The organism is Achromobacter pestifer (genome assembly GCF_902859625.1).
In the GTDB taxonomy this organism is placed as follows: domain Bacteria; phylum Pseudomonadota; class Gammaproteobacteria; order Burkholderiales; family Burkholderiaceae_B; genus Achromobacter; species Achromobacter pestifer.
Genome location: NZ_CADIJX010000001.1, coordinates 1,427,368 through 1,542,710 on the forward strand (window position 1 = coordinate 1,427,368; position 115,343 = coordinate 1,542,710).

A 115,343-nucleotide genomic window follows, 5' to 3' on the forward strand; every position below is an offset into this window, starting at 1 on the left:
AAAGCGGATTGCTGGCAGTAACGGGGCAAGGCAACGTGAATGCGCGCGGCGGCGTGAAATTTGACGGCCAGGCCACGTTCGCAGCGTCCGCCACGCAGGCCCAGCGCGCGTCGCTGGATGGCCTGATGTCCACCCTGGGCCGGCGCTCGGACGATACCGTGGTGTTCGGCACCGGCAAGTAGCCGGCGCCGTGGCCACACGCCGTAGCCGTACTACGCGCGGCGCTAGGCGTCGCGTGTCACCCGCACGATTTCCTCGGGCGAGGTCTGGCCACCGTCCACCCAGCGCTGGCCGTCCTGCCGCATCGTGCGCATGCCCGACGCCACGGCGGCCAGGCGCAGTTCGCGTTCGTCCCGGCCCTCGTGGATCAGTCGCCGTGCGTCGTCATCCACCGTGAACAGTTCATGGATGCCCGAGCGCCCGCTGTAGCCCGTATGGTTGCAAGTCGGGCATCCCACCGGATGGAACACCTGCTTGCCATCAAGCATCGACGGCTTCTTGCATTCCGGACACAGCTTGCGCACCAGTCGCTGCGCCAGCACGCCCAACAGCGATGACGCCAGCAGGAAGGGTTCTACGCCCATGTCCGTCAGGCGCGTCACGGCGGACACGGCGTCGTTGGTGTGCAGCGTGGCCAGTACCAAATGGCCCGTCAGCGACGCCTGCACCGCAATCTGCGCGGTTTCAAGGTCGCGGATCTCGCCGATCATGATGACGTCGGGGTCCTGGCGCAAAATGGCGCGCAGCGCCAGCGCAAAGCTCATGTCGATCTTGGCATTGACCTGCGTCTGGCTGATGCCTGACAAGTCGTATTCGATAGGGTCTTCGACGGTCAGGATATTGCTGGTGGCGGAGTCCAGCCGGCTCAACGCGGCGTAGAGCGTGGTGGTCTTGCCGCTGCCGGTCGGCCCCGTCACCAGCACGATACCGTGGGGCTGGCGGATCAATCGGTCCAGCTGCGTCAGCACCTCGGGACACATGCCCAGGCGTTCCAACTGCAAGCGCCCGGCCTCCTTGTCCAGCAAGCGCAGCACCGCGCGTTCGCCGTGTCCCGTCGGCAAGGTGGACACCCGCACGTCGATCGGCCGGCCCCCCACGCGCAAGGCGATGCGGCCGTCCTGCGGCAAGCGCTTTTCGGCGATGTCCAGATGGGCCATGATCTTGATGCGCGAGATCAGCGCGGCGTGCAATGCCTTGCGCGGCGACACCACATCGCGCAAGGTGCCGTCCACGCGATAGCGCACCACCGAATGGGTCTCAAACGGTTCGATGTGAATATCGCTGGCGCCGTCGCGCGCGGCCTGGGCGAACAGCGCGTTGATCATGCGAATCACGGGCGCGTCGTCTTGCGCTTCCAGCAAATCCGCCACTTCGGGCATGTCTTGCAGCAAGCGATCCAGGTCGATCTCGTTTTCGGCCACGCCCATGACCGACGCGGCATCCTCCGAATGGCTGTAGGCCGCTGTCAGCAAGGTTTCCAGCGCCTCGTCATCGATCTGCGCCAGCGCGATGTCGCCATGGCAACGCCGGATCTCGCGCACCGCCCAATCGGGGGTGCGCGGGCTGACCGTCAACTGCACTTGCCCCGCGCGCAGCGACAGCACGGCGCGTTGCGCGCGCGCCCAGGCATAGGGCAACGGATGCGCGCTCATAGCAGCGACTCGGGGTCCACCGCCGCTCCCATCGGCAGCGAATGCGACACTCGGAATGGCGCCGACGGATCGCGCTGGAGCGCCGTGCCCGGATACTGCCGCACCGCGAACGACTCCACCGTGGCGGGCGGCGGACGGCGCATCGTGGCCTCCAGCTGTTCCGGCCGCAGGTCATAGGCGTTGTTCGACACGGACGACGGGGAGCCCGGCGGCGCCAGCATCGGGGCCTGCATGTCGGGCAGCGCCCAGTGTTCCTTCGGCTGCACGGCCCCTTGCGCGCGGCGCATGTAGTCGTAGCGGTCCATGGTCACGCTGGCGCTGCGGTTCGCGTCACGCACGACGTAGGGGCGCAGAAAGACCATCAGATTGGTCTTCGTGCGTTTACGCGAGTCATAGCGAAACAGCGATCCGATCACCGGCAACGAACCCAGGCCGGGCACGCTATTGGTCGTCAGGGTCACGTTGTCTTCCAGCAAGCCGCCCAGCACGATGATCTGGCCGTCGTCGATCAGCACGCTGGTGTCGATGGCACGCTTGTTCGTGACGATGCCGGTGGTGGCGTTGGAGCGGCTTTCGTCGATGCTGCTGACTTCCTGATAGATGTCCAGCTTCACCGCGCCGCCCTCTGAAATCTGCGGGCGGATGTTCAGCTTCAGGCCCACGTCCTCGCGTTCGATCGTCTGGAACGGATTGGAACTGCCATTGCTGCCGGACGTGACGTACTGGCCCGTCACGAAGGGCACGGTCTTGCCGACCAGGATACTGGCCGACTGGTTGTCCAAGGTCAGCAGGTTGGGCGTGGACAGAATGTTGGCCTCGCCGGTGTTCTGCATGGCGCGAGCCAGCACGCCCAGATTGATGACCTTGTTGCCCAGCACGTCCACGGTGCCCTTCACCACGCCCAGGCTCAACCCGCTGCCCAGCGCGTCGATGGACGTCGGACCCGTGCCGGTGATGCCGCTGCCGCCCAGGTTGGTGCCGCCGATGAAACTGGTGCCGTTGCCGTTGATGTTGCCCGCGCCCGTCATCCACTGGATGCCGAACTCCGCGGCCTTTTGTTCGCTGACTTCCACGATCAGGCTTTCCACCAGCACCTGCGCGCGGCGCTGATCCAGCTGGTCGATCACTTCGCGCAAGCTGCGGTACAGCGGCTCCGGCGCCGAAATGATCAGCGAGTTCGTGGCGGGGTCGGCTTGAATCGTGGCACCGCCCGCCGAATACGACACGGCTTGCGAATTGTTGTCTTCCCGCGCGATCCGTTCCTGCTCACCCGACAAGCCGCCCTTGGACGAGCCCGACATGCCGGAAGACATGCCCTGCCCCGTTTGGTTGGTGTTGCCTCCCGTGCCGCTCTGCGGACGGGTGCCGCCTTGCGCGCCGCCCGCGGCTCCGCCTGCACCGCCGGCGCCGCCGTTGGCGCCCGGCGCGGCATTCGCCTGGCCGGTCAGCACGCCGCCCAGCACTTCGGCGATGCGCGTGGCCTGTGCGTTGCGCATGTAGACCACATGCAGATTGCCCGCGCGGTTCTGTTGCGCGTCCAGCTTCAGGATCAGATCGCGAGCCAGGCGCGTGCGCGCGGGGCTGCCCGAACGCACCAGCACGCTATTGCTGCGCGGATCCGCCACGACCGCAATGCGCTGCGTCGGATCGCTGCTTTGCGTGTCCAGCAACTGCGATGCCAAGATCGCGATATCGGTCGCAATGGCCGATCGGATGGGCACGACGTCCGTGTCGATCGAGCTGGGCACGTCGATGCGCGCGATGACCTGCGCGATCCGTTCCAGGTTGTCGGCATAGTCCGTCACCACCAGCGTGTTGTTGCCGGGATAGGCGTTGATGGGATTGTTCGGCGGCACCATGGGCCGCAACACCGGCACCAGGTTGGCGGCATTCTCGTATTTCAACGGGAACACGCGCGTCAGCATTTCACCGCTGCTGCTGCCTTTGGCAAACGTCGCCACGGGCACCGGCCCACGCGCGGCGCCGCCATTGGGCGTCCCGGACGCAGGCGTGGCCGGCCGCGTATTGCCCACCACCGCGCTGCCTTGCAGCTTGGCGTCGGCCTCGGGCACGACGCGCGTCACGCCGTCCACATCGACGATCGCAAAGCCCTGCAAGCGCAACGCGCCGGTCAGCATCGCCAGCGCCTGTCCGCTATCGACGGGCCTGTCAGACACCAGCGTGAGTTTTCCCTTGACGCGAGGGTCCACCAGGAAATTCCGTTGCGTGAACAGCGACAGCGCGCGCAACACGGCGGGAATGTCGGTATCGACGAAATTCAGGCTGACACGGTTGTCTGCCTGTTGGGCGTGGGCCGTGCTGATTGCCGGCCCGAGTTGGCCTGCTGCGAGCAAGACTGCAAGGCTGAACTGCGCGAGATGACGCATGACGAGATAGGTGCCTGAGACGTGAAATCGTGTGAAAAAACGTGAAATCGGGTCGGAGTATACGGGGTGACAGTGCAACACTACGGTCATATTTGACATGCAATATATTGGCTGGAAACCCTTTAAATTCGGGGCTCTTGCACGTTTTAGATTCGCGTGCGCCCCTTGCCTCGACAATGCCTTCCTTCCGTTACGAAGCGACTGACGCGCTTGGAAAAATCGTGCGCGGCACGATCGATGCCGACTCCGAGCGCGGCGCCCGCAACCAGTTGCGCGGCCGTGGCCTGTTGCCGCTATCCACCGCATTGGCCGCACACGCAGAAGGCTTGAGCGCCAGCTTTCGCACCCGCTTGTCGGACTCGGACCTGGCATGGCTGACACGCCAATTGGCCAGCCTGCTGGCCGCGCGCCTGCCGCTGGATGCCGCGTTGTCCGCAACGCTTGAACAAGCCGAGAAAAAGCACATCGCGGCCACGCTGGGCAGCGTGCGCGACGACGTGCGCGCCGGGCACCGGCTGTCCACGGCGCTGGCCGCGCGCCCGCGCGACTTTCCCGAGATCTACCGCGCGTTGATCGGCGCGGGCGAGGAATCCGGTGACCTTGCGCAGGTGATGGAAAAACTGGCGGACTACATCGAAGAACGCAACACCCTGCGCAGCAAGGTGATGACAGCGTTCATCTACCCCGCGGTCGTGGCCAGTGTGTCGGTCATCATCGTGATCTTCCTGCTGGGCTACGTGGTGCCGCAGGTGGTGTCTGCCTTCAACCACGCCAAGCAGCAGTTGCCGATGCTGACCCGCGTCATGCTGGGCCTGTCCGACTATGTGCGCGAATGGGGCGTGGTGACCGGCGTCGTGCTGGTGTTGCTGATCGCCTTGTGGCGCTACACCTTGCGGGCGCCGGCCGCGCGGCGGGCCTGGCACGCGCGTGTGCTGCGGCTGCCATTGGCGGGACGTTTCGTGTTGGGCGTGAACGCGGCGCGCTTCGCGTCCACCTTGGCGATTCTGTGCGGCAGTGGCGTTGCGCTATTGACCGCGCTGGATGCGGCCCGCCGCACGCTGAGCAATGACGTGTTGCGCCAGGCCGTGGACGAAGCATCGGAGCGCGTGCGCGAAGGCGCGGCGCTATCCGCGTCGTTGGGCGCGCAGAAGGTCTTCCCCTCGTTGCTGGTGCATCTGATCGCCAGCGGCGAAAAAACCGGCCGCCTGCCCGAGCTGCTGGACCGTGGCGCGCAGAATCTGTCGCGCGACCTGGAACGACGCGCCATGGCGATGACCGCGCTGCTGGAACCGGCGCTGATCCTGCTGATGGGGGGATTTGTGCTGCTGATCGTGCTGGCGGTGATGATGCCGATTCTGGAAATGAACCAACTCATCCGCTAGAAGTGAAAGCCCCGCGCGCTGCGCAGGGCATGTCATGAAACGCGCGGCGTGCACGCCGCGCGGGTCAACAGGTGACGATCACAGCGCCTCTTCGTCGCTTTCGCCGGTGCGGATGCGGATCGCTTGCTCGACGGGGCTGACGAAAATCTTGCCATCACCAATCTTGCCGGTGCGCGCAGCCTTGACCACGGCTTCGATGGCGGCTTCAACCTGGTCATCGGGCAACACGACTTCAACGCGGATCTTGGGCAGGAAGTCCACCACGTATTCCGCGCCACGGTAGAGCTCGGTATGGCCTTTCTGACGGCCGAAACCCTTGACCTCGGTCACGGTCAAGCCGCTGACGCCGACTTCGGCCAGCGCCTCGCGGACTTCGTCGAGCTTGAAGGGTTTGATGATGGCGGTGACTTGTTTCACGTTGGTCGTCCTGGTTTTTTGATCTGTTGCGACGCCCTGCCCCCGGCTGCGCGACCGGCAAGACGCAATGACTAAGAGAATAACACCGGCGGCCAGCCGTCAACGCAGCGCTCCCGCATCACTGCGGGAGAACCCCGATCAGGCGTCCGGCGCCTGGTCGGGGATGCGTTCGGCGTCGCGCATCCACACCACCGATTCCGAATCGCTGGGCGCGCGCCAGTCGCCGCGCGGCGACAGCGAGCCGCCCGACCCGACCTTCGGCGCATTCGGAACGCAAGTGCGCTTGAACTGGCTAAGCCGGAAAAACCGGTCCAGGAAGATCTTCAGGTTGCGCTTGATGGCGGCCAGATCGTACTGGTTGCGGACCACGTGCCCGGCATCCGGCCAGGCACCGGCCTCACGGTCCTGCCAGGCCGACAGCGCCAGGAAGGCAACCTTGGTCGGCGCAAACCCGTAGCGCAGCGTGTAGTACAGGTTGAAATCCTGCAATTCATAGGGGCCGATGGCGTCTTCGCTCTTCTGGACCGGCTTGTCGTCGGCGCCGCCAGGCACCAATTCGGGGCTGACATCCGTACCCAGCACGTCCAGCAGCACCTCGGCGCCTTCCTGGCCCAGACGGCCGGATTCGGCCACCCAGCGCACCAGGTGCGTGATCAACGTCTTGGGCACGCTGGCGTTGACGCTGTAATGCGACATGTGGTCGCCCACGCCATAAGTGCACCAACCCAGTGCAAGTTCGCTCAGGTCACCGGTGCCAATGACGATCGCGTTGCTGAAATTCGCGATGCGGAACAGGTGGTTGGTGCGTTCCCCCGCCTGCACGTTCTCGAAGGTGATGTCGTAGACCGGCTTGCCGTCCGCGTAGGGATGGCCCAGGTCCTTCAGCATTTGCAGGCAGCTGGGGCGAATGTCGATTTCGGACGCCGTGCAGCCCACCACCGCCATCAGCCGGCGTGCCTGTAGCAACGTGCGGGTACTGGTGGCAAAGCCCGGCATGGTGACGGCCAGGATGTTGGATCGCGGCAGGCCCAGGGTATCCATCGCCTGCGCGCACACCAACAACGCATGGGTGGAATCCAGACCGCCCGAAATGCCGATGACGACCTTGGACATCTTGCTGGCCGACAGGCGCTGGACCAGCGCCTGGACCTGGATGCTGTAGACCTCTTTGCAGCGGGCATCGCGCCGTTGCGGATCGGCCGGCACGTAGGGAAAGCGCGCCACGCGCCGCTCAAGCGGCAACTCCGCATCGTCCAGTGGCGGGTTCACGGGCACCGCCACGGGGCGGAACTTGCGCACCTCGTCCTGGTGACGCCGAACCGATTGGCCAAAAGTCGTCTGGCGCATGCGCTCGCGCGACAGGCGTTCCAGGTCCACGTCCGAGAACATCAGATGCGAATGCCCCAGGAAACGCTCGGACTCGGCCAGCAATTCGCCGTTTTCATAGATCAGCGCCTGGCCGTCCCAGGCCATGTCGGTCGAGGACTCGCCCCGACCGGCCGACGTGTACATATAGGCCGACAGACAGCGGGCGGACTGCTGGGCCACCAATTGATGGCGGTATTCGGACTTGCCGACGACGATGTTCGACGCCGACAGGTTCACCAGCACGGTGGCGCCCGCCAGCGCGGCGAACGAAGACGGCGGGATGGGCACCCAGACGTCTTCGCAGATTTCAACGTGGAACTGGAACAGCGGCAGCTTGTCCATCTGGAACAGCAGTTCCGGCCCGAACGGCACCATGTCGCCAAACAGGCGGATCTCGGTCGAGACCGCGCAATCAGCGGCGCTGAATTGGCGGGCTTCATAGAATTCGCCGTAGTTGGGCAGATAGCTCTTGGGCACCACGCCCAACACGCGCCCGCCGGCCGCCACCACCGCGCAATTGAACAGTTGGTGCGACACGCGCAGCGGTGCGCCGACGATAACGGCGATGTCCAGTTCGGCCGTGGCTTGCACCACTTGGGCCAGCGCCGCCTCGCATTCGTCCAGCAGCGCCTTTTGATGGAAAAGGTCGTCGCAGGTGTAGGCCGACAGGCCCAGTTCGGGAAACGCCACCAGCACCGCGCCGCCCTGGGCGGCCTGCTGGGCAAGCTCAATGGTCTGCGCGGCGTTGAACGCGGGATCGGCGACCCGACATTCGGGCACACCGACCGCCACCCGGGCGAAGCCATGGGAATACAGGTTGAAGAACGGGTTCGACATCGGGGTGATCGCCTGGGTCAATGAAGACTAAGTTCCAACGGCGGGATTATCTCACGGCGCCCCGGGCGCCACCGCTCAACGGGGCATCTTGCCGTCGGTCAGGCCGCGTTCGGGCAGCATGCCCGCTTCGGCCGGCAGCGCAAGCGCGTGCCGGTCGCGCTCGGCGGCCAATGCCGTCTGGATGGCGCCCTCGCGCAGTTGGCTGCCCATCGCGCCGATGTCGGCACCCGATGGTTGCTGGTACAGGCGCAGGCCCAACTCCGGCAGGATCGCCAGCAGATGGTCGAAGACATCGCCCTGGATCCGCTCGTACTCCACCCAGGCCGTCACCGCCGTGAAGCAATAGACTTCGACCGGGATGCCGTCCGAGGTGGGCTCCATCATGCGGACCATCATCGCCATGTCCTGGCGGATTTCCTTGTTCTGCTTCAGGAACGCCAGGCCATAGGCGCGGAACGTGCCGATATTGGTCAGGCGGCGGCGGTTGGCCGGCACGCTGGCCAGTTCGCCCATCGTTTGATTGGCCTGCGCGATGTCCTGGGTCTTGGCCTCCAGATAGTCGTGCAGCAGGCGGAAACGCATCAGGCGCTGCGCTTCTTCGTCGGTCAGGAACCGCACGCTGGACGCATCGATCCGCAGCGTGCGCTTGATGCGCCGGCCGCCGGATTCAAACATGTGGCGATAGTTGCGGTAGCTTTCGGAAAACAGCTTGTAGGTGGGCACCGTGGTGACGGTGTTGTCCCAGTTCTGCACCTTGACGGTGTGCAGCGCGATGTCCTTGACGAAGCCGTCGGCGTTGGACTGCGGCATTTCGATCCAGTCACCGATGCGCAGCATGTCGTTGCTGGTCAGTTGCGTGCTGGCGACCAGCGACAGCAGCGTGTCCTTGAACACCAGCAGCAGCACCGCCGACAACGCGCCCAGGCCCGAGATCATCCACAGCGGCGACCGGTCAATCAGGATGGAAAGCACCAAAACGGTGCAGACCGCCATCAGGATCAGCTTGCCGATCTGGATATAGCCCTTGATCGAGCGCGTCTGGGCCCGCGTTGTCGCCGAATAGGTGTCCTGCCAGGCGCTCAGCACGCCGGAGAACGCGATGAACACGCAGATCCACGCGCCCGCGTGTGCCAGCCGGCCCACGATGGTGACGGCCTTTTCCACGTGCGGCACCAGGTCTATACCCATGGACACCACGGCAAATGGCACCGCATACCAAAGATTCTGATAGGCGCGGCGGCGCTGCAAGGCCTGATCCCAGTCCCCCCGGCCGCTCAGCACCAGCACGCGGTGCGCCAGCAGCAACACCACCCGGGCGACGACCCACTGGACGAACAGCGCCGTCAGGATCAGCACGCCGATCCCGACCAGCGTCTGTGCCCAGGCCTCGCGCGGCATGTGGGTATCAAGTTGGGTAACCAGTTCTTCCCATTCCAGGGGCATATGTCGTGTTCTCGCTCTAAGTTCTTGAAACTAACCGTGGATTATCCGACAAGTCGCGTCAGCCAGAGGTTCCGTCCCGGAAAATGGGGGCCGGTGGGACCCCCGCGTGCGCCGGCCATGCGGCAGGCCCTATAATTCCGCCCATCATGGCAAACACTCCCTCCTCCGATCAAAACCAGTTCGCCAATAAGGCGCAGGCCTGGTCCGCCCGGTTCTCGGAACCGGTTTCCGAACTCGTCAAACGCTACACGGCGTCCGTGGATTTCGACAAGCGCCTGGCGCGTCACGACATCCAGGGTTCGCTTGCGCACGCGGACATGCTGGCCGCCCAAGGCATCATCGGCGCTCAAGACCTGGCCGACATCCAGCGCGGCATGACCCAGATCCTGTCTGAAATCGACGCCGGCAGCTTCCAATGGCTGCTGGATCTTGAAGACGTGCATCTGAACATCGAAAAGCGCCTGGTGGAACTGGTGGGTGATGCGGGCAAGCGCCTGCACACCGGCCGTTCCCGCAACGACCAGGTGGCCACCGACATCCGTCTGTGGCTGCGTGACGAAATCGACAACCTGCAAGACCTGCTGCGCCAACTGCGTCACGCGCTGGCCGCGGTTGCGCTGGATAACGCCGGCACCATCATGCCCGGCTTCACTCACCTGCAAGTCGCCCAACCCGTCACCTTCGGCCACCACCTGCTGGCCTACGCAGAAATGTTCGGCCGCGATGCCGAACGCCTGGCCGACTGCCGCCGCCGCGTGAACCGCCTGCCCCTGGGCGCTGCCGCCCTGGCCGGCACGTCGTTCCCGATCGACCGCGAGCGCGTGGCCAAGACGCTGGGCTTTGACGGCGTGTGCCGCAACTCGCTGGACGCCGTGTCCGACCGCGACTTCGCCATCGAATTCTGCGCGGCGGGCGCCTTGATCATGACGCACGTGTCGCGCCTGTCCGAAGAGCTGGTGCTCTGGATGAGCCCGCGCGTGGGTTTCATTGATCTGGCCGACCGTTTCTGCACCGGCAGCTCGATCATGCCGCAAAAGAAGAACCCGGACGTGCCCGAGCTTGCCCGTGGCAAGACCGGCCGCGTGAACGGCAACCTGGTCGCCCTGCTGACCCTGATGAAAGGCCAGCCCCTGGCCTACAACAAGGACAACCAGGAAGACAAGGAAGGCCTGTTCGACACCGTGGACACCGTGCGCGACACGCTGACCATCTTTGCCGACATGGCTGCCGGCATCAAGGTGAAGGCCGACAACATGCGCGCCGCCGCCCTGCAAGGCTTCGCCACCGCCACCGATCTGGCCGACTACCTGGTCAAGCGCGGCGTGCCCTTCCGCGACGCCCACGAAGTGGTGGCCCACGCCGTGCGCGACTGCGAACAGCGCGGCTGCGACCTGGCCGACCTGTCCACCGACGAACTGAAGGCCTACCACGCCCAGATCGGCGACGACGTCCACCAGGTGCTGACCCTGGAAGGCTCGGTTGCCGCCCGCAAGCACATCGGTGGCACCGCCCCCGAGCGCGTGGCTGAAGAAGCCCGTCGCGTGCTGTCGGAAACCGCCGAAGGCTGATCCCGGCCCTGGCTGGCGGCAAGAACAAGGCCCCCGGTTCGGGGGCCTTGTCGCATTGGGCGCGGTGGGTCACCCGCAACGCGGAACAGGCGACCAGAAAAGAAAAAATGCAGGGGCAGCGATCGCCACCCCTGCACAAAATTGGCCCTACAAGAAACCGTGGACGCTCAGGGCGTGTGTAGAACGGCCCCAGTTCCTTCTGCCGCCGGCGCGGCGTCTAGCCAAGTGGGATTACACGGCATTCGCGTCCGTCCGCGTATCACTGAAACTGGGTATTTTGTAAATTCCAAGCGGCTCGATGCATAGTCCGATACATCTTGGAACATACACCGACAGCAAGCGATGGCGGCTCCGATATCATCGCAACTCCCTGCGTCTTGCCTGCTCCGCCAGCCTCTACATGCGCCCGTCGTCCGCCAATCGCCGCCTTGCCTTCCGGCGCAGATCCAGCCTGATTCTCCTGACCGCGCTGGGCATGCTTGCCACCGCGATCGGCCCGATCGCCCACGCGCAAACCGCCCGCAAGCCTTCGCCCTATGAGAACGCCGCCCGCCCCTTGCGCGCCGACGAGCACGCGGCGCAGCAGGCCGAGGATGCCAAACGCGGCGGGCCGGCTTTTCTAGGGCAGATCCGCACCCAGGCGGAGTTCCAGCAGTTGGCCCGGGTCTACAACCCCGGCACGCCACTGGAAATTCCGCATGTGCTGTTCGTGATTGACCGGCAACACGCCAACCGCATCTATTACCTCGACACGCCGCGCTATTCGCTGCATGAGAACTTTGCCCGCGAGCGGCGGCTGCTGCCGGCGCCCGACAAGGCCACGCTGATCGCCCAATACAAGGATCCGCAACGGCGCCTGCTGTTCGGCACCTTGAGCTGGCAGCGCGACCTGCCCGGCTACACCTATGAATTCTGGGAGGGCGACCGGCTGACGCCCGAGCTGCTGAGCCTGACGCAAGACACACTGCGCGCCACCTTCTACGCTCCCCTGCGGTTCAAGGCCAACTCCACGATGCATGAACAAACCGCGCAACGCGCGGGTCTGGTTTTCGTGACGCAAGAGGCCTTGCTGCGCGAACAGACGTTCCTGCCCCTGAACACCGGCCGCGCCCAAGGCCGGCTGCGCATCGTCACGTCTGTCGACGACACCCCTGATCTGGCGCCCACCGACATCGTGGTGCTGGACGAAGTGCCGGTGGCCCTGCCGCCCATCGCTGGGCTGGTCACGCAACGGCCATCCACCTTGCTGTCGCACGTGAACCTGCTGGCCAAGGGCTGGCGCATCCCCAATGCCTATGTGCGTGATGGCGTGGCGGCCCTGCGCCAATACGACGGCCAATGGGTGGAATTCAATGTTGCCAGCAACGGCTACCAGGTGCGGCCCATCGCCAAACCCGATGCGCCCGCGACGCCCCCGCCCAAAACCGCCAGCCTGCCGCTGCCCAAGCCGGATCTGACCGTGCGCGGCTTGAAGCCGCTGACGGGCATGGCCACGCGCGACAGCCGCCATTGCGGCGTCAAGGCGGCCAACCTGGGTGCGCTGAAATCCGCGCTGGCGCCACTGGCCAGCGTGCCCGACGGCTTCTGCATCCCGTTCGCCCAGTACGCCGCATTCATGCAGCAGCTGCGCGTGCCGGAACGCATCGCCGCCTTGGAACAACGGCAAGACTTCATCAGCGACGCCAACGTGCGCCGCACCGAACTTGCCGCGCTGCGCCAGGACATCATCCAGGCCAAGCCGGACGCGGCGCTGGCTACGGCATGGCGTGAACGCTGGCAGACCCAGTTGCACGGCCGCGGCGTCTTCGTGCGTAGCTCGTCAAACTCGGAAGACCTGCCCGGCTTCAGCGGCGCGGGGCTCTACACCACCGTACCCAATGTGACGCAGGGGGACGCACTGCCCCAGGCGGTGCTGACGGTCTGGGCGTCGATCTACAACTTCGAGGCTTATGAGGCCCGACGCGCGGCCGGCATCGGCCAGGACGGCGTGGTCATGGCGGTGCTGGTGCAGCAAGCCGCGGCTTCGGACAGCTCGGGCGTGATGATCACGCGCGATCCCTTCGACGCCTCGCGCCGGTTCGTCACCTACATCTCGGCCAAGCGTGGCCTGGGCATCAAAGTGGTGGAAGGCAAACGCCAGGCCGAACAGCTGATGTATTCCAGCTGGTCCAAGGCGGTACAGGTATTGAGCCGTTCGGCCGAAGACACGCAGTTGGTGCCGGATACCGGGGGTGGCGTGCGTGAAGTGCCGATCGAAGGCTCCCGCCAGGTGCTCAATGATGCACTGGTCGCGCGGCTGGCCGCCGTCGGCAGCCAGATCAAACTGCGCCTGGGCAACGTCGATCAAGACATTGAATGGGCGGTGCAGGACGACAAGATCCTGATCCTGCAATCCCGGCCTTACGTCGACGGCAGCCGCTAGTCAGGAGGGCGCAGCGGCGACGTCGTACCCGCGCGTCAAGCCGCGAGCGTCACGCCGAGTTCGGCCAGGATGGCCTCTGTGTGCTGGCCCAAGGCCGGCACCTCGCCCATTGCCGCGTCGACGCCAGACAAGGTGGCGGGCGGCAACAAGGCCCGAATGGCCCCCGCAGGCGTGGCCACGTCGCGCCAACGCTCGCGCGCCAGGAACTGCGGATGGTCCCAGACATCATGCATGCTGTTCAGCGCCGAATTGGCGATGCCTGTTTCGTCCAGCCGGCGTAGCACCTCGTCCCGCGTCAATGGCGCAAAACACGCCGCGATCAGCCCATCCAACGCCTGGCGGTTGGTGACACGCAGGACGTTGGTGGAAAAGCGCGCGTCTTGCGCAATCCCCGGGTCTTGCAGCACGCCAGTGCAAAAACGCACCCATTCGCGGTCATTCTGCAATCCGAAAATGATGTCCTTGCCGTCGCCCGCCTGATACTGGCCATAGGGCGCGATGGCGGGATGGGCCACGCCGTTGCGGGCTGGTGGCGAACCCCCGTAGTGGGCGGCGTTCAGTGGATACGACATCCATTCGGTCAAGGCTTCCAGCATGGTGACTTCGACACGCAGCCCCTGGCCGGTGCGCGCCCGTTGCAGCAGCGCGGCCAAGATGCCGGAATACGCATACATGCCTGCGGAGATATCGGCAATGGATATGCCCGTGCGCGCGGGTGCCTCCGGCGTGCCCGTCACCGAGATCAGGCCCGCCGCCGCCTGGATGAGCAGGTCATAGGCTTTCTTATCGCGAAATGGGCCACTATCACCGTAGCCAGACACATCGCACACGATCAGTTGGGAGAACCGAGGATGCAGGGCGGCAAAATCCAGCCCCTTGCGCTGCGCGGCCCCTGGCGCCAGATTCTGGATGAAGACGTCGGCCTGCGCCAGCAAGCGCTGCAACACGGCACGCTCGGCCGGTTGATCCAGGTCCAGGCACACACTTTCCTTTCCCCGATTGGCCCATACGAAAAAAGAAGATTGGCCATGCACTGCGGCGTCGTAGCCGCGCGCGAAATCCCCGGTGTCCGGGCGTTCGATCTTGATCACCCGTGCCCCCAGATCCGCCAATTGGCGGCTGGCGAATGGGGCGGCCACGGCATGTTCAAGCGCCACGACCGTGATGCCGTCCAAGGGTTTCAATGCTGCGTTCATATCGTCCTGCACGTCCAAGGGAAGCCGGCTCGTCACGCACCCGGCGATGCAAAAATTATAGGAACGCCCCTTTGGCCGCGGCCAGTCGATAATTTTTAATCGCGCTTCAAGATTCTCTAATCGCCAGGATCGGCAAGGGTCAGCTGGGTGACATAGCCGACGAAATCGCGTGCGTAAGCGGGCAGCGCTTCCATGCTGCGCATCACCACGCGCTGTTCCCGCACCGCCCACGACTCTTCGATTTCCACGCCTTCGACCTTGCCCTGCAAGAGCGCCACCGCGGCCACCGAGCGCGGCACCAACGAAATGCCGGCGCCTTCCTGAACGCAGCGCAACACCGCGTCGAAATTGGGTGCATGCACGCGCACCCGCGGCTTGATGCCCAACTGTTCGGCCATCTGCTGCAAGTAGAGAAAGTTGCTGCTCTTGCGGCCAATGGCCACGACGTCATGCGCCAACGCAGCCTCCAGCGACACGCGCCGATGCAGTCCCAGCGGATGGCGCGGCGGAATGATGAACAGCAATTCGTCCTTGCCGTAGGTGATGAATTCCAGCCCACGCATTTCGATGGCCCCCGCCACCAGGCCCACGTCCGCATGTCCGTCCAGCACCGCCTTGACCGTGTCGGCGCTAAGGCGTTCTTCAAGGTCGATGTTGACGTTGGGATAGGCCGCCAGAAACCGGCTCAGCGCGGCGGGCAGGCTGCTCATCGTGCTGCTGTTGGCGAATACGCGGATATGGCCCTCGATGCCGTCGGTGTGGCGCTGCATTTCGCCCTGCAAGCGCTCGACATTGGCAAATATGGTCTGCGCGTACCGCAACACGGTCATGCCGGCCGGCGTCAACGACATGCCCTTCTGGGTGCGGATGAACAGCGGGACTCCCATCGCCTGTTCCAGGTTCTTCAGCCGGTAGCTGGCCGAAGGAGCCGTCAGATGCAGGTCCGACGCGCCGCCCGTCAGGCTCTTGGCCTCGGCGATGGCCATGAAAACACGCAAGTCAGTCAGTTCGTAACGCAACGCCATCACCCCGCACCCCCCGCATAGCGCCAGGGAAAGCCACTGTTAGAAAGGTTCTAAGTCGAAGAAAAAACATTCGACTGTTCGCTCCGGATCATCGTCTTTATATTTTGCCGCAGCCAGGGAGCAAACCCGAAGCCGCCCGCCTCGCCAGGACTGTCTGACGCCAATGGCGGGTAGAACAACGAACGGAGACAAACCATGAACCCCTTATTTTCCTGGGCCGCGTTAGCGGGCAAGCTGGCCGCCGCCATCAGCCTGCTTGCCGTGGCGCCGCTTGCCTGGGCCCAGCCGGGCTTTCCAGAACGCCCGGTCAAGCTGGTCGTGCCATACGCGGCGGGCGGCCCAACGGACACCTTCGCGCGTGCCTTGGCCGAAAGCTGGGGCCGCCAGGCGGGCACTACGATCATTGTTGAAAACCGCACTGGCGCAGGCACGCTGGTCGGCACGGAAACCGTGGCCAAGGCAACGCCCGACGGCTACACCTTGCTGCTGACCACCGTGGCGCATGCCGTCAACCCGAGCATTCACGCCACCTTGCCCTATCGCACCATCGAGGACTTTGCCCCCGTGGGCCTGGCCGCGAAAGCGCCCTTGGTGCTTGTCGTCAACAAATCCCTGCCGGCGCAGACCTTGCCGGAATTTCTTGCCTATCTGAAAGCCCATCCGGGCAAGGTCAACTATGGCTCAGCCGGCATCGGCAGCGCGCCGCACTTGGGCGCGGAACTGGTCAACTACCTGGCGGGCACCCGTGCCATGCACGTGCCCTACCGTGGCAGCGCCCCGGCGATGGCCGACGTGATTGGCGGGCACCTGGAATTCATGATCGACAGCGCACCCACGGGCTTGGCCCAGGTACATGCCGGCACGGTGCGCCTGCTGGCAACCTCCATGAAGGAGCGCTTGCCGCAAACGCCAGACACCCCCGCCATCGCCGAGGCCATCCCGGGCTACGAAGCCTATACCTGGAACGCCGTGTTCGCACCCGCTGGCACGCCGCCCACCATCATCCAGAAACTGACCTCGACGCTACAGGCCGCGCTACAGGACGACGCACTGAAACGTCGCGCCTATGACATGGGTCTGGTACTGGAAACAGAACCGTCGCCCGCCGCCTTGGCAAGCTTCCTGGACAGCGAACTGAAGAAATGGAGCCAGGTCGCCAAGGCAGCGAACATGACCGCGAATTGAAGACGGCAGCTCGGCCTCCGATGAATGCACGCCCTCATCCAGAACAGGAACCCCGCATGATCAAGCACCAACTATGCGCCCAGCGCTTTTTTGAGGACTTCCAGATTGGAGAAGTCTTCAACCTGCCTTCCCGCACCATGACCGACGCGCTGTTTGCCGCCTTTCAATTGGCCAGCGGCGACAACCATCCCGTGCATTACGACGTGGAATACTGCCGCGCCCATGGCATGCCGCACATGCTGGCGCACGGCTTTCAGGTGGTCATCCAGACGGCAGCGGGCGCCGGCCTGTTCCCGCACATGGTGGAGGATTCACTGAAAGCCTTCCTGGAGCAGAGCAGCCGCTTTCTCAAGCCGGTTTTTGTGGGCGACACCTTGTATGCATCCCTGTGCGTGACCGGTTTGCAGCCCGGGCGCAGCACCGGCGTGCTCACGATGCGCAGTGAAGTGCGCAACCAGCAGGACGTGGTGGTGATGGACGGCGAACAGAAGTATCTGCTGCGTAAACGCGCGGCCTGAAGACAAACCGCCGCGTCCCGGCGAAGCGGAACGCGGCGGTTTGGATTGGCGCTGAGGCCGGCGCCGGAAACTGACGCGCTAGATATGCAGCGCGTGTCCCAATGCCTTCAACGCCGCTTCCTGCACGGCTTCGCCCAAGGTTGGATGCGCGTGGATGGTGCCCGCCACGTCTTCCAGGGTGGCGCCCATCTCCAGCGACTGGCCGAACGCCGTCGATAGTTCAGAAACCCCGCGCCCCACTGCCTGCCAGCCCACGATCAAGTGGTTGTCGCGCCGGGCCACCACGCGGACAAACCCGTCGGTGGACTCCAGCGTCATGGCGCGGCCGTTGGCGGCGAACGGGAAGGAAGCCGCCAGGCAATCCAGCCCCGCGCTTTCCGCCTCGGCGGGCGACAAGCCCGCCACCACGACCTCGGGGTCGGTGAAGCACACGGCGGGTATGGACGCCGGCTGGAAATGCCGGCGTTTGCCGGCCACCAGCTCGGCCACCATTTCACCCTGCGCCATGGCGCGATGCGCCAGCATGGGTTCGCCGGCGATATCGCCGATGGCCCAGACGTCGCGCATGGACGTGCGGCACTGGTCATCGATACGCAGCGCGTTGCCCTTGCGGTCCAGTTGCAGGCTTTCCAGCCCCCAACCCTGCGTGCGAGGACGGCGCCCCACCGCGATCAGTACACGGTCGGCAGGCAATTGGGTCTCGACGCCCGTAGCATCCTGCACCCGCACCGCATCGCCCGTGCCATTCAGGCCCAGTACCTTGCGGTTCAGATGCAACGCCACGCCCATCTTCGTCAGCGCGGCCGCCACGGGCTTGGTCAGCTCGGCGTCGTAGGTCGGCAGGATGCGGTCCTGCGCTTCCACCACGGCCACCTCGGCGCCCAGCTTGCGGTACACGGTGCCCAGTTCCAGGCCGATGTAGCCGCCCCCGACCACCACCAACTGCTTGGGAATGCTGTCTGGCGACAGCGCTTCGGTGGACGACACCACGATGCCGCCAAACGGCATGGACACAAGCGGCGTGGGTTCGGAACCCGCCGCCAACAGCAGGTGTTCGCATTGAATGCGCAGGCTGCCGCCGTCGGCCAGGGCCACTTCCGCGGTCTTGCCGTCCAGCAGGCTGGCCCAGCCCTGCACCACTTGCACGCCGTTCTTCTTCAACAGCGCGGCGACGCCGCCCGTCAATTTGCCGACGATGCCGTCTTTCCAGGCCACGGTCTGCGCAATATCGATGCTGGGAGCAGACACCGAAATGCCCAGCGGCGACTGGCCCGCGTAATGGAGCGCCTTGTCGAATTCCTCGGCCGCGTGGATCAGCGCCTTGGACGGAATGCAGCCAATGTTCAGGCAAGTGCCGCCCAGTTCGCCGCCTTCGACAAGAAGGGTCGGCACCCCCAATTGGCCGGCGCGGATGGCGGCCACGTAGCCGCCGGGGCCGCCGCCGATCACCAGCAAGGTCGTTGTCTTTGTGATCTGGCTCATGCTTACTCCACGAAAAGCAGCGCGGGTTGTTCCAGCAGCGCACGCACCGCCTGGATGAATCGCGCCGCGTCCATGCCGTCCACCACGCGGTGGTCGAAGGACGACGACAGGTTCATCAGCTTGCGCGCCACCACGGCACCGTTGCGGAAGGCAGGCCGTTCAACGATGCGGTTCACGCCGACGATGCCGACTTCCGGATGGTTGATGACCGGCGTCGTGACAATCCCGCCCAACGGACCCAGGCTGGTGATGGTGATGGTCGACCCGGACAGCTCGTCGCGCCCGGCGCTGCCGGTACGCACGGCCTGCGCCAGCCGGCCGATCTCGGCCGCCATGGACCAGAGGTCGCGCGTCTCGGCGTGACGCATCACCGGCACCATCAACCCACCGTCGCTTTGCGTGGCGATGCCGATGTGAACGGCGCCGTAGCGCGTCACCACGCCACCTTCGTCGTCATAGCGCGCATTGATCTGCGGGAAGTCCCGCAGCGCCACGACCATGGCGCGCGCCAGCAGCGGCAGCAAGGTCAACTTGCCGCGCGACTCGCCCCACTTCAGATTGAGCTGAACGCGCAAGTCCTCCAGTTCAGTCACGTCGATTTCCTCGACATAGCTGAAGTGCGGAATGCGGCGTTTGGATTCCGCCATCTTCTGCGCGATCTTCCGGCGCAGGCCGATGACGGGCACGGCCTCTTCGTCATTGCGCTGGGCATAGGCGGATCCGCCACGCACGGCGCTGCCGGTGCCTTGCGACTGCAAGTAGGCATCCAGGTCTTCGTGCATGACTCGGCCAGCCGGGCCACTGCCTTGGACGTAGCGCAGTTCCAGGCCCAGATCCCAGGCGCGCTTGCGCACGGCGGGCGACGCCAGCGGTTTCTCGCCCGCTTGGCGGGCAACCGTTGGCATGGCCGCGGCGGCCGGACGCGAAGCGGCTTGCGGTGCCGTGCGCGCCGGACTTGCCTGCGGCGACACGGACGCGGCGATCTGGCCCGCGATGCCGCCTGCGGTAGCCGCTGCGGCGTTGTCCGCCTTGGCGGGCGCGGGCGTGGATGCTTCCACGGCAGCGGCGGCCGCCTTCTGCGGCGCAGGCGTGCCTGCGCGCGCGTTGCCCTCGCCTTCCACTTCCAGGCGGATCAGTTCTCCGCCCACGGCCATGACCTGGCCCACGTCCCCGCCCAGCGCCACCACCTTGCCCACGACAGGCGATGGAATCTCCACCGTGGCCTTGTCCGTCATCACATCGGCCAGCGGCTGATCTTCGGCGACGGTATCGCCCACCTTGACGTGCCAACCCACCAATTCGACTTCGGCAATGCCTTCGCCAATGTCAGGCATCTTGATGATATGAATCCCCATCTCACACCTCCATCGCGCGTTTGAACGCTTCGCCAACCCGGCGCGGGCCGGGGAAGTACGCCCATTCCTGCGCATGCGGGTAGGGAGTATCCCAACCGGTCACACGTTCGACGGGCGCCTCAAGGTGATGGAAGCAATGTTCTTGCACCAGCGAAATCAGTTCCGCGCCAAAGCCGCAGGTGCGCGTGGCTTCATGCACCACCACGCAGCGGCCGGTCTTCTTCACCGAATTCACGATGGTGTCCAGATCCAGCGGCCAGAGGCTGCGCAGATCGATGATCTCGGCGTCGATGCCCGCTTCTTCGGCCGCGGTCAGCGACACGTGAACCGTGGTGCCATAGGTCAACACCGTCAGCGCCGAGCCGGGGCGCACGATGGCGGCCGACTCCAGCGGCACGGTGTAGTAACCCGTGGGAACGATGCTGCCCGGACGCCCGGTCCACGGCGTCACCGGACGGTCGTGGTGACCGTCGAAGGGGCCGTTGTACAGGCGCTTGGGCTCCAGGAAGATCACCGGATCATCGTTTTCGATGGCGGCAATCAAGAGGCCCTTGGCGTCGTACGGATTGGACGGCATCACCGTGCGCAGCCCGCACACCTGGGTGAACATGGCCTCGGGGCTCTGGCTGTGCGTCTGCCCGCCATAGATGCCGCCGCCGCAAGGCATGCGGATCGTCATCGGGGCAATGAACTCGCCCACCGAGCGGTAGCGCAGGCGCGCGGCTTCCGACACGATCTGGTCGGACGCAGGATAGAAGTAGTCGGCGAATTGGATCTCGCACACGGGGCGCAGGCCGTAGGCGCCCATGCCCACCGCCACGCCCACGATGCCGCCTTCGGAAATCGGCGTGTCGAACACGCGCGAACTGCCGTACTTGGTCTGCAAGCCCTCGGTGCAGCGGAACACACCGCCGAAATACCCGACGTCCTGTCCGAACACGACGACGTTGTTGTCACGCTCCAGCATCACATCCATGGCCGAGCGCAAAGCCTGGATCATGGTCATCGGCGCAGAGGCCGGACCAGCGTTGTTATCAATGGCCATGATCAGACTCCGAGCTGCTGGCGCTGCCGGCGCAGATGCTCCGGCATGTCCTTGTAGACGTCTTCAAAGATGCTGGCGGCGCTGGGGACGTGGCCGTCCACCAGGGTGCCGTAGCTTTCCGCTTCCTTCTGGGCCGCCACGATCTCGGCGTCGAGTTCCGCGCGCACGGCGTCGTGCTCGGCGTCGGACCAGATGCCCAGGCCGATCAGGTGCTTCTTGAAGCGTTCGATCGGGTCGCCCAGCGGGAAGTGCGCCCAGTCGTCGCCGGGGCGGTACTTGGAGGGGTCGTCGGAAGTCGAGTGCGGACCTGCGCGGTACGTCACCCATTCGATCAGGGTCGGGCCCAGATTGCGGCGGGCGCGCTCGGCGGCCCAGCGCGAGGCGGAATAGACCGCCAGGAAATCATTGCCATCCACGCGCAGCGACGCGATGCCGCAGCCTACGCCGCGGCCCGCGAAGGTCGCGCCTTCGCCGCCGGCAATCGCCTGGAAAGTGGAAATGGCCCACTGGTTGTTGACCACATTCAGGATGACCGGCGCGCGGTACACGTGCGCAAAGGTCAGCGCGGTATGGAAGTCGGCCTCGGCCGTGGCGCCGTCGCCGATCCAGGCCGACGCGATGCGCGTATCGCCCTTGATGGCGGATGCCATGGCCCAGCCCACGGCCTGAATGAACTGCGTGGCCAGGTTGCCGGAAATGGTGAAGAAACCGTTTTCACGGTCGGAATACATCACCGGCAGTTGGCGGCCCTTGAGCGGGTCGCGCTCGTTGGACATCAGCTGGCACATCATGGTCACCAGCGACACATCGCGCGACAGCAGCAAGCTCTGCTGGCGATAGGTCGGGAAACACATGTCGCCCTGTTCCAACGCCATCGCATGGGCGGAGCCAATGGCTTCTTCGCCCAGGCTCTGCATGTAGAACGAGATCTTCTTCTTGCGCTGCGCGGTCAGCATGCGCCCGTCGAAGATGCGCGTTTTCAGCATGGCCCGCATGCCGGCGCGCAGTTGTTCGTGGCTGATCTCTGGCGCCCAGGGGCCGACCGCACGACCGTCGTCGTCAAGCACCCGGACCAGGCTATACGCCAACGGGCCGGTCTCGACGGCAGCAACATCAATGGGGGGTTTGGGCACCTCGCCGGGCGGCGATAGATGCAGATAGGAAAAGTCAGTCTTGCAACCCGGACGCCCTGTGGGCTCGGGGACGTGCAACTTCAACGGCCCATATTGGCTCATATTTTGTCTCCACGCTTGATCGTGTCATGCGTTTTCTTCCTACCAAGGACACGGAACAAGGGGGTAGCCTCGAACCGCACCATCGCCGGCCCGCCCAAAGGATGATCATAGGCGGCCGGTTAACGACAATAGCACAGGCGTCTGCGCCGTTGTGTGACCCGCGTGGCGGCAGGCGCGCGCAGGCAGTCCGCCCCGCCAGGCCAATGGCAGCGCCCATCCGGGCGCTGCCGCCCGCGCCACGGCTGAGCGCGCGGGCCGTCCGCAGGCAGTCTTCAGGCAGCGATGAAAGGGTCAGGCCGCGGCCCGCAGCGCGTCGCGGGCGATGATGATCTTCTGCACTTCGCTGGCCCCTTCGTAAATGCGCAGCGCCCGGATCTCGCGATACAGGCTTTCCAGCGTTTCACCTACCCGCACGCCGCGTGCGCCGAACAGTTGCAACGCCATGTCCACCACCGCCTGCGCGTTCTCGGTAGCCGCAAGCTTGGCCATCGCGGCTTCGCGCGTTGTGGGCAAGCCCTGCGCGTCCCGGCGCCAGGCGGCGCGATACGTCAGCAACGCCGCCGAGTCGATGGCCACCGCCATGTCGCCCAGCTTGGATTGCGTCAATTGCAGGTCACCCAAGGCCCCGCCGAACATCCGGCGGCTGCGTGCATGGGCCACCGCTTCGTCGAAGGCGCGGCGCGCGAAACCCAGCGCGGCGCCCGCCACCGACACTCGGAAGATATCCAAGGTCCGCATGGCCAACTTGAATCCTTCCCCCGGCTCGCCCAGCAAGCGGTCGGCCGGAATGCGCAGATTGTCAAAGCGCAGCGTGGCCAGGGGGTGCGGCGCCATGACATCGATGCGTTCGCTGATCGAAAAGCCCGGGTCGTCGGGATAGACCACAAACGCCGAAATCCCGCGCGTGCCAGCCGCATCCTCGGTGCGCGCGAACAGGGTGTAGACATCGGCTATGCCGCCATTGGAAATCCAGGTCTTCTCGCCGTTGATGAGGTAGTGATCGCCTTCAAGGCGGGCACGGCACTGCATGCCCGCGGCATCGGAACCCGCCTCCTTCTCGGACAGCGCGAATGCCGGAATGCACTCACCGCTGGCGACGTTAGGCAGGATCCGGGCTTTCAGCGCGTCGGACCCGGCCAGGCTGATGGCCCCGCTACCCAACCCCTGCATCGCAAAAGCAAAATCGGCCAGGCCGTGGCGATAGGCCAGCGCTTCGCGGGCCAGCACCAGCCTGCGCGACTCGACGGTTGGCGCATCGCCGCCATAAGCCTGCGGCACGCTCGCCCGCAGCAGGCCCGCCTTACCCATCGCCCGCACCAGATCGCGGCAGCAGGCGTCCACGTTGGCCGGCGTCGCGGGGGGATCCTTGCGCCCATCGGCAAACGCCTCCACCCGCTGCAAATAGTCCCTATGGACGGGCTCGAAGAAGGGAAGGTCCATCGATTCGCGTTGATGCAGCGGAACAAAATCAGTGCGCATGAGCGTTCTCGGATTGCTGGTTATGGAGGTGACAGTCTAATCACATACTCATAAGTATGGACAATTTCATACCCGAGGGTTTTCCTTATATATCAACGGCATTTTTCGATTGATATCTGGCCATATGGCTCCTAACATACCTTTCAGTATGGTGATTGATACGCATAAGGATGGAAACCGATGGCACTTGCTTGGCCCCCTCCTCCCGCCGTGCCGGCCCGCTGGTTGACGCAGGCGCGCGCTGTCGCCGCGCAGCCCGAACCCGAAGGCAGGCCCCCGTCGTTGACCGATAGCGGCCTGGCCGCGTTGTGCGATGTGCGGCAGCTTGCCCCGGCCGCTACCGTATTGGCCGTGCTCGAGGTTCTGTCCGCCCACCGCCCGGTGTTATCCGTAACGCTGGCGGCAGCCTGGTGCGCGGCAGAGGCCTGCGCGGATCTTGCCCCCGCCAGGCGCGGCAAGCCAACGGCGATCGGTACCGCCACCTGCCTGGCGGATGCGTTGGCCCCCGCCAGTGGCCAGCCTGCCTTCAGCGCCCAGATGGAAGGCCGGGCGTGGCGCATTCAAGGCACGTCGGCCTGGATCGGTGCCGACCCCGGCGCCCCGCTTCTGGTGTTTGCCCACCATGCGGAAGCTGAGGCGGTATCGGCTTTCCTGCTGCCCACGGATACCCAAGGCATCGAACCCTCCCCATCAGGCTCGGCCAATGGCTCGGTCACGCTGGATGCCAGCGTCCGGCCGGAACGCTTGCTGGGCGCGGCCGGGCAGGCCCGCGACGCCATGTTGCGCACCGATGCGCTGCGTCGGTTGGCTGCGGCGGCCCAAGCCACCGGGGTCGCGCTCGCGGCGTTTGAAATCGCCACCCGCACGCTGCCCGCCGCTGATGCGGCGCCGTCACGCAGCGCGCTGGAACTGGCGGCCTGCGCCAGCGCGCTCGCGGCAGTGCGCGCCATGCTGCAAGAGGCCGGCCGCGCCGCTGACGCCAACCAGGACATCCGGCTGCTAAGCGCCATGGCGCTGCTATCGGCTGGCGAGGCCGCCGAGCGCATGCTGGCAGCCGCCCTGAAAAATGCCGCCGCGTCTGCCTCGGTGGACGCCTCTCCGCTTCAAACCTTGTTGCGGTCGCGCCATCTCCATCAAGCCACTGCCGGCCCGCTGGAGGCGCAAGCCGTCCTGCTTGCCGGCGCCATTCAGCCTCCTTCCATTTTGCCGTCTTCCGGAGCCACCCGAGCCATGTCTCACGCCCCTACCTCCCGCCCGGACGAACCGCCGGATCGTGTCGCGGAAATCCTTGACGCCGCCGCAGACGCCTTCACGCAGCAAACCTACGACACCACGACGCTGGACCAGATCGGCGAAGCGCTGGGCGTGACCAAAGGCAGCATCTACCACCATTACCGCAGCAAGGCGCATCTGTTCACCGCGGTCTATCAGCGTGCGCTGGAGATGAACATCGCCACGGTGGAACCCATCGCCAGCCAGGCGGGCGTCCGCGCGATCGACAGGCTGTACCGCATGGCTTATGCGCACGCCATGCAAGTCATGAAGCATCTTTCCTATCAGCGCGTAGCGGTGCAGGGCCTGGAATCCCACTTGATGGGCCGCATCAACGAAGAACAGCGCGCCCGCCTGGCCGAAGTCATCAGCCTGCGCGACCACTACGAAGAACTCTTCGTGAACGTGCTGGCCCAGGCCATCGAGGCCGGCGAACTGCCCCGCCAGAACGCCCGGCTGGCCGCCAAACCGCTGTTTGGCGCCATCAACTGGACGACGATGTGGTACCAGCCCCGCCCCGGTGAAACCCCGACGGACAGGGACCGCCTGGCCGCGCACCTGGCCACCTTCGTGCTGTCCGGCCTGACTCAAGCCTATCAGCCTGCGCCTGCCACATTGCTGGACATGCCGGCAGAAACCACCGCCCAGGGACAATGACGATGCACGCCTCCCCTACCCCTGCCACCACCGATGACGCTGCCCGCTGGGGCGCAGTCGCCGAGTGGTACCACGCCTACTTCACCGGCTTGGTGATGACGATGGTCACTCGCCGCAGCAGCCGCGAGGCGGCGGATCTGGTCTTTCATATTTTCCGAAGGCAGCATCTGGAGCGCTTCCTGCCCGGGCTGGAAAAGCTGGGAATCACCGGCCTGCCGCCCGCCGTGGCGGCGGCGCGCTACCACTACCTGTCCAACGCCATCGGCGGCGTGCGGGTGGAGTACATGGAAGAAACGCCGCGCAAGGTCTGGGTGCGCTATCCCACCCCGCGCTGGGCCTGGCAGGGCACGGCGCTCTGCGCGATTCCTGGCGAAGTCTCCCGCGCCGTGCTGCGCGGCTGGCATGCCCATAACGGCGTCTCGCTGGGCACGCGCCGGTTGGGCTTCGTTTGCACCAAGCAAGCCATGGACGGCCAGCCTGGCCTGGAAGGCTATTACTGCGAATACGACCACGACATCCCGGAGGACGAACGCCTGCGCTTTGCTCGTGGCGAGGAAGCCCCGGCATTCGAGCCATCCCGCGCCCCCACCCTGCCGACTGCGACGTGGCCGCAAGACCGCCTGCAAAAAGCGCGGCGCAACTACGCCATGGAATACGTGCGCACCGCGCTGCCCGAATTGATCGCGTTGCACGGCCCGCACGAAGCCGCCTGGCTGGGCGGCATGACTGCCCGCCTGATCGGCATGCAGTTCTACAGCAGCACCGCCGCCGCCTTCGGTCTTCCCGACCAAGGCAGCGCGCAGGACTTCGCGCGCTTCATGGTCGCCCTGGCCCAGGCGCAAGGCGACCAGGCCGAACTGATCGACGACGGCGGCGCACCTGGCGTGCGCCAGAGCACCTGGAAATTAATGGCTGGTCTGACGCAATTGCATGGCGCGGCCTTCGACGCCTGGAACTGTCTGCTGGAAGGCGCGCTGTCGGCCCATGATCGCCATCTGGACTTGAAGGTGACGCGCCGCCTGGACCAGGGAGACGGCGCCTTTGAATGGCGTATCGCTCCGCGCGGCATCCTGGCCGGCCCCATTCCGGGAGGGCGGACATGAACGGTTCAAGCCTGAGCGGGTTGCGCGTGATCGATGCATCGCGCGTGCTGGCCGGCCCCTATTGCGGCCAGATGCTGGGCGACCACGGCGCGGACGTCATCAAGGTAGAACCCCCCAGCGGCGACGAAACACGCACCTTCGGCCCGCCGGTGAATGCGGGCGGCGCGGCCTACTTCCAGGCGCTGAACCGCAACAAGCGCGGCGTGGTGCTGGACCTGAACCGCGAAGACGCACGCGAGGTCTTTTGGCGCATGCTGGACACCGCAGACGTGCTGATCGAGAACTTCAAGGCCAGTACGCTCGCGTCTTGGGGGATCGCCGATCCCGCGGCATTGTGCGAACGCTTTCCACGATTGATCCATTGCCGCATCACCGGCTTCGGCGACGATGGCCCGCTGGGCGGCCTGCCGGGCTACGACGCCGCAGTGCAGGCGGCTTGCGGACTGATGAGCGTCAACGGCACCGCTGACGGGCCGCCGCTGCGGCTGGGCGTCCCCATGGTGGACCTAAGCACCGGCATGCAAGCGGCGATCGCCGTCCTGGCGGCGCTTGCCGAACGCGCCAAATCCGGCCGTGGACAGCTTTGCGACGTCGCGCTGCACGATTGTGCGCTAAGCATCGCCCACCCGCATCTGGCGAACTACTTATGGACGGGCAAGGTGCCGGAACGCTCCGGCAATGGCCATCCCAACATCGCACCCTACGACGCCTTCGATACCGCCACCGTTCCCGTGTACGTGGCAGTGGGCAACGAACGCCAATTCGCCACGCTATGCGCTGCATTGGGCGAGCCCGCTTTGGCCCGCGACCCCAGGTTCCTCTGCAATGTGGACCGCATCGCCCACCGCGCCGAGCTGCGCGCGGAATTGGAGCGGCTGCTGGCGGATCGTGACGGCCGGGAAGTCTCCGACGCCTTGATGGCCGCAGGCGTGCCGGTTGCGCCGATCCTGAATGTGGCCGAAGCGATCGCGACCCCCCATGCGGCGCACCGGCAAATGGCACTGACCCGTGGCGACTACCGAGGCCCGGGCTTCCCCGTGAAACTCAGCCGGACACCGGCATCACTGCGAACGCTGCCTCCGCTACCCGGCGAACACAGCGACGACGTGTTGCGGGAAGCCGGCTACGGCAGCGCCGACATCGCCCGGCTGCGCGACGCCGGTGCGCTAGGGGATCCGGACTGAAATCCGGCAGTGGACGATTCCACTGCATCCGAGAAAAAACCGCGGCACAGCGGCTTCCGGCAATACGACAACAGGAGACAACCATGAAATTGCATCACCTGCCTTTGCTTGCGGCCATACTGCTTTCCGGCCCAACTGCCATGGCCGCGGGCGACTTTCCGACGCAGCCCGTGCGCATCGTCGTTCCGCACCAACCGGGATCCACCACCGAGATATTCGGCCGCATGCTCACACCCGAGATGAGCCAGCTGCTGGGCCAGCCACTGGTCATAGAATCGCGGGCGGGCGCGGCTGGAACCATCGGCGCGCGTGACGTGGCGCTGAGCAAGCCCGACGGCTACACGGGGCTGATGAACGCCTCGATCCAGGTCATGTACGCGGGCATCTTCAAGACGCTGCACTTTGATCCCATGAAGGATTTCACGCCCGTCGGCGTATTCGGCTTCGCCCCCATGGTGGCGGTTGTGCGCACCCAATCTCCCATCAAGAGCTTTCGCGACCTGATCGAGACGGCGCGCGCCAAGCCTGGCAGCGTGACCTTCGCATCGGGTGGACTGGGATCGCTGCCGCATCTGGTGGGCGAACTGGTCAACCTGAGTACGGGCGTGCAGATCACCCACATCCCGTACAACGGCACGGGCCAGGCGCTGACCGATGTGCTGGGCGGGCACATAGACGTGCTGTATGCGTCGGTCGCCAGTGCGCTGCCCCAGATCAAATCGGGCAAGCTGCGGGCGTTGGCGATTACGTCGGCCTCGCGCATCGATCTGCTGCCCGAGGTGCCCACCATCGCTGAATCGGGCATCCCCGGATTCGACGTGACGTCGTGGTATGGCTATTGGGTGCCGAAGGGCACGCCGCGCGCCGTGGTGGACCGGCTGAACCAGACCATGCGCGACGCATCCGCCATGCCGGCGGTCGTCAAGCGGTTGACCAGCGATGGCATCATCCCCAGCAAGATGGATGCGGGCGAATTCGCGGCCTTCACCGAATCGGAAAACAAGAAATGGCTGGACGTCATGAAACGCGCCAACGTGCAGCCCAACTGAAACGCGGCGCCGGGCGTCAAACGCCCGGCGCCGTTTGCGCGTTTATACCGGGCCGGTCCATTCCGTGACGAAGTCGCGGAAGTTCGGACGGTTGGCGGGCGGCACGGCGCAAGCCGGCGTGCCGATGGCCAGATAGCCCAGGAAGCGATAATCCAGCGCATCCAGGCCCAGCGCATTCTGGACGTCTTCCACATACGTGCCGACACCGGTGCTCCAGAACGCGCCATAGCCCAGCATGTGCACGGCGTTCAGGATGTTCATGACCGAGCAACCCGTGGCCAGCAGTTGTTCGTGTTCCGGGATCTTGGTGTTGTCGTGCGCGATCTTCTGCGCCACGGCAATGAACAGCGGCACGCCGGCCATCCATTCCCGCACCGACTTTTCCTTTTCGGGCGTCATGCGCGGGTCGCCGCTACGCTTGACGGCTTCCAGCGCCACGTCAGCCAGCTTGCCGATGGCCTCGCCCTGAATCACGACAAAGCGCCACGGACGCAGTGCGCCGTGATCGGGGGCCGACATGGCGGCTTGCAGGATCTGTTCGAGTTCGTCGGGCTTGGGCGCCGGGCCCCGCAAGAACTTCACGGAACGGCGCGTGTTCAGGGCGTGCAACGGCGTGGCGGTGGTGGTTACGGTCATTGAGTCGGGCGCAAATGGGAAAGAAACAGATTCTCATATTACGCCAAGTCGCCGCCCGCCCCCGCCATCCCCCCGCCACGCCAGAGGTCATTCAATCTGAATGTTCACTTCTTTGATGACGGCCGCCCACCGCAGCAATTCCGCGTCTACGAACTTCCCCAACTCGGCCGGGCTGCTTGCACCGGGCGTCGCGCCCTCTCCCTTGAAGCGGGTTTGCAGGGCCGGTACGGCCAGCGCGCGTGCAACGGCCTGATTCAATACGTTGATCACCGCGTCGGGCGTGCCCTTCGGCGCCATCAACGCATTCCAGGTGTTGATCTCGTAGCCTTTGAACTGGGCCGTTTCGGCAATCGTGGGCACGTCCGGCAACTCATTCGAGCGTTCCCGCGTCGTCACCGCAAGGGCTCGCAGACTGCCGGCCTTGACCTGCGGCAGCGCCGCAGGCAGCGTTGCGAAGCTGAATTGCGTCTCGCCGCTCATAACGGACGAATTCGCCAGGGCGCCGCCACGGTACGGCACGTGCTGAATCTGCACATGCGCTTCCGACGCGAACATGGCGCCGGCCACGTGCACCGGAGAACCGTTGCCGCTGGACGAATAGTTCAGATCGCCCGGTTTCCCGCGCGCCAGCTCAACCAGATCCGTGACCGAGGCCACCGGCAACTTGGGGTTGGTGACCAGCACCAGGGGAATCGACGCGATCATGCTGACGGGCGTGAAGCCGCCCACGGGGTCGTACCCCAGCGACTTCCGGTACACGGCCGGATTGATGCCGTGGCTGGATACGGTAGCCATGAACAGCGTGTAGCCGTCAGGCGCGGACTGCTGCACCGAAGCCGCCGCGATGTTGCCGGCGGCGCCTGCCTTGTTCTCGATGATGATGGGCTGCTTGAGCTCTTTGCTTAATTGTTCGCCCAGCGCGCGGGCCAGAATGTCGGTCGTGCCGCCTGCCGCATAACCCACGACGATGCGGATGGGCTGGCTGGGATAGCTGGCTTGGGTTTGGGCCTGGACCGGCGCCGCGGCGCACGCCCAGGCCAGTCCCGCCACCGCCAATGTCAGGGAAGTCGTTTTCATCACTGTCTCCTCGTCGCCGCGCTGCTTGCGCGATCTGTGGCCCGCCCTTTTCGGAAAGTCGAGGCGGATGCCGGGGGAACCAGAGCCCGGCCGGATTCAAGACGCAGCCGTCCCCTGGCCGCGCCGGAATGCGCGTGGCCTGAAGCCTGCGAAGGGAATCCGGCCTGGCGCCGGCGTCAGGTGCCGGTGAACACCGGCGCTCTTTTCTCCGCGAACGCCTTGCGGCCCTCGCGATAGTCGTTGCTTTCGAAGCACTCCATGACCAGCTGGCGCATGCCCTCCACGTCAACCTCGGGCCCCAACTGCTGCATCTGGCGGATCATCCGCTTGCCCGCGCGCAGCGTCAGCGGCGCATTGGCCTGAATCTGGGCCAGCATCTTGTCCAGCACGGCGGGCAGCTCGCCGGCAGGCGCCACCTTGCTGAGCAGGCCAAGGCCTTTGGCCTCTTGCGCGGTGTAGCGCGCCGCGGTCAAAAAGATCTCCAGCGCATTGGCAGGCCCCACCGCCGTGACCAGGTTGCGGATCGCGGTCAACCGGTAGCCCAATCCCAGCTTGCCCGCCGGAATCGCAAACGAACTGTCATCCGAGGCCAGCCGGATGTCGCAGCACAAGGCGATGTTCAGCCCCCCGCCAATGCAATAGCCCTGGATGTACGCCAGCGTGGGCTTGTCGTAGTCATACAGCGCCAGTTGCGCGGCCTCGGCCACGCGCTCGTATTCCTGCACGGCCTCTTCACCGCTGCGCAAGGTGTCGAACTGCGAAATGTTCGCGCCGCTGACGAATGCCTTGCCACCCGCGCCCTGCAACACCACTGCACGAATCTCGCGATCCTGCTTGAACGCCTCCAGCACGATCGGAATGGCCTGCCACATCGCATACGACACGGCGTTGTGCCGCTGCGGATCGTTGAATGTCAGCCAGCCGACCGCGCCGCGCTTTTCAGCCACGATGTGGTCGGTGATCTCGCCTTGCAGGATGCGTTGGATGTTCACGGTTGCTTTCCTTGTATGACTGTCTGATGTCTTTGAATGCCGTTGGTCAGATGCGTGCGCATGGCCAAGCGCGCCGCGTCGCTGTCGCCGGCCGCGATTGCATCGAAAATCAGGTGGTGCTCGCGTTCGATTTCTGCCACCCGTTCGGTGCCGGCGCTGGTGTAGCGCAGGGTCCGGACGGCGCTGCGGAACACGTGCCGCAGATGCGCCAGCAAACGGACGAAATAGGGATTGTTGGTGGCTTCGCCCACCGCCATGTGGAAGTCCAGGGCGTGGTCGGCGCCCGCCTCCCAGTCATTGCCCGCGGCGTCGACCCGCAGCAACGCCTGGCGCAACGTGTCGACCTGTTCGGGCGTGCGGTGCAGCGCCGCCTGGGCCGCCGCACCGGATTCCAGTTCAACCCGCAGCCAGAAGATATGCACCAGCGGCTCGGGTTGCAGCAGATCTTCAGGCGCGATCTCGAAATTCCGCGTACCCACGTCCAGGGCCACAAAGGTGCCCACGCCGCGCCGGGTGTCGACATACCCCGACAGCTTCAGGCGGGCAATCGCTTCGCGCACGACATTCCGGCTGACGGCGAACATCTGGGCCAGCTCGAATTCCGTGGGCAGCCGTTGACCGGGCTCGAACTCGCCCGAGACGATCTTCCGACGAATCTGCGCCGCGATCTCGTCGGGCAGATTGTCAGGGCGTCCAAGGCTGGAAAAAACCTGGTCGGCGGCAGTGGAAGGGGCGTTCATCATGGGGCTGTCTCCGTCGGGGCCGCCGAGTTTCCGGCGGCCATGGCGGCGATATTAGCCTTGCGCTTCAGATCACGCCGTCCTGGGCCAGTTGCCGCAGGTCGGCCGGCGCCAGACCGAGCATGCCTCCGTACACGTCGCCGTTGTGTTCGCCCCGCTGAGGCGCGGGCGCCATGTCCCCGGGACCGGTTCGGCTCAGGATCATGGGTTGCCCCACGACCGAGATCGGCCCCAGCTCGGGATGCTGGATCTGGCGGCAGAGATTCAGGTGGCGCACCTGCGGATCTTCAAACGTCTGGTCCATGCCCAGAATGGGGCCGCAAGGCACGCCCTGCTCATTCATCCGCGCGATCCAATCGGCCGTATCGCGGGTGGCGGTGCGTTCTCCGATGGCCGCATTCAGCGCGGCGCGATGGCGTGCGCGCAACGGCACCGTCAGGAACCGCTCATCATCGATCAGGTCCGGAATTTCAAGCACCCGGCAAAGGCGGGCGAACATATCGTTGCCCATGGCGGCGATGTTCATATAGCCGTCCCGCGTGGGGAACACGCCGGTCGGGCTGCTGGTGGGATGGTCGTTGCCGCTTTGGCCCGGCACTTCACCGTTCATGAGCCAGCGCATCGCCTGGAAATCCATCATCCACACCTGCGATTGCAGCAACGACGTCTGCACCCACTGCCCCTGCCCCGAGACCTCGCGCTCCAGCAAGGCAATGAAGATGCCTATGGCGCAAAACAGGCCCGAGGTCAGATCGGCAATGGGGATCCCGGCCCGCATCGGACCTCGGCCGGGTTCCCCCGTCACCGACATCAGTCCGCCGATGCCCTGCGCGATCTGGTCCAGCCCCGGCCGGCTGGCATAGGGACCATCTTGTCCAAAGCCCGACACGCTGGCGTAGACGATTCCCGGATTGATCTGCCGCAACGACTCATAGTCGATGCCCAGCTTGAACTTCACGCTGGGACGGTAGTTCTCGACGACCACGTCCGCCTGCCGCACCAGGTCCAGGAACAGCGCCCTGCCCTGGGGATGCTTCAGGTTCAGCGTGACGCTGCGCTTGTTGCGATGGGTGTTCTGGTAATCGGCAAACTGCGCGGAACCGCCCGGCTTGTCGTCCTGCTCATCGCCGGGTTCCTCGATCTTGATGACCGTGGCGCCCCAATCCGCGAACTGCCGCACGGCCGCAGGCCCCGAACGCACACGGGTCAGGTCCAGCACGGTGAATCGGCTTAACGGTTTTGAGTCCATGTTTGTCTGCCTCGCATCTTGTTGACCGAAAAGCGTGCCGGTACGCGGGCGGGCTTCGATCATTTGTTGGATGTTGGACATCTTACATGTCACTTGGAAGCAGAACAATGACGCGATTCGGGTTGAAGGCTGGGAGTTTCCCTAGGATCAGCCTGCTGAAACTTAGGGGGATTGCCAGGGTCAGCCGATGTCGGTTACGGCTTGCTCGCAAATTCGCAGCGCTTGGCGCAACGCGGTATCGACCGACCGTGGCGACATACCCAGCCAGTCCGCGGTATCGCCGCGGCTTCGGCCCTCTACTCGCAATGCGACCAGCACGGCCCGTTGCTGCCGGGACAAGCCCTCCATGACGCGCGCAAGCACCGACAACGCCGCTCTACCCTCAACAATGCGTTGCGGGCCAGGGGTATCGTCGATCAGGTCAGGCAGGCCGGCGCCCGGATCATCCAGCGACAGCCACGACGTCTGCGCGCGCAGGCGATCGATAGCAAGATGGCACGCCATGCGGAACACATAGGCCTCTGCATTGCGTACCTCGCCCGCGACCGGCCGGGCAAGCCGCAGCCAGGTTTCGTGCAGGCATTCGCCGGCCAGGTCGGCACAACCCAACCGCCGCGTAAGCCGGCGATGCAGCGCTGCGTAGCCGTGGCTCAGTTGATGGCGCAAGCGCGCCGCGTTGTCCATGCCGGCCGCGCGGATGGCGGCCGTCGGTTTGGCCCCGTCCACGTTGTCGTCATGCCGACAGTCAGCAAGCGGCTCGGACCACGCCAAGCGCCGGGACGCACGCCGCGCATCGCCCTCGCACCATGACGGTGGCACGGCGGGAGACGGCCGATGGGCGCCAATCGATATCGGGTTCATCATGCTCAGGTAGGTCCGTTAACGGCCGTCCGGCGTGGATGGACGCCAGGCCACGATGGATGAAGGACGCTGGGGCAGGCAGGCCAGCGCAACCGCCCTGGCCTGCCCCGCCACTGCCGCTACAGTTGGCCCAGGTTGCCCTGTTCCCGCTCGGTCAACTGCTGCCGTGCCTGTGGCGGCAATTCGCCCAGCCCCAATACCCGCACTGCGCTGCCGGGGTCATAGGACGCCGATGGCGCAGGCGGCTTGGCGGGTGGAGCGCCTCCGCCGCTATCCGCCGGTAGCGGTTCCGTGCCGAATCCCAGGATCTGCACGCTGATGACCGAGGGCTGGTTCTGCCGCGCCGCCGACCGCTCGCGTTGCATGACATCCTGAGCCGCGGCCGATGCGGTCGTCGCCGCCGCACTGGCGCTGGCCAGTGCATTGGTGTTGACCGACACCGTTACCGGAATGCCCTTGCTCTCGCCTTGCACCTGGATGTTGGCCGCGTTCACCACGTGCAGCGCCGCCACGTTGACGTTGCCCGACACGCGGATGCCCGCCTCGCCGGCGTCGATGGTGCCCAACGGCGCGATCAAATCCACATCGCCCGCAGGCACTTCGGGAATCGGCGCCAGCGTGCCAATCCCCGCCCCGGTGGAAGGCACGGTGGGCGCCAGCGTGACGTTGCCGTAGGCGTCGTAGACGCGCCGTGGCGGGGTGTACAGCACCGTGGTCTTGGCGCCACGGCCGGCATTGATGTCGCCTTGCGCCGACCAGGCCTGGATATGCCCGCCGAACGTGGTCATGATGCGGCTCTGCCCCAACAACACACTGCCTTGCGCATACAGCTGGATGTCGCCCTGCCCTTGGGTCACGACGCCCGCGGAAGCTGGCGGCGCCACGCCTTCCACTCCCAGCACCTGCTGCCCTCCCGGCGTCAGCAGTTGAATGTTGCCGCCAAAGTTGCTGCGCAAGCCCGCGCCGCCGTACATCGTGAAGCTGCCCTCGTAGCGCAGCGGCGCCCCCGCTGCATCGGTATCCGGGAACAGCGCCGCAATGGCCCGGCGTCCGCGCAGGTAGCTGCCAAAGCGCTGGCCGCCTTCGTCGTTGTACTCGCGCCCGCCCTCTTTCAGTTCGGCAAAGAACAGTTGGCGGGCGTAAATGCCGCGCTCGGACGGCGCCAGCGCGGCGAAGGCTGCCGCCGCGCTGTCCTCGCCACCGGCGTAGCCGTGATGGTTGCGCAGCCAGTTCACCAGGTACCGGCCGCTGTCCTGTTCAAAATCCTGCGTCAGATCGCGCCGGGCCTTGCCCGGATCCGCGTCGCGCAACGCCTGTTGGCGAACCAGTTCGGCCGCCGCGCCGGCGTCATCACCGGTATAGCCGTAACCGGCCTGCAACCAGCCGCGCAGCGTCAGTTCGCCGCCGTAGACTTGCGCCACCTTGTCCGGATTCGCGCCCAGGGCGTCACCCGCCGACAGTCCGCGCGTGCCATCCAGATAGCGCGAGAGGAATCCGGCGTAGTCCGGACCCGCCGCACCGACGCCCGCCAACACCGCAAGATCCGCCCCCAATCGCGTGTCGCCACGCACGATCGCCCCCAGGCTGCGCACGCTTGCCGCGTCATCCTGGCGCAACTGGCGCGCGGCCTGCATCAGCAGCGTGCCAGGGCCGGCCACTTGCGCGTTGGCGTAGACGATGTCGCGGCCTGCCTCGATCAGCGAGAAGTCGCGGGCCTGGTTGTGCAGCGCCATGACGTCCAATCGCAAGATGTCGCGGCCGGCGCGTACCGATACCGGCACGGCCGCCTCATACCACGTATTGATGCTGCGGCGGGCGCCCCCCAGGCCGGTTTGTCTCATGTCGACCACCGCGCCGCTCTTGAGGCCCACGATATCGCCTGTCGCGGCGTAGAACCGGGCGATGGAGGCATCCTCCTGCCCATGCAGCGCGCGATCCAGCGGCGTGCCAGGTCCGAACGCGAAGAGCGGTTTCGAATCCCAGGCACTCGCCTGAAGCGTCCCTTCGACACTGGTGTTGGTCAGCAGGAAATTGAAATTGGGCCCCGTGTCGAACGCGCTGAAGGCTGGGCGCAACGGCGTGGGCAGCGGTGCGTCGGCGCCCGACATCGACACCGCATGCGCCTCATTGGCCAGGATCGACTGCCCCGCCAACATCTCCAATTGCCCGCCTGGCGACGGCGCCAGCAAAAGCACCGGATTGGCGATGTCCGCGTCATTGCGGGCCAGCACGATGTTCCCGTTGGCAGCCACCGCGCGCAAGATCGAGGGATAGAGGTAATAGGAACGGCCCGTCGAATCGATGGACGTCAGATCTGGCCTGAGCTCGTCGCCGGAATAGCGGCTGGAGGCGACGGTCATGGGCGTCAGGTTGCCCCCCGCCGAAAACAGATTGATGGCAGTGGACGGTGTCCAGAGCGTAAACCAGCCCTCTCCGCCGCCCGTTGCCGCCAGCCCGGTGCCGATCCGTTGGTAAGGGCTGGAATTGACTTGCCTGACGCGCCCCGGGTCGCTGACGCCGCCCAGCACCAGATCGGCGCGCGTATCGACCGAGGCGACCGCGTCGCCCAACACCAGGCGCGGCCCGCCCATGGGCCGAGCGCCGGCCAAGGCATAGGGGTCCGTGGCACGCAGGCCCGCGCCATCGCCATAGCTCAGCGCCATGCCGCCCATCTGGCCGGCGGTCACGGTCAGTTTTCCGCGCAGATTGGCCAGCACGCCGTTCAGGTCCAGATGGTCCGAGCCGCCGGAGTACGAACCCATCGCGTCCAATTGCGAGGCGCGCAATGAAGGATTCAAGCTGCCGCCGATGCGCACGTCCAGGTCGCCGCCGCCCGTCAACAACAGGTTTCCGTCCACGACCCGCCCGGTGCTGCCCACCACCGCGGTCAGCCCTTGAGAGCGAGGATCCACGCCCCCGGTGAAGCGCGCCGCGTCGCCGCGCGCATCCCTTAGGCCCGCATCGCGCCCGGCGGCGATGCTGACGTTGCCGCCGCCCAGCGCGCCAAACCCGGTGAACCCCACCAGCACGGGCTGCTTGTTGCCGCCATTCGCGGCGCCTTCGGCCGCATACGCCCCAAAGTTGATCCACCAGCTTGGCGCAATGTCGGCCACGTCGGGCGTGCCGATGCTGCCCTGACGCCACAGCCAGTTGCCGGTCGAGGTCGTGGCATAGCGTGCGCGGGTGGTCGTTCCATCCATGGATACACCGCTGTCGGCGTTGGACCCCAAGGCGTCGCCGTAGACATCGCGGCCCGCCACCACCGTGAGGTTGCCGCCCTGGTCCGGATACCATGCCTGGTAGGCCGCCATCGCGGCGTCGTACTTCCCGTCCAACTGGACCAAGCCCAGCGGACCATTCTTGCCATCACTGCCGCGGGGCAGATTGAAGCGCGCATCAGCCGCCCCCAGCGAGGTCGACACACCCGCGGTATAGACGCCATACAGCGACGTCATGCCCACGTCGCGCCCGGCCAGCAACGACAGATCGCCCGCCCCGGTGCGCAGCACGCTGAACGCGGGCGTACCGAAGCCGTACTTGAATTCCCGGGTGACGATGGTTTCGGATGTGCCGCCACCCGAGCAATTGCTGGCATCCGCGCAGAACTCGTCCGGCGTCAGGCCGATCACGACGGCCAATTCCTCCACCGGCTTGCCCACCCAGCTGGTATCGCCCCACCAGTTCATCGAGCCGCTTTCGGACACGGTGCGCGGCGCGGGCTTGCAATAATCACCCCAACCACACATCTGCTCCCAGTCGAATCCCCATTCTTCGGCCAATTCCTTGATCGGCTTGCCCACCAGCAAAGGATCTCCGAACAGTTCGTCGGCCCCGGCTTGCGTCAACACCATGACGCCCACGAAGATCGTCTTGCTGGTCTCGGTCGCGCGGGCCGATTGCCCATAATGCGTGTCGGCCAGCACCAGATCGCCCTTGCCAAGCACATTGCGCGCGCGCACATCGGCCGACTCCAGATCCGCCCCCGCCACCGCCGTGAGACTCCACGCCGTGGCGCCCGGCCCCAGCATGGGCGCCAGCGCCCAGTTGCGGCCCTGCTTGCCATTCGCATCCTTGGGCCGCAGGTCCACCGGTTTGCCGTCCAGCAGGACGACCTTGGTCTGGCCAGGAATGAGCGATCCCTGCGCCAGCACGATACGCCCGCTGGCCTCAAGCTCGGTGGGCAGCGCCACGCCCTTGGGCCACGTAAACGCCTGTACCGAGGCCGCCGTGCGCAAGATGAATCCGGCGCCCAGCCGCGCGCCGGGCGCAAGTTTGACGTCATTGGCCAGCACCGTGCCCGCACGCAGGACGCTGCCATCGGCGGCGGTGACGTCGCCGGTCAGCACCAAACCCGTCGGCAAGGACAGTTCCGCGCTCAATGTCATCGTCACGGGCAGCACGGTGCCCGAGGGCAGCGTCGCGGGTTTGGCGGGCAGATCGTAGTTCAATGCACGGCCGGCGGGAAAGGACGTGCCCGCCTCGAGCTTGACGCCATCAATGGGCACGACGATGTCGCCGCCGTAAGGCGTCACGGCCAGCGATCCATAGCGCGCCTGGACCAATTGCCAGCCCGCGTCATCGGGCGATTCCGGCGGCGGCGCGAAGCCGTCGTTGATGCTGCCGTAGATGTTCAGGTTGCCGCCGGCGCGCAACACCAGCACCCCCGGTTCGCCATACCCCCGCCGCGCCGCCGTGATGCGATCGACGTTCGGCCCATAGCGATAGTTGGACAGATCGATGTCGCCCACCACGCTCAGATCTCCGTCCGGGGTGGCGCTGACGACCTCAACGCCAGGACGCAGGTTGTACCCGCCCAGCCCGGCCAGGCGCGCGCGCAGCGCGGCATTGGCCAACGCGGCATTCATGAACGCCTGGCTCTGCACATCGATGCCGTCCAGATAGGCTTGCGAGATCTCCTGCGGCCGATTGCCGGTCACGTCGGGCATCGCGGCCAGTGGCGCATCGTTGTAGCGGCGGAAAGCATTCACCGCCACCGTCTTGGCGCCCAGTATCGCGGGGTTGCCCGCCACCGTCACCGCGACATCGCTGGCGCCATCGCCCGAACCGGCAATGGCGCCTTGCTCAACGCCGCCGCCCAGGCGGCGTGCATTCAGGTCCAGCGTGCCGCGGGCAACGCCATCGTATAGGGCCGCCGCGGTGCCAGCGCGCAGATCCACCTGGGCGCCAGCGCCCAGCATCAGGGTTCCCTCACGCGATGTCAGGTCAACGATGGCGCGGTTGACGCTATCGATGATCTTGCCGTAGCTATCCACGCGCACACCCGTGCCATGCGCGTCCAGCACGCCATTGACGACGAGATCGCGCATGGCGGCCAGGCGGATGCTGCCCACCTGCGGGCCGCTGGCATCGATGCGGCCGTTGACCGTCAGGCTGCCGCCGTCGAGCACCAGCTCCACGTGCCGGGCGCGCAACTCGTCGCCGACGGCAAGATCGCCCTGCTTGATCTGAAAGCGCCGGGCCCCGAACACGCCGCCTTCGGTCAGGCGCGCATTCAAGCCGGCAAAATCGGCCAGCGTCTGCGCGCGCACCACGGCTTCGGCGCCGTCATAGGCCACCATCGTGCCGCCGGCGTCGAACATGCCGGATGCCGTGCCGAGGAACGCGCCGCCCAGGTCCACCCGTCCGGCTTGCGCGCCCAGCGCCACGGCCTGGATGCGGCCGGCGCGGTTGTTGCGCGCCGACACATCGATGACCGCGCCGCGCGCCTGCGTGATGTTGCCCGCGCTGCTCTGCAATTCGACATCACCGCCCCAGCTATAGCGCAGCGCATCCAGCACGCGGACTTCCCGGCCCGCCAGGTCGATCCGCGAATTGGCGCCCAGCATGATGTCGCCGTCAGCCTGGATCGACAACTTGCCCGACGGCAGCGCCACCGTCGTATCGAGCGCGACGCTGCGGCCCGCCAGCGTCAGGCTGGCGCCCAGCGCATTGCGCGCCGCGGGCGCCGTGCCCATGCCGGCCACGCTCAGCGCGCCGCCGGCCTTGATGCTCATGGCCGAACCGGCCTCTCCCGTCAGCATGGGCGTGCGGATCAGCAGATCGCCGCCGCGATAGCGCCAGCCCGTTTCAGGCGTGTAACCCTCTTGCCCTTGATAGACGGACAGGCTGCCCTTGGCTCGTCCCGAGACCATCTGCGCGGCATCGATCGAAACGGAGGAAAAGCCCAGCGCCAACCGCTCTGCCGGCGCCAGCCCGTTGGACAACAGATAGGGCGACGCCTCCAACCGCACGACGTCGGCGATCAGGTTCAGGCGTCCGTTGCCCAGCGCGTCCAGTATTGCCCCGCCCGGGGCCTGCGGCTTGGCGTCGCCCACGCCGCTGGCGCCGCTGCGATCCGCGGCAAGCGAGCCTGCCCAGACGAATTCACTGGCCGCGATGGTGGCCGTGTCGCCCGCCGCGCCATAGCCGTACATGGCGGGCGCTCCCAACACGAGGCGCTGCAACGAGCGTCCGCCCGCGCCGCGCGCATCGAGCGACACCGAGCCATACACGTTGACCGACTCGCCCGCATTCAAGATCAGGCTTTCCAGTGCCGGCGCATTCAGCGCGGTATTGCCTTGCAGCAGGTTCGCCAGCACGCCCTGGTTCAGCGCCAGGCCCGGCGGCAGATGGCCCGCCGCGGCGGCGCTCGCCAGCGCCTCGGCGCTGCCCAGGTTCACCGCCGACACACTCAGCGCCAGATTCCGCGTGCCGTACTGCACCGTATCCCGCCACGTGAACGCGCCGCTGGTGGCCGCGCCAATCGATCCTTCCGACACCAACAGCGTGGTGTTCGCGCATTGCGTGACGCAGCCTCCCACGTCAACGGACGTGCCGCCGTTGGTGGGCGGCAACAGGTTCACCAAGCCATTCGACACCGCCAACACGGCGCCTGAGATCGTCGTGTAGTACCGGCCCGAGCGCGCATCCTGGGCCACCGCGCCGCGACCGATCGTGGACAGCGTCGCGCCCTGCTCCACCACGATGCCGCGCCCACCCTGGTTGGCGTAGAGGAAGATTTCCGGCGCCAGCAGCGTGGCGCCGCTACGCACCAGCAATTGCTGAGCGTCGCCGCCGATGCTGCGCGCGCCTTGCTCGTAGTTGCCGCCCGCGCCCGCCAGCCCGCCCAGGAACATCGCCCCCGGGGCGAACGCATTGAGGTCCGCGGCATGGATCGCGGCCGCTTGCGGGGCCAGCGAGGGCGTCTGTCCGGGCGCCAGGATCTCCAATCCCGCGGCCGGGCCGGTGACGATCAGGCGGCCCGGAGACGCGCCCTGGTCCTGCGGCGCATCGAAGCGGGCCATGCCCTTGAACGACAGCGCGGCCTCTTGCGCCATGCCCGCGCCTTGCGCCAAGCTCAGTTGCAGCGCGCGCGCATCGCTGGTCAGCATGCCGCGCAACGTGCCCTTGCGCGCCGCGTCCGCCAGCACGAAGGCGTTGTAGGACGTTTCGTTGTACTGCGCATGACGCCGCACGACGTCGGCCGGCGTGATCAGCAGGCGGGTCGACAAGGCCGCTTGCTGTCCGGTCAACGTAGATCCCAGCCTGCCGCTGCCCACCCACGAGCCGCCTCGCGTACGCGCCGCGACGGCCACGTCGGCCACGCCCTGCGCCCCCAGTTCCACCCGGAACGCCCCCGGCAACAATGCATAGGTGGACGGCAGAAGCGTGTACGTGCCGGCCGCCAGGCCCGGCACGCCCGCGTCGATGGTGATCTGGCGCCCCACGGCCGGATTGCCGGCGCCGGCCTCCGCGGCGATGGGCGCCTGCATGCCGGAAAAGCCCGGCACCAGGGCATACACGGCATTGCCCGAACGGCTGAAGGCAAAGCCCGGATTCGCGTCGGCCATGGCGTAGCGCAGCACATCCACCGAACCGCCACGTCCGCGCACGAATCCGCCTCCCGTCAGTTCGCCGCCGCCGGACAAGTCCAGCACGGCGCCTTCGGCCACATCGATCACCTTGCCCTGGATGTTGATCTTGCGCGCCAGAACGCCATCGGAACCGGTTGCCTCCAGCTGCACGTCCTGCCCGGCATACCGGTACTTCACGCCGTCCACCGTGCCGCCATAAGGCATGAGCAGCCCGCCGCCGCTGATCGACGTCACGCTGCCCGGCAGGAACCGGACCGTGCTGGGCGCGGCCGAATTGCTTTCGAAGGTAATGCTGCCCAAAGGCGCGCGCAGCACACCGCCCTGCTCGATCAGCGGCGCCATCAGCGAAATGCCGCTGAACGCGGAATACGGCATCGCTGGCAATTCACCGGCTGCGCGGCGCAGTGTCAGCACCCCGTCGGGGTTGTAGCTGTAGATGTCGCCCTGCGGGCCTTTGGCAATGTACTCGCCCACGGCCAATGTCGCACCGGCCCCCGTCGTCGCGTAGACCTGCGCGGACGTCAGCGTCATGCGGCTGGGGGCCGCCAGCTTGGTCCCCATCCCGCGAGTCGCGAAACCGCTGCTGCCCAGCCGCAGGTCGCCCTGGACGTCGAAGCGCACGTCGTCAAAACCGATCAGGTCCCTGCTGCCGCGCACGTCCATCAATTTCGCCGACACCTCCAACTGGTGTCCCGAGTGGTAGTACGGCAGGGGCGACGGAACCAGCTGCAAGAAGAAGTCGGCACCGTCCAGCGGTTTGTAGCGCGCTTGATTGAGCAACACGTAGGGCGCTGAGAGGCTGACGACGCTGGCATCGGCCGAACCTTCGACCAGCGACAGCGCACCGGAAAAACGCAGGCTCCGCCGCAGCGCCAGCGCCACGCTGCCCTCGGTGCGCACGTTGGCGTTCACCGCCAGATTGTCGAAGCCTCCCGCCTGGATGCGGTCCACGCCCAGCCGCGCCTTGCCGTAAGTCAGCTCGGGGCTGGCTTGGCCGGGCAGCAAGGCGGCGGCAAGTTCGCCATCGCCCTGCTGTTGCGCCAGCACCAGCAGCCGCTCGACCTGCACTGCCTGTTCTGGCGAAAGATTGCGTTGATAGAAAGCGCCGCCCAGCGACACGCCCAGGGTGCCGCCCGCCGCTTGCGGCGATCCGGCGGCAGCCCGAAGCATGCCGTCCAGGTGCAGGCTGTTGGCCGAGGACAGCACGATCGTGCCCCCATCCGATCCCACCACCGTGGCGCCACGCCCCGGCAGATCCAGCACCGCCTGCGTACCCGAGGCATCCAGCACGGCGCCCGGACGCAAAATGACATGGCGGTCGATGGGCCGGCTGGTGATGTCGGTGTCGGTCTCCCAGTCGAGCTTGCCGCCGATCTCGATCGTGCCGCCGGCCTGCACCACGCCATAGCGCTGGCCCTTGGCGTCCACCGCGACATGGCTGCGTCCAGCGGTGTCCAGTACCGCGTGTTCGCCGATCCACACCGATCGCGGGTTGGCCTTGGGCGCGTAGGGCTGCTCGCCCAAGCGCGGCTCCTGGATCGAGATAAGCCCGCCCGGCGCCTCCAGGCGCCCCAGCACGGTCAATTGGTCCGCGCCGCGCAAATAAATGGAATGGCCGGGATCGACACGCACCCGCGCGCCTTCGCCCACCACGATGGGACCGCCTTCCGCGGCCCGGTCGGAATACAGCGCCAGATCGGCGCCACCGCGCTGGGTCAGCTGGCCGCGAACCGGATTCTCCATGTATGCCGGAGGCATCCACAACGTCAGCACATCGCTGGGCTGGGCGCCTGAACCCGGCGCTTGCGCGGTGCTGGACTCCAGCCGCAGCACCGGCATGACGACATCGATCTGCGCGCCGTCCGCGACGACAAGCCCCCCGCGGCCATTGACCTCGTACTTGGCGAAGCCGGTACGGAACAAGGAGGGGTCCAGACGCAACGCTGCCGGGTCTTGCGCATCCGCCGCTCCGCCCAGCACGATGTTGCCGCCGCTGGCCACCAGCAACGTGCCGCCGCCCGTGACGCCGTAGCCGCGCACCTCGCCGTCGAACGCCAGTGTGCCGCCGCTGGAAGGCACCTGGCTTTGCACATACGCCGCCAGCGTCGCGCTGCCGCCCTTGCCGCCCAGCAGCTTGCCGTCGGCCAGCACCGACGCCCCGGCCGATACGTCCACCACGCTGCCCGCATCGACGCTCACGTCACCCGTGCCACGCAGCGCCACGCGGCCGCCGTCACGCACCGGCAAGCCGGCAAGCCCTTCGGCGTCGCGCCGCAGATTGGCCCAGACGCCACGGGCATCCAGCATCACGCCCGAGGCGACATGCAAGCGCGCCACCTGCTTTGCCGCGGGCGCCTGCGCCGTCTCCTCGATCCGCGCAGCCGCAAGGCTGGGTTGCAGCAAGACGTTGCCCGCCTGGATCAAGCCGCCACGGCTGACCAGATCGGCCTTGATGTCCACTTCCGGCGCGTAGAGCGTGATCTCGCCGCCATCGGCGCCGCGCAAGGCGGCGTCGACCGTAATCGTCCGACCCGCCGCGATGCGCACGCGGCCAAGCGAAAAGGCGTTGAGCCGGTCAACGTCCAGGAACAGCTTGCCCTGGTTGTCCTGGGGCAAGGCGGTGCCCAGGTCCCAGCCATCGGCCAGCCGGTCACGCCCCGTTCCGAGGGTGACGTCGGACACCGTGTCGGTCGTGGCGCCCAGTTGATAGTGCACCAGGCGCGTGACGGGATCGTAGTAACGCAAGTCGTTGCCCACCACCAGCCCGCCACGGCGGGCCACCGCCAGCTGCGATTGGCTGTAGCCGTCCAGGCCGGCCTGCGGGGCGCGGTCCTGGCGCACTCCTTGATAAGTGTCGCTGACCAGATCGCCTTCCAGCACCGCGCTGCGGGTCGAGATGACCAACGCGCCGGCGTCGCGCCCCACCGTGTAGCCATCTTCGTAGCGCGTGCGCGGCGCCAGCAGCGCGTTGTAGAAGCGGCGCGTGGCCTTGTCGCCCCAGCGTGCCGAGGTTTGCTCGTAGCCGCGATACAGGCCGGTGTACAGCAGGTCGGCCGGCGCGCGGTCGGCCGTGTACAGGCGCCCGTCCTGGCCGCGCAGCCAGGTCTGCTGCACCGTCCCTGCCGCCACGTCCAGCGTGCCGCCCGACAGGTTGATCGTGGACCCTGCCTGCGTCACCACTTCGTTGCCTTCAAAGCGGACCTCGCCGCCCTGCGCCAGCCAGTGGCTGGCGGGCACGCCCAGCGTGCCCAGATAGCCGCCCACTTCAAGCAGGCCGCCGCCGCTGTACCAGCGCTCGCCATCGTAGCCGCCCGCGCCATTGGCCAGACGGATCAATGCGCGGCGGTCCAGCCATACATCACTGTTGTTGAGCCGGGCGTCGTCGCGGTTGATCGGCGAATCGCGCTGCTCGTTGCCTTGCAGGTTGATCTTGAGGTTGTTCGATTCCATCGACACGGCCACGCCGATCGCGCCGCCCACGTCGATCTGCGCGCCCTCGCGCACCAGGGCGCGCGTGCCGGCCTTGACCGCCACCTGCCCGCCGGTGGCCAAGGTCAGCGACCCGCCCTGAAAGTCGACCGCGCCGGCGCTGTCCACCTGCACCAGGGACAAATCGCGCCGATTACGATCGGCCTGCGCCAGCGTGCCGGTCGCACTGGCGCTGGCCGGCATCAGGTTATCGCGCTGGCCGTCCAGGGCGGTGGCATTCTCCGCGTCCACCAGGATGGCGGTAATGGCGTCCGGACGCAGCGTCACGGACGCATCCGCGCCCACGCCATTCAGATGGATGGTGCCGCGCGCGTCCACCGACGTGGTCGACGCCAGCACGCCCGCCTGCTCGACCGTCCGGGCCGCCAGCGTGATGTCGCCCAGCGGCGACAGGATCAAGCCACGGTTGACCGCCACGCCGCTGCCGGCGGGAACGATCTCGTTGCCCCGCGTGGTCGATGCGACGTTGCCGTCGGTGCCCTGGCCGCGCTTGATCACGAAGCTGTCGCCCGCCGCCAAGGCCGCCTGCCCGCGGGGCGTGGCGATGGTGCCGGCGTTGTCGACCTCGCGGCCCAGCAGCAGCACGTAGCCGCCGGACTGCGTGACGGTGGCGGGACGGTTGGTCTCGATGACTGCGCCGGGACGCAGCTCGACCTTGCCCAGCGCATCGGCGAAAGTGGGCGTCTTGTCATCCGGCCCGTACAGCCCGCCGTTCTGAAACTGCGCGTCGCTGATGTTCGCCGCCGCTGCCACCAGATTGCGCACGTTCACCTGCGAGGTGCCGTCGAACACAACCCCGTTGCGGTTGACCACCATCACCGAGCCGGCGGCCTTGATCTGCCCCTGGATCACGGAGGGCCGCGCCTGCGGGTCGTTGACGCGATTCAGCACCGCCCAGGCCGGATCTTGCCGGAACTCGACCGTGGTGCCCTTGCCGACGTTGAACGTCTCCCAATTCAGGATCGCTCTTGAACCCGTTTGCTCAATGGAGACCTGCGTGCGGCCATTCCCGTTCGCAACCGTCGGCGCCTTGGCATTGATCCAGCCCGCGGTCAGCGGATTGACATCCACCTTCAGACCGCCCTCGGCCAGCCCTTCCGGCACCGAGCCGCCCGAAGCCAGTGCGGCATCGCGTGCGGCGCGTTGCGCTGCCTGCTGCGCAACCACCGACGCCGCGGTGCGCCCCATGTTGGCGACTGAGCGCTGCAACTGGTCACGCGCCGCTTGCGCCTGGCGCGCGCCGGTCAGTGACGTGACGGGCGCACCGTTGGGCAACCTGCCCGTGGCGGCGGTCTGGGCCTGCGCGGCGTTCTTGGCTGCAAACCAGCCGCTGCTGAACGCCTGCTGCGCCGAGGCTGGAGCCACCGCGCCTCCCGCCACCAGCAACACGGCCAGTGCCGATGGCAATGGCTTGAGCCGCGCTCCCCGCAGGCCTGCCGTGGCAGAACGGGTCATCGGGAATTTGCGGGAACGCAATGTCATGGCGAGCAATCCTGATCCGAATAAGCAAGGGAGTGGCAGCACGCCATCCGCGCGATCAAGCGCGTAATGACGGCCCATACTCCAATGACGGAGGAATGCGATGAAACGGCTACCGAAAATCAGCGACTATTTTGTAACCGCCCAATCAGCTCAACAACACAATGCCACCTGGCAGCTCGCTCAACTGCGCCCCGTACAGGTCGCGCAACATGCGCAGCGCCAGGCCAGTTTCGGTGATTGCAAAACGCATGCGCACGCGCCGGGCAGCCAGGTCGGCATTGCGCAGAAGCACGCGGCCAGGGCGATAGCGGTTGATCTCTTCGACCACCTCCGCCAGCGTCTGTCCCGAAAAACTGAGCGTGCCCGTGCGCCAGGCGTCCACCTGCGCCATGTCCACCGACAACGCCATGCCCAGGCCCCTGTCGTCGTAGGTCACCTGCTCGCCCTGCGCCAACGTCTGGCGCAAGCCAGCCTGCTCTACCTCGACCGTGCCCTGCAAGCAGGTCACGCAGACTTGCGGCCCGGTATAGCGCAGATTGAAACGCGCCTGCCGCGCGCGCGTGACGCCATCGCCCGCGTAGACGGCCACAGGCACGGCGGCGGCGGTCTCCACCTGGGCTTCGCCTGCAACCAACTCGATGGCATCACTTCCCGAGGCCTCGCCCCGCCGGTTGATCCGCGTCTGCGTATTCATCTGCACGTGCAGGTGGTCCGACAAGGCAAGCGTGCGCTGTTCGGCCGTCGCCGTGCGAAAGTCGGCGGTGAAATCCAGCAACGAAGGCCATAAGGAAAGCGGCGGCCACAGCGCCACGGCAGCGCCGCCCGCGGCGATGGCCGTTCCCAGGAACGCGCGACGTGCCGGACGGCTTGGACGCCGCGCCGGAGGATGCGCCAACCCCGGGTTGCGGCTGGCCGCCAGGCGCAGCACCGGATCCATGTCGCGCCATAGCCGCGCAACCTCGCTCCAGGCTCGCGCATGCGACGGACTGCGCGCGCACCATTGCTTGAGCGCCTCGGCATCGCCGCGCGTCGCATCGCGGTCGCGCAGGCGCAACCACCATTGCTCGGCTTCTTGCCGCAGACGGACGGGATCTTGTGGGGAGTTCATGGCGCCAAGCATCGTGTCAGAATTTCCGCCGGCCCACAAGATCGCCATTGTCCACGGCTTGCGTACCGGCCAAGCGTTCGCGGCAATGCCGCATGGCCGAGGCCAGCTCCTTTTTCACCATGGCCACCGATATCTGGAAGCGCTCGGCAATCTCGGCATTGAGCAGCCCGTCCACGCGCGCCGCGGCCAAGATGGCGCGCTGGCGTGGCGGCAGTTCCTCCATGGCCGCTTCCAGCGCCTGCACGTCCAGCCGCGCGGCAACAATGCGCTGCGGGTCGGCGGTCTCGTCGGCGACATGTAGCAGCGCGTCGCGCTCATCGTCGCACAGCGGTTCACGGTTGCGCCGCCAATCGTCGGTGGCGATGCGCGCGGCCATGCGCAACAGATAGGCGTCTGGATTCAGCACCGGATTGGCGGGCTTGGCCACAGCCAGCCTCAGCCAGGTTTCGTGCAATGCCGCGGAAGCCTGGTCGCTCGATCCGACGATGCGTTCCAGGCTGCGCCGCAGTTCGGCATAGCGGGCAATCAGGCGCAGACGCAACAAGGCGGTGGAGATCATGGACATGCGGCTCACTCCGCCGGCCGGCGCGGAGCCGGACAATGCGTGCCGCCGGGCACCAGCAGCACGGACACAGGCTGCGGCATTCCCGCAGGCGGTGGCACGCCAATATCCATGCCCTGAATGGCGCTTGTCACTGCCGCATCCACCTGCCCGCTGCCGGTGGTATCAAGCAGGCGCATCCGCGTCACGTGTCCGCCATCATCAAGCCGCAGTTGCAAGGCCAGTCGATACGCGCCGGGCCGAGCGGCGGCACTGGCGCACAACGTGCGCAGCAGCGCCTTCTGCACTCGTCCGATATAACCGCTGAAATCGGCGCCGCCCGAGCGCGCGCCCGGGATATCGCCCGCAGCCAGCGGGGTGATGGCGGCAGGCGCCCGCGCCGGTCCCGCAACGGAAGGCGCATAGACCACGATGGCTTCACCGTCTGTCTGGCGGATGCGCAGACCGGATCCGTCCAGCAGGCGCCGCAAGGCCTCCAGCACCGTATGGCGGCCAGACAGCGCCGGTGCCAATTGACGCGCGTAACGCTCCTCGACCAGCACCGCCACGCCCGCCAATTGCCCGATCGCTTCCAGACTGTCACCCAGCGGCTGTGCCGGCAACGCATAGTCATGCTGCTCGCCGCGCAATCGATCGGGCGACGCTGCGGACTGCGCCACGGCACCGCCTGCCAATGCAGGCGTCTCCAGGCACATCAGACACACGCCTGCCAGTGCCAACACACTGAGCGGTGCCGGGGTGCAAATCATTGCGCGGTATCGGACGTAGAAAAAAGGATGGGATCGGCGTGCGTCCGGGCAGGACCACGCAGGGCCGCAGGCTAGCCCAGCAACGTGACTCGACCATGACAGCGGATGCAACCCGCCATGCCAGCGTGCCCCTCAACGTCGGCCCCACGCCACACTCACCGCGCAAATTCGCTCAAACATGCGAATGCATATTAGAATCAATAACCATTTGATTTTGTCCAAGCGTTTTTTCATGTCCCACCCTCCCAAGGCCAGGAAAGACTGGCTCGCCCATTACGCCGAGATGATCGGCAAATGGCGCGGACGAGGACGCGAGGATGGCGAAGACGCCATGCACGACACCGTGGTCGGCATGCTGGAAGGCGACGTCGCGGCGATCTACGACCCACGCGCCTACCTATCCCGCGGCACCTCCAACCGCCTGGTCAGTTGGCACCGCCACGTCAACACACTGGACATCACGTCATTGGATGACATGGCCGGGGCCGAACATCCCGCCACCCCGCCCGCCGACAACGGCGTCCGGTTCCAGCAACTGGCCGACGAACTGACCCGTGCGCTTGAAGACCTGCCACCCAAGTGCCGGCAGGTGTATCTCAGATGCCGCCTGGAAGGATGGACGCACACCGAGATCGCCCAGGAAATGGGTCTTTCGCGCAGCATGGTGGAAAAATACATGACGCGCTCCGTGCGCCACATCAACGACCGGCTGCAACACCATGCCCCTCTCTGATTCCGGTCATACCGGCGAACCCTCGCATGCGCGCAGCCCCGATGCGCTCGAACATCCGCGCGACGCGGCCCATTGGTTCTCGCGCATGCACTCCGGCGAGGTCACGGACCTGGATCGGCAGGCATTTGCCGCCTGGTGCAGTGCCGACCCTGCGCACGAGCGCGAATATCAACAGCTGAATGCGCAATGGGATGCGATGCTGTCCGTCTCCCATACGCGCCTGCGCAGCTTGATGGATACGTCCCTGGCGGCCTCCAAGCCGCCACCGATGTCGCGGCGGCGCTTCGGGATTGGGATGGTGGCAGCCTGTTCGCTGCCGGTCGTGGCGGGCATCGTGGCGGCCCCCTACCTCTTCGACCGCGATGAAAAGCGGATCAATTTCGCCACCCGCAAAGGCGAACGGCGGCAGGTCGCCCTGCCAGACGGCTCCACGCTGCACCTGAACGGTGACACCCGCCTCGTTGCCCACTTCGGTACGGACGAACGCCGGGTGGAACTGATGCAAGGCGAGGCTTTCTTCGACGTGCACCACGACCTGTCCCGGCCCTTTGTCGTGCAGGGTGGCGTGGGTCAGGTCACCGTGACAGGCACCCGCTTCAACGTGCGACGCGACAGCGCGGCCTTGCAAGTCAGTGTGGAATCGGGCTCCGTGCGGTTGGAGTCGGGCCCTTGGTGGCGTCAGAGCGAACGCCGCCTGACGGCGGGCCAGCAGGCCGTTGCCTACGCGGGCAACACATTAAGCGACGTCACGCAGGTCAACGTCGACAATCTGACCGCCTGGCAGCGCGGCAAGATCATCTTCAACAATGTGCCTCTGGCGACCGTCATCAGCGAAATGAACCGCTACCTGACGCAGCCCGCACGCCTGGACGCGCCCGAACTCGGCCAGCATCGCATCTCCGGCGTCTTCAGCGTGGACGACCCGCTGGCCATGATCGATGCGCTGCCAGCCATTGCCCCCGTATCCCTGGGACGCCTGCCGGACGGCAGCATCCGCGTCGTCGCGCGCTGACCTGCTCGCCACGCGACCCGGCGGGGACGGCGCGGACAAATCGTAACAAAACTGTTACACAATAATAGCGATTCTTATTCCGGTTGCAACCCTGCTCATGCGTCTAGAGAGGAAGGGGCGAACCCGCCCAAGGCACTCCGCCCACCTTCCTTCAAAACCTGCACGCCTCGTTTGCGCGTCTTCGACCGAGCTACCGATCTTGAATACCGTACCTGCCCGACCTGCTTTGCGCGTCCCTCCGCGCGTTGTTCTCAGCGCACTCGCCTTCTCGCTGTCACTCGTCTTCGGCATGGCTCCCGCCGTCCAGGCCCAGGAAGCGCCTGTCAGCGTCAACATCCCGGCGCAACCGCTGGGCGATGCGCTGTTGCAGCTGGGCTCGCAGACCTCCCTGCAGATCTTCTATTCCCAGGATGTGCTGGCAGGCCAGAACGCACGTGCGATCTCTGGCAACCTGTCGCCTGAAGAAGCCCTGCGCCAACTGCTGCAAGGCACTGGCATCCAGTACACGCGCAATGGCAACAACGTCACGCTGTCGCGCGCGAACCCGACGGGAGGCACGGTGCAGCTCGAGGCCGTGACGGTGACGGCTGGCATTCTTGGCAACCTTGCCGAACCCTACGCGGGCGGGCAAGTCGCCACCGGCGGCAGCCTGGGGTTGCTCGGCTCCGAAGACGTGATGGACACGCCGTTCAGCACCGTCAACTACACCTCTGAACTGCTTTACGATCAGCAGGCCCGCACCCTGGCCGACGTCGTGGTCAATGACGCCTCGGTACGCAACCTGACATCCAGCGGCGGCTTCGGCGAAGACTTCCAGATACGCGGTTTCGCCGTGGGCAGCGGCGACGTCAGCGTCAACGGTTTGTATGGCCTGGTGTCCTCCAGCCGCGTGCCGGTGCAGATCCTGGAACGGGTGGAAGTGCTTAAAGGCCCCGGCGCCTTCATGCGCGGGATCCCGCCCAATGGCAGTATCGGCGGGGCGATCAACGTGGTGACCAAGCGCGCCGACGACGACCCGCTGGCGCGGGTCACGCTTGGGTACGCCAGCAAAGCCAACATCACTGGCCAGATCGATCTGGGCCAACGCTTCGGCGAAGACAATGCCTGGGGCGTGCGCTTCAATGGCGTCAAGCGCGGCGGGGAATCCACCCTGCGCGACGGCAAGCAAGGTCTGGACATGGGCGCGCTAGGCATCGACTACCGAGGCACGCGCCTGCGCTGGTCGGCCGATGCCATTCACCAGGAAGACGTGATCGAGAACTTCCGCTCGCAAATCGGCTGGCAGCCCACCGTCACGGCCTTGCCCGCGCCGCCGGACGGCGACATCAACTTCTATCCCGGCACCCGCCTGTCGCAGCGCGACAGCACGATCATGTCGCGCCTGGAATATGACTTCACCGACAACCTGACCGGCCACATCGCGGCGGGGTATCGGGAAGGCAAGGTACGCCAGATTTTCCCCGTTACCGTCAACCCGGCCGGCGTTCGCCAGTCCGTGGATCAAGACGGCAACTTCAACGTCATGACGACCTACTACGACTCGTATTCCAAGACGAGCAGCGGCGATGCTGGCTTGACTGCCCGCTTCAACACCGGCAGCGTCAAGCACCGCGTCGCCCTGGGCGCCAACTACCTGAATCAAGAGGCGGGCAACGCCTATTCGACGGGGTCGGCGATTGTGGCATCCAACATCTACGATCCGACGCCGATCCCCGACGGCCCCTCGGTGCGTCTGACGCCGCAGAAAGCGTCCGACACCACGCTGACCAGTTTCGCGCTGGCCGACACGCTCTCTTTCGCTGAGGATCGCATCCTGTTGACGGCGGGCGTGCGCCACCAGCGAGTCCAGGTCGATAGCTACAACACCACCACGGGCGCGCGCACCAGCGGCTATCGGGCCAGCGCCAACTCGCCCATCGGCGGCATTGTCGTCAAGCCGCTGCACAACGTATCGGTCTATGCCAACTTCGCGCAAGGCCTGACTCGTGGCACGATCGTGGGCGACACGTATGAGAACCGGGGCGCCGTCCTCGCGCCGTACAAGTCCAAGCAGTACGAGACCGGCGTGAAGGTGGACTGGGACGGCAACATCACCACCACCCTTGCCCTCTTCCAGATCGCCCGCCCTTCCGGACAGGCCGACGACAACAATGTCTACGGGTACTTTGGCGAGCAACGCAACCGCGGCCTGGAACTCACCGGCTACGGTGAGATCACGCGCGGCCTGCGCCTCATGGCAAGCGCTGCCTACATCAACAGCGAACTCACCAAGACCCCGGGCGGCGTGAGCCAGGGGAACCGCCCCGCAGGCGTCCCCGCCAGCACCTACAACCTGGGCCTGGATTGGGATACCCCGTGGGTGCAAGGCCTTAGCCTGAATGGACGCGCCATCCGCACATCGTCCGTCTACCTCAACAACACGAACACGCTCCGCCTGCCGGGCTACACCCGCTTCGACCTCGGCGCCCGCTACGCCACCACGATCGCCGGCAAGGACGTGGTGTTCCGTGCCAACGTCGAGAACGTCGCCGACAAGAAGTACTGGCTGGCCTCCGGATCCTTCGTGACGAACGCGGCAGGAAGGACGTACATGTTGTCCGCCTCGATCAATTACTGATCGGGCAGGCGCATGCAAAGGGGCGACGGCATTGCCGTCGCCCCTTTGCGCTCCGCCAGGCCCTGAGCCGCTATCCGTCGACCGTGCTCAGTGCAATCAGCTTCGAGACCGTATTGAAATTGCGCGTCGTCGCGACAAGCCTCAGCTTTCTCTCGATGAAATTGTTATTGGCCTTCAGATCGCTGTATTTCGTCGCGCATCGCACATAGGCCATGTCGCCCACCACGCGCACCTGATCCGGTGCATGACCCAACGCATGGAATGACCGCAGCAGGGCGTCATCCGGGCTGGACTCAAGCAAGGTGAAATAGAGCTTGGAGGGGTCTTCGCCCTTGAACGGATTGTTTTTCATGACATCCGCGAAGTAGGACGGCAATCGCGTCAGGACTTTGATATCCCCGCCAAACTGTTCCTTGATCACATGGTGAACCAGGTCATCCACGGATGACGGCGCAAGGTCGGTGGAGGCGATGACATTACCGCTTTGGATATAGGTCCTGACGTTGCACAAACCGGCGGCTTCCAGCGCCGCGCGCAGCGGAGCCATCAGCACCTTGTTCTTTCCGGTCGGCATCACGCCACGCAACAGGATTATTTTTGTATTCATGGTCCAACGCCGTAAACCTGCGGCAAGCAATCTGGCCTTATCCCAAATGCGTATGCCGTTCCTGCCGCTCTTCCACCTGCATTTCCGACAAGCCGTGCAAGATCCCACAATCTTCCGCATCGGGCCGCGCCGACAAGCAACGTTGGCGCAATTCGCTTAGTTGCGTCTTCAGTTGGATCAGCTCGGCAATCCGCTCGTCCACGTGCGAGATGTGCTCGTCGAACAATTCATTAATGGGGCCGCACCCCGTTTGATGATTGTCAGCCAAGGACAGGATTGCCCGGATTTCGTCCTGGGTCATGTCCAGCGCCCGACAATTACGGATCAGGCGCAGCCGCTCCAAATGGGGCTGCCCATAACTGCGGTAGTTGTTCAGACCCCGCTCGGGGGCGGGCAATAGCCCTTCTTTCTCGTAGTACCTGACGGTTTCGACCGTGGTGCCGGCCGCCGTGGCCAATTCGCCAATACGCATCGCGCCTCCTGGATCGCATCCGATTGAACTAAGGGGTTGACCCTATAGTAACTCCAAGGTGTTGAATACGGACATCATTACACAAGGCGAAGAACGATGTCCTTACCTCCCGTCAAACAACCCGAACACCTGCCCACCGGGCACGGCGACAGCTGCCACGGAGGCGATGGGCACTCGCATGGTCACGACCACGCAGGCCACTACCATGCGGACCACGACCATGCGGGCCATGATCATGCAGGTCACGACCATGCCGGCCACGATCACAGCGCCCACGGGCATGCACACGATGATGGCCATCGCCATGCACCGGCAGAAGCCGCCTGCTGCGGCAGCGCCCATGCGATGAAGGATTTCTCGTTGACAGGCGCGGGCGAGGCCACGTTGACCGCCGGCCCCGGCCAGTTGCTGGCGCGTCTGCGCATCGGTCAGATGGACTGCCCCACCGAGGAAACGCTGATCCGCAAGAAGCTGCACGGAGTGGACGGCGTGCATGCGCTGGACTTCAATCTGATGCAGCGCGTGCTGACGGTGGTGCACGCCGAAGGCGCGCTGGACCGCATCATGGCGGCCATCAAGTCGCTGGACATGACGCCCGAGCCGCTGGCCGATGGCGTGCCCCGCACGCCCGCCCCCGCCGCCAAACCCGTGAACTGGTGGCTGATCGGCGGCTCCGGTGTGCTGGCCGCCTTGTCCGAGTTCTCGCACTTCGCGGGCTGGCCCCTGGGCGTCACCGCGGCCTTCGCCGTGGCCGCCATTCTGGCTTGCGGCCTTAGCACTTACCGCAAGGGCTGGATCGCGGTGCGCAACGGCAACCTCAACATCAATGCCTTGATGAGCATCGCCGTGACGGGCGCCATCGTGATCGGCCAGTGGCCCGAAGCCGCGATGGTGATGTTCCTGTTCAATGTGGCCGAACTGATCGAAGCCCGGTCCCTGGACCGCGCGCGCAATGCCATCCGTGGCCTGCTGGACCTGGCGCCCGAGACGGCGACCGTGCGCCAGGCCGACGGCACCTGGCTTGAGGTGCCCGCCGCGCAACTGCAAGTGGGCGACGTGGTGCGCCTGCGCCCGGGCGAACGCATCGCGGCCGACGGCATCATCGTCAGCGGCAGCTCCACCGTGGATCAGTCGCCCATCACCGGCGAAAGCCTGCCCGTGGAAAAGGCGCAGGACGACCCCGTCTTTGCCGCCACCGTGAACGCGGCCGGTTCGTTTGAATACCGGGTGACCGCGGCTGCCGGCAACACGACGCTGGCCCGCATCATTCACGCCGTCGAACAGGCCCAGGGCGCCCGCGCGCCGACCCAGCGCTTCATTGACCGCTTCTCACGCATCTACACCCCCGCGGTGGTGGGCGTGGCGGTGTTGGTTGCCGTGGTACCGCCCTTGCTGTGGGACCAGCCCTGGTTTGACGCGATCTACCGCGCGCTGGCGCTGCTGATCATCGCCTGCCCGTGCGCGCTGGTGATTTCCACGCCGGTCAGCATCGTCAGCGGGCTGACCGCGGCGTCGCGGCGCGGCATCCTGGTCAAGGGCGGCGTCTATCTGGAAGAAGGCCGCAACCTGAAGTGGCTGGCACTCGACAAGACCGGCACCCTGACCCATGGCAAGCCGGTGCAGACCGATTTGCAGGATTGGGACGTGTCGGACCACACCCGCCAGCCCGCAGCCCTGATCGCCGCCAGCCTGGCAGCCCGTTCCGACCACCCCGTATCGTTGGCCGTTGCCAATGCGGCCCGCGACGCCGGCACGGTGTTGCTGGAGGTCGGGGACTTCACCGCCCTGCCCGGCCGCGGCGTCAGCGCGCAGATCGATGGCGTGACCTACCAATTGGGCAATCGCCGCCTGATGCGAGAACTGGGCGTGTCCAGCCCCAAGCTGGAAGCCCGCCTGGACGAACTGGAACGCCAAGGCAAGAGCGCCATCGCCTTGACCGACGGCAACCGGGTCATGGCGCTGGCCGCCGTGGCCGACACGGTCAAGCCGACCAGCGCGGCCGCCATCGCGGACCTGCACTCGCTGGGTGTGCGCACGCTGATGCTGACCGGCGACAACACGCCCACCGCGCAGGCCATCGCGCAACAGGTGGGCATTGACGAAGCGCGCGGCGATCAACTGCCGGAAGACAAGCTGGCCGCCATCGAAAGCAAGCTGGCGCCGAGCGGCCGCGTGGGCATGGTGGGTGACGGCATCAACGACGCGCCGGCCCTGGCTCGCGCGGACATCGGTTTCGCAATGGGCGCGGCGGGCACGGGCACGGCCATCGAAACGGCTGACGTGGCCCTGATGGATGACGATCTGCGCAAGATCGGCACGTTCCTGCGGCTGTCACGCGCCACGCATCGCGTGCTGATCCAGAACATCACGCTGGCGCTGGGCATCAAGGTCGTGTTCCTGACGCTGGCGATGACCGGCAACGCGACGCTGTGGATGGCGGTATTCGCCGACGTGGGCGCCAGCCTGCTGGTGGTGGCCAACGGCTTGCGCCTGCTGCGCGCAGCGGACTAGACGGTGGTGCAAGCGGTAGAAGAATGGACGGACGTCAGCCCGTCTGTTCTTCCTGCGGCCAATCGCGCAGCACGGGCGCATCTGGTGCGCCGGGCCCGACATCGCGCAGATGCTCGTGCTGCAACAGCGCCATGCGGTAGGCGTCACGATAGGCCCCGTTGGAAAAGAACTCTTCCTTCATCAAGCCTTCGATCTGGAAGCCGCAGCGCTCATACACGTGCACGGCGGCGGTGTTGTCCTTGTCCACCACCAGATAGACCTTGTGCAGATTCAACACGCGGAATGCGTAGCCCACCGCGATACGGGTCGCCGCCTTGGCGTAGCCCCGGCCCTGATAGCTGGGCGCGATGATGATCTGGAATTCGGCGCGACGGTGGATGTAGTCGATTTCCACCAACTCCACCATGCCGGCGGGTTGCCCGGTGTCGTGCTCGATGATGAAGCGCCGCTCGTTCTGATCGTGCAAGTGGCGGTCATAGAGGGCGACCAGTTCGTCATAGGCCTCGTAAGGCTCTTCGAACCAATAACGCATGATGACGTCGTTATTGTTGATCTTGTGCACGAAGTGCAGGTCGCCGCGCTCCAGGGGGCGTATTTTGATATCGGATATTACCGACATAGAAACCTCCGAAAGTGCCGCCATTGTAGTCGAGTCCGCCTCGAAACGCCCGTCACATGGTGATTTCAGTATTTTTTCCAGTATTCATGCGGCTTTTGAAGCATAAATGCCTGGAAATCGTTGCTGCGCATCGATCTATAAATAAATAGATCGCAACAAAGTAACGCAATACAACGGTAATGCAACGCGCCGTTCTCGTTATCTTCCGCTCCCGCGACGTCCGCCCAGTGACAATTCCAGCGGTATTTCCGCATGCTTGCGCATCCCTCTCATGCCACACTGCCGGCTCTTGCGCGCTATCCCAATCAACAAGAGGAAACGACATGCATATCCTGGTGGCTGGCTTCCAGCACGAGACCAATACCTTCGCACCGTCCAAGGCGGGCTACGACAATTTTGTCCGAGGGGAAGGCTTTCCCGCCATGGTGCGCGGCGACGACATGCTGGCGCTACGCTCGGTCAATATTCCGGCCGGCGGTTTCCTCAACGCCATCCAGGCGCAGGGCCATACCGTGCGCACGGTGATCTGGGCCGGCGCCAGCCCGTCAGCGCATGTGACCCGCGACGCCTATGAACGCATTGCCGGGGAAATCCTGGATGCCGCGCGCGCAGGCCCCTACGACGCGGTCTACCTCGACTTGCACGGCGCGATGGTCACCGAACACCTGGATGACGGCGAAGGCGAACTGCTGGCGCGCGTGCGCCGCATCGTGGGGCCGGACGTGCCCGTCATCGCCAGCCTGGATTTGCACGCCAACGTCACCGGCGAAATGCTGCGCGAGGCCGACGGACTGGCCGCCTTCCGCACCTATCCGCACGTGGACATGGCCGACACCGGCGAACATGCCGCCCGCCTGTTGCTCGCCCGCATGGCGGCAGGACGCCAATGGGTGCGCTGCGAACGCCGCCTGCCCTTCCTGATACCGATCAATGGCATGTGCACGATGCTGCAACCGTCACAAGGCGTGTACGAAACGCTGGCCCAGCTGGAGCAAACGCCAGGGGTGGCATCCGTCTCGTTCGCGCCCGGTTTTCCGGCGGCGGACTTCCCCGAATGCGGCCCCGTGGTCTGGGCTTACGGCACGGATGCCGCCGCGGTGGAACAGGTCACCGAAACGCTATATCAGCGCGTGCTGGAACTGGAACCGCAATGGTCGCCGGACTTCCTCGCGCCCGCCGAAGCGGTGCGCCGCGCGCAGGCCTTGGCCGCCGGCGCATCCCGCCCCGTCGTCATCGCCGACACCCAGGACAATCCGGGCGCGGGCGGCGACGCCAACACCACGGGCATGTTGCGGGCGCTGGTCGAGGCGGATGCGCAGAACGCGGCGCTGGGCCTTTTCTATGACCCGGAAGCGGTGCGCGCGGCAACCGCCGCCGGGATAGGCAAGACGGTCACATTGCGTCTGGGCGGTCAATCAGGCGTCGCTGGCGACACGGCCTTTGAAGGGGAATTTGTGGTGGAGACACTATCGCCCGGCAAGCTGCGTTTCGACGGCCCGATGATGCATGGCATGGACGTGGATTTGGGCGCGGTCGCCGGCCTGCGGATCGGTGGTGTGCGCGTGGTGGTCAGCGCCAGCAAGGCGCAGATGCTGGACCGCAACCTGTTTCGCGTGGGCGGCGTGCAGCCCGAGGAAATGGGGATCCTGGTCGTGAAAAGCTCGGTGCATTTCCGCGCCGACTTCCAGCCCATCGCGCACGAGGTGTTGGTGGCCAAGGCGCCAGGGCCGATGCAGGCCGACCCGGCGGATTTGCCCTGGACCCGGTTGCAGCCAGGCATCCGGGTGCGGCCGTTGGGCCGGCCTTTCACCAGCCAATAAACGATGCCCGGCCGGGCCAAGCCTTATTTCAGCTTGCCCTGAGGGCTGACGAAGTCTTCCAGCGTCAGCCCCTTCTCTTTCAGGATGGCTTCCAGCAAGGGTTGCAGCCTGCCCAGGCTTTCCTGGACGGTCTCGCGCACGGTATCCACCACCACCTGCGTGCTGCGTTCGATTTCAATATTGACGAAATCGCCCACCTGCTTGTCTTCAAAGACCGTCATGCGGCGGGTTTCCGGAATCAGCCAGACTTCAAACCAGCCTTCGACGCGGTTCACTTCCGACACCGTCAGGCTGGCGCCGTTGATGGCGATATAACCCTTGGCGAAGACGTACTTGCGGAAATCGGGCGGGATGCTGAAACGCATCAGACGATTGGTGTCCGACGACTTCACCATGACCACTTCGGACGTGAAGTCCACGTGGCCCGATAGCGGATGTCCGCCGATCTCGGCCCCATCGCGGGCAGCGCGCTCGACGTTGGCGCGATCGCCTTCGGCATAGCTGCCCAGCGTGGTGATCGCCAGGCTTTGAAGCATGACGTCGAAGGTCGCCTGGTTGTCGGAGAGCAATTCCGTGACGGTCAGGCAAACGCCGTCGGTCGACACACTGGCGCCAATGGCCAGGTCAACGCAGAAACCAGGGGGGAAATCCAGCGTGAAGGTGCGCAGGCCTTCGCGATCCGCGATCTTCGCGATCTTCGCGGTGCCTTGAACAATACCGGTGAACATACGGATCCTGAAAACGGGGCGGCAGGCCCCTGAAGCAAAACATCAACGTTAACCGATATTTTGCCAGGAGCCGCCCCGCGATGCCGAGCGGCGAACACCGCCCGGCATACGATCAATGACGGATCGCGATGGTCTTCAGGGTGGTGAAGCCGTACAAGGCTTCAAAGCCCTTTTCACGGCCATAACCCGATTGCCGCGAACCGCCGAACGGCAGTTCCACACCGCCTCCAGCGCCGTAGTTATTGACGAACACCTGCCCCGCGCGCAACTTGCGCGCGAGGCGCATTTGACGCGCACCGTCGCGGGTCCACACGCCGGCGACCAGGCCGTACAACGTGCCGTTGGCGATTTCCAGCGCTTCTTCCTCGGTGTCGAACACCATCGCGGCCAACACCGGGCCGAACACTTCTTCCTGCGCCAAACGGCTGTTGGGCGGCACGTCACGGAACAGCACGGGCGGCTGGTAATAGCCCGACTCGGGCGTGCCGTCCTTCAGCTTGCCCCGCGCGGCGACCTTCAAGCCCTCGCTTTCGGCTTCGGCCAAAAAGCCGCGCACGCGATCGTGCTGGCGGGCGCTGATCAACGGACCCACGTCCAGGTCTTGCGCGGCCGGGCCGGTGACGGTGGCCGAGAAGGCTTCCGACAGGCGCTTGATCACGGTCTCGTAGACGCCGCGCTGAATCAGCACGCGGCTGCCAGCCGAGCAGGTCTGGCCGGCGTTCTGAATGATGGCGGCCAACAACACCGGCATGGCTGCGTCCAGGTCGGCGTCGTCGAACACGACTTGCGGCGACTTGCCGCCCAACTCCAGCGTGACCGGCACATGGTTTTCAGCGGCGGCATGCGCCACCATCTTGCCCGTCTGCGGCGAACCGGTGAACGAAATGTGGTCGATGCCGGGATGCGCGGTCAGCGCGGCGCCCGCTTCATGGCCATAGCCGGTAACGATGTTCAAGGCCCCTGCCGGCAGACCCACTTCAGCGGCAATCTCAGCCACCTTCAACAGCGACAGGCAGGCGTCCTCGGCAGGCTTGACCACGCAAGCATTGCCCGCGGCCAGCGCCGCGCCCACGCTGCGGCCGAAGATTTGCAAAGGGTAGTTCCAGGGCACGATATGACCCGTGACGCCATGCGCTTCGCGCACGGTCAGCACCGTGAAGCCCGGCGTGTAGGGAATGGTCTCGCCGTGCAGCTTGTCGACGGCCCCGGCGTAGAACTCGAAATAGCGCGCCACGGCGGCGGCATCCGCACGAGCCTGCTTGATGGGCTTGCCCGTGTCGGCCGATTCCAGCTGCGCCAATTCTTCCTGGCGGTCCAGCAACGCAAACGCAATTCGCATCAACAACCGGCTACGCGCGGCGGGCGCCATCTGGCCCCAGTCGCCTTCAAACGCTTGCCGCGCCGCCTGCACGGCGCGGTCGATATCGGCTTCGCCCGACCGGGCGATTGCCTCGAACGGCTTGCCATCGGACGGGTTCAGGACGGGAATGGTTTCACCGGCGGCAGCGGCCACCCATTGGTTGGCGATAAAGTTCTTCTGAGTCACGATGTGCGCAGTAAAGTAGCGGCCGGACGGCCGGTTGCGGAAACATCGCCGGCGCGCGCGCGGGCGATGTGTTTCATGGCAAGGTACGGGAGGCCGCTGTAACTTGTCAATTGAATTGACAGCTTTCGTCCCAGCCTTCAGGACATTTCCTCATCACCTGGGGTAATCCCTAGTATTTCAAGGGTTTACGCCCTGGCCCATTTGTCATGGCGACTGACAAACGGGGCCCACTCACCTTTCATTCAGGAGCGCGCCAATGAGCAATGTGCGTGACCCGCAGTTGGAATCCCTGCTGGATGCGGCCAGCCGCCCGCGTCCCGAACTGGACGTGCTGGCCGACGTGGCTTCGGGCCTGGGCTATGTCCGCGCCGAACGCTTCGCCGAGCGCGTCTACGAAAGCCTGTTCTACGCCATCGCCACCGGCAAGATCGCGCCGGGCAACAAACTTCCCGCCGAACTGGAACTGGCCGCGCTGTTCGAGGTATCGCGCCCTGTCGTCCGGCAAGCGCTGGACCGCCTGCGCGAAGACCAGTTGGTGGACTCCATTCGCGGATCGGGAACCTACGTGCGCGCCAAGCCCGACTTGATGGGCGGCATGCCCGCGGTGGACCCCGCGCGCCGCGTTGGCCACATTCTGGAAGGCCTGGAACTGCGCATGGTGATTGAACCCGAATGCGCATATCTGGCCGCCCTGCGCCGCACCACGGACGATCTGCGCGAAATGGACCGCATGCTGACGGGGTATGAAGAAGCCGATGCATCGGGCGCCATCGCCCACCATCACGACTACGGTTTCCACCGCGCCATCGCGGCGGCCACCAGCAACCAGCGCTTTGTGCAGGTGTTGAAATCGTTGGAATACGACGTCAGCCACGCGGTCAACGTGATGCGCCATCTGGTCCACAGCGAACCCTGGAAACGCACCCGCGCCGCCATCGACGAACACCGGCACATCTACCGGCTGATCCAGGACCAGGACGCCGACGGTGCACGCAACGTCATGCGCGCACACATCGAAAAAGCGAAGAGCCGGATGCTGAACAGCGGCTCGGAATACTGACCCGGCCGGTTGAAGACATTACCCCTGCAAAGCGCTGGGCAACGCTGCCTGCGCCAGCAGGGTTTCGCGGAAGATGCCCACCAGCGGGCGCAAATTCACCTTGTGCCACGCCAGCCACAAGGGCGTGCGGTAGCTGAACCACGGCAAGGCGCGAACGACCACGCCGGCCGGCGCGTGCTGTCGCAGACTATGCTGGATCATGGCCATGCCCAGCCCCGCCGCCACCAGGCCCAACGCCGTCAACGGCTCGGTTGCCTCCATCCGGATATCAGGCGTGAACCCCGCGCGGGCGCAGGCGGCAACGAAATTATCGTGCTTCAACGCACTTTCCTTATGCTGCACGGCGATCCATTCCTGGCCCGCCAAGTCCTCTGGCGTCAGGTCAGGCTTGGCGGCCAGGGGGTGGGTTTCGGGCATGGCCAGCAGCATGGGATCGCTGAGCACTTGCGCGCAATCCAGGTCTGGGTCGTCCGCCACCGGCGGTTCGCACAGCAGCGCAATATCCAGGCTACGTTGCCGCAAACCCTCTACTTGCTCCGCCGAATGCATGTTGTACAGCGCGATATGCACCTGCGGGCGGCTGGCGCGCAAGGTACGCAGCCCTTCAGGCAAGACGCCGGAATGCATGGCGTTTTCGATGTAGCCAATGCATAGACCGCCCTCGTCACCCCGGCCCAATCGCTTAGCCAACGCTTCAAGGCGATTGCCATGCGTCAGGAATGCGCGTGTCTCGGCCAAAAAGGTGTGGCCATCCCGTGTCAGGCGGATGCGCTGGGCGCTGCGCTCAAACAAGATCAGGCCCAGTTTTTCTTCCAACTGCGCAATCTGCCGGCTTAGCGGAGACTGCGAAATATGCAGGCGTTCGGCTGCGCGGCCCACGTGTTCTTCCTCGGCCACGGCGACGAAATATTGGAGTTGGCGGACATCCAGCATATAAGACCTTTTTCGACTCAAGTTTGTCGAATTATGTCTTGGACGGACGTAACTCGTCCAGCTATTCTGGCCTGGCTGATTCAAATCATTGATCCAACATCCAAGGAAAACATCATGAGTATCAAACACTTGCTAACCGGAAAGCTGGGTTTCGGCACGGCACCGCTAGGCAATATGTTCCGCAACATCCCTGAACAGGAAGCGCTGGCGACCGTCGACGCTGCCTGGGACAGCGGCATCCGTTATTTCGATACTGCCCCGTTCTATGGCGCCGGCCTGGCCGAACTACGCCTGGGCGCCGCCTTGAAAAAACATCGCCGCGACGATTACGTGCTGAGCACCAAGGTCGGCCGCATCATCCTGGACGAATTGGAAGACCCGGCCACGCGGGAGATGGGTGAAAAAGGCGGCCTGTTCGAGTTTGGCCGTCCCAACAAGATCGTCGATGACTATTCGGCCGACGCCACCCTGCGCTCTATCGAAGACAGCCTCAAGCGCCTGGACACGGATCGCCTGGATATTGTCTGGGTGCACGACATCGCCCAGGATTTCCACGGCGACAACTGGCTGGCGCAATTTGAAATCGCCCGCACCGGCGCTTTCCGCGTGCTCACGCGCTTGCGTGAAGAAGGCGTGATCAAGGCCTGGGGCATCGGCGTCAACAAGGTCGAACCGCTGGAACTGACCCTGGACCTGACCGAAGCGCAACCTGACGGCTTTTTGCTGGCCGGCCGCTATACCCTGCTTGACCATGAACGCGCCTTGCAACGGTTGATGCCGGCTGCCGCCCGCCAGAAGGTGGACATCGTCGTCGGCGGCCCCTATAGCTCGGGCATCCTGGCCGGCGGCACCCATTTTGAATACCAGAAGGCGTCACCGGAAATCATCGCCAAGGTCGAACGCATCAAGGCGATTGCCGCGCGCCATGGGGTCAGCGTCAAAGCGGCCGCCCTGCAATTCTCGCTGGCCAACCCCGCCGTGGCTGCCGTGATTCCTGGCGCCAGCCGCCCGGAACGCCTGGCCGAAGACATGGCTGCACTGAACAGCGTGGTCCCAGCAGCGTTCTGGCAGGACATGCGCGCCGAGCAGTTGGTCGCGCCCAACGCGCCGCTGCCGATCGACGCCGTTTAAGCGAGCAAGACAGCCGCTCTACGCCGCCTGCACGCCGTAATAACCCAGGAACATGTCCACGGCGGCTTCGACAACCTGGGTCTGCTGCGCGTCGGTCAACGGCGGCTGGCCGATGGCCAGTTGCGGCCACAAGGCGAAGCTCTTCACCAGCCCTTGAAGCTGCTGGGCGGCAAACATGGGATCGGCCGCATTCAGGCGGCCGTCCGCCACCGCCGCGCGAACCCAAAGCACCACGCCCTCTTCTTTGTCGCCCAAGCGCGCCATCATGTCCCGGCCGCGCGCAGGTGAAAGAATCGCCTCGGACGCCAACACCCTGGCCAGGTCCATGAAACAGGCATCGTTCAGCATCCGCATTTTCTGCCAAAGCAGTTCCAGCAGTTGCTCGCGCAAGGGGCGATCCGCGCAGTAGCTGAGATCCACGACCGCGGCACGGCGCCACAGCTGCATCAGGATCTCGGCAAACAGCGCATCCTTGCTTGGAAAGTGGTTGTAGACCGTCCGCTTGGACGCCCCCGCCGCCGCGGCGATCTGATCCATGCTGGTCGCGGCAAAGCCATGACGCCGAAATTCGTCAATGGCGGCCATCAGAATGGCTTCGTGCTTGCGGTCGGTAAGACGTTTAGGGGCAGTCATCAGGGGCTCATTGGGGGACACCCTCAAATTTACACCGACTGGTTTACTTTTCAAAAAGGCAAAAGTACACTCGCCGGTGTAATTCTCATCAGCCATCCCTGGGTCCGCCATGCGATGCCGCTCCACTGCCCTCGCGCGACCGCGCTTTTTGCAAGCCTCATCATCATGACAACTTGTCTGCCAGGTTCCACGTCCCGCACGACGCCCTATTCCGGCTCGGCGCAATATGGCAGCGGTCGGTTTCAAAACGCGAAGCCGATCGCTGCCACCGGCTTTGCCAAGACCGCCCGCATCATGTGGGACTTCCTGTTCAACAAGCCTGCCGATAGCGTGCCTGCCACCCCGCCCGTCGTCGTGCCGATCACCCGTGCCGAACTCGAAGCCGCTCCAGACCGCAGCCTGTTCCGCCTCGGCCACTCCACGCTGCTGATGAAATTGCAGGGCGGGCTCTGGCTGACCGACCCCGTGTTCTCCGATCGCGCGTCGCCCTTTCAATGGCTAGGCCCAAAACGGTTCCACCAACCGCCGATCTCCATCGACGATCTGCCCGCCATCACCGGCATCATCCTGTCGCACAACCATTTCGATCACCTGGACAAGCAAAGCGTGCTGGCGCTGGCAAAGAAAACGCGGCATTTCGTCACGCCGCTGGGCGTGGGCGACACCTTGATGGAATGGGGCGTGGATCCGGCGAAAGTCCACCAGCGCGATTGGTGGGAAGACATCACGCTGGACGGCCTGCGCCTAGTCGCCACGCCGGCGCAGCACTTTTCGGGGCGCGGACTGTTTGACGGCAACAAGAGCCTGTGGGCGTCCTGGGCCATCATTGACCAAGACTTCCGGGTATTTTTCAGCGGCGATACCGGCTACTTCGACGGATTCAAGGAAATCGGCAAACGCTTTGGCCCCTTCGATCTCACGCTGGTGGAAACCGGCGCCTACAACGAACGCTGGCCCGACGTTCACATGATGCCGGAGCAGTCACTGCAAGCCCATATCGACTTGCGCGGACGCTGGATGCTGCCGATCCATAACGGCACATTCGACTTGGCGATGCACGCATGGCACGCCCCCTTCGAGACCATTGCTGCCCTGGCGGACAAGGCCGGCGTATCGCTGACCACGCCCCGGATGGGCGAACACGTCGATATGAATCAGCTGAACCCCGGGCAACGCTGGTGGCGGGAATCGCTGAATGGAGAAGTCAGCGGTACGCGCTAACGCCCCCGCAAGCGTGATCGGCGCGTCAAGAGCGCGCCCAGCCGGCCTGGGGATTCTTCTTGTCGTGGAAGTAGTCCCATCCGGTGCCGCACGTCATGCAAACAAACGCCTCATGGCTCGCCTTGCGGCTGACCACGTCCAGGCTGCGCACCAGCCCCAGGCTGATCAGCCCGTCATGGCCGGGTTCGCCGCGAGCATGCTGCACGACATCCTCGCATGCACTGCAAATTGCCATCTCTCTCTCCACCTTTCAATTTTCTTTCAGTGGAGATACTACGAAATGATACTGGCGATAATGTTCAGCAATTCTCACGAGAATGTTGCGCCCGCGTCGTCGAGCGGGAGGGGGAACGTAGCAAAGCAATGCAAGAATTCCCCGCTCAATGGCAGTCAACGCAATCGGGTGCTGCGTTGCTGCCAGGGCAGCCAGCACAAAATTACAAATCGGAGCTAAAAAAGTGCGCTGGCCGTAACTATTATTTTTAATCCGAATGACATCTTGCTGTGTGACCGCTACAAGCAAAATGACAACACATACCGAACAATCCGTTCTTCAGGCATCCATTCTCGTGACGATTGTTGTCGCTGGAAGTGGCATTGTCTTCGGTTTGCTATCCGGCTCGTTCTCGATCGTCTTCGATGGCGTTTATATGCTGGCAGACGCCGGGATGAGCGGTCTCGCGCTGATCGTTGCAAGGCTGATTTCGCTATCGACGGCCCCTGGCGGCGCCAACGGCAAGTTGGGTGACCGTTTCTCCATGGGCTTCTGGCATCTTGAGCCCATGGTGTTGGGGCTGAACAGCATCATGCTGACAGGTGTAGCCATATACGCCTTGATCAATGCAATTGGCAGCCTGATGAGAGGTGGACGCGATCTGGATTTCTCCTACGCGATCTTCTACGCAGCATTTGCCTTGGTTGCATGTATCGGCATGGCCGTCTATGAGATGCGGATAAACCGAAAATTGCGCTCTCAGTTCGTCGCCCTGGATGCAAAAGCATGGGTGATGTCAGGCGGCATTACCGCCGCGCTCTTGCTGGCATTTTGCGTGGGCTACGCTATCGAAGGCTCTTCTCTGGACTGGATCACACCCTACATCGATCCGGCGGTATTGGCGTTGGTATGCCTGATCATCATTCCATTGCCGATCGGTACGATCCGCCAAGCGCTCTCTGATGTCTTGCTGATTACGCCGCAGGATTTGAAAGAGCACGTAGATCAGGTAGCCAATGATTTCTCGAGCCGTTATGGTTTTTCATCGCATCGCTCCTATGTCGCGAAAGTTGGACGAGGCAGACAGATTGAGCTGTACTTCATCGTGCCCGTCGACATGCCCGCCAAACCTTTGGCTGAGTGGGATCGCATTCGTGACGAGATCAGCAAGGCGGTGGGTGATGACACCCCAGATCGCTGGCTGACCATTGCCTTTACGACAGATATTGGATGGGCGGTGTAAGAGCCTATTCCCCGGCCGCCGTCACCCGCGTCCAGGCACGGATCGAACGGAGCAAGCAAAAGAAGGCGGCATGAGCAGGTATCATCTGGCCTTGTCCCTGGCGATCGCCAACCGCGCCCCGAATGAGTAGCCAGATGAGTAGCTAGACCGGGATTTTGGAAGGCGCCACCGCCAACAGCCGCATAAATAAACGGTCTATAGAAATCATGAAATTAGCCACCTGGAACGTGAACTCCCTGAACGTGCGCCTGCCGCAAGTGCTGGACTGGCTGGCCGCCAATCCGGTCGACGTGCTGTGCATCCAGGAACTGAAGCTCACCGATGACAAGTTCCCCGAGGCCGCTTTCAAGGAAGCGGGCTATCACGCCGTCTGGGCCGGACAGAAAACGTACAACGGCGTGGCCATCGTTTCACGCATGCCCGGCACGTCGATGGTGCGCAACATCCCCGGCTACGAAGACCCCCAGCAACGTGTGCTGGCCCTGACCTTCCCCAGCCCCGAAGGCGATGTGCGGGTCGTATGTGCCTACTGTCCCAACGGCCAGTCGCTGGATTCGGACAAGTACGTCTACAAGCTGGCCTGGTACGAGGCCATGCACAACTGGCTGGCCGAAGAGATCAAGCAATACCCCCGCCTGGCGGTGCTGGGTGACTACAACATCGCGCCGGCCGACGAAGACGTGCACAACCCCGAAAAATGGGAAGGCCAGGTCTTGGTGTCCGAACCCGAACGCGCGGCCTGGCGTGCCCTGCTGGATCTGGGGCTGACCGATTCCTTCCGCCTGTTTGAGCAGCCCGAGAAGTCGTTTTCCTGGTGGGATTACCGCCAGTTCGCCTTCCGCCGCAACGCCGGCCTGCGCATCGATCACGTGCTGCTGTCGGCTCCGCTGGTCAAGCGCTGCGTGGCCTGCGCCATCGACAAAGAGCCGCGCCGCAACGAACAGCCGTCAGACCACGCGCCGGTCGTCGCTACCCTGGAATTCGTCTAGGAATTTTTTGTCGGGCGGCGTGTTGCGCGCCGCCAGAATGTTCCTGTATAGTTTTGATCTTGCTTCATCGGGGCGGTAGCTCAGCTGGGAGAGCGTCGCGTTCGCAATGCGAAGGTCGGGAGTTCGATCCTCCTCCGCTCCACCAATTCAAGTTCCAGAGTGATCTAGAGAAGTCCAGAACAGCGCCTTGGGGCGCTGTTTTTGTTTGGCGTAGGTTTGGCTTTTTGGCCTTCAGATTGATGTCGAGGTCTGGCCAGGATCAAGGTACCCGCGAATCCACTCATCAAGAGAAAGCCTGCCTGGCCCGAGGGCGATCAACGCGATCGCCATGGTTGCCCAGGGCAAATGAAAGTTCGCCCACCCATCCGGCACAATGAGCTGGATCACCGCTGTCATGCCCAGCAGACCCAGGGCGCTGAACCGCGTGGCAAGACCAAGAATCAACAGGATCGGAAAAATGATCTCGACCGAGCCGCTGACGAGTGCGAGCACGTCCGGGGCAGGCAGATCATAGGTTTTCCCAAAGATGTGCAGCTTGAATTCCTCTTGGAACAGAAAGCTCACGGCCGGCGACAGCGACAGGAAACCGTCCCATTTGGTGAGGCCGGACTTGAAGAAAGGCAACGCCAACGCCACCCGGAGAAAAAGCGGCGCGGCCATGCAGGCGGCCTGCGCCATCCAAAGAAGCATGCCATTCACGGCGCCCGGCACGCCTGGCACGCGCGCTTTCATGGGACTTGCGTTATTCATGCTCGTTCTCCCCTGCCTCCAGCTCGAAGCCGACAAAAGCCCCCATGTGGATCAGCTCTCGCAGGTTTTCCGCCAGGTCGAAATCGCCATCAACGGCAAGAGCGGTTTCCAGGGCTTGCGATAACGTCAGGCCCCGGCCTAGCGCGGCCACGAATTCATGGCTCGCTGGCAGTACTCGGTGAACGTGCACCTCGGCGTCGGGGCGCAGCACCATCGCGTCCTGCGCCTCGGAAAGGCCGACCGGCGCCGGCGTACCGTCGGCGGCGTTCATCCGCCAGATCGTGAAGACCGGGAACGGCGAGCGCACCAGACGAACCGAAGGGTGTAGCTTGAACCGCAGCCATGGCGTCTGCTCAGGCGGCACGCTCGCAAGCGCGCTGGGCGCCAACGGGGTTGCCTCCTGCTCGTGGTAAGCCTCGGTTGCCGCGCGCTCGACACGGGCCACGTCGGCGAGGTAAGGCAAGGATTCGGCGGGCGGGAAAGAGGCGATGAATTCCGGGAATTTGGCACCGTAGTGCAACAGCACAGGCGAATCGGGCGGACTGGCAGCTGCGAAAACGCGGGCCATCGCGGCAAAGAACTCGTCTCCCACCAGCCTGACGACGCGGGGAAAGCCCGCGCGCAGCGCGCCAGTCAGTCCGACGAAGACATTGTTCCGATAGACGCCAAACCGCCGGGCGCTCGGCTCGCCATCGGGGCCCACAAGGCCCTCGGGGATCGCGCGATCGGGGTCGAGAAGCGCCGAGGCAAATTCTTCCAGACGTTCAGTCAAGCGTGCCATAGCGCCGCTCCTCTGCGTTCGACCTATCCATCACCAGCTCGGCCATCACCGCCTCCGCGTGCAGCTCGGACCAGGTAGGCACATTGGAATCCCACTCAATCAGCGTAGGAATTGGTCCGATGCGTTCAATGACCTGTCCAAATAGGTTCCAAACGAGCCCATCCACGCGCTGGTCATGCGAGTCGATCAGCAAAGGACGTCCTGTCTCGTCCGTCTGACGGGAGTAGCCGGCCAGGTGAATCTCCTGCACATGGGCCAGCGGAAAGTCGCGGAGGTAGGCGGGCGCGTCCCATTGCTGATTCGTGCTCGCCACGTGCACATTGTTCACATCGAGCAGCAGGCCGCATCCGGTTCTTTGGGCGATCTCTCGGATGAAGTCCGTTTCGTGCCAGGTGCTTTCTTTGAACCAGATGTACGTCGATGGGTTTTCCAGCAGCATTTGCCGACCCAGGACGCTTTGCACCTGATCGACGTGCTGGCAAATGCGGTGTAGCGCTTCGTCGGTGTAAGGCACTGGCAACAGGTCATCCAGATAGCTATTGCCATGGGAAGACCATGCAAGGTGTTCAGAAAGCAGGGCCGGTTCGTACCGATCGTTCAGCACTTTGAGGCGCTGCAAATGCGCCGGATCAAGCAGTCGATCGGCGCCAATCGACAGGCCCACGCCATGTAGCGACAGGGGGTAGTGTTCGCGGATGTCCGTTAGATAACGGTGGGGCGGCCCCCCGGCGCCCATGTAGTTTTCCGCATGGACCTCAAAGAAACCGATGTCGGGCCGTGTCTCGACGATGACACGATAATGGTCGGCCTTGAGGCCGACACCCGCACGTGCAGGGATTGTCCGCGCAGCGGTGTGCGCAATGGCTTGAATGCCCATGATGATCCTCTCTCTTGAAGTGGCGGGCGGAGCCCGAAAGCCGCCGCTCACCAGATCAACCGCTCGTGTCAGGACTTCTTGGCTTCAAGGCTGCCTTTGCCGGCCGGCGTCGAGATCGTGGTGCACGTGCCTTTGGCGACAAGCTTCCAGGCATTGCCTTGGTAATCGACGGTGCTGGTGCCCGCGCAGGTGGTTCCGGCACCGGCAAAGCAGTCGTTCTTGCCCTTCTCGGCAACGCCGTAGCACTTCTCGAAACTGCCCGTCTTCATCTTTTCCATGTTTTTGGCTTGGGCTTCCTTCTGCATCTTTTCCATATCGGCCTTGCTCATACCCATGTGTTGGGCCTGGCTGGGGGCGGAAAATGCGCCGATCGCGGTGACAAAAGCCGTGGCGACGACGGCGGACAACATACGGTTCGACATTTCATTGCTCCTATGGCGGCGAAGCAGTCCGATGGACTGCCGACAATGAGTCAGAATCAACTGGCCTCGTTTACTAGGAGCGCGCAACCGGCCAGAACGGTTCGCGGAGTACAAAAAAAATGCCCTCTCGGGCATCTTGGAACTGTCTGGGAACAGGCACTAATTGTGTTCTGTAGGCCTGCCATGCGGCCCTGCCGAGAGTTCGGAACTCAGCATGTATTCGCGAACCAGCTCGCGCGCGCGGTGCAACCGGCTCTTGATTGCACCGGGCTGCTCGCCCAAGCGCTGCGCGATCTCAGCGATGGTCAGTTCCTCGAAGTCTCGCAGAAGCACGACTTCCAGATAGTGTGCAGGCAATGACTCCAGCGCATGCGCGAGATCGATTCTCAGATCGTCAGTCGGTCGGTGCGACAGCAACTCCTCGGCCAGCTCATCCGGCAGCGGATCAAGCCTGAACATCGCTCGCGCGAGCTTTCGACACTCTCGCTTGATCACGGTGAATAACCAGGAGGAGAACGCGGCCACCGCCTTGAGTCCCTTGACCTTGCGCGAAATGATGAGCAACGACTCCTGAACTGCGTCATCGACATCGCTAGCGTGACAATGCTTGTAAGCATAGCGACGCGCGTCCGCTTGACAGACCGCAAGCAGGCGAGTGATGGCGCCCGCATCTCCGGTCTGTGCGGCCATAATCAAATTGTCGCGATCACTCACAGGGGTGCGCATGTTCTTGTCTCCCGTGTATGCGATTCAGAACATACCAAGCAAAGACTGGAACGTACCACCGTCCGAGTCTCCGCTTTCGGCAGTCGTTTCATTTCTTTCGTCATGTTGATAGCCTCCGCGCCCTTCATAGGCATCAGCACCCATGCCTCACACTTCCCCATAGAGGCGCCGAAACACCGAAACGGTTCGGTCAATCCGCGAATTGCTGGGCCGACCCGTCCGCTCGTCGTGTTCCCTAGGGGTCGCCATGAAGGGGATAACGACCTCCGATCCACCAGGCGCCAGATGGAAAAGCCTTGGAGATATCTGCCCTACGCCGCGTCCTGATCCAGCCGGCGCACGGCGCCGCTCAAGGTCGAGAAGTCGAATTCCTGGCGGCCGCGCAGGATCAGGCGCATCAGCACCGTCGTGACGACGGGGACGAAAGCCGCCAACAGGAACGACTCCAACAGGAATGTGGGCTTGTCACCCGGCGCGGGGAAGAAGAACAGGCCCGCCGCCAGGCCGGAGACCGTTGCGGCGGTGGCCGTCAGGCCGTCATGCTTGCGGCTGAACAGGCCGTAGAACACGGGAAAGGCGGCGGCCGAGCACAGCAGGTCGGCCAACAGGAACAGGTACAGCACGCTGTAGCCTTGCGAGGCCACGATCATCACGGGAATGGCCAGCAGCAGCACCGCCCAGCGCGCCAGGCGCTTCATGTCCATGCCGTTGGCGTTTGGCATCAGGCGGCGCATGTCGACCGCGACAATACTGGACACTGCGCTGATCGCCGTATCGGCGGTGCTCATCACCAGCGACAGGCCCAAAGGAATCAAGGCAATCACGAACCATGCGGGCGCATGCGGCATGATGACGCTGAACAAGGCGATCGAACTGTCCCCAGCGGGAGCCAGTCCCACGAAGGCCAGGCCGAACAGACCCATCAGGAAGATGAACGGCGCGGCCAGGATGCCGCCCAGCAGGAAGCCGTTGCGCATCGAACGCGCGTCCTTCGCGGCGTAGATGCGCTGCCAATTGCCTTGGTGGAAGATGCCCGTCAGCAGGATCGCCACGAAAAACGTCAGCCCCGCCTTCACGCCACCCGGATCCGTCACGTCCAGCAATTGCGGGGCCTTGGCCTGCAAGGCTTCGATGGTGGGCAATGCACCGCCCGCCGCTTGCCAGCCGACCACGCATAGGATCACCAGCAACGGCACGATGACCATCATCTGTACCTGATCCGTGAAAATCGACGAACGCAGCCCGCCGTAGGTGGTGTACAGCAGCGTCGTGCCCATCACGATGGCCGCGGTGGCCCATAGCGGCACGGGCGCGAGCATGGTGACCAGCTTGGCAATCGCCGTGACTTCGGCCGACAAGGCAATGAACAGGTAGAACAGCATGATGAAGAGCGCCAACCCGTACATGGGACGTCCATAGCGCGCCATCAGGAATTCCGTCAGCGTGTGCCCGTGGGGGATCAATTCACGCATGCGCCGTCCCAGCGGAATCATCACCAGGCGCGGAGACATGGACCCGAGCGCATAGCCGATCACCGCCGCCAGGCCGCCCCAGGTTGCCGCTTGCGCCGGTGAAAACAGAATCCACGCCCCCAACGTGGACGCCATCAGGGTCAGGATGGTGCCAAAGGCGCCCTGGCTGTTGCGGGCCACGATGTAGTCTTCCAGCGTGCCCCGCTTGCGCCGGGTATAGAGCACGCTGGCCAGCGCGAAGCCGCCTGAGAACAGCAGCAGCCACATCAGGGCGGTGGTTTGGGTCAACATGGGAAACTGCCCTCCCGCTACCGGCCGACAACCGGGCGCGCAACGCGGCGGCCCGCCAGGAAGGGAGGCCGCAAGATGGATGAAAGTCTAGGGAGGGCGCGCGGAGTCGTGCGATGTCCTTCCCTTCGCCGGCATTACCCGGATCAGGTTCAAAGGGTTACCGCGATGACGCGGAATCTCAGCCCGAAACAGGGCTCCCCCAGGAATTGCCGCAAGATTAGGAGAGCGGCGGGCCAATGTCAACGCATGGATTTATGCTAAGTTCGCCCGCTTGCGGCACCCGTTTGCGTGCGTGCCGATGAAATCGACGAGTCCGATCATGTCCCTTGCACACGCTGCCCCCGCCCTGAACGAACAACTGGTTATTGTCACGGGCGGCGCCCGGGGCCTGGGCGCGCACATCGCGCGCGCCTTCCTGCGCGAAGGCGCGCGCGTGGTCATCAATTACCTGAACAGCGCCGACGCAGCACAAGCGTTGGCCGCCACCGCCCCCGGCCGCGCGCTGGCCATCCAGGCGGACGTGCGCGACGCACAAGCCGTGCAGGCCATGGTGGCGCAGGCGCAAAGCCACTTCGGCATGCCCGTCACGACGGTCGTCAACAACGCCCTGCCCGCGTTCCAGTTCAATGGCGACGCCCGTCCGCACGCCGACACGCTGACCTGGGACCAGCTGAACCAACAAATCGAAGGCAGCGTGCGCGGCGCGCTGAACACGACGCAGGCAGCGCTGCCCGGCATGCGCGGCGCTGGCGTTGGCCGCATCATCAACATCGGGACCAACCTGGTTCAAAACCCGGTCGTGCCGTACCACGATTACACGGCCGCCAAGGCCGCCCTGCTGTCGTTCACCCGGACGCTGTCGCATGACCTTGGCCCGCACGGCATCACCGTCAATATGGTGTCGGGCGGCTTGTTGCGCACGACCGATGCCTCGGCCGCCACGCCCGAAGCGGTGTTCGACCTGATCGCGGCCAGCACGCCGCTGCGCACGGTCACCACGCCCGAGCAATTTGCCGACGCGGTACTGTTCTTCGCCAGCCCCTGGTCGCGCAGCGTGACCGGCCAAAACCTGGTCGTGGACGGCGGCCTCGTCAAGAACTGATCGCCATGCTGCACCTGAACCTGTTCATCTTCGGCTGCGGCCACCACCGCGCCGCCTGGCGTCACCCGGATTCCGCCGCCGAACGCCTGGGCGACATCAGCTATTACGAAGGCTTGGCCCGCACCGCCGAACGCGGCAAGCTGGATGCCATCTTCTTCGCCGACGGCCAGTCCATGGATAACATCGGCGATGGCCCGCGCTGGTATCTGGAGCCACTGACCACGATGGCGGCGATTGCGCGGGCAACCACCCACATCGGCCTGATCAGCACGGTATCCAGCACCTTCTTCACGCCGTTCCACGCAGCCCGCATGGTTGCGTCGCTGGACCATATCTCCGGCGGCCGCATGGGCTGGAACGTGGTGACGTCCATGTTCGACGCCGAGGCCCGCAACCATGGCCATGAAGCCATGCCCGGACACGACTGGCGCTACGCCCGCGCCGAGGAATTCGTCGATGTGGCGCTGCGACTGTTCGATTCATGGGAAGACGATGCGCTGGTCATCGACCGGAACGGCGTCTATGGGGTGCCTGAACGGGTCCACCCAATTCACCACCATGGCGAGCACTTCCTGGTCGACGGCCCGCTGACCGTCCCGCGCCCGCCTCAAGGCCATCCGGTGTTGTTCCAGGCGGGTGCATCCGATCAGGGCCGCGATCTGGCCGCCCGTCGTGCCGAAGCCATTTACGCCGTGGCGTACGACCTGCCCGCCGCGCAATCCTATTACCGCGACATCAAACAGCGCGTGCTCGCCGCGGGCCGCGACGCCTTCGTTCCGATCATGCCGGGCCTGGTCACCTATGTCGGCTCCACCGAAGCCGAAGCGCGCGCCAAACAACGCGAGCTGGACGTGCTGCTGCCCAGTGACGCCTCGCTGCGCCAACTGGGAACCTTCGTGTTGCAGGATTGCAGTCAGTGGGAGCTGGACGCGCCCGTGCCACCGCTTGTGCCCTTGTCAGAGTTCAAGGGGCCGCAAGGCCGGTACGCGACCATTCTGCGCATCATTGAAACCGAACAGCCCACCGTGCGGCAATTGCTCGGACGCTTGGCGGCGGGCGGCGGCCATTGCACGATGGTCGGCACGCCCGAGCAGATCGCGGATCAGATGGAACACTGGTTCAGGAACGAAGGGGCGGACGGTTTCAATTTGATGCCTCCGTCATTGCCGGGCGGCATCGACGACTTTGTCGAACAGGTGATTCCCGTTCTTCAGCGCCGGGGCCTGTTCCGCACCAATTACGAACACCGCACCTTGCGCGGCCACCTGGGCCTGTCACGGCCGGAACGCTGACCGCATCCTCACACGACGCACGGCCCAAGACAACGCATCCGCCAATCGGCGCGATGCGTTGTTTTCTTGGCGCCTGCGGAATAAACCGGGGCTGCGCTGCGGCAACCCCAAATAGATGCGATACCGTCTCAATCGCAACGAAATGATAGACACAATTTATCAATATGTACGCAACAAGCGCCCAATAATTTCTTCATTAATATCAAGGCTTAATCGTTGGAACGAGATGCCTGGCACGCCGGTTTTGCGAAGACTGTTGTTCTTAGGCCATAAATCCGGCGTTTTCAGATGTTAACCAAGTAACTATTTTTATTGACTTAAGGAGAACGTCAGGGGAGGAACTCACGAATGCGGCCCCAATTTGCATATTCCGAACCATTATGTAGTTTTCGGTTTCATATTTTCCGGCTGTCTTGCCTATCGTTGGGTCAGGGCTGCTTTCACCGTGCTGAAAGTGGGCGATACAAGCTTCAAGAACCGGATGTGGATATGAAACTAACAAAAACTTTGCTCGTAGGCGCGATTCTGGCTGGCATGGCCGGTGCTGCACAGGCCGAGACCTCTGTTACCTTGTACGGTATCGTTGACTTGGGTCTGTCCTATCAGCGCGGCAAGGTCGGCACCACCGACTCGAATCGCGGCCAGTACGGCGGCGACTACCAATCCAAGATTGGCATGAACGACGGCATCCAGAACGGTTCCCGCTTCGGCCTGCGCGGCACGGAAGACCTGGGTGATGGCCTGGCGGCTGTCTTCACGTTGGAAAGCGGCTTCACGGCCAATAACGGCAACCGTTCGCAAAGCAACCGCCTGTTCGGCCGCCAAGCCACGGTCGGCCTGAGCAGCGACCAGTGGGGTCTGCTGGAACTGGGCCGTCAAACCAACATCGCGTCCAAGTACTTCGCCGACATCGATCCGTTCTCGCTGGACTACCTGAACGCCAACATGGGTATGGCTTTCAGCGCGGCCAACACGGTTCGCTATGACAACATGGTCATGTACCAGACCCCGGTCTGGAGCGGCTTCCAAGGCGGCGTGGGCTATTCGTTCTCGACGGACGACGTTGAAGGCCCGACCGGTTTCAAGACCAAGGAAAACAACCGTGCCTGGACGGCCGGCGTGCGCTACGACAACGGCCCCCTGAAGCTGGCCCTGTCCTATGACGTGCAGTACCGCAAGCCGAACCAGCCGCAACCGCAGCAGTTCATCATCGGCGGCGCCTACGACTTTGAAGTGATCAAGCTGTCGCTGGCCTACGGCCGTTCGGAAGACGGCGTCTTCGCCGGTCAGGACTTCGCGTTGATGGGCGGCCGCCAGCAAGCTGGTGGCAGCGCCATGGGCCAGGGTTTCACCAACGGTCGCTTCACGTGGGACGGCCTGCGCATCAACTCGTACATGGTCGGCGTGAGCGCGCCGATCGGCGGCGCCAGCAACGTCTTTGCTTCGTGGCAACGCGCTGATCCGAACAAGAACCTGTACGCCATGGATGTCTACAGCCTGGGTTACACGTACGACTTGTCCAAGCGGACCAACTTGTACGCCCTGGCGTCCTACGCTGACGGCGCTGCCTTCATCAACGGCAACAAGATGAGCACGGTCGGCGTCGGCATCCGCCATCGCTTCTAAGCAGGCTTATGGGCCGCCCCAACTGAGCAGAGTCGGGGCGCCCTTCGCAATTCAGGCCATCCTTTACGGGATGGCCTTTTTTTTGCTTGTTGCGAGTTGGCGTAGCGGGTGAATGCGGGCGGTTACCCCGCCAGGGCGGCGGGTTCGGCGTGTTCCGCCGGGCGCGGTTGCGCTTGAGGTGCCGGCACGGCGGCATGGGCGCGGGCAGTCGCCTGGCGGGTGACGATCCAGTCGTACAGGACCACGCCGGGGTGACGCAGCAGAACCGCACCAACGGCGGCGAAAAGAATCAGGACAATGCTCAGGGTTAGCCAGGACATCTTGGCGCCCTCCTTCAAAACAGCCCGGTTCCGATACCAGACCCAAAACTCACGTGAGAAACGCGCACGCGTGAAGCGCTCTTTAGTGTAATGTACTCTACATTACAAGAAAGAATCAGGCAAAATGCGCTGAAAACACGGCTCGGAAACAGGGAGAAACAAGTAATGGGCGATTCGAACGATTCCACGTCGCGCGCTCTGACCGGCAAGGGCGAAGCGCGACGGCGGCGGCTGCTGGAAGCCGCCAGCCAATCCCTGCTGGAACTTGGTTACGCGCAAACATCCATCCAACGCATCGTGCAACAAGCGGGCGGCTCCGCCGCGACCGCTTATCAGCTGTTCGGCAACAAAGAGGGCATGCTGGCCGCAGTGCTGCAATTCGAGCTGGATGATCTGCGCGCAACGGTATTTTTGGAGACATCGCCCCGCCAGGCGGTGGATTCGGCGCTGCACGAGCTGGCCGTGCGCCTGCTCACCTATGCCGTGCAGCCGAAATCCGCAGCGCTGCACCGGCTGCTGGTGTCGGAATGCCACCGCATGCCCCAACTGGCCACCGCCCTGCAAGACGCGGTGGACAAGCAAATCCACGCGCCTCTGGAACAATGCTTGCGGCATGCCTGTGCGCGCGGTGAACTCAAGATTGACGACCCGCGCCAGGCCGCGCTGACGCTGGGCAACCTGATCAACGGCATCGCCTTCCATGCCCGCCTGGTGGGTGGTTATGCCGATGGCCCGCACGCCGAACACCTGGCCACCTGCCACTACGGCGTCGACACCCTATTGCGCGCGTACCAGGCTTAGCCGCCCGTCGGATGACGACTTCGCTCCGGCCGGCGCAGGCATCCCTTGCTGCCGGATGCGGCGGGAGAATTCGATGGCGTCATCGCCCGGCGGGGCCTGTCGCCCCACCGAGGCCCGCTGCCGCAAGACGTCCAACGGAACGCCGGTGTCCAGACCGCCCTGCTCATACAGATATTCGGGCAGATATCCCGACAGCAGGATGCGGGCATCAAGCGGCAAACCCGGGACGATGGCGCGCACCATCTGATAGACCAGCGTCGTGCAGTTGGCGGTGACGGTGTGATAGAAGCGCGGTGTATCGACCAGCGCGTTGGCCGTGGCAACGTAGGACAGGAAGAGAGCACGCATCGCTGGCGCGGGCATCCGCACCGGATACAGGTAGACGCTTTCGCCGCGCGGCCCGGCACGCACATACAGGATGTCGCGCTCTTCCGCCGCCACCACGCTTAATTCAAACTGCTTGAAGAACCCGCCAATTTCCGAGAACTGCTCGCCACGTTCCTTGCGGATCTCAACCGAGAACACCAGGTGACGGCCGTCCGAGAATCCAAAGGACACGAGCGTATGCGCGATCTCGGGGCCTGCCCAGTACGAGAGCGCCATGTCGACGGACACAAGCTGGTCCAGGTCGTACTGGCGGGTTTCCCAGCGCACGGTGTAGTCATCGTCGGTGCGCCAATCGAAATTGCGCACGTTCTCCAGCGTGACGGTCGACCCCTGCACCGTGCCGCGCAGCATCTTCGCCACATCGTCGGCCCACACGCGGTCATTGGAGGGCGCAAGCGTCTGCCACCAGCCGCACAGCACGATCAACCCTGCCAGATAGGCCCATCCGGCACGCCTGCGCCACGGACCCGCGCGCCACAGCGCAACGATCGCGCCCACGCACAACACCATCCAGACCAGCACGGCCGCGCCCTTGCCCCACACGCCGCCCGGCGCTTGATAGACCAGCGCGAACCCGCCCCACAACGCGGACGCCGCCACCAACACGCTGGCGATCACGCGCCCTGCCGCGACCAGGCCACGGCGCAGCCAACCACCACGCGCCATCGGGTCAGGCACCGGCATGCAGGCTCACGATTTCCAGAACGCCGTTGATCACGAACTGCACGCCCATGCATACCAGCAGGAACCCCATGACGCGCGAAATGGCTTCGACACCGCTTTGGCCAATCACGGCAACGATGCGGCCCGCCGAACGCAGGCACACCCAGAAGAACACGCCCAGCAACGCGAACACGATGACCGGGGTCACCGCGATCACCCACGGGGCGTAGGTGGCAGTCAGCGAGGTGTCCACGGACGCAGCGCCGCTGATGATCATGGCGATGGTGCCGGGCCCCGCCGTGCCGGGCAGCGCCAACGGCACAAAGGCGATGTTTGGCGTTTGCCGCTGATGCTGGGCGTCGGCCGCCACTTCGGCTTCAAGCGTGCGGGGTTCGGCCGGCGGAAACAACATGCTGAATCCGATCGTGACGACGATCAGGCCACCCGCGATGCGCAAGCCCGGAATCGAGATGCCGAAGGTATGCATGATCCACGCGCCCGCGTAGTAGGTCACCAGCATGATGCCGACGACATAGAAGGCGGCCTGGGTGACCTGGCGTTCGCGTTCCTTGTAGGGGATCTGCTGGCCCAGGGACAACAGCAACGTCATGGATGTCAGCGGATTGGCCAGGGGCAGCATCAGCGCCAGGCCCAGGCTGATCAGTTTGCCCAGTTGAATCAGATCATTCATCATGAAATTCAAGAAAAAAGTAGGCGCGGGCCACGATGGGCGACTTGCCTGGTTTCACGGTTCAATCGTGTAATGCACTCTACCTTACACACTTCTAGCCGGAAGCCGTTTTGAATCTGACTCCCAAGCCGTTGCTCGGCGCTATTCTGGTGCTGGCGCCTCTTGCCTCTCCCGTGTTTGCCGCCGGCATGAATTGCGCGCAGGCCAAGACCCCCACCGAACTGGCCATCTGTGCCGACGCGGACCTGCTCCGCCAGGACAACGATCTGGCCCGGGTATACGGCAAGCTGGGAGAGGTTCGCCCTGACGGACGTGCCGCCTTGCGTCAGGAACAGCGTGATTGGATCAAGGTGCGCAACCGCTGCGGGGCCAACGCCGACTGCCTCCGCGACCAGTATCTGCTGCGCCTGAGCAAGCTACAAGACATGTTGCGCAGCGCCACCGCCTATGTGCCGGACGAAACCGACCGACTGGCGCTGGAAGACCTGCGCCAGGCCGTCGAGGCCGCCCGCCAGACCGACGCCGAATTCCCGCTGGAAAACACGCTGGCGTCGCTATCCGTCAAAGCCGGCATGACGACCTTCGACAACGTTCGCGAAAACGCCGATGACGACGAAGCCAAGTTTCCAAAGCAGCAGCCCATGGACGTCACCCAGGACGAATGGGCAGCCTTGCAGGCCTCGGGCATTGACGCCGGTGGCGAGAACGGCATTGCGTCCTACACCTTGATGGATCTGGATGGTGACGGCCTGCGAGATCTGGTGGTCCGTTCCTATACCGGCGGCACCGGCTTGTTCTCGGACATCAGCGCGTTGCGCCGTATTGGCAACCGCTATGGCGGCCCGGCCACGCCCGACGCGGCCGCTGGCCTGTACACGCTGAACGACCGTGGCTCGAACCAGGACGGCACCTGGATCCGCTTGCGCGGCCGCACTTACGCGGCCTACCGCAACAGCAGCTATGGCGTGGACGATATCTACTTGCTTAGGCCTTTTCACAGCCAGGGCGACCTACCCACCCTGACCGTGCAATACCGCTATCAGCTGTCAGTGCCCAAGCAGCAGAAACGCGCCGACCAAAACACGGTGCGCACGCTGGACGACGCACTGCATGCCGCCCTGACCCAGGCGTTGACGCAAGTCGACGCCGAATCCACGCGCGAACCCGCCGCCTCGGACCAGCCGGGGGTTCCCGCCCGGCCGTTGTGCCCCATCCCCGCCAGCGCGACAGCCGATGAACGGGACAGCTACTACCAATACGGGCCGGGACATTACAGCTACGAAATCGTGGCCGACGTCGCGGTGACCGTGGATGCCCATTGCCGTATCGGACAGGTCATCGATTGGTTCGGCAGCTACGACAGAAACGCTGGCCTGAGCGCCATGATGATGCTGCGCGCGCCCGATGCGGGCGGCCGCGAAGATGAATTCATGATCCAGGGCAAGCGCCGCGCCGTCCGGGTTGAGGCCTCGGTCGGCCCCATCGAAATCAACCACAACTGAGGCGCCGCCACGCCTCAGGGCACGATGCCCTGGGGCGTGGCGGCGTGGACGCCTAGTAGCCGAGCGCCGCGCCAGCAGGCGCGCGATTGTCGTGGCCGCCGAAGATCAAGCCGCGGCTACGGTCCACCACGATGGCGTCGGCCACGCTCCAGTTCTCTTCGACGGTGAAGTGGTGGCCCATTTTCTCAAGCATCGCCCGCGTGTCCGGCGACAATGCACCCGCTTCCAGATACACGGTGTCGGGCAGCCACTGATGATGGATGCGCGGCGCATCGACGGCAGCCTGCACATCCATGCCGTAGTCGATCACATTGAGGATGGTCTGCAAGGTGGTCGTGATAATGCGCGGGCCGCCGGGGCTGCCAGTCACCATGTAGACCTTGCCGTCCTTGAGCACCACGGTGGGCGTCATGGAACTGAGCGAGCGCTTGGCGGGCGCGATCGCATTGGCCTTGCCCTGGATCAAGCCAAACACGTTGGGCGCCCCCACCTTGGCGGTGAACCCTTCCATGGTGTCGTTCAGGAAAAAGCCCGCGTCGCCCGCGACCTTGCCCGTGCCAAAGCGCAGGCCCAGCGAATACGTCACGGACACCGCATTGCCCGCCTTGTCGACGATGGAGTAATGCGTGGTGTGGTTGCCTTCCTTGACTGGCGTGCCGCCCTTGATCGCCGACGATGGCGTGGCGCGACCCAAATCGATGCTGGCGCGCACCTGTTGCGCGTAGGACTTCGAGATCAGGTTATCGACCGGATTGTCGACGAAGCGCGGATCGCCAAGTTCGACATTGCGGTCGGCGAAAGCACGGCGCAACGTTTCAATGTACAGGTGTGTGCTGGCGGCTGAACGCTGGCCCATGTCCTTGAGCGAAACGTTCTCCAGCACGTTCAAGCTTTCGCACAGCGAGATTCCGCCCGAGCTGGGGGGAGCGGCAGACACCAGTTCATAGCCCCGGTAGGAGCAGTGGATGGGCTTGTAGGTCAGCGCCTGGTATTGCGTGAAGTCCTCGGGTGTGAAAATGCCGCCGCCCGCCTTGCTGGCACGCACGGTCTCGTCCGCGATCCACCCTTGATAGAACGCCTGCGGCCCGTTGTCCGCGATGGTTTGCAAGGTCTTGGCCAAGGCTGGCTGGCGGAACGTCTCCCCCGCGCGATAGGGCTTGCCGCCATTCAGGAAGTACTTCCCGACGTAAGCGTCCGTCTTGGCGAACGTGGTCAGCAAATCACCATGAACCACCACGTCGTCCCATTGTGTCAGCGCGTAGCCGTCACGGGCCAGCGCCACGGCGGGCATCACCAGCGGCTTGCTGGGCAGCGTGCCGTAGTGCTGGCGCGCATACTCCAGGCCGGCCACGGTGCCCGGCACTGCGGCGCCCAGCCAAGACCGCGACACCATTTCACGGCGCACCTTGCCGTCCTGATCCAGGTACATGTCCGCGCTGGCGGCCAAGGGCGCGGCTTCCCGGAAGTCGACCATGGTTTCGCGGCCGTCGGCCATGCGGATCACGAGGAATCCGCCCCCTCCCAGGTTGCCCGCCTGCGGCAAGGTCACGGCCAGCGCATAGCCGACCGCCACCGCGGCATCCACGGCATTGCCGCCCTGCTTCAGCACATCCACGCCAATCTGGCTGGCCAGCTTGTGTGCGCTGGCGACCATGCCGTTCTGCCCTTGCGCAGGAGGCGGTGACACCGCCTGGGCGGGCAATGCGACGAACCATGCCGATGCGCTCAGCACGGCAATCAACAACGGACTACGGGTAAGGCCCTGCATACAACGTCTCCTCGTTTTTTTTGGATGTCGGCGCATGCCAGCAAGCACGTGCCGCCAGGCCATTCTGGAAGCCTCCCGAGAACGCCGCAAACGAAAAAAACTACCGCCGCCATTCCATGACGTCATGCCGCGGCGCAGCAAGCAATGCCCAACTCCGTCGCCTGCGCGCAGCCCAGCGCGCAGGCTGATCGCGGCGTCAGCGGGCTTGCGGCGGCTGCCAGCGGCTGGCGGCCAGTGCCAGCAACTTCTCATCGGCGCCCGCGGCGGCCACCAGTTGCAAGCCCACCGGCATGCCATCCACCCAGCCTGCGGGCAGGCTGATGGCCGGAAGACCCAGCACGTTCCACGGGTTGGTCAGGCCCAGCAGGGTTTCGCGCACGCCGGCGCTACCCGGACCCGCCACGCTGCGTTGCTGCAATGCGGGCGCGGTAATGGCGACGGCCGGTAGCGCCAGCACATCCACCTGCTGGAACAGGCGCGCGAATTCCGCTTGCAAGCGCGTCCTTTCCTTCATGGCACGCACGTATTCCCACCCTTGCACCGGGCGTGAGGCCCGCAGGCGTTCCAGCACTTCCGGGTCGAACTTTTCGGGTGCGGATTCCACGCGCTCGGCGTGGACCTCGTAGGCTTCAGCGCGCTGGATGGCGCCCAGCGCGCTTTGCAGCGCACGCGCGTGCTGCGTGACCTCGGGCGCTTCTTGCACCGCACCGCCGACCAAACGTTGCGCCGCAGCGCGCGCGCACGCGGTAACGGTCGCATCATCGATGGCGAAGGGCACGTTGGCCACCCAGCCCATGCGCAGGCCATTCGCGCCCAGCGTATCCGTGGCGGGCACCATTGCGCCGTCGCTCAGGGCCTGCATGAAGACTTGGGCGTCTTCCACGCAATTGGCCAGCACGCCGGGATCTTCCAGCGTGGGAGCCAGCGGGAAGATTCCCGCATCGGAGATACGGCCATGCGTGGGCTTGAATCCGACCAGGCCGCACAGCGCGGATGGCACTCGCACCGATCCTCCCGTGTCGGTGCCCAGCGCCACCGGCACCATGCCGGACGCCACGGCGGCCGCGCTACCCGCGCTGGAGCCGCCCGTGATCTGGCTCACGCGCCAGGGATTTCGCGCCGCGCCCTGCACGCTGCGGTCTCCCGTTGGCCCATACGCGAATTCATGAGTCAACGTCTTGCCGACCACGATGGCGCCGGCGGCGCGCAGCAACGCCACGCAGCGCGCGTCCGTCTGCGGCCGGTGGCCCAGGAAGTGCGCGGCGCCCATGGTGGTTGGCATGTCGGCCGTATCGACGTTGTCTTTGATGGCGACGGGGATGCCGTGCAGCGGCCCCCTCACCTTGCCGCTTGCCCGCTCGGCATCGCGTTCGCGGGCAACGACCAGCGCGGCGGCGATATCAACGTGGACGAACGCATTGAGCTGCGGATTCAGGCGTTCAATGGCGGCGCCCGCATGCCGCACCAGGTCCTCGGCGGTCAGGCGGCCATTGGCCATGGCCTGCTGCAAGTCGGCGATGCGACGGCCGCGAAAGAAGCCGGGTTCGACGGCAAGCTGGGGCGAGGAAGGATTCTGTTGGGTCATTTCGCGGATTCCGATTGCAGGGCCGGGCTGGCGGGCATGCGCGGGCCGACGCCCGGGCGCACCTGAATCATCGCAAACATTCCGACGGCCGTGGCGACCGACGCGGCGATGAACATGACCGAATAGCCGTGACTCGCCGTCAGATAGCCCGTCAGGGTCGGCGCCAGGATGGAGGCGATGTTGGCGAAGAAGTGCATCAGGCCACTGAACGTGCCGACACGGTTGGACGGCGCGGTATCGATCACCACCGCCCAGTAGACGGAATTGGGCAAGGCGTTCAACGCATTGGCCAAGGTCATCAGGGCAATGACGGCGAACACCGATTGCGCCTGCGAGACCAGCAGGAAGCACAAGGTGGTCGCCAGCAGGCAGGCCGCGGCGAACCAGCTGCGCGCGATCTTCAAGCTGCCCGTGCGCTTGAACAGCAAGTCTGAAATACGGCCACCCAGCAGCACGGTGATGCAAGCGCCGGTCCAGGGAATCATGCCCATGTACCAGAGGGACGACAGGCTATAGCCGAAGTTGTCTTGCAGATACTTGGGTGTCCAGGTCAGCAGCAGGAAGTTCACGTACATGAACGCGAAGTATCCCAGCGTGTTCAGCAGCAGCGTCTTGCTGCGGAAGAAGCTCCACCACGGCAGCACGGGGGCCTCGGCGCCTTCAGGCCCCACGGCCGACTGCACGCGCGAGGACTGGATTTCAGCCAGTTCCTCTGGCGACACGCGCGGGTTGGTTTCGGGGCGGTCGGTGAAGATGCGCATGAAGAACACCAGCACCAGCAGCCCCGCGCCGCCCAGAATGAAGAACATGGCACGCCAGCTATCGGTCAGCGTCAGCAGGCCCACGGCCACGGGCGCCGTCAGCAAGGCGCCCAGCGGCGTGCTGAGCAGGCCGAAGCCAACCACGAAGCCGCGCTCACGGGTGGTCGCCCAGTTGGCGATGGTCTTGTTGATGATGGAATACGCCGGCCCTTCGGCTGCGCCGAACAGGATGCGGATGGTGGCGAAGCCCGCCAGCGCCGAGCCGCCCAGGAACGCCAGGCCGAAATCCCCCGCCCAGGCGGTGGCGATCTCGAACACGGACCAGGCGACGCCAGCCACGATCCAGACTTTGCGCGGGCCGTAGCGGTCGGCCAGCATGCCGCCGAACAGCGCACCGACCATGTAGCCGTAGCCGAAGTAGCCCAGCACCGACCCCCAGGCGCCACGGTCCAGGCCATATTCGCCCGTGATGTGGGCCGCCGCGTACGACATGGCACCGCGATCGATGTAGTTGATCAGCGCCAGCAGCACGACCATGGTGAAGATCCGGTATCGGAACCGGGAATTCTGGCTTTCAGTTGTCATTGCGTTTCGATCCAGTCGTTTTACCCAAACGTTTGGGTTGCGCAATGCTAAGGGGTCCAAACGTAAAAATCGATTCAGTGAAAACCCTAAGTTGCCGAGATCCGCCCTACTGCGCTATTTCCGCGTGTATCCTCCAGCCCCATGAATAAATCGCGTCCTGCCACGCTGCAAAGCCTGGCGCGGCAACTCGGTTTGAACGTTTCAACCGTGTCCCGCGTCCTGAATGGTTCCGAAGACGATGCGCGCGGCGCAGCGGCTCCGGATACGGTGAAGCGCATCCGCGCGCTTGCCGCGGAATTGCACTACCAAACCAATCCCCATGCGGCCAGCCTGAAAACGCGCCGCAGCCGCACGATCGGCGTGCTGGTGCCCCGGCTGTCGGACATGGTGCTGGCCACCATCTACGAAGGCATTGACGAAGCCGCGGCCGAGCACGGCTATCTGACCTTTGTGTCCAACACGCAGGACGAGCCGGACAAGCAACGCAAGCTGATCGAAATGGCCCTGGCCCGCCGCGTGGATGGCCTGATCCTGGGAGACGCGCATAGTGCGCCGGCCAATGCGCCCCCCAACCCGCTATTGGCCGAACTGGCGCGGCGGGAGGTGCCTTTCGTACTGGTCAGCCGGCATGCCGACCAGCACTGCGCCGTCACCTGCGACGACCTGGAAGGTGGCAGGCTGGCAGCCAAGCACTTGCTGGACATGGGCCACCGGCGCATCGCCGTGATGGTGGGCGAACCGTTCGCCAGCACCGGCCGCGACCGATCCGAGGGCTTCTTCGGCTACTGCGCGCAGCATGGCGTCAAGGTGCCGGCGCGCTGGCGCATTGAAAGCCCGTTCGACACGGATGCAGGCCGCGAGATCGGCGCGCGGCTGTTGGCGCCGGCTGACCGCCCCACCGCCATCTTCGCGGTCAACGACTTCCTGGCCGTCGGTGTGATGGGCGCCGCCCGCGACCATGGGCTGGAAGCCGGCCGCGACGTCGCGATCGTGGGCTACAACGACACACCGCTTGCCGGGGCGTTGCCCATCGGCCTGACCACCATCCATTCCCCCATGCACCAGATGGGGCGGCTGGGGCTGGAACTGCTGCTGCGGAAATTGGCGGGCGAACAACCCGACAGCCAGAGGCTGCCGCCCGAACTGGTCGTACGGGACAGCAGCAACCGGAAAATCTCGGGCTGACTCCGCCAGACAGCTCAGGCTAGCGCCGTGGCATCCTCGACCAGCGGATGAAAACAGGCTGCCGAACGGCCCTCGCCCATGGATTGCAACGGCGGCACGCGCTTGGCGCAATCCGCCTGGACCCGAGCGCAACGGGGATGGAACGTGCAGCCTGGCGGCAGATGCGTAGGCGCCGGGATCTCGCCTTCGATCTTCAACAAGCGGATACGCGCCGCCGGATCCGGCACGGGCGATGAATCCCGTAGCACCCGGCTGTATGGATGCAAGGGATGATCCAGCACCCGCGCGGTGGGCCCGTGTTCGATGATGCGACCCAAATACATCACGCATACCGTGTCGCAAAAATGGCGCACCACGCCCAGGTCGTGCGACACGAACACGAACGACAGGCCACGATCGCGCTTCAGGCGTTCCATCAGTTGCAGGATCTGGGCCTGGACCGACACATCCAACGCCGACACCGGTTCATCCGCGACGATCAGTTCCGGGTCCAGCACCAATGCGCGTGCGATGCCGATGCGCTGGCGCTGGCCGCCCGAGAACTCGTGCGGATAGCGGTCCAATGCCGAAACCGGCAAGCCCACTTCACCAATGGCCTGTTCCACCTTGGCGGCGATCTGCCTGGCGTCGCCCAGTTTGTGCACGAACAACGGCTCGGACAAGGCCTGGCGCACGGTGCGGCGCGGGTTGAGCGATGCATACGGGTCCTGGAACACAATCTGAATGCGCCGGCGCAGCGCGCGCATGGCGGCGGCACCCGCCTGCCGCACGTCCACGCCGTCGAAAAGGATGCTGCCTTCGTCTGGTTCGATCAACCGAAGCAAGGTACGTGCCACGGTGGATTTTCCGCAGCCCGATTCTCCGACCAGTCCCAGTGACTGTCCCCGTGCAACACTGAACGACACATCGTTCACCGCTCGCACAATCTGTTTTTCTCCACCTAGCCAACCGCCGCCGCTTTCAAAGCGTTTGACCAGGTTGCGGACTTGCAGAAGATCGCTCACGCCTTGTCCTCATACGGTTCAGCGCGCACCACGCAGCGCACTTGGTGAGACGGGCCGATGCGGGTCAGCGGTGGACGCTCCGCTTCACACCGCGCCTCTTTCAGGCGGCAGCGCGGGGCGAAAGCACAACCCTTCGGCATCGCGGTGATGGCCGGCACGCCGCCCGGAATGGATTCCAGCACCGCGCTATCGGCGTCCACGCGCGGCATCGCGCGCAGCAGCGCTTCGGTATACGGGTGCGTGGGCCGGGCAAACAAGGTCTGCACATCGGCGGTCTCGACGACTTCGCCGGCGTACATGACCGCCACGCGATCGGCGATCTGCGCCACCACGCCCAGGTTGTGCGTGATGAACAGCACCGCCATGCCATGCGCGGCCTTCAGGTCGGACAGCAAGGTCAGGATCTGCGCCTGGATGGTGACGTCCAACGCGGTGGTCGGCTCGTCGGCAAGCAGTACCCGGGGCTTGCACGCCAAGGCCATCGCGATCATGACGCGCTGGCGCATGCCGCCCGAGAACTGGTGCGGGTAGTCACCGAAGCGCTTGGCGGCGGCCGGGATCTTCACTTCCTCAAGCACGGCCAGTGCCAGCCGGCGGGCCTCTGCCCACGACAGCCGGCGATGCTGGCGGATGGCCTCGGCAATCTGGTCGCCCACGGTCATCGTGGGATTCAGCGACGTCATGGGCTCCTGGAAGATCATCGCGATGGACTCGCCTCGCAACTTCATCATCTGCTTTTCGGAGAGCGAGGCCAGGTCAGCGCCATCCAGCAGGATCTGCCCGCCACCGTGGCGGGCGCCCGCTTCCGGCAACAGACGCAAGACCGACAAGGCCGTCACGCTCTTGCCGCTGCCGGACTCGCCGACCACGGCCAGCGTTTCATTGCGCCCCACTTGCAGCGACACATCGCGCACGGCGGCATGCCAGGCGCCGCCCACGCGGAACTCCGTGCGCAGACCGCGCAGCTCCAGCACGGGGGCTTGGGAATCCGAGGGGAGATTCGGTTGAGGATTCATGAGCGCTCCGAACGCAGCTTGGGATCAATGGCGTCGCGCAGGGCGTCGCCCAGCAGATTCAACGCCAGGACGGTCAGCAGAATCGCAACGCTGGGGAACACGGTCAGCCACCAGGCGTCCAGGATGTTCTCGAACCCTTCGCGGATCATGCTGCCCCAGGTTGCCGCGGGCGGAGGCACGCCCAGGCCGATGAAACTCAAGGACGCCTCGGTGCGGATCGCCGAGGCCATCCACAGCGATCCCAGCACCACCACGTCCGACACCATGTTGGGCAGGATATGCACGCCCATGAGGCGCAGCGGGCCATAGCCCAGCGCCCTGCCCGCCTCCACGAAATCGCGCTGTTTCAAGGCGATGGTGGGCGCACGCGCCACCCGCACGAACGGCGCGATTTCGGTGATGGCAATCGCGATGATCAGATTTTCCAGACTGGCGCCCAGCATGGCGGCCACCATCAAGCCCAGCAGCAAGGTGGGAAAAGACAGCAGGACATCCACCAGGCCCATGATGAGCTGGTCGACCAGCCCGCCCAGGTAGCCGGCCAGGATGCCTAGCGCCGAGCCGATGCACATGGCGATCAGGATGGCGACGAACCCCACCAGCAACGACACCCGGGCGCCGTAGATCAAGCGCGACAACACATCGCGGCCGTAGCTGTCGGTACCCAGCCAGAACTCCGCCGATGGCGGCTCCAGCCGGTAGGCGATGTTCTGCTGCAAGGGATCATGGGGAGCCAGCCACGGCGCGAACACGGCGGCCAGCACGATCAACAGCAACAGGCCGATGCCGATCCACGAAAGGCGGTTCTTGGACAGCGCCTGCCACAGGGCATTGGGGCGCGACGAGGGGATGGCGGCGACAGCGCTCATTTGTATTTCACCCTAGGATCGACCAGCCCATACACCAGGTCGGTCAGCAAATTGACGACAATCACGCACGATGCGAACACCACCATCAACCCTTGCAGCAGCGTGTAGTCCCGGCTGTTGAGCGCGCCCAGGATCAGCTTGCCCAGGCCTGGCCGGTTGAACACGATCTCGGTCAGCACCGAGTTGCCGATCAGCGTTCCGAAATACAGGCCCACGACGGTCACGATGGGAATCAGCGCATTGCGCAGCCCATGGCGCAGGATCAAGCGCATCGGCCGCACCCCTTTGGCCCGCGCCGTGCGCACATAGTCCTCACCCAGCACGCCCAGCATCGAAGAGCGCGTCACGCGCATCACGTAGGCCATCATGATCAGGCCAAGATTGAAGGCGGGCAGCGCCAGCCCGCGCAATTGCGTGACCCAATCCCCCGTGCCGACGGCGCCGATGACGGGAAACCAGCGCAGCTGGATGGAGAATGCCAGCAGCATCAGAATGGCGGACACGAAGGCCGGGAACGACAAGCCGGTCAGGGACAGCAGACGGCCCAGATAGTCGGGCCAGGCGTTGCGGCGCAGCGCCGCCCAGATGCCCATCGGCAAGCCGAAGGCGACGCCGATCAGGATTGCCGCCGCCGTCAGTTGCAACGTCCAGGGCAGCACCAGCGACACCTCTTGCAGCACGGTACGGCCGCTGGCCATGGACACGCCGAAGTTGCCGGTCAGCATGTCGCCCAGAAAATGCAGGTACTGCACATGGGTGGGCAAATCCAGCCCCAGGCGCAAGCGCAGCGCGGCCAGGGCTTCGGCGCTGGCCTGGTCGCCCAGCATCACCGCAGCCGGATCGCCCGGCACCAGGCGCACCAGGATGAACACGGCTGTCAGCATGGCCAGCAACGTCGGTATGGCCAGCAACAGGCGCTTGATGGCGTAGCGCATCATGATGCGTTCTCCCGCGTGGGCGGGACGGCGTTCGCCGCCCGCATCAGGCGCTGTGCCTGAAGATTGCCAATGGCGCGGTCGGTGTGGCCGCGCACCACCAGGTCGGTCAGCGCGGCCCCCACCACCGGCACCAGTTCAAATCCATGACCCGAAAAACCGAAGGCATGGAACACGCCGGGTGCGTTGGGCGACGGGCCGACGATGGGCAACATATCGTCCGTTTTCGCTTCCAGGCCCGCCCACACCCGCACGATGCGGATATCGCGCACGGCCGGGAACAGGTCGGTGGCGGCATGCGCCCCCTTGGCCAGCACCTGCATGCGTGCCGTGGACGTTTCGCGGTCCAGATCGGGAATGCCTTGCAGGCCACCGCCGATCACCAGCGTGCCTTGGTCCGACTGCTTGAACGACAGCGAACGGCCCATGATGGCCACCACGGGTTTGATGAAGGGGCGCAGGCGTTCGCTGACCATCATCATGGACGACTTGGTCGCCAACGGGATGTCGTCGCCCACCATGGCCGCAATACGGGCGGACCAGGCCCCGGCCGCATTGATCACATAGGGCGCGGTCCACGCGCCGGCGTCGGTCAGCGCGCGCCAGTCCTGGCCCGCGCGTTCCAGCCCCGTCACGGCGCAATGTTCAATGATGGTCACGCCAGCCGCTTCCGCGCTATGGCGGAACGCGCGCAATGCGCGGTGCGGGTCGGCCGCGCCGTCGCGTCGCGCAATCGATGCGCCCAGGCAATGATGGCTGAGTTCCGGCAGCAGCCGCCGCAATTCGTCCGGCCCGATCAGCTCTTCATGCGTGTATCCCTTGGCGCGCAGTCCGCTGACGCGGGCCTCCAGCGCGGCCAGCGCCGCGGGGGTTTCGGCCACGCAAATCTGCCCGTTGGCCTGAAAGCCGCAGTCGTCTCCAACCAGCGTAGCCATGTCGTGCCACATGTCCATCGCTTCCAATGACAGGTCCAGTTCGCCCAGGTCGCGGTTAAGCGTGCGCACGCCCGCCGCCGTTGCACCGGAGGCATGGCGTCCGACCCAATGGCGTTCGATCACCACGGCGCGCTTGCCTTGGCGGGCCATCTGCAATGCGGCGGAAAGACCGTGCAGGCCGCCGCCGATCACAATCACATCGCAAGTGTGCGCGCTCATGCCTGCCCTTCCTCGATGTCCAGCGAGGCCAGCTCACCCAGCGTCAATGGCTTGAGCGGCGGACGGATACGGTAGAAACCCACTTCCGCCACCGGCCGCTTCTGCTCGGCCGCCAGGATATGCGCAATGGTGTAGCCGCATTGGCGGCCCTGGCATGGGCCCATGCCGGCCCGCGTGTACGACTTGATCTGATTGGGCCCGGGCTGGCCGATGGCCGCCGCCTTGCGGATGTCGCCGGCCGTCAACTCTTCGCAGCGGCAGACGATGGTGTCGTCGGGCGGCGAAAAGATGCCAGGACGTGGCGGATACAGGGCATCCAGCATGGGACGCAGGCGCAGCAGCGACGCCAGCTTGCCGCGCAGCGGCGCCGCCTTCGCCGCCGCGGCTTGCGGCGTCAGGCGGCCAGCGGCCGCGGCCACGCCAATCGCCACAAGCTCGCCGCGCGCGCAAGCGGCTTGCGCGCCGCCGATGCCCGCGCCATCGCCTGCCACGTAGATGCCTTGCCGGCTGGCCTGGCCCCATTGGTCCAGATCCGGCACCAGGCACGACTGCTGTGCGTTCCAGGAATGGTCACACTCCAGCGCGCGGGTCATGTGGATGGAGGGCACCACGCCTTCGTGCGACAGCAACACGCTGGCCGGCGCGCGCACCGACTTGCCGTCCGCGCCGGTGTATTCCAATTCCTGCAAGCGCCCCTGGCCCAACGCCCGCACCGCCGTGACGCCACGGACGCGCTTGACGCCCGCGGCCTTGATCTCGCGCAGCCACGTCAGCCCCTTGGCGATGTCGGCCCGCCCCGCCCACGCGGCGCCCGCCCACGGCATGGCCCGGCGCCATCCGCCCGGCGCTGACGTGTCGAGCCAGCCAGCAATCTTGCCGCCTGCGCGCAACAACTGCGCCATGTACAACAGCGGCAAGGGACCGCTGCCCGCCACCCACACCGGGTCGGACGGCACCTGGCGCGACGTCTTCAACAGAATCTGCGCCGCCCCGACCGTCAGGACGCCCGGCAAGGTCCAGCCCGGGAACGGCGCGGGCCGCTCCTGGGCGCCCAGCGCCAGCACGATGCGATCCGCGCGTACCGCCTCGGCCTGCCCCGCCCGCGTCATGTAGACGTGCCAGCCCGGCTCGATCTGCCACACCTGCGTCTGCGGTTGATAGGATGCGCCGCTGTCGCGGAATGCGCGTGCCAGCTCGGCGCCTGCACGGTATTCCTTGCCCAGCAGCGTGCCCGTCGGCGTGTCCGCCACCGCCTCGACCGCGCGCCAGATCTGTCCGCCAGGCGCGGGTTGCTCGTCCACCACCAGCACCGACAGGCCTTGGCCGCGCAGGCCAATGGCCGCGCTCATGCCGGCGGGGCCGGCGCCGATCACCACCACATCGAATTCGCGCTTCATGGCATCACGCTCCGGCGGCCGAACTGACGTTCCACGCACATGCCGTCGCGCACGGTGACCAGACAGGTCTGCGTGGACGCCACGCCATCCACGATGGCCAGGCAGTCAAAACACACGCCCATCATGCAGTACGGCGCACGCGGGCTTTCGTGCACGGGGGTGGTCCGGGTTGCCGCCGTTTGCTGCCGCAGCAGCACGGCCGCCACGGTTTCACCGGCTTCGGCGGAGACGGACTTGCCGTCTATCGTAAGAGTCAGCGCGGACGCGCCGGACTCATGCAACTTTCTGAACATTGAAACGCTCATGGTGAAAGGCATCCAAGGGTTCGAGCGGCGCAGCGCTGGCCAACGCGCGGGCATAGGGCCCCGCATGGAATGAAGCCAGCGTCACGCCCGAATGGCACAGCGCGATGTCCGCGCCGGGGTGAAGAGGAGAACTTGCATAAACGGGGCAGCCATCGGGCGTCATGATCCGCAGGCAGGACCACTGCCGCACCAGCCTCGCGTGCGCCAGATCCGGCAGGATGCGCAGCGCGTTGCGCGTCATGCGCACCGCGGCAGCCGACGTGGTGGTCAGGTCGTACCCGACTTCTTCTTGCGTCAGGCCAATCATGACGGTGCCTTCAGCGGTCTGGCGGATGCCGCTGGCGGGAATGGGCAGGATCGGCGCCAGGCGTTCGGTGACCATGATCTGGCCGCGCTGGGGCCGCAACGGCACGTCCAGCCCGACCATCGCCCCCAGGGCGGCCGACCCCAGACCTGCCGCGATCACCACGCGCGCGGCACGCGCCTGGCAACCGGCAGCCCCGACGACGAAGCCGCCCCCGGGCAATGCATCGATGGCCGTCACGGCATGCCGGTTAAGCAGCGTTCCGCCCCGCTTCAAGAAGGCGGCTTGCAGGGCGGCAAGCAGCCGCAGCGGGTTGACGTGTCCGTCCCGTTCGCCCAGGCTTGCCCCGGCCACGGCGGCCCCCAGCCGCATCGATGGAAAACGGCGTAGCAGTTCGCCGCGATCGAGCAACTGCGTACAGGACGGCAGCTCTGGGGCCTGCGCGTGCCAGGCGGCAATGCGCGCCGCCCGAGCGGAGAGTTCCGCATCGCTCAAGCAGAAATGCAGCCCGCCCCGGCGCTCATAGGCCAAGGTCATGCCGCTGTCGGCCTCAAGCGCTGTCGCGAATTCCGGCCACGCCTGCACCGCTTGATGCGACAGGCGCTGGTAAGCGGGATGGCCGTGCCCCTTTCCTTGCAGCCAGACCAGGCCGAAGTTGGCCTTGGCCGCGCGGAAATCGGTATCAGCGCCGTCCAGCATCAGCACCCGCTGCCCAAGCCCCGCCAATCCGTAGGCAATCGCAGCGCCGACCATGCCCGCGCCCGCCACGATGACGTCATAGTCCTGGCGCATGACGAATCCTTCTTGTGCGCGTGAATCCGGCGCTATAACCTTTGCGACGGGAAAGCTGGTTTCCATCAAATCGGGTTATGGCATGAATCAGACGTTGAACCTGCGGCAGATCGAAGCATTCAAGGCCGTCGTCGAACACGGCACCGCCAGCCAGGCGGCCATTGCGCTGGGGGTCTCGCAGCCTGCCGTGAGCAAGCTGCTGGCCCATCTGGAGGCCGAAACGGGTTTGGCGCTCTTTGACCGCGTGCGCGGCAAGCTGGCGCTCACCGTGCAAGGCATGCGGCTGTACGAAGAGATCGACCGCGTGTTCAGCGGCTTGCGCCAAGTGGAGCAAGCGGTGGATTCGATCCGGCGCGATGAACAGCGCACGTTGAACGTGGGCGTTCTGCCCGCGCTGGCCGGCCCGTTCATCCGCCGCGTGACCATGCAATTCCTGAAGCGGCATCCCGACGTGCGCGTGTCGATTCAAAGCCGTGGCTCGCTGTTCCTGGCGGATTGGCTGGCCACCCGCCACATCGACGTCGCGCTGGTGGGCAGCCGCGTCGACAACCCCTACATCGACCGCGAGCCGTTGTTCCAATATCCGCTGGTGTGCGCCATGCCGCCGAATCACGAACTGACGCGCAAGCGCGTGGTGCGCCCGCGTGACTTGAGCGGCATGCCATTCGTGTCCTTCGGCGCCGACAGTCAAACGCACGAATTGGTGCGTCAGGCGTTCAGCCAGGCAGATGCCCATTTGAACGTGGTGCTGGACACCAACACGGCGCCCACGGCCTGCGAATTCGTCGCGGCGGGGCTGGGGGTTTCCTTGATTCATCCGTTATTCGCCGAAGGGTTGCACAGCCGCATGGTGTTGCGGCGGTTTGATCCAGAGCTGCTGTTCCACTTCCAGTTGTGCCGCGTGCATACCTCGCGCAACGCGGCGCTGGTCGAGACCTTCGTCGAGGAAGCCCGCGACGTGGCCGCGCAGGTCTCCCGCGAAGTGCTCAAGGGCCAGTGACGGCTGTGGCCCGCGTCAGGGTGCGGTCACCGTCGTCAGTTCGGTGATGGGCGGCTGCAAGTTCAGCGCGCCGCTCAAGGTGTAGCCGTAGTTCACGCGATCGCCGCGCGCCCACACCTGCTTCAGGCCAAACAGCGGAATGGCGCAAACGTCGTCATGGATCTTCACCTGCGCGTCCTTCCACAAGGCCAGCTGCTTCTGCGCATCCGGCTCCACGCGAGCGCGGCGGATCGCATCATCGGCCACCGAGCAATGTGAGAAATTCGACATGGCCGCGGGTGCTCCGATGGCGGCGGCGGAATCGTAGAACTCGGTCAGGTAGGTATCGGCGTTGGGGAAACGCGCCGCGCCGTAGAACACCAGCCCGCTCAAGTCCTGGCGGCTCTTGGCCTGGTAGGTCGCGTGGTCGACCACTTCCATATTGAGTTTGATGCCCGCCTTGGCCAGCTGCGCCTGCACGATTTCCATGATGGGCTGCTGCGCCGAGATATTCGACACCACGGCCTTGATCTCCACGCCATTGGGGAAGCCCGCTTCCGCCAGCAGCTTCTTGGCGCGTTCCACGTCGTAGACGTAAGCGCCTGCGCTACAGTCCTGGCCCAGATAGCCGTTGGGCACCACGGAACACCCCTTGTCGGCCACGTCCTTGCCCGCGTACCGCACGATCTCGTCCACATTGATCGCGGCGGCGACGGCCTGGCGCACCTTCACGTTGTCCAGCGGCTTGATGTTGCGATTGATGTGCAAGGTCCGGAATTCGGCGGGCTCGAAGATATCGATCTTCATGCCGCGCTTGGCCGACCGTTCCACCCAGCGTTGCTCACGCTTGCCTTGCATCACGTCGATCTCGTTCGACGTGAAGGCCAGTTCGCGCGCGCTGTCCGACGGAATCATGCGGTACAGGATCCCGCCCAGCTTGGGCTTGCCACCGAAGTAGGCATCGTTGGCCACCAGCTTCACGTACTGCTGGGTGACGTGTTCGCCAAAGGCGAAGGGGCCCGTGCCGATCGGCCCCGCGCCGAATTTGTCGCCCAGTTTCTCGGCCGCCTTCTTGCTGACGATGTTGCCGCCGTGATAGTTGGATACGCGGCCCAGGAAGGTTGCGTCGGGATACTTCAGGGTGAAGCGCACGGTGTAGTCGTCCACCGCCTCGACCTTGTCGATGATGGCGAAGGTGGCCGCGAAGCTGGAGCGGTTGGGGTCGCCCGCGCGCTGAATCGAATAAACCACGTCATCGGCCTTCAACTCGCCATAGCCGCCATGGAACTGGACGCCGTGACGAAGGTGGAAGGTCCACACCTTGCTGTCAGCGGAAGCTTCCCAGCGCTCGGCCAGATCCGCCTGCAACGCCTTCGGATCCGCGCTGCCGGCCGGAAACCGCACCAGCGCATTGAACATTTGTGCCGCCACCCCTTTGTCCGCGGTGGACGTCGCGCGGTGAGGGTCCAGCGTGGCGTTGTCGGCAGCGCCCGAACTGACGCGCAGCACGGGGCGCTCCTGCGCTTGTGCCGGCGTTGCAAGACCGGTGCCACAGGCCGCCAGAAGCGCGGCCGCCAGGACGAGATGTACAGGACGATTCATGACTTCCCTTGTGCGCCGCACGCTGGCGGCATTCAATATTTGCAGTCGGAGGTACGGCGTGACCACAGACTAGAATCGGGACACCATGGCGTCAAAGTCCTTGAGCTGCTTAGGCTATTCCTGGGGGTTATACGTTGGCGCTTTTTCCGGCCGCCGCGCGGGGACGCCTGCATCGGCTAATGGTTAGTACTGAGAGACAAAAAAAGCCCTGCCTCCGGGAAAACACCAAGAGCCCGGGCGGCACGCTATGGCTTGACGGCGTATGTCGCCAAAAACGTCGGCACGTAGCGGTCGATCAGGAAGCGAGGTGTGGGCGCATGATCTTCGTGGAACCCGGCAAGCAGAAAGCCCGCTTCCAACTGTCCGCCGATCTGGTCTGCCAGGCTGTGCCCGAACACCACCGCCTCGCCACGCGCCAGCTTGGCTTGCAGCGCAGTCGGGTCCAAGTCCCGGGTATCGGCATAGGGCAAAGGATGCACCGGCCGGATCACACCTTGCTCCGCATAGGCCGGATCGCGGTCGCCCACGAATACGATCGGGTTATAGAAGCTGGACAGCAGGCGTCCGCCGCGTCGCAACACGCGATGGCACTCGCGCCACACGGGACGCACGTCTGGCACATACAGGTTCGAGATCGGGTGGAACACAACGTCGAACGTGCCATCGGCAAATACCGATAGATCACGCATGTCGCCCTGGATGGCGTCCAACGCCAGCCCATCACGGGTGGCCACGTGGCGGTCCTGGCCGAGCTGCTTTTCCGAAGCGTCCAACACCGTCACGTGCGCACCGGCCGCGGCCAGCACCGGCGCCTGCTGGCCGCCGGCCGAGGCCAGGCACAGAATGCGCAGTCCCTGGGGCTGGTCTAGCCAGCCGTGCGGCAATGGCCCTGGCGTCAGTTGCACTGCCCACTGGCCAGCACGCGCGGCGGCGATGACGTCGGCGTTGACGGGACGCGACCACGCGCAGTCCTGCGCGGCAAGCTTGTCCCACGCGGCCCGGTTATGAGCGAGAAAATCGAATGAAGAAGAGGAGGAAGCCATCATCAAGAGTCCTGTGAAACCATTGCGTGCGCGGCGCCTTGGCGCCAGCATGCATAAGAATGAAGGCCGGTGCGGTGGCGCCGGCCGGGCACGACAGCGCCCCGCAGCAGACGCTGGGCACGGCAGTCGGATTCTTATCGGCTTTAGAGGATCACTTCGATGCGCTCCTTGAAGATGCCGGAATTCTACCGAAAAGCCAATCGAACTTCACGGTCCAGGGTCAATGATGCTTGGCATTTGGTTTGGCATTTGCATCACCCATCCCGATTATCAATATCCATTAAACTGATGCAATTGCCGTGAGGGATCCCGCTGCCTAGCATACGGATACGGGTACCCGTCCTTCGCGGCTGGTTCCGCTGCGCCTCTTTGTTCCCGGAGTTTTCCCTTGAGCGATATTTATCATTTCAGTCGTGGCACCGCCCCGCTGCTGATCTCCATTCCCCATTTGGGCAGCCAGATCCCCGATGCGCAACGCGCGCAAATGACGGCCTTGGGCTTGCAGTCCGGCGACACGGACTGGCACCTGGATACGCTGTATCAATTCGCCCAGGCGCTGGGCGCGTCGGTGATCGGCGCGCGCTATTCGCGCTATGTCGTGGACCTGAACCGTCCGCCCAACGACGAGAGCCTGTATCCCGGCCAGACCAAGACCGGCCTGTGCCCCGCCCAGACGTTCCGTGGGGATGCGCTCTACCAAAACGACGCCGTGCTGACGGATGCCGAACGCGCGCACCGCCTGCAAGCCTATTGGCAGCCCTATCACGCCAAGCTGCGCGAAGAGCTGGACCGCATCAAGGCCGAGCACGGCACCGTGCTGTTGTGGGAAGCCCACTCCATCGCCAGCGTGTTGCCGCGCCTGTTCGAGGGCAAGCTGCCCGACCTGAACATCGGCACCTCCGATGGCGCGGCTTGCGCCCCCGACATCCTGGCGGCCGTCAAAGAACAACTGGACGGCTGCACGGATTACACCTGGGCCATCAATGGCCGCTTCAAGGGCGGCTACATCACGCGCCACTACGGCTCGCCCGCTGACAACATCCACGCCATCCAATTGGAAATGTGCCAGTCCACCTACATGGACGAAACGCATCCGTATGGCTGGCGCGCGGACCTGGCCGGCAAGGTCATTCCGGTGGTCGAAGGCATGGTGCAGGCGGCCCTGCGGCAGACCACGGCACGCCAACGCTGATCGCGCCCTGCCGCCATGTCCCGGACGCCGCAGGCGATGAACCGCTTTTCCTTCAGCACGACGGAAAACTATCCCGAGTGGAGCCTGCTGCTGACCTGGGTGGCGGTGGTGGAGGCCGCATCCGTGTCCGGTGCGGCACGCTTGCTGGGGTTGTCCCAGGCGGCGGTATCGCAACGGATCAAGCAGCTGGAGGCCGCCATGTCGACCGAACTGCTGGACCGCAGCACGCGGCCGGCACGGCCGACACCGGCGGGCGAGCTGCTGTTCGACCATGCCGCGCGCCTGCTGGCCCAAGCGGGCGACATGACGGAAAGCGTGCGCAACCTGAGCCGGGCCAAACGCAACATCGTCCGTTTCGGCTGCGTGGATTCCTTTGCGGGCACCTTGGGGCCCACGCTGATCCACGGCTTGTCGGGCGCATCTCGCCAGATCCGGCTGTGGTCGGGCATCACGCCCGTGCTGGACAAGCAGCTGGAAGACCGGCAACTGGACCTGGTGGTCACGACCAGCGCCGTGGCCGGCAAGCCCACCATCAAGAAGTACAGCCTGTTCAGCGAACCCTATGTGCTGATCGTGCCGCGCACGATGGACATGGACAAGATCGGCACGCTGAAGGACTTGGGCAAGCGCACGCAATTCATCCGCTACAGCGCGCGGTCATTCATCGGCGCCGAGATCGACCGTCTGATCGAATCGCACGACGTGATGATCGAACGCACCTTTGAATTCGACAATACCGATCCGCTGCTCAGCCTGGTCACGGCGGGCATCGGCTTTGCGATCAGCACGCCGCTATGCATCTGGCAGTCGCGCCATTTCGTGGATCAGTTGCGCGTGCTGCCCCTGGCGCCCTACCTGGGCGTGGCCCGCAGCGACGACCCCAGCCTGTCACGCACGCTGTACCTGGCGGCACGCCAGCAGGAAGTGGGCAAGCTGCCCACCGAGGCGCGGGACGTGATCCTGATGGCGGTGGAACGCCTGATCCAGAAAGACATCGCCCCGGCCCTGGGCTTGCCGCCTGCCACGCTATGGCGCAGCATGCGGCGTTGACGCGCGCCTATAGCGATGCCGTCAAGGCGGGCACCGCTTCAAACAGATCGCCCACCAGACCGTAATCCGCCACGCCGAAGATCGGCGCGTCGCCGTCCTTATTGATGGCCACGATGGTCTTGGAATCTTTCATGCCGGCCAGATGCTGGATCGCGCCCGAGATGCCCACCGCCACGTACAGTTCTGGCGCCACGATCTTTCCGGTCTGCCCCACTTGCCAGTCGTTGGGTGCGTAGCCCGCATCCACCGCAGCGCGCGACGCCCCCAGGGCCGCGCCCAGCTTTTCCGCCAAGGGCTCCAGCAGCTTGAAATTGTCCGCGCTGCCCAAGCCGCGTCCGCCTGACACCACCACGCGCGCCCCGCCCAATTCGGGGCGTTCCGACACCACGATGTCGCGCTGCTTGAAGCGCGCCAATCCCATGTCGGCCACGGCAGCCACGGCCTCGACCTGTGCGCTGCCGCCCTCGGCGGACACCGCGTCAAATGCCGTCGGACGAATGGTCGCCACGACCACCGGGTAGGCGGTCTTGACCGTCGCGATGGCGTTGCCCGCGTAAATCGGACGCTTGTACGTGTCTGGGGCCACCACTTCGATCACGTCCGACACCTGCGCCACATCCAACAAGGCGGCGATGCGCGGGGCCACGCTCTTGCCCTGCGTGGTGGCGGCCAGGAATACATGGGTATAGGCGCCCGCCACCGTCACCGCCTGCGCGGCCAGGTTCTCGGCCAGGCCGTCCCCCAGATGCGGCGCATCGGCCAGCAGCACTTTTTCGACGCCTGCGACGGCGGCCGCAGCGTCCGCGACGGCGCGGGCACCGGCCCCCGCCACCAGCACATGGATCGGCATGCCCAGCTTGCCGGCAGCGGCAATGGCGTTGCGCGTGGCGCCGGCCAGCGCACGGTTGTCGTGTTCCGCAATAACAAGGACCGTCATCAGATCACCTTGGCTTCGTTTTTCAGTTTGTCGACCAGCGCGGCCACATCGGCCACCTGGATGCCAGGGGCGCGCGCCGTGGGGGATTCCACGCGCAACGTCTCCAGGCGCGATACCGGATCCACGCCCAGCGTCTCGGGCGTCAGGATGTCCACCGGCTTCTTCTTGGCCTTCATGATGTTGGGCAGCGTGACGTAGCGCGGCTCGTTCAGCCGAAGATCGGCGGTGACAATGGCAGGCAAGGTCAGCTCCAGCACTTCCAGGCCGCCGTCCACCTCGCGGGTGATGCGCGCCGTGCCGTTGTCGATCTCGATGGCGCTGGCGTTGGTGGCTTGTGGCCAGCCCAGCAAGGCGGCAAGCATCTGCCCGGTCTGGCAGGCGTCATCGTCGATCGCCTGCTTGCCCAGGATCACCAGCGCGGGCTGCTCATGTCGCACCACGGCAGACAGCAGCTTGGCGACGGCCAGCGGTTGCAACACGGCGTCGGTCTGCACCAGCACGCCCCGGTCGGCGCCAATCGCCAGCGCCGTGCGCAGTGTTTCCTGCGACGGCGCCGTGCCGCACGACACGGCGACCACTTCTGCCGCCACGCCCTGCTCTTTCATGCGCACCGCTGCCTCGACGGCGATTTCATCGAACGGGTTCATCGACATTTTGACGTTGCCGATGTCCACGCCGCTCTGGTCGGCCTTGACGCGCACGTTGACGTTGTAGTCAACCACGCGCTTGACCGCGGCTATTACCTTCATGCGAACACTCCTGGATCAAGGAATCAATGCGCCCCCGCGCCTGCGAAACGCGCGACGGGCAGGGAAAAGAAGGGGATCAGGCGGCACGGCACGCGGCCACCTGCAAATCCAGCAGTACGGCATCGACTCCGTCCTGGCGCGGCGGGCCGGCGTGGACGTCAACGGTCCAATGGAACTGCTGGAGCGCTTCGGCTCCATCCGCCAACCGCCCGGCGATCACGGCGATCTGCGTCAACCCCACGCAAGACACCGTGACCCGGGCCGCATCGCGCCGCACGAACACGTTCAACACTTGCACGGGCTCGCCCAGCAAGCGGGATTGGAAGGCGATGTCACCGGGGAAAGTCGTGGCCACGCCAGGCAGCAGGACAACCTCCATGCCCGCCCCGTGCAACGCCACGCCTTGCCCCGTCAGCACGACCGATACGCGGTCATAGCCGGGAAAGCGCGAATACGGGCCGTCGCGGGCGATGTCCGCGATGCTGACGCGCCAGCGCGCGGCCGCTGCATCAGCATCCCTTGCCACTGTCCGGGTGACGCCGCCGCCGTTCTTCCACGGTTCGGCTGGCAACGCCTGCCAATCCGCCAGAGTCAGATGCATCGGATCACGAGACGGCGCCAAGGCCGTACTTGCCGGTGAGCAACGCGCCGCTTTCAAAGCGACCGATGTCGTAGGGCTTGAGCGAGACGTCGGTCGGCAGCCCCAGCGCTTCCTGGGCCAGCACTCGGCCGACCGTCGGCGACAACTTGAAGCCATGGCCCGAAAAGCCGAAGCCCACGATCAACCCCTGCACGCCAGGCACACGGCCCAGCACGGGGTTCCAGTCGGGCGTCACGTCGTACACGCCGGTCCAGGACGACGCCAAGCCGGCCGTCTCATAGGCGGGAAAGCGCGCAGCCACCTGTTCGCCCACTTCCACCACGTAGTCCAGTGGGATGTCGCCCTGCTCGGCATCGCTCTTTTGCAGGGCTTCGCCCACGATGCCTTCGCTCACCAGCATCTGGTTGCCGCCATAACTGCGGCAATACAGCATGCCCGGCGAAGCCAGGTCTTTGTAGACGGGCATGGCATATGTGTAGGGCGCGGCCTCGCATTCCAGCGCCAGCACGGCATGGCGCTCGGGCACGACGGGCATTGCCACGCCGGTCCAGGCCGCCAGTTCCGATGTCCAGATGTTCTGGGTGCTGATCACCAGCGGGCTGGCGTAATCGCCTTCGGACGTGGACACGCCCACCACGCGGCCATTTTCAACCAGCAGTTTCTTGACGTCGACGTTTTCGCGGATGGTCACGCCACGCCGGCGCGCGCCGCGCGCAAAGCTGGTGGCCACCAGATAGGCGTCGGCAAAACCGGCGTCCGGTTCAAAGCCGATCAGCGCGGCATCGTCGAACGACGCGATGGGCAGCAGCTCGCGCGCCTGGGCGGCATTCAGCAGTTCCAGCGCAATGCCTTGCGCCCGTTGTTGGTCCAGCGCGCTGCGCAAGGGTTCCAGCTTGTCGTTGTCGGCTGCGCTGATCAGGTAGCCGCACTTGACCAGGCCACAAGAGGCCTCGTCGTCACCCACGTAGCTGGCAAAGTTGTTGAAGACATTCCAGGACCGCTGGGCCAGCTCCACGTTCTCGCGCACCGAATAATGCGTGCGCAAGATTCCGGAAGACTGCGAAGTCGTGCCCGCGCCGATCGTGGCGCGGTCCAGCACCAGCACGCGCTTGGCGCCCAGCTCAGCCAGGTGGAAAGCCACGGAACTGCCGATCACGCCGGCACCAATCACGATCACGTCAAAACTTTTCACGAGCAAGGCTCCAAGGACAAGTGCCGCGAGTGTGAGCCTGCCCTTTCCAGACCACCGCAATATAAGCGCCGCGAATACTGAATAAAGCCGCCGCTGAAAATCCGTCGTCCGCGATGGATTGCTTAAGCGTGACGAATGTTGACCATCGCCGCTTCTTATATTCACGCCGTCACGCGGCGGCCGGGCGACAGTCTGGCTTGCCGCACCCCAGAGTGCCGGCGACATGACATCTATCAGTCAATCTACATTCAAGTAGGGGAAAAATATGAACATGACTCGCCGCGCCATGCTGGTGCGCTCCGCAGCCCTTGCGGGCGCCAGCGCCCTGGGGTTTCCCATGATCGGCCGCGCCGCCACGGCGTCCTACACCTATGGCGGCTCTGCCTGGCTAGGCCATTATTCGGCCTATATCGCCATGAAGACGGGGCTGTTCGCCAAACAGGGCCTGGACATCAAGTGGCAGAGCTTCGCCACGTCGTCCGACCGCATGAGCGCCGTGATGGCCGGCAATATCGATCTGGCCGGCACCGGCGTGGTGTCGTCACTGGCCCTGATGGCGGCGGGTGCGCGCCAGTTCCAGGTGATCGCCACGCCCAACAACTTCGGCCGCGCCGAAGGCGTGCTGGTGCGCGAAGACGTCAAGTCGGTCGCCGACCTCAAGGGCAAGAAAATCGGCGTGACCTATGCGTCCAGCGCCCATGTGCTGCTGCTGGACGTGCTGCGCCAGGCTGGCCTGGACCCCGACCGCGACGTATCCATCATCAATCTGCCGGCCACCAACCTGCTGTCCGCCTACCAGGGCAAGCAGGTCGACGCGGCGGTCGCCTGGACGCCGGCATTCGACCGCATCAAGGCCGTGCCGGGCACGCACGTGCTGCTGGACGACACGGCGTTCTCGCTCTACAAGCAGTACGCCATCACCCCCGGGCCGGACGTGCTGCTGACGCACGCCAAGCTGGGCCGCGAGAACCCGGAAGCCGTGAAGCAATTCCTGCGCGCCGTCTTCCAGGCCAACGCCATGCTGACGGAGCAACCCGAGGAAGCTGCCGGGGTGCTGCTGGAACTGACCGGCTTGTCGAAGGACGAACAACTGGCCGTCATCAAGCAGACGCAGTGGTATTCCGCCGCGGACCAGAAGGCGTTGATGGTGGACCCGGGCAACTTCGTCGCGGGCATGCAGCAATTGGCCGAAATGCTCGTGTCGCTCAAGCAGATCGACAAGGCTCCCCAGGTCAAGGACTGGGTCCAGGCCAAGTACCTGTAAGCACGGAACCGTTCGTCCATGTCCAAGCGTTCGTCTTCAAGGGAAACACGGCTGATCTGGGTCAGCGTGTTGTCGCTTCTGAGTTTTCTGTTGCTGTGGGAAGGCCTGTGCCGCGCTGGCGCGGTCGATCCCATCTTCCTGCCCGCGCCGTCCCAGGTCCTGGCGCGGGCGCTATCGCTGTCTGACCAGGGCACGCTGTTCTACAACGTGCTGGCCTCCACGCGCCGCGTGATGGTGGGCTTTCTGGCGGCGGTTGCCGTGGCCATTCCGCTGGGCATCCTGCTGGGCACCTCCAAGGTGGCGCGGGCGGTGTTCGACCCCATCATTTCCTTCCTGCGCCCGCTGCCATCCATGAGCTGGATACCGCTGTCGCTGCTGTGGTTCGGCATCACCGAAACGCAGAAGTACAGCATTGTGTTCATGGGGTCGTTCGTGCCGGCGCTGCTGTATGTGATGGAAGCGTCGCGCAGCATCGACCCGGTGCTGGTGCGGGCGGCACGCAATCTGGGCGCCAACCGCTGGCAGGTCATGCGCGAGGTGCTGTTCCCTGGCTGCCTGCCGCAGATCCTGTCAGGCATGAAGATCATCCTGGGCCTGTCCTGGACCTGTGTGATTTCAGCCGAGCTGGTGGCGTCCAAGGAAGGCCTGGGTTTCATGATCATGAACGGCAAGGAATTCTTCCAGACCGACACCGTGGTGCTGGGCATGGTCCTGATCAGCTTCACCGTGTTGGTGACCGATCTGTGTTTGCGGCTTCTTGAACGATGGGTGCTGGCATGGCAACGATGAACGATACGATGATCCAGTTGTCCGGCGTGTCGAAAAGCTATGGCGACGTTGCCGTGCTGGACCGCGTGGACCTGGAGGTCAAGCGCGGCGAATTCCTGGTGCTGCTGGGCGCGTCCGGCTGCGGCAAGTCCACGTTGCTGAACCTGATGGCGGGCTTCATCACGCCCAATACCGGCACCATCGCCATCAACGGCCGCACCGTCACCGACGTGACGGCAGCCTGCGGCATGGTGTTCCAGCAGTACGCATTGTTTCCCTGGCGCACGGTGCAGGAAAACGTGGAATTCGGCTTGAAGATGCGCGGCATGTCCAAGCAGGAACGCGCGCCCATCGCCCGCAAGTACATCGAGATGGTGGGCTTGAAGGCGGCGGCCGAAAAGTACCCGCATGCGTTGTCGGGCGGCATGAAGCAGCGGGTGTCGATTGCGCGCGTGCTGGCCAATGATCCGGACGTGATGTTGTTCGACGAACCCTTTGCCGCGCTGGACGCCATGACGCGCCAGGTGTTGCAGGACCAGTTGCTGTCGATCTACGAGCAAAGCGGCAAGACGATCGTCTTCATCACGCACTCGATCGACGAAGCCCTGACCTTGTCCACGCGCATGGCCGTGATGGGTTCCAAGCCCGGCCGCATCGTGCAAGACATCCACAACGACCTGCCGCATCCACGCAGCGCGGACGTGCAGCTGTCACCGCGTTTTGTGGAGCTGAAGCGGTCCATCTGGGAGCGTGTGCAGGAAGAAGTCACGCGCAGCATGGAACTGGCAAGCGAATAGGATTACGGGCTCTTGCGTATCACGCCAACCGTGATGTCGAAGCTGGGAATCTTGTGCCATTGGTCGCGTGGATAGCTTGGCGTCTCCACGCCCATCCCGATCTCGTAGGCCACGCCGTCCGGCCCACCCTTCCAGAAAAAGGGCTTGCCGCTGCTCCATCCGCAACAGACGAATGTCAGTGGGGGCATGCCGAACGCCTGGCCCAGATAGGCTTCCATCGCCACGGCGTCGGCACCGCTGACGCGGTAGCGGGCATCCATGGGTTGGATGTAGGAATCATCGTCCTGCTCGCAGCCCAGGTATTGAACATAGTCCGGTTTCTTGCCCAGGGTCTGAAGGAAATCCTGGCATGGCGTATCAGGGCGGGCCAGGCCAGCGGCGCGGCCATGCGCTTGCCAGTCGGCCAGGGATTGGGCTGGGGTCTGTGCTGGGGTCTGGGCTGGGGTCTGGGCTGGGGATTGGGCCGGGCTCAACGCCTCTGCGCGTGCCGTGCCCGCCAACACCAAAAGATACCAGGGCAGCAGCACCGCGCTGCCCAAGCGCGACATCAGATTCATGGCTGACTCGATTGTTGCTGCCACGGGCCCGTGCTGCGCCCTTCTTCGGCCAGGAATTCCACCAGCGTCGGCAGGGAAGCATCCATGGGCCGGTTGGCGTGGATGCGCATGACGTAGCCCCACGATCCCGGCATCCGCAACTGCGGCATCAACGCCACCAGCCGTCCGCTGGCCAGGTCTTCATCGATCAAGGGCGCCCGGCCCAACGCAATGCCGACGCCGGCCGCCGCCGCGGCCACGACGGTGCTTAGTCCGCTCAGCACCATGGGCTCTTGCCCGTCCGATTCGGCCAGGCCCAGCCGTGGGCGCCAGGTCCGCCAATCGGTCTCGGGGCTATCGATGTGCTTTTCCTCCAGCCAGCGATGGCGCAGGAACACACGCGGGTCGCCACGATCCGCCTCGGCGATCAGCGTGGGGCTGCACACGGGCACGACGGTTTCGGTCATCAGGGGAATGTCGCCATGCGCGGCCAGGTGCGGCCCGTGCGCGCGCACATGCAGAAAGGCCAGATCAATGTCCTGACTCTTCCAGGCGGGGTCTTGGCTGGCATGCAGGTACACCTGCACGCCAATGTCGGGATGCAGTTCGATGAAGCGGCCGATGCGCGGCGCCAGCCACAAAGCGGCCAGCGACGGATTGGCCGACACGTTCAGTGTGTAGCGCCGGCGGCCGCGTGCCGTGGCCCTTGCATGGCGGCAGGCGGTCTCCAAAAGGGTCAAGGCCTGTTGTACGGAAGCCAGCAAATCCGCCCCCGCTTCGGTGGTTTCGGCGCGGCGCACGGTGCCGCCGCGCCGCAGCAGCGAAACCCCCAGGTCGGTTTCCAGCGCGCGCAGCTGATGGCTCACGGCGCTCTTGGTCACGTGTAATTCCACGGCGGCGCGGCTCAGGCTGCCCAACCGGGCAACGGCTTCAAAGGCACGCAAGGCGGCCAGCGGTGGTGTATGGTTGGGGAGATCGGCCATGGGTTGAGTTTATCTCAACCCATGATTGAAAAACTATCGCTTTCGTAGGGCGTGCGGATCAGTGACCATGCAAGTTCTGGATGGAGCATTGATATGTATTTCGACTCTCGATTGTGGCAGTTGACCGCGGGGCTGCGTGCCAGCATGGCGGGCGGCATCTTCCTGGGCCTGCTGGCCCTGGCGGCAGGCATTGCCCGCTACGTTTTCCTGGGCCAGTTGCTGGCCCGCGTGTTCGACGGCGCCCCCTGGCAGGACTGGCTCGCCCCCGCCCTGTGCGTCGGGGCGATGGTGCTGCTGCGCGCGCTCTTCGATCACTGGCGCACGGTGCAGGCCAACCGCACGTCCGCCGCCATCCAGCAAACGCTGCGCGGCAAACTGTATGACCGCATCGTGGCGTTGGGACCGGCCTGGTTCGCCAACCAGCGCACCGGCGGCGTCATGTTGACGGTGGTGGACGGCGTTGAGCAATTGCAGACCTTCTTTGGCCAATATCTGCCACAGGTCGCGATCGCAGCCGCGGCGCCCTTCGCCATTTTTGCCGTGATCGCGTTTTGGGACGTGCCCACCGCGCTGGTCTTCCTTGTCGCGGCACTGTTCGCGCTGTTCGGCCCGATGGCGGTACACATGCTGGACCGCCGCGCCAGCCAGGCGCGCACCCGTTCGCTGAACGCCTTCGGTGAAGATTTCCTGGACGCGGTGCAAGGCCTGCCCACCCTGAAATCCTATGGCCAGGGCAAGGCCTGGGGCCGCCGGCTGGCCGCCAAGGCCCGCAGCCTGTCGGACAACACGTTCTGGGTGCTGTCGGTGAGCCTGTTGACGCGCGGCATCAGCGACCTGGGTGTGGCATTGGGCGCGGCGCTGGCCTTGACGTTGGGCGCCTGGCGCGTGGCATCGGGCGACATGAGCGTCGAAGCGCTGCTGATCGTGCTGATGGCGGGTACCGAGATCTTCCGCCCGCTGCGCGACCTGCGCTCGGTGTTGCATCGCGGCATGCTGGGCCAATCGGCGGCAGTCAGCATCCATGCCTTGATGGATGCGCAACCGTTGACGCCGGCCCCGGACGCACGCGCCTCGGGGGCCGCGCCTGCCCGCTTGTCCCCGACCATCGAATTCGACAACGTGGCGTTCTCCTACACGCCCGAACGCCCCGCCCATCAAGGCCTGGCGTTCCGCATCGCGGCGGGTGAACGGGTCGGCATCGTGGGCCCCAGCGGCGCTGGCAAGTCCACCATCGTGCGCCTGCTGCTACGCGAATGCGTGCCGCAATCGGGCAGCATCCGGGTGGGTGGCCATGACGTCAATACGCTGGACACGCAGACCCTGCTGTCGCACATCGCGCTGGTCAGCCAGGACATCACGCTGTTCCACGGCACCATCGACGACAACCTGCGGTTGGGCCGCCCTGACGCCACCCACGAACAGGTGCGCGCCGCCGCCCGCGCCGCCAATATCGACGATTTCATCATGGCATTGCCGGATGGCTACGCCACCCGCATCGGTGAACGCGGCCTGCAATTGTCGGGCGGCCAGCGCCAGCGCGTGGCGATTGCCCGCGCGTTGTTGCGCGACGCGCCGATCTTGATCCTGGACGAAGCGCTGTCCTCCGTCGACACCGAAAACGAGGCCCTGATCCAGCAGGCGCTGGACCGCCTGATGGCGGGCCGCACAACGCTGATCCTGGCCCATCGGCTGGCCAGCGTGATTGGCGCCGACCGCAGTTTGGTGCTGGACCAGGGCCGGGTCGTTGAAGCTGGACCGCACGCGGAACTGATGGCCGGGCGCGGCCTGTACTACCGTCTGATGCATGAGCAGGCCGCCGCCCATCAGAACCCGTCGGCCAGCTCATCCGCGCCGGCCCAGGCAAGCACGGCAAGCGCGCCCCCACAAGACGCGCCGCAAGCGGCGTCCGACGCCAAGCAAGGCCCGGCACTGCGGTCGCTGGACGACGACGCCGAACAAGTGGGCTGGCGTGCCACCCTGGGCACGCTGCTGTCCGTCGTGCGCCCATGGCGCGGCACCCTGACCGCCACCATCTTGCTGGGCGTGGCGCGCGTGGCCGCGTTCATCGGCGTGGGCGTCTTCAGCGCACTGATCGTGGCTGCGATCCGTGATGGCAAGGATGTTTCCGGCCTGATCGTGGGCCTGCTGATTGCCGCCCCCCTGGCCGCGCTGTTCCACTGGCTGGAATCGTGGCTGGCCCATGCGATGGCCTACCAACTGCTGGCCGACATGCGGGTCAAGCTTTACGACAAGCTGGAGCGCCTGGCGCCCGCCTATCTGCTGCAACGCCGTTCTGGCGATCTGGTGGCGCTGGCGACGCAAGACGTGGAAATGGTGGAGTACTTCTACGCGCACACCATCGCGCCCGCCATCGTGTCGGTGCTGGTGCCGTTGTCGGTGCTGGGTTTCCTGGGCGTGTATAGCTGGCCCGTGGCGCTGGCACTGCTGCCCTTCCTGGCCTATGCGCTGGTCTCGCCGGTGCGTGGCCGCCGCCACGTCGATGCCCTGGGCGACAAAGCCCGCCACGCCTTGGGCGAAATGAGCGCCCACACCACCGACACCATTCAGGGTCTGGCCGACCTGACTGCTTTCCAGGCCACTGGCCGCCGCCGCGATCAGTTCCTGAAAGTGGCCGACCAATACCGCATCCGCCGCCTGGACATCCTGCGCGACCTGTCCCGGCAAACGGCCTGGTTTGAAGTGGCGATGGGCTTGGGTGGGCTGGCCGTCGCTGTCGTCGGCGCCTTGCAGGTATCGGCCGGTGCGCTGTCAGCCAGCATGCTGCCGCTGCTGGTGCTGATTGCCCTGGCCACCTTCCTGCCCGTGTCCGAGATCTCGCAAGTCAGCCGCCAACTGGCCGACACCATCGCGGCCACGCGCCGCCTGCATGTCGTCGCCAACGAACCCGAGCCCGTGATCGACGGCCCGCTGGCGCCGCCCGTGGCCACGCACGGCCTGTCGCTGGCGTTTGAACACGTCAGCTTTGCCTACCCGGGCAAGCAGGAAGACACCTTGAAGGACCTGAGCTTCAAGGCGCCTGCGGGCACGACGGTGGCGGTGGTGGGCGCCTCCGGCGCTGGCAAGAGCACGGTCGCCAGCCTGTTGCTGCGCTTTTGGGATCCCCGCCTGGGCGTGGTGAAGCTGGATGGCGTGGACGTGCGCCAGCTGCAACTGGACGGCTTGCGCGAACGTGTGGCCTTGGTCACGCAGGACACGTATCTGTTCAACGACACGCTGGAAGGCAATATCCGGTTGGCGCGTCCCGAAGCCACGCCCGAGGAACTGGCCCGCGCGCTGGATCAGGCGGCGCTGACGGACTTCGTGAAAACACTACCCGAAGGGCTGGCGACGCCAGTTGGCGAACGCGGCATGCAGTTGTCGGGCGGCCAGCGCCAGCGCATCTCGATCGCGCGGGCCTTTCTGAAGAACGCACCCGTGCTGATTCTGGACGAGGCGACCTCGCACCTGGACACCTTGTCCGAAATGCAGGTGCGGGGCGCGCTGGATACGTTGATGCGCCACCGCACCACGCTGGTGATCGCGCATCGGCTGTCCACCATCCGTGACGCCGACCTGATCCTGGTGCTGGAACACGGCACCCTGGCGGAGTCCGGCACGCACGACCAGTTGCTGAGAAAGCAAGGGGCCTATGCGCGCCTGGCCAGCCACCAGGGTGGCTACGCGGTCAATAGCGCAGCGTCTCTACCGACTTAGCGTTGGCGCGCACTTCGGCATCCGTGAACCAGACCCGCTTGTTGCCGAACTGGTTGTACAGGTCGAACTGGTCGCGGGTGTGAACGGACGCGGTGCCATCCGGGGCGACAAAACCGCTCTGCCCCGGCGCCACCACGTCCACCGCGCGCACGCCCTTGCCGTCGAACACCGTCATGTTGTTTTCGGTGCCGCGGTTCTGCGTGGCCGGATAGCTGAGCACGGCTTTGTCGTCCGCCTGCGGCACGCCCAGGAAGTTCTTGGGCGCGAACACCATCGGTGGCGCTGGAATGCGCCATGACGCGGGGTCCTGCCCATACGCCTTCTGCAAGGTCGCCAGCGCCTCGTCCAGCGCAGCCAGGCTGACGGCTTCCGGACGCTGCCCGTTGAAGAAATCGTATTGCTGC

Annotated in this window: 93 protein-coding genes, 1 tRNA gene and 1 riboswitch (2 of these 95 only partly in view); of the genes, 34 read left to right on the plus strand and 60 right to left on the minus strand. The window is 65.1% G+C overall.

What is annotated here, in order from left to right; translation table 11 throughout:
• Positions 1–182, plus strand: partial view of a type II secretion system protein N gene (gspN, locus tag HV753_RS06240; protein WP_175173510.1) — the end only. 580 nt of this gene lie to the left of the window's left edge; the window shows 182 of its 762 coding nt (coding positions 581–762); its start codon lies off the left edge, out of view; the stop codon is at positions 180–182.
• 42 nt (positions 183–224) lie between these two features.
• Here the strand turns inward: gspN and gspE are convergent, their stop codons facing one another.
• Both gspE and gspD read right to left on the minus strand, forming a co-directional pair.
• Complete coding sequence (gene gspE / locus HV753_RS06245; RefSeq protein WP_175173511.1) at positions 225–1,652, minus strand: type II secretion system ATPase GspE; 1,428 nt, start codon at positions 1,650–1,652, stop codon at positions 225–227.
• Positions 1,649–4,039 (minus strand): type II secretion system secretin GspD, encoded by a 2,391-nt coding sequence (gene gspD, locus HV753_RS06250; RefSeq protein ID WP_175173512.1) that lies wholly within the window; start codon positions 4,037–4,039, stop codon positions 1,649–1,651. The genes gspE and gspD overlap by 4 nt, the downstream gene beginning before the upstream one ends.
• A 176-nt stretch (positions 4,040–4,215) precedes the next feature.
• On the opposite strand from gspD, the gene gspF reads away from it, so the two are divergent.
• Positions 4,216–5,421 (plus strand): type II secretion system inner membrane protein GspF, encoded by a 1,206-nt coding sequence (gene gspF, locus HV753_RS06255; protein WP_175173513.1) that lies wholly within the window; start codon positions 4,216–4,218, stop codon positions 5,419–5,421.
• 78 nt (positions 5,422–5,499) lie between these two features.
• Here the strand turns inward: gspF and HV753_RS06260 are convergent, their stop codons facing one another.
• The 3 genes from HV753_RS06260 to HV753_RS06270 all read right to left on the minus strand — a co-directional run bounded on the left by HV753_RS06260 (position 5,500) and on the right by HV753_RS06270 (position 9,486).
• Positions 5,500–5,838 (minus strand): P-II family nitrogen regulator, encoded by a 339-nt coding sequence (locus HV753_RS06260; protein ID WP_006218942.1) that lies wholly within the window; start codon positions 5,836–5,838, stop codon positions 5,500–5,502.
• A gap of 138 nt (positions 5,839–5,976) precedes the next feature.
• Positions 5,977–8,043 (minus strand): NAD(+) synthase, encoded by a 2,067-nt coding sequence (locus tag HV753_RS06265; RefSeq protein ID WP_175173514.1) that lies wholly within the window; start codon positions 8,041–8,043, stop codon positions 5,977–5,979.
• Positions 8,044–8,118: 75 nt separating this feature from the next.
• A complete protein-coding gene (locus HV753_RS06270) occupies positions 8,119–9,486 on the minus strand; it encodes a mechanosensitive ion channel family protein (protein WP_175173515.1) in 1,368 nt (455 codons plus the stop codon).
• Positions 9,487–9,632: 146 nt separating this feature from the next.
• Between HV753_RS06270 and argH the strand changes: the two genes are divergently transcribed.
• Both argH and HV753_RS06280 read left to right on the plus strand, forming a co-directional pair.
• A complete protein-coding gene (gene argH / locus HV753_RS06275) occupies positions 9,633–11,054 on the plus strand; it encodes an argininosuccinate lyase (RefSeq protein WP_175173516.1) in 1,422 nt (473 codons plus the stop codon).
• Positions 11,055–11,454: 400 nt separating this feature from the next.
• Positions 11,455–13,476 (plus strand): PEP/pyruvate-binding domain-containing protein, encoded by a 2,022-nt coding sequence (locus tag HV753_RS06280; RefSeq protein WP_175173517.1) that lies wholly within the window; start codon positions 11,455–11,457, stop codon positions 13,474–13,476.
• A 35-nt stretch (positions 13,477–13,511) separates the two neighbouring features.
• Here the strand turns inward: HV753_RS06280 and HV753_RS06285 are convergent, their stop codons facing one another.
• Both HV753_RS06285 and HV753_RS06290 read right to left on the minus strand, forming a co-directional pair.
• Positions 13,512–14,672 carry a CaiB/BaiF CoA transferase family protein gene (locus tag HV753_RS06285; protein WP_175173518.1) on the minus strand — a complete coding sequence of 387 codons (1,161 nt, stop codon included), beginning with the start codon at positions 14,670–14,672 and terminating at the stop codon, positions 13,512–13,514.
• Between the two features lie 116 nt (positions 14,673–14,788).
• Positions 14,789–15,691, minus strand: coding sequence for a LysR family transcriptional regulator (locus HV753_RS06290; protein WP_175173705.1), 903 nt, complete (start codon positions 15,689–15,691; stop codon positions 14,789–14,791).
• Between the two features lie 201 nt (positions 15,692–15,892).
• Between HV753_RS06290 and HV753_RS06295 the strand changes: the two genes are divergently transcribed.
• Entirely contained in the window at positions 15,893–16,882 is a 990-nt protein-coding gene (locus HV753_RS06295) for a tripartite tricarboxylate transporter substrate binding protein (protein ID WP_175173519.1), read from the plus strand.
• A 56-nt stretch (positions 16,883–16,938) separates the two neighbouring features.
• The gene (locus HV753_RS06300) at positions 16,939–17,400 is read left to right on the plus strand and encodes a MaoC family dehydratase (RefSeq protein ID WP_175173520.1); all 462 of its coding nucleotides are present in this window, start codon (positions 16,939–16,941) and stop codon (positions 17,398–17,400) included.
• 78 nt (positions 17,401–17,478) lie between these two features.
• On the opposite strand, the gene lpdA is transcribed toward HV753_RS06300, so the two are convergent.
• From lpdA to HV753_RS06325, 5 genes are all read right to left on the minus strand, one after another.
• Complete coding sequence (gene lpdA / locus HV753_RS06305) at positions 17,479–18,882, minus strand: dihydrolipoyl dehydrogenase (RefSeq protein WP_175173521.1); 1,404 nt, start codon at positions 18,880–18,882, stop codon at positions 17,479–17,481.
• 2 nt (positions 18,883–18,884) lie between these two features.
• Positions 18,885–20,237: a dihydrolipoamide acetyltransferase family protein gene (locus HV753_RS06310; RefSeq protein ID WP_175173522.1), complete on the minus strand. Its 1,353-nt coding sequence runs from the start codon at positions 20,235–20,237 to the stop codon at positions 18,885–18,887.
• 1 nt (position 20,238) lies between these two features.
• Entirely contained in the window at positions 20,239–21,282 is a 1,044-nt protein-coding gene (locus tag HV753_RS06315; RefSeq protein WP_175173523.1) for an alpha-ketoacid dehydrogenase subunit beta, read from the minus strand.
• A gap of 2 nt (positions 21,283–21,284) precedes the next feature.
• Positions 21,285–22,517: a 3-methyl-2-oxobutanoate dehydrogenase (2-methylpropanoyl-transferring) subunit alpha gene (locus tag HV753_RS06320; RefSeq protein ID WP_175173524.1), complete on the minus strand. Its 1,233-nt coding sequence runs from the start codon at positions 22,515–22,517 to the stop codon at positions 21,285–21,287.
• A gap of 291 nt (positions 22,518–22,808) precedes the next feature.
• Complete coding sequence (locus tag HV753_RS06325) at positions 22,809–23,996, minus strand: acyl-CoA dehydrogenase family protein (protein ID WP_175173525.1); 1,188 nt, start codon at positions 23,994–23,996, stop codon at positions 22,809–22,811.
• Positions 23,997–24,176: 180 nt separating this feature from the next.
• Here HV753_RS06325 and HV753_RS06330 point away from each other — a divergent pair, with 180 nt between their 5' ends.
• The 4 genes from HV753_RS06330 to HV753_RS06345 all read left to right on the plus strand — a co-directional run bounded on the left by HV753_RS06330 (position 24,177) and on the right by HV753_RS06345 (position 29,261).
• Complete coding sequence (locus HV753_RS06330; RefSeq protein WP_175173526.1) at positions 24,177–25,925, plus strand: TetR family transcriptional regulator; 1,749 nt, start codon at positions 24,177–24,179, stop codon at positions 25,923–25,925.
• Between the two features lie 2 nt (positions 25,926–25,927).
• Entirely contained in the window at positions 25,928–27,028 is a 1,101-nt protein-coding gene (locus HV753_RS06335; protein ID WP_175173527.1) for a hypothetical protein, read from the plus strand.
• On the plus strand, positions 27,025–28,212 hold the full coding sequence (locus tag HV753_RS06340; protein WP_175173528.1) for a CaiB/BaiF CoA transferase family protein: 1,188 nt from the start codon (positions 27,025–27,027) through the stop codon (positions 28,210–28,212). The genes HV753_RS06335 and HV753_RS06340 overlap by 4 nt, the downstream gene beginning before the upstream one ends.
• Before the next feature lie 83 nt (positions 28,213–28,295).
• The gene (locus HV753_RS06345) at positions 28,296–29,261 is read left to right on the plus strand and encodes a Bug family tripartite tricarboxylate transporter substrate binding protein (RefSeq protein ID WP_175173529.1); all 966 of its coding nucleotides are present in this window, start codon (positions 28,296–28,298) and stop codon (positions 29,259–29,261) included.
• A 42-nt stretch (positions 29,262–29,303) separates the two neighbouring features.
• Here the strand turns inward: HV753_RS06345 and HV753_RS06350 are convergent, their stop codons facing one another.
• The 10 genes from HV753_RS06350 to HV753_RS06395 form a co-directional block, all read right to left on the minus strand.
• Positions 29,304–29,897, minus strand: a complete 594-nt coding sequence (locus HV753_RS06350) for a nitroreductase family protein (RefSeq protein WP_175173530.1) — start codon at positions 29,895–29,897, stop codon at positions 29,304–29,306.
• Positions 29,898–29,984: 87 nt separating this feature from the next.
• Positions 29,985–30,974, minus strand: coding sequence for a Bug family tripartite tricarboxylate transporter substrate binding protein (locus HV753_RS06355; protein WP_175173531.1), 990 nt, complete (start codon positions 30,972–30,974; stop codon positions 29,985–29,987).
• Positions 30,975–31,150: 176 nt separating this feature from the next.
• Entirely contained in the window at positions 31,151–31,966 is an 816-nt protein-coding gene (locus HV753_RS06360; protein WP_175173532.1) for an enoyl-CoA hydratase, read from the minus strand.
• Positions 31,963–32,706: a FadR/GntR family transcriptional regulator gene (locus HV753_RS06365; protein ID WP_425485880.1), complete on the minus strand. Its 744-nt coding sequence runs from the start codon at positions 32,704–32,706 to the stop codon at positions 31,963–31,965. Before HV753_RS06365 ends, HV753_RS06360 begins: the two co-directional genes overlap by 4 nt.
• A gap of 67 nt (positions 32,707–32,773) precedes the next feature.
• Entirely contained in the window at positions 32,774–33,955 is a 1,182-nt protein-coding gene (locus tag HV753_RS06370; RefSeq protein ID WP_175173534.1) for a CaiB/BaiF CoA transferase family protein, read from the minus strand.
• Positions 33,956–34,135: 180 nt separating this feature from the next.
• A complete protein-coding gene (locus tag HV753_RS06375; RefSeq protein ID WP_175173535.1) occupies positions 34,136–34,819 on the minus strand; it encodes an RNA polymerase sigma factor in 684 nt (227 codons plus the stop codon).
• A 116-nt stretch (positions 34,820–34,935) separates the two neighbouring features.
• Entirely contained in the window at positions 34,936–47,661 is a 12,726-nt protein-coding gene (locus HV753_RS06380) for a filamentous hemagglutinin family protein (RefSeq protein ID WP_175173536.1), read from the minus strand.
• Between the two features lie 145 nt (positions 47,662–47,806).
• Positions 47,807–48,769, minus strand: coding sequence for a FecR family protein (locus HV753_RS06385; RefSeq protein ID WP_175173537.1), 963 nt, complete (start codon positions 48,767–48,769; stop codon positions 47,807–47,809).
• Between the two features lie 16 nt (positions 48,770–48,785).
• Positions 48,786–49,334, minus strand: coding sequence for an RNA polymerase sigma factor (locus HV753_RS06390; protein ID WP_175173538.1), 549 nt, complete (start codon positions 49,332–49,334; stop codon positions 48,786–48,788).
• A gap of 5 nt (positions 49,335–49,339) precedes the next feature.
• Positions 49,340–50,080 carry an STN domain-containing protein gene (locus HV753_RS06395; protein ID WP_175173539.1) on the minus strand — a complete coding sequence of 247 codons (741 nt, stop codon included), beginning with the start codon at positions 50,078–50,080 and terminating at the stop codon, positions 49,340–49,342.
• Positions 50,081–50,312: 232 nt separating this feature from the next.
• Between HV753_RS06395 and HV753_RS06400 the strand changes: the two genes are divergently transcribed.
• The 3 genes from HV753_RS06400 (at position 50,313) to HV753_RS06410 (ending at position 54,442) form a co-directional block, all read left to right on the plus strand.
• Positions 50,313–50,813: a sigma-70 family RNA polymerase sigma factor gene (locus tag HV753_RS06400; protein WP_175173540.1), complete on the plus strand. Its 501-nt coding sequence runs from the start codon at positions 50,313–50,315 to the stop codon at positions 50,811–50,813.
• Positions 50,800–51,825: a FecR family protein gene (locus HV753_RS06405; protein ID WP_175173541.1), complete on the plus strand. Its 1,026-nt coding sequence runs from the start codon at positions 50,800–50,802 to the stop codon at positions 51,823–51,825. Before HV753_RS06400 ends, HV753_RS06405 begins: the two co-directional genes overlap by 14 nt.
• A 289-nt stretch (positions 51,826–52,114) precedes the next feature.
• Positions 52,115–54,442 carry a TonB-dependent receptor gene (locus HV753_RS06410; protein ID WP_175173542.1) on the plus strand — a complete coding sequence of 776 codons (2,328 nt, stop codon included), beginning with the start codon at positions 52,115–52,117 and terminating at the stop codon, positions 54,440–54,442.
• Positions 54,443–54,512: 70 nt separating this feature from the next.
• Here HV753_RS06410 and HV753_RS06415 read toward each other — a convergent pair whose 3' ends face one another.
• The 3 genes from HV753_RS06415 to HV753_RS31220 all read right to left on the minus strand — a co-directional run bounded on the left by HV753_RS06415 (position 54,513) and on the right by HV753_RS31220 (position 55,863).
• Complete coding sequence (locus tag HV753_RS06415) at positions 54,513–55,049, minus strand: DUF1697 domain-containing protein (protein ID WP_175173543.1); 537 nt, start codon at positions 55,047–55,049, stop codon at positions 54,513–54,515.
• 37 nt (positions 55,050–55,086) lie between these two features.
• The gene (gene cadR, locus HV753_RS06420) at positions 55,087–55,521 is read right to left on the minus strand and encodes a Cd(II)/Pb(II)-responsive transcriptional regulator (RefSeq protein WP_175173544.1); all 435 of its coding nucleotides are present in this window, start codon (positions 55,519–55,521) and stop codon (positions 55,087–55,089) included.
• A 102-nt stretch (positions 55,522–55,623) separates the two neighbouring features.
• Positions 55,624–55,863 carry a hypothetical protein gene (locus tag HV753_RS31220; RefSeq protein WP_246288166.1) on the minus strand — a complete coding sequence of 80 codons (240 nt, stop codon included), beginning with the start codon at positions 55,861–55,863 and terminating at the stop codon, positions 55,624–55,626.
• A gap of 3 nt (positions 55,864–55,866) precedes the next feature.
• On the opposite strand from HV753_RS31220, the gene HV753_RS06425 reads away from it, so the two are divergent.
• Positions 55,867–58,032: a heavy metal translocating P-type ATPase gene (locus HV753_RS06425; RefSeq protein ID WP_246288167.1), complete on the plus strand. Its 2,166-nt coding sequence runs from the start codon at positions 55,867–55,869 to the stop codon at positions 58,030–58,032.
• A gap of 34 nt (positions 58,033–58,066) precedes the next feature.
• On the opposite strand, the gene speG is transcribed toward HV753_RS06425, so the two are convergent.
• A complete protein-coding gene (gene speG / locus HV753_RS06430) occupies positions 58,067–58,651 on the minus strand; it encodes a spermidine N1-acetyltransferase (RefSeq protein WP_175173545.1) in 585 nt (194 codons plus the stop codon).
• A gap of 323 nt (positions 58,652–58,974) precedes the next feature.
• On the opposite strand from speG, the gene HV753_RS06435 reads away from it, so the two are divergent.
• Complete coding sequence (locus HV753_RS06435) at positions 58,975–60,471, plus strand: M81 family metallopeptidase (protein WP_175173546.1); 1,497 nt, start codon at positions 58,975–58,977, stop codon at positions 60,469–60,471.
• 23 nt (positions 60,472–60,494) lie between these two features.
• Here the strand turns inward: HV753_RS06435 and HV753_RS06440 are convergent, their stop codons facing one another.
• Positions 60,495–61,199 (minus strand): riboflavin synthase subunit alpha, encoded by a 705-nt coding sequence (locus tag HV753_RS06440; protein ID WP_175173547.1) that lies wholly within the window; start codon positions 61,197–61,199, stop codon positions 60,495–60,497.
• A gap of 112 nt (positions 61,200–61,311) precedes the next feature.
• Positions 61,312–62,748 carry an aldehyde dehydrogenase family protein gene (locus HV753_RS06445; protein ID WP_175173707.1) on the minus strand — a complete coding sequence of 479 codons (1,437 nt, stop codon included), beginning with the start codon at positions 62,746–62,748 and terminating at the stop codon, positions 61,312–61,314.
• Positions 62,749–63,001: 253 nt separating this feature from the next.
• Here HV753_RS06445 and HV753_RS06450 point away from each other — a divergent pair, with 253 nt between their 5' ends.
• On the plus strand, positions 63,002–63,805 hold the full coding sequence (locus HV753_RS06450) for a FadR/GntR family transcriptional regulator (RefSeq protein ID WP_175173548.1): 804 nt from the start codon (positions 63,002–63,004) through the stop codon (positions 63,803–63,805).
• An 18-nt stretch (positions 63,806–63,823) separates the two neighbouring features.
• On the opposite strand, the gene HV753_RS06455 is transcribed toward HV753_RS06450, so the two are convergent.
• The gene (locus HV753_RS06455) at positions 63,824–64,738 is read right to left on the minus strand and encodes a LysR family transcriptional regulator (RefSeq protein WP_175173549.1); all 915 of its coding nucleotides are present in this window, start codon (positions 64,736–64,738) and stop codon (positions 63,824–63,826) included.
• 114 nt (positions 64,739–64,852) lie between these two features.
• Here HV753_RS06455 and HV753_RS06460 point away from each other — a divergent pair, with 114 nt between their 5' ends.
• On the plus strand, positions 64,853–65,869 hold the full coding sequence (locus tag HV753_RS06460; RefSeq protein ID WP_175173550.1) for an aldo/keto reductase: 1,017 nt from the start codon (positions 64,853–64,855) through the stop codon (positions 65,867–65,869).
• An 18-nt stretch (positions 65,870–65,887) separates the two neighbouring features.
• Here HV753_RS06460 and HV753_RS06465 read toward each other — a convergent pair whose 3' ends face one another.
• On the minus strand, positions 65,888–66,502 hold the full coding sequence (locus HV753_RS06465; RefSeq protein ID WP_175173551.1) for a TetR/AcrR family transcriptional regulator: 615 nt from the start codon (positions 66,500–66,502) through the stop codon (positions 65,888–65,890).
• A gap of 165 nt (positions 66,503–66,667) precedes the next feature.
• Between HV753_RS06465 and HV753_RS06470 the strand changes: the two genes are divergently transcribed.
• Positions 66,668–67,723, plus strand: a complete 1,056-nt coding sequence (locus tag HV753_RS06470) for an MBL fold metallo-hydrolase (RefSeq protein ID WP_175173552.1) — start codon at positions 66,668–66,670, stop codon at positions 67,721–67,723.
• Between the two features lie 25 nt (positions 67,724–67,748).
• Here the strand turns inward: HV753_RS06470 and HV753_RS06475 are convergent, their stop codons facing one another.
• Positions 67,749–67,958 carry a hypothetical protein gene (locus tag HV753_RS06475; protein WP_175173553.1) on the minus strand — a complete coding sequence of 70 codons (210 nt, stop codon included), beginning with the start codon at positions 67,956–67,958 and terminating at the stop codon, positions 67,749–67,751.
• A 289-nt stretch (positions 67,959–68,247) separates the two neighbouring features.
• On the opposite strand from HV753_RS06475, the gene HV753_RS06480 reads away from it, so the two are divergent.
• From HV753_RS06480 to HV753_RS06490, 3 genes are all read left to right on the plus strand, one after another.
• Complete coding sequence (locus HV753_RS06480) at positions 68,248–69,180, plus strand: cation diffusion facilitator family transporter (protein WP_175173554.1); 933 nt, start codon at positions 68,248–68,250, stop codon at positions 69,178–69,180.
• A 206-nt stretch (positions 69,181–69,386) separates the two neighbouring features.
• On the plus strand, positions 69,387–70,169 hold the full coding sequence (xth, locus tag HV753_RS06485) for an exodeoxyribonuclease III (protein ID WP_175173555.1): 783 nt from the start codon (positions 69,387–69,389) through the stop codon (positions 70,167–70,169).
• Positions 70,170–70,238: 69 nt separating this feature from the next.
• Positions 70,239–70,314: transfer RNA gene (locus HV753_RS06490), tRNA-Ala, on the plus strand.
• Between the two features lie 86 nt (positions 70,315–70,400).
• On the opposite strand, the gene HV753_RS06495 is transcribed toward HV753_RS06490, so the two are convergent.
• The 6 genes from HV753_RS06495 to HV753_RS06520 form a co-directional block, all read right to left on the minus strand.
• Complete coding sequence (locus HV753_RS06495; protein ID WP_217481437.1) at positions 70,401–70,919, minus strand: DoxX family protein; 519 nt, start codon at positions 70,917–70,919, stop codon at positions 70,401–70,403.
• Positions 70,912–71,700 (minus strand): HvfC/BufC N-terminal domain-containing protein, encoded by a 789-nt coding sequence (locus tag HV753_RS06500; RefSeq protein WP_175173556.1) that lies wholly within the window; start codon positions 71,698–71,700, stop codon positions 70,912–70,914. The genes HV753_RS06495 and HV753_RS06500 overlap by 8 nt, the downstream gene beginning before the upstream one ends.
• On the minus strand, positions 71,684–72,577 hold the full coding sequence (bufB, locus tag HV753_RS06505; RefSeq protein WP_175173557.1) for an MNIO family bufferin maturase: 894 nt from the start codon (positions 72,575–72,577) through the stop codon (positions 71,684–71,686). The genes HV753_RS06500 and bufB overlap by 17 nt, the downstream gene beginning before the upstream one ends.
• 68 nt (positions 72,578–72,645) lie before the next feature.
• Positions 72,646–72,999, minus strand: a complete 354-nt coding sequence (locus HV753_RS06510; protein ID WP_175173558.1) for a BufA1 family periplasmic bufferin-type metallophore — start codon at positions 72,997–72,999, stop codon at positions 72,646–72,648.
• A 159-nt stretch (positions 73,000–73,158) separates the two neighbouring features.
• Positions 73,159–73,725: an RNA polymerase sigma factor gene (locus HV753_RS06515; protein ID WP_175173559.1), complete on the minus strand. Its 567-nt coding sequence runs from the start codon at positions 73,723–73,725 to the stop codon at positions 73,159–73,161.
• Between the two features lie 311 nt (positions 73,726–74,036).
• Positions 74,037–75,488: a sodium:solute symporter family protein gene (locus tag HV753_RS06520; RefSeq protein ID WP_175173560.1), complete on the minus strand. Its 1,452-nt coding sequence runs from the start codon at positions 75,486–75,488 to the stop codon at positions 74,037–74,039.
• A gap of 103 nt (positions 75,489–75,591) precedes the next feature.
• Positions 75,592–75,699: riboswitch (TPP riboswitch) on the minus strand.
• A gap of 108 nt (positions 75,700–75,807) precedes the next feature.
• Here HV753_RS06520 and HV753_RS06525 point away from each other — a divergent pair.
• The 3 genes from HV753_RS06525 (at position 75,808) to HV753_RS06535 (ending at position 79,508) form a co-directional block, all read left to right on the plus strand.
• The gene (locus HV753_RS06525) at positions 75,808–76,590 is read left to right on the plus strand and encodes a 3-oxoacyl-ACP reductase (protein ID WP_175173561.1); all 783 of its coding nucleotides are present in this window, start codon (positions 75,808–75,810) and stop codon (positions 76,588–76,590) included.
• A 5-nt stretch (positions 76,591–76,595) separates the two neighbouring features.
• A complete protein-coding gene (locus HV753_RS06530; RefSeq protein WP_175173562.1) occupies positions 76,596–77,882 on the plus strand; it encodes an LLM class flavin-dependent oxidoreductase in 1,287 nt (428 codons plus the stop codon).
• 489 nt (positions 77,883–78,371) lie between these two features.
• The gene (locus HV753_RS06535) at positions 78,372–79,508 is read left to right on the plus strand and encodes a porin (RefSeq protein WP_175173563.1); all 1,137 of its coding nucleotides are present in this window, start codon (positions 78,372–78,374) and stop codon (positions 79,506–79,508) included.
• A 122-nt stretch (positions 79,509–79,630) separates the two neighbouring features.
• Here HV753_RS06535 and HV753_RS06540 read toward each other — a convergent pair whose 3' ends face one another.
• Positions 79,631–79,828 carry a hypothetical protein gene (locus tag HV753_RS06540; protein ID WP_175173564.1) on the minus strand — a complete coding sequence of 66 codons (198 nt, stop codon included), beginning with the start codon at positions 79,826–79,828 and terminating at the stop codon, positions 79,631–79,633.
• 165 nt (positions 79,829–79,993) lie between these two features.
• Between HV753_RS06540 and HV753_RS06545 the strand changes: the two genes are divergently transcribed.
• Positions 79,994–80,629: a TetR/AcrR family transcriptional regulator gene (locus HV753_RS06545; protein ID WP_175173565.1), complete on the plus strand. Its 636-nt coding sequence runs from the start codon at positions 79,994–79,996 to the stop codon at positions 80,627–80,629.
• On the opposite strand, the gene HV753_RS06550 is transcribed toward HV753_RS06545, so the two are convergent.
• Both HV753_RS06550 and HV753_RS06555 read right to left on the minus strand, forming a co-directional pair.
• Entirely contained in the window at positions 80,606–81,700 is a 1,095-nt protein-coding gene (locus tag HV753_RS06550) for an Lnb N-terminal periplasmic domain-containing protein (RefSeq protein ID WP_246288168.1), read from the minus strand. The genes HV753_RS06545 and HV753_RS06550 overlap by 24 nt on opposite strands.
• On the minus strand, positions 81,687–82,373 hold the full coding sequence (locus tag HV753_RS06555; RefSeq protein ID WP_281370966.1) for a MarC family NAAT transporter: 687 nt from the start codon (positions 82,371–82,373) through the stop codon (positions 81,687–81,689). The genes HV753_RS06550 and HV753_RS06555 overlap by 14 nt, the downstream gene beginning before the upstream one ends.
• A gap of 107 nt (positions 82,374–82,480) precedes the next feature.
• Between HV753_RS06555 and HV753_RS06560 the strand changes: the two genes are divergently transcribed.
• Positions 82,481–83,872, plus strand: a complete 1,392-nt coding sequence (locus HV753_RS06560) for a lysozyme inhibitor LprI family protein (RefSeq protein ID WP_175173566.1) — start codon at positions 82,481–82,483, stop codon at positions 83,870–83,872.
• A gap of 52 nt (positions 83,873–83,924) precedes the next feature.
• Here HV753_RS06560 and ggt read toward each other — a convergent pair whose 3' ends face one another.
• The 3 genes from ggt to HV753_RS06575 form a co-directional block, all read right to left on the minus strand.
• Positions 83,925–85,640: a gamma-glutamyltransferase gene (ggt, locus tag HV753_RS06565; protein WP_175173567.1), complete on the minus strand. Its 1,716-nt coding sequence runs from the start codon at positions 85,638–85,640 to the stop codon at positions 83,925–83,927.
• 196 nt (positions 85,641–85,836) lie between these two features.
• A complete protein-coding gene (locus HV753_RS06570) occupies positions 85,837–87,225 on the minus strand; it encodes an amidase (protein ID WP_175173568.1) in 1,389 nt (462 codons plus the stop codon).
• Positions 87,222–88,571, minus strand: coding sequence for an MFS transporter (locus HV753_RS06575; RefSeq protein ID WP_175173569.1), 1,350 nt, complete (start codon positions 88,569–88,571; stop codon positions 87,222–87,224). The genes HV753_RS06570 and HV753_RS06575 overlap by 4 nt, the downstream gene beginning before the upstream one ends.
• A gap of 141 nt (positions 88,572–88,712) precedes the next feature.
• On the opposite strand from HV753_RS06575, the gene HV753_RS06580 reads away from it, so the two are divergent.
• Entirely contained in the window at positions 88,713–89,756 is a 1,044-nt protein-coding gene (locus tag HV753_RS06580; RefSeq protein ID WP_175173570.1) for a LacI family DNA-binding transcriptional regulator, read from the plus strand.
• Positions 89,757–89,770: 14 nt separating this feature from the next.
• On the opposite strand, the gene HV753_RS06585 is transcribed toward HV753_RS06580, so the two are convergent.
• From HV753_RS06585 to HV753_RS06620, 8 genes are read right to left on the minus strand one after another with little or no spacing between them, the layout of a single operon-like run.
• On the minus strand, positions 89,771–90,760 hold the full coding sequence (locus HV753_RS06585; RefSeq protein ID WP_175173571.1) for an ABC transporter ATP-binding protein: 990 nt from the start codon (positions 90,758–90,760) through the stop codon (positions 89,771–89,773).
• Positions 90,757–91,776 carry an ABC transporter ATP-binding protein gene (locus HV753_RS06590; protein ID WP_175173572.1) on the minus strand — a complete coding sequence of 340 codons (1,020 nt, stop codon included), beginning with the start codon at positions 91,774–91,776 and terminating at the stop codon, positions 90,757–90,759. Before HV753_RS06590 ends, HV753_RS06585 begins: the two co-directional genes overlap by 4 nt.
• Entirely contained in the window at positions 91,773–92,645 is an 873-nt protein-coding gene (locus HV753_RS06595) for an ABC transporter permease (RefSeq protein ID WP_175173573.1), read from the minus strand. The genes HV753_RS06590 and HV753_RS06595 overlap by 4 nt, the downstream gene beginning before the upstream one ends.
• Positions 92,642–93,583 (minus strand): ABC transporter permease, encoded by a 942-nt coding sequence (locus HV753_RS06600; protein WP_175173574.1) that lies wholly within the window; start codon positions 93,581–93,583, stop codon positions 92,642–92,644. Before HV753_RS06600 ends, HV753_RS06595 begins: the two co-directional genes overlap by 4 nt.
• Positions 93,580–94,734 carry an NAD(P)/FAD-dependent oxidoreductase gene (locus HV753_RS06605; RefSeq protein ID WP_175173575.1) on the minus strand — a complete coding sequence of 385 codons (1,155 nt, stop codon included), beginning with the start codon at positions 94,732–94,734 and terminating at the stop codon, positions 93,580–93,582. Before HV753_RS06605 ends, HV753_RS06600 begins: the two co-directional genes overlap by 4 nt.
• Entirely contained in the window at positions 94,731–96,131 is a 1,401-nt protein-coding gene (locus tag HV753_RS06610) for an NAD(P)/FAD-dependent oxidoreductase (protein WP_175173576.1), read from the minus strand. The genes HV753_RS06605 and HV753_RS06610 overlap by 4 nt, the downstream gene beginning before the upstream one ends.
• Positions 96,128–96,424 carry a (2Fe-2S)-binding protein gene (locus tag HV753_RS06615; protein WP_175173577.1) on the minus strand — a complete coding sequence of 99 codons (297 nt, stop codon included), beginning with the start codon at positions 96,422–96,424 and terminating at the stop codon, positions 96,128–96,130. The genes HV753_RS06610 and HV753_RS06615 overlap by 4 nt, the downstream gene beginning before the upstream one ends.
• Positions 96,405–97,532, minus strand: coding sequence for an NAD(P)/FAD-dependent oxidoreductase (locus HV753_RS06620; RefSeq protein ID WP_175173578.1), 1,128 nt, complete (start codon positions 97,530–97,532; stop codon positions 96,405–96,407). Before HV753_RS06620 ends, HV753_RS06615 begins: the two co-directional genes overlap by 20 nt.
• An 82-nt stretch (positions 97,533–97,614) precedes the next feature.
• On the opposite strand from HV753_RS06620, the gene HV753_RS06625 reads away from it, so the two are divergent.
• A complete protein-coding gene (locus HV753_RS06625; protein ID WP_175173579.1) occupies positions 97,615–98,532 on the plus strand; it encodes a LysR family transcriptional regulator in 918 nt (305 codons plus the stop codon).
• 15 nt (positions 98,533–98,547) lie between these two features.
• On the opposite strand, the gene HV753_RS06630 is transcribed toward HV753_RS06625, so the two are convergent.
• Entirely contained in the window at positions 98,548–100,113 is a 1,566-nt protein-coding gene (locus tag HV753_RS06630; protein WP_175173580.1) for an ABC transporter substrate-binding protein, read from the minus strand.
• A 245-nt stretch (positions 100,114–100,358) separates the two neighbouring features.
• Positions 100,359–101,159: a class I SAM-dependent methyltransferase gene (locus tag HV753_RS06635; RefSeq protein WP_175173581.1), complete on the minus strand. Its 801-nt coding sequence runs from the start codon at positions 101,157–101,159 to the stop codon at positions 100,359–100,361.
• A gap of 385 nt (positions 101,160–101,544) precedes the next feature.
• On the opposite strand from HV753_RS06635, the gene hutG reads away from it, so the two are divergent.
• The gene (gene hutG, locus HV753_RS06640; protein ID WP_175173582.1) at positions 101,545–102,348 is read left to right on the plus strand and encodes an N-formylglutamate deformylase; all 804 of its coding nucleotides are present in this window, start codon (positions 101,545–101,547) and stop codon (positions 102,346–102,348) included.
• Positions 102,349–102,384: 36 nt separating this feature from the next.
• Positions 102,385–103,398, plus strand: a complete 1,014-nt coding sequence (locus HV753_RS06645; RefSeq protein WP_175173583.1) for a LysR family transcriptional regulator — start codon at positions 102,385–102,387, stop codon at positions 103,396–103,398.
• Positions 103,399–103,405: 7 nt separating this feature from the next.
• Here the strand turns inward: HV753_RS06645 and HV753_RS06650 are convergent, their stop codons facing one another.
• The 4 genes from HV753_RS06650 to HV753_RS06665 form a co-directional block, all read right to left on the minus strand.
• On the minus strand, positions 103,406–104,335 hold the full coding sequence (locus HV753_RS06650; protein WP_175173584.1) for an electron transfer flavoprotein subunit alpha/FixB family protein: 930 nt from the start codon (positions 104,333–104,335) through the stop codon (positions 103,406–103,408).
• A complete protein-coding gene (locus HV753_RS06655) occupies positions 104,335–105,084 on the minus strand; it encodes an electron transfer flavoprotein subunit beta/FixA family protein (RefSeq protein WP_175173585.1) in 750 nt (249 codons plus the stop codon). Before HV753_RS06655 ends, HV753_RS06650 begins: the two co-directional genes overlap by 1 nt.
• A gap of 76 nt (positions 105,085–105,160) precedes the next feature.
• Positions 105,161–105,685: a HutD/Ves family protein gene (locus HV753_RS06660; RefSeq protein ID WP_175173586.1), complete on the minus strand. Its 525-nt coding sequence runs from the start codon at positions 105,683–105,685 to the stop codon at positions 105,161–105,163.
• A gap of 4 nt (positions 105,686–105,689) precedes the next feature.
• A complete protein-coding gene (locus HV753_RS06665) occupies positions 105,690–106,877 on the minus strand; it encodes an NAD(P)/FAD-dependent oxidoreductase (protein WP_175173587.1) in 1,188 nt (395 codons plus the stop codon).
• Between the two features lie 265 nt (positions 106,878–107,142).
• Between HV753_RS06665 and HV753_RS06670 the strand changes: the two genes are divergently transcribed.
• The 3 genes from HV753_RS06670 to HV753_RS06680 are packed head-to-tail and all read left to right on the plus strand — an operon-like array spanning position 107,143 to position 109,706.
• Positions 107,143–108,141: an aliphatic sulfonate ABC transporter substrate-binding protein gene (locus HV753_RS06670; RefSeq protein WP_175173588.1), complete on the plus strand. Its 999-nt coding sequence runs from the start codon at positions 107,143–107,145 to the stop codon at positions 108,139–108,141.
• Positions 108,142–108,159: 18 nt separating this feature from the next.
• Positions 108,160–108,930: an ABC transporter permease gene (locus tag HV753_RS06675; protein WP_175173589.1), complete on the plus strand. Its 771-nt coding sequence runs from the start codon at positions 108,160–108,162 to the stop codon at positions 108,928–108,930.
• Entirely contained in the window at positions 108,918–109,706 is a 789-nt protein-coding gene (locus HV753_RS06680) for an ABC transporter ATP-binding protein (protein WP_175173590.1), read from the plus strand. The genes HV753_RS06675 and HV753_RS06680 overlap by 13 nt, the downstream gene beginning before the upstream one ends.
• 2 nt (positions 109,707–109,708) lie before the next feature.
• On the opposite strand, the gene HV753_RS06685 is transcribed toward HV753_RS06680, so the two are convergent.
• Positions 109,709–110,263, minus strand: a complete 555-nt coding sequence (locus HV753_RS06685; RefSeq protein ID WP_217481438.1) for a DUF4952 domain-containing protein — start codon at positions 110,261–110,263, stop codon at positions 109,709–109,711.
• Positions 110,260–111,225, minus strand: coding sequence for a LysR substrate-binding domain-containing protein (locus HV753_RS06690; RefSeq protein ID WP_175173591.1), 966 nt, complete (start codon positions 111,223–111,225; stop codon positions 110,260–110,262). The genes HV753_RS06685 and HV753_RS06690 overlap by 4 nt, the downstream gene beginning before the upstream one ends.
• 93 nt (positions 111,226–111,318) lie before the next feature.
• Between HV753_RS06690 and cydC the strand changes: the two genes are divergently transcribed.
• A complete protein-coding gene (cydC, locus tag HV753_RS06695) occupies positions 111,319–114,939 on the plus strand; it encodes a thiol reductant ABC exporter subunit CydC (RefSeq protein ID WP_175173592.1) in 3,621 nt (1,206 codons plus the stop codon).
• Here cydC and HV753_RS06700 read toward each other — a convergent pair.
• A protein-coding gene (locus HV753_RS06700; protein WP_175173593.1) for a penicillin G acylase crosses the window boundary here: on the minus strand, positions 114,911–115,343 show its final stretch. 2,153 nt of this gene lie beyond the right edge of the window; the window shows 433 of its 2,586 coding nt (coding positions 2,154–2,586); the start codon falls outside the window, past its right edge; the stop codon is at positions 114,911–114,913. The genes cydC and HV753_RS06700 overlap by 29 nt on opposite strands.

What these genes read in the sequence shown, in the direction of transcription:
- gspE (WP_175173511.1), bottom strand. Translation starts at nt 1,652, where the DNA reads ATGAGCGCGCATCCGTTGCCCTATGCCTGGGCGCGCGCGCAACGCGCC.
- gspD (WP_175173512.1), bottom strand. Translation starts at nt 4,039, where the DNA reads ATGCGTCATCTCGCGCAGTTCAGCCTTGCAGTCTTGCTCGCAGCAGGC.
- gspF (WP_175173513.1), top strand. Translation starts at nt 4,216, where the DNA reads ATGCCTTCCTTCCGTTACGAAGCGACTGACGCGCTTGGAAAAATCGTG.
- HV753_RS06265 (WP_175173514.1), bottom strand. Translation starts at nt 8,043, where the DNA reads ATGTCGAACCCGTTCTTCAACCTGTATTCCCATGGCTTCGCCCGGGTG.
- HV753_RS06270 (WP_175173515.1), bottom strand. Translation starts at nt 9,486, where the DNA reads ATGCCCCTGGAATGGGAAGAACTGGTTACCCAACTTGATACCCACATG.
- argH (WP_175173516.1), top strand. Translation starts at nt 9,633, where the DNA reads ATGGCAAACACTCCCTCCTCCGATCAAAACCAGTTCGCCAATAAGGCG.
- HV753_RS06280 (WP_175173517.1), top strand. Translation starts at nt 11,455, where the DNA reads ATGCGCCCGTCGTCCGCCAATCGCCGCCTTGCCTTCCGGCGCAGATCC.
- HV753_RS06285 (WP_175173518.1), bottom strand. Translation starts at nt 14,672, where the DNA reads ATGAACGCAGCATTGAAACCCTTGGACGGCATCACGGTCGTGGCGCTT.
- HV753_RS06295 (WP_175173519.1), top strand. Translation starts at nt 15,893, where the DNA reads ATGAACCCCTTATTTTCCTGGGCCGCGTTAGCGGGCAAGCTGGCCGCC.
- HV753_RS06300 (WP_175173520.1), top strand. Translation starts at nt 16,939, where the DNA reads ATGATCAAGCACCAACTATGCGCCCAGCGCTTTTTTGAGGACTTCCAG.
- lpdA (WP_175173521.1), bottom strand. Translation starts at nt 18,882, where the DNA reads ATGAGCCAGATCACAAAGACAACGACCTTGCTGGTGATCGGCGGCGGC.
- HV753_RS06310 (WP_175173522.1), bottom strand. Translation starts at nt 20,237, where the DNA reads ATGGGGATTCATATCATCAAGATGCCTGACATTGGCGAAGGCATTGCC.
- HV753_RS06315 (WP_175173523.1), bottom strand. Translation starts at nt 21,282, where the DNA reads ATGGCCATTGATAACAACGCTGGTCCGGCCTCTGCGCCGATGACCATG.
- HV753_RS06320 (WP_175173524.1), bottom strand. Translation starts at nt 22,517, where the DNA reads ATGAGCCAATATGGGCCGTTGAAGTTGCACGTCCCCGAGCCCACAGGG.
- HV753_RS06325 (WP_175173525.1), bottom strand. Translation starts at nt 23,996, where the DNA reads ATGCGCACTGATTTTGTTCCGCTGCATCAACGCGAATCGATGGACCTT.
- HV753_RS06330 (WP_175173526.1), top strand. Translation starts at nt 24,177, where the DNA reads ATGGCACTTGCTTGGCCCCCTCCTCCCGCCGTGCCGGCCCGCTGGTTG.
- HV753_RS06335 (WP_175173527.1), top strand. Translation starts at nt 25,928, where the DNA reads ATGCACGCCTCCCCTACCCCTGCCACCACCGATGACGCTGCCCGCTGG.
- HV753_RS06340 (WP_175173528.1), top strand. Translation starts at nt 27,025, where the DNA reads ATGAACGGTTCAAGCCTGAGCGGGTTGCGCGTGATCGATGCATCGCGC.
- HV753_RS06345 (WP_175173529.1), top strand. Translation starts at nt 28,296, where the DNA reads ATGAAATTGCATCACCTGCCTTTGCTTGCGGCCATACTGCTTTCCGGC.
- HV753_RS06350 (WP_175173530.1), bottom strand. Translation starts at nt 29,897, where the DNA reads ATGACCGTAACCACCACCGCCACGCCGTTGCACGCCCTGAACACGCGC.
- HV753_RS06355 (WP_175173531.1), bottom strand. Translation starts at nt 30,974, where the DNA reads ATGAAAACGACTTCCCTGACATTGGCGGTGGCGGGACTGGCCTGGGCG.
- HV753_RS06365 (WP_425485880.1), bottom strand. Translation starts at nt 32,706, where the DNA reads ATGAACGCCCCTTCCACTGCCGCCGACCAGGTTTTTTCCAGCCTTGGA.
- HV753_RS06370 (WP_175173534.1), bottom strand. Translation starts at nt 33,955, where the DNA reads ATGGACTCAAAACCGTTAAGCCGATTCACCGTGCTGGACCTGACCCGT.
- HV753_RS06375 (WP_175173535.1), bottom strand. Translation starts at nt 34,819, where the DNA reads ATGATGAACCCGATATCGATTGGCGCCCATCGGCCGTCTCCCGCCGTG.
- HV753_RS06380 (WP_175173536.1), bottom strand. Translation starts at nt 47,661, where the DNA reads ATGACATTGCGTTCCCGCAAATTCCCGATGACCCGTTCTGCCACGGCA.
- HV753_RS06385 (WP_175173537.1), bottom strand. Translation starts at nt 48,769, where the DNA reads ATGAACTCCCCACAAGATCCCGTCCGTCTGCGGCAAGAAGCCGAGCAA.
- HV753_RS06390 (WP_175173538.1), bottom strand. Translation starts at nt 49,334, where the DNA reads ATGTCCATGATCTCCACCGCCTTGTTGCGTCTGCGCCTGATTGCCCGC.
- HV753_RS06395 (WP_175173539.1), bottom strand. Translation starts at nt 50,080, where the DNA reads ATGATTTGCACCCCGGCACCGCTCAGTGTGTTGGCACTGGCAGGCGTG.
- HV753_RS06400 (WP_175173540.1), top strand. Translation starts at nt 50,313, where the DNA reads ATGTCCCACCCTCCCAAGGCCAGGAAAGACTGGCTCGCCCATTACGCC.
- HV753_RS06405 (WP_175173541.1), top strand. Translation starts at nt 50,800, where the DNA reads ATGCCCCTCTCTGATTCCGGTCATACCGGCGAACCCTCGCATGCGCGC.
- HV753_RS06410 (WP_175173542.1), top strand. Translation starts at nt 52,115, where the DNA reads ATGGCTCCCGCCGTCCAGGCCCAGGAAGCGCCTGTCAGCGTCAACATC.
- HV753_RS06415 (WP_175173543.1), bottom strand. Translation starts at nt 55,049, where the DNA reads ATGAATACAAAAATAATCCTGTTGCGTGGCGTGATGCCGACCGGAAAG.
- cadR (WP_175173544.1), bottom strand. Translation starts at nt 55,521, where the DNA reads ATGCGTATTGGCGAATTGGCCACGGCGGCCGGCACCACGGTCGAAACC.
- HV753_RS31220 (WP_246288166.1), bottom strand. Translation starts at nt 55,863, where the DNA reads ATGGGCGCTGCCGCAGCAGGCGGCTTCTGCCGGTGCATGGCGATGGCC.
- HV753_RS06425 (WP_246288167.1), top strand. Translation starts at nt 55,867, where the DNA reads ATGAAGGATTTCTCGTTGACAGGCGCGGGCGAGGCCACGTTGACCGCC.
- speG (WP_175173545.1), bottom strand. Translation starts at nt 58,651, where the DNA reads ATGTCGGTAATATCCGATATCAAAATACGCCCCCTGGAGCGCGGCGAC.
- HV753_RS06435 (WP_175173546.1), top strand. Translation starts at nt 58,975, where the DNA reads ATGCATATCCTGGTGGCTGGCTTCCAGCACGAGACCAATACCTTCGCA.
- HV753_RS06440 (WP_175173547.1), bottom strand. Translation starts at nt 61,199, where the DNA reads ATGTTCACCGGTATTGTTCAAGGCACCGCGAAGATCGCGAAGATCGCG.
- HV753_RS06450 (WP_175173548.1), top strand. Translation starts at nt 63,002, where the DNA reads ATGAGCAATGTGCGTGACCCGCAGTTGGAATCCCTGCTGGATGCGGCC.
- HV753_RS06455 (WP_175173549.1), bottom strand. Translation starts at nt 64,738, where the DNA reads ATGCTGGATGTCCGCCAACTCCAATATTTCGTCGCCGTGGCCGAGGAA.
- HV753_RS06460 (WP_175173550.1), top strand. Translation starts at nt 64,853, where the DNA reads ATGAGTATCAAACACTTGCTAACCGGAAAGCTGGGTTTCGGCACGGCA.
- HV753_RS06465 (WP_175173551.1), bottom strand. Translation starts at nt 66,502, where the DNA reads ATGACTGCCCCTAAACGTCTTACCGACCGCAAGCACGAAGCCATTCTG.
- HV753_RS06470 (WP_175173552.1), top strand. Translation starts at nt 66,668, where the DNA reads ATGACAACTTGTCTGCCAGGTTCCACGTCCCGCACGACGCCCTATTCC.
- HV753_RS06475 (WP_175173553.1), bottom strand. Translation starts at nt 67,958, where the DNA reads ATGGCAATTTGCAGTGCATGCGAGGATGTCGTGCAGCATGCTCGCGGC.
- HV753_RS06480 (WP_175173554.1), top strand. Translation starts at nt 68,248, where the DNA reads ATGACAACACATACCGAACAATCCGTTCTTCAGGCATCCATTCTCGTG.
- xth (WP_175173555.1), top strand. Translation starts at nt 69,387, where the DNA reads ATGAAATTAGCCACCTGGAACGTGAACTCCCTGAACGTGCGCCTGCCG.
- HV753_RS06495 (WP_217481437.1), bottom strand. Translation starts at nt 70,919, where the DNA reads ATGAATAACGCAAGTCCCATGAAAGCGCGCGTGCCAGGCGTGCCGGGC.
- HV753_RS06500 (WP_175173556.1), bottom strand. Translation starts at nt 71,700, where the DNA reads ATGGCACGCTTGACTGAACGTCTGGAAGAATTTGCCTCGGCGCTTCTC.
- bufB (WP_175173557.1), bottom strand. Translation starts at nt 72,577, where the DNA reads ATGGGCATTCAAGCCATTGCGCACACCGCTGCGCGGACAATCCCTGCA.
- HV753_RS06510 (WP_175173558.1), bottom strand. Translation starts at nt 72,999, where the DNA reads ATGTCGAACCGTATGTTGTCCGCCGTCGTCGCCACGGCTTTTGTCACC.
- HV753_RS06515 (WP_175173559.1), bottom strand. Translation starts at nt 73,725, where the DNA reads ATGCGCACCCCTGTGAGTGATCGCGACAATTTGATTATGGCCGCACAG.
- HV753_RS06520 (WP_175173560.1), bottom strand. Translation starts at nt 75,488, where the DNA reads ATGTTGACCCAAACCACCGCCCTGATGTGGCTGCTGCTGTTCTCAGGC.
- HV753_RS06525 (WP_175173561.1), top strand. Translation starts at nt 75,808, where the DNA reads ATGTCCCTTGCACACGCTGCCCCCGCCCTGAACGAACAACTGGTTATT.
- HV753_RS06530 (WP_175173562.1), top strand. Translation starts at nt 76,596, where the DNA reads ATGCTGCACCTGAACCTGTTCATCTTCGGCTGCGGCCACCACCGCGCC.
- HV753_RS06535 (WP_175173563.1), top strand. Translation starts at nt 78,372, where the DNA reads ATGAAACTAACAAAAACTTTGCTCGTAGGCGCGATTCTGGCTGGCATG.
- HV753_RS06540 (WP_175173564.1), bottom strand. Translation starts at nt 79,828, where the DNA reads ATGTCCTGGCTAACCCTGAGCATTGTCCTGATTCTTTTCGCCGCCGTT.
- HV753_RS06545 (WP_175173565.1), top strand. Translation starts at nt 79,994, where the DNA reads ATGGGCGATTCGAACGATTCCACGTCGCGCGCTCTGACCGGCAAGGGC.
- HV753_RS06550 (WP_246288168.1), bottom strand. Translation starts at nt 81,700, where the DNA reads ATGCCGGTGCCTGACCCGATGGCGCGTGGTGGTTGGCTGCGCCGTGGC.
- HV753_RS06555 (WP_281370966.1), bottom strand. Translation starts at nt 82,373, where the DNA reads ATGATGAATGATCTGATTCAACTGGGCAAACTGATCAGCCTGGGCCTG.
- ggt (WP_175173567.1), bottom strand. Translation starts at nt 85,640, where the DNA reads ATGCAGGGCCTTACCCGTAGTCCGTTGTTGATTGCCGTGCTGAGCGCA.
- HV753_RS06570 (WP_175173568.1), bottom strand. Translation starts at nt 87,225, where the DNA reads ATGACCCAACAGAATCCTTCCTCGCCCCAGCTTGCCGTCGAACCCGGC.
- HV753_RS06575 (WP_175173569.1), bottom strand. Translation starts at nt 88,571, where the DNA reads ATGACAACTGAAAGCCAGAATTCCCGGTTCCGATACCGGATCTTCACC.
- HV753_RS06580 (WP_175173570.1), top strand. Translation starts at nt 88,713, where the DNA reads ATGAATAAATCGCGTCCTGCCACGCTGCAAAGCCTGGCGCGGCAACTC.
- HV753_RS06590 (WP_175173572.1), bottom strand. Translation starts at nt 91,776, where the DNA reads ATGAATCCTCAACCGAATCTCCCCTCGGATTCCCAAGCCCCCGTGCTG.
- HV753_RS06595 (WP_175173573.1), bottom strand. Translation starts at nt 92,645, where the DNA reads ATGAGCGCTGTCGCCGCCATCCCCTCGTCGCGCCCCAATGCCCTGTGG.
- HV753_RS06600 (WP_175173574.1), bottom strand. Translation starts at nt 93,583, where the DNA reads ATGATGCGCTACGCCATCAAGCGCCTGTTGCTGGCCATACCGACGTTG.
- HV753_RS06605 (WP_175173575.1), bottom strand. Translation starts at nt 94,734, where the DNA reads ATGAGCGCGCACACTTGCGATGTGATTGTGATCGGCGGCGGCCTGCAC.
- HV753_RS06610 (WP_175173576.1), bottom strand. Translation starts at nt 96,131, where the DNA reads ATGAAGCGCGAATTCGATGTGGTGGTGATCGGCGCCGGCCCCGCCGGC.
- HV753_RS06615 (WP_175173577.1), bottom strand. Translation starts at nt 96,424, where the DNA reads ATGTTCAGAAAGTTGCATGAGTCCGGCGCGTCCGCGCTGACTCTTACG.
- HV753_RS06620 (WP_175173578.1), bottom strand. Translation starts at nt 97,532, where the DNA reads ATGCGCCAGGACTATGACGTCATCGTGGCGGGCGCGGGCATGGTCGGC.
- HV753_RS06625 (WP_175173579.1), top strand. Translation starts at nt 97,615, where the DNA reads ATGAATCAGACGTTGAACCTGCGGCAGATCGAAGCATTCAAGGCCGTC.
- HV753_RS06630 (WP_175173580.1), bottom strand. Translation starts at nt 100,113, where the DNA reads ATGAATCGTCCTGTACATCTCGTCCTGGCGGCCGCGCTTCTGGCGGCC.
- HV753_RS06635 (WP_175173581.1), bottom strand. Translation starts at nt 101,159, where the DNA reads ATGATGGCTTCCTCCTCTTCTTCATTCGATTTTCTCGCTCATAACCGG.
- HV753_RS06645 (WP_175173583.1), top strand. Translation starts at nt 102,385, where the DNA reads ATGAACCGCTTTTCCTTCAGCACGACGGAAAACTATCCCGAGTGGAGC.
- HV753_RS06650 (WP_175173584.1), bottom strand. Translation starts at nt 104,335, where the DNA reads ATGACGGTCCTTGTTATTGCGGAACACGACAACCGTGCGCTGGCCGGC.
- HV753_RS06655 (WP_175173585.1), bottom strand. Translation starts at nt 105,084, where the DNA reads ATGAAGGTAATAGCCGCGGTCAAGCGCGTGGTTGACTACAACGTCAAC.
- HV753_RS06660 (WP_175173586.1), bottom strand. Translation starts at nt 105,685, where the DNA reads ATGCATCTGACTCTGGCGGATTGGCAGGCGTTGCCAGCCGAACCGTGG.
- HV753_RS06670 (WP_175173588.1), top strand. Translation starts at nt 107,143, where the DNA reads ATGAACATGACTCGCCGCGCCATGCTGGTGCGCTCCGCAGCCCTTGCG.
- HV753_RS06675 (WP_175173589.1), top strand. Translation starts at nt 108,160, where the DNA reads ATGTCCAAGCGTTCGTCTTCAAGGGAAACACGGCTGATCTGGGTCAGC.
- HV753_RS06680 (WP_175173590.1), top strand. Translation starts at nt 108,918, where the DNA reads ATGGCAACGATGAACGATACGATGATCCAGTTGTCCGGCGTGTCGAAA.
- HV753_RS06685 (WP_217481438.1), bottom strand. Translation starts at nt 110,263, where the DNA reads ATGAATCTGATGTCGCGCTTGGGCAGCGCGGTGCTGCTGCCCTGGTAT.
- HV753_RS06690 (WP_175173591.1), bottom strand. Translation starts at nt 111,225, where the DNA reads ATGGCCGATCTCCCCAACCATACACCACCGCTGGCCGCCTTGCGTGCC.
- cydC (WP_175173592.1), top strand. Translation starts at nt 111,319, where the DNA reads ATGTATTTCGACTCTCGATTGTGGCAGTTGACCGCGGGGCTGCGTGCC.